Below are 112,959 nucleotides of genomic sequence, written 5' to 3' on the forward strand. Positions count from 1 at the left end.
TGCAGCTCCTTCAAGCTAAGAATGACATGCTCGCTGCTTCCGCGGAGAATCGCTTCTTCCATCTTATAACGCACGACATCGGCTGTATGGTGATCCAACTCGCCCCGAAGCCTTACGATCAGCACATTACGGTATTGCTCCAATTCAGCTTGCAGACTCATTATGCTGTCATCTCCTCTAGGTTTTTTCAAACATAAGAAAGAATAGGCTTATCTTATATGCCTTCCTTACATTTCACCGTGCAACACGACAGGTCTGCGGTGAGTCAGATCCAGACGGTCACACTTGCCGAGATAGAATTAGCAATTCTCCAAGTTGGCGAGCTTTTCCTGCATGCCGACAAAACTAGAAGCATACCGCTAACAGCTGACAAAATACGAGCCGTTTCCGATTTACGAGAATAAACCGGAGAAGGAACGTTTAAGCAATTTCCACCAGCCCGCACGCTCAACAGATAACGGCGCATCCACGTCAAACTCCTTAAGCACTTGATTGCCTTGGTAGACAACCAGCTTGCCGATCGGCTGACCAAGCTGGACTGGCGCTTTAAGCGGTCCGTCGATTTTCAGCTCGTAACGGATATCCTTGGTTTGGCTTCCTTTTTTCAGAAGCACGCTGTACGAATGTTTGGCAACAAGCGGAAGCTCAGGTGCCACGCCCTTCTCGATTTTCAGCGTCCCCATGGATTCGCCTTCTTTAATAATTGAGTGATTCATATATTGCGCGAAGGTATAATCGAACATTTGCGATACTTCGGCGTTGCGGGTTTTCGTGTCCGGCTCACCCATTACAACCGCAATAACACGCATGTCATCGCGCTTGGCAGTAGCAGATAGGCAATACTTCGCTTCGCTCGTAAAGCCCGTTTTCAAGCCATCCGCACCGCTGTAGAACCGTACCAGTTTATTCGTATTTACAAGCCAGAAAGGCTTCTCGGAAGTCTTGCGCAGGTAATCCTGGTAGAGCCCTGTATACTTGGTTACTTCCGAATGCTTCAGCAGCTCCCTAGACATCACCGCGATATCATGGGCTGACGAGTAATGATTTGCTACGGGTAATCCGTTCGGGTTAGCAAACTGCGTATCCTTCATGCCAAGCTGCTGTGCCCGCTCATTCATCATGGCGACGAACTGCTGCTCCGTTCCGGCCAGTTTCTCCGCCATAGCGACGGAAGCATCGTTTCCTGAAGCCAAGGCGATCCCTTTGATCATATCGTCAACGGTCATTTCTTCTCCCGGCTCAAGGAATATTTGCGAGCCGCCCATAGACGCTGCGTATTCACTTGTCTGAACCATGTCCGAAAGCTTGATTTTGCCGTCATCCAGCGCTTCCATGATCAAAAGCATCGTCATGACTTTAGTGATGCTAGCCGGCGGCAGTTTATCATGACTATTTTTTTCATAAATGACCGTGCCGCTGTCGGCATCCATTAGAATGGCAGATCGCGCTGACGGCGCCAGGTTTGCGTTAGGCGCTTGATTGGACGGCGCCGGTCCTGGTGCAGGTGTCGGCTCTACCGCAGCAAAGGCAGCGGCCGGCAGCATGAGCGTAAATGCGAGAATAAATATACATAGCTTGATAGAACGATTTTTCAACTAGATCTCCTCCTGAAAAGTTTTGTGAAGCAAACAAAGATTGCGACACAATTCGCTTATATTTCTTCTTTTCAGTGTTGACTCTTAAGCTGGAAATTATTCCAAATAGCTAGAATGAATTGCGCAACAAAAAAATCCGCCCCTGTTATAGGGGCGGATTTTTATCAAATTTCTATTGTTTAGTAGCGTTGTGCACCTTCAGCCGTGATTACCGAAAGCAGCAAAGCTCGCGGCTCCGGTTTCGCGTCTGAAAGGCTATAGGCCTGCCTTACTTTTGCAGCTACGTCCTTTGCGGTCTCGTCAGCATCTCGGACATGAAGCAGCGCAAGCGTATCGCCCTCATTCACGGGATCGCCAACCTTTTTCCGCAGGGTAACGCCAACCGCATAATCGATTACCGCATCTTTTGTCGCTCTTCCCGCGCCCAAAAGCATGGCGGCGAGCCCTAACTGCTCCGCTTCAATGGCATTGACAAAGCCTGACCCCTCCGCTGTCACCTCGATAATGATTGGTGCTTGCGGCAGCTTAGCCGGATCATCGGCAATCGATGCATCTCCGCCTTGAGCGGCTATGAAATCTTTGAATTTCTGCAAAGCGGCCCCGCTCTTAATCTGGTTGCGCAGCAGTTCCTTCGCCGACTCTACCGAATCCGACTTCCCGCCTAATACGACCATGTGCGCGCCTAATGTTAAACAAAGCTCCGTGAGATCCTCCGGACCGTTTCCTTTGAGCGTTTCAATGGATTCCTGCACTTCTAAGGCGTTGCCGATCGCGAATCCCAGCGGTTGATCCATATCGCTGATTACAGCAGCCGTATTTCGGCCCACTTCGGTTCCGATATCCACCATCGCTTTCGCCAATTGCTCGGAATCCTCCAGCGTCTTCATAAAAGCACCGCTGCCTGTTTTCACATCAAGCACAATGGCATCCGCTCCAGCCGCAATCTTCTTGCTCATGACTGAGCTTGCGATCAGCGGAATCGACTCTACCGTAGCGGTAACGTCCCGAAGCGCATAAAGCTTCTTGTCTGCCGGCGCGAGATTGCCGCTTTGTCCAATGACGGATAATCCGATATCATTGACCTGCGTCATGAACTTCTCTCGAGACAGCTCGGTGCGAAAGCCTTCAATGGATTCAAGCTTATCTATGGTTCCTCCGGTATGGCCCAAGCCGCGACCGGACATTTTTGCAACAGGAACGCCAACTGATGCTACTAATGGGGCTAGGATGAGTGTCGTTTTGTCTCCAACCCCGCCCGTACTGTGTTTATCCACTTTAATTCCGCTAATCGGACCGAGATCCACCTGATCGCCCGAATTAGCCATTGCAAGCGTGAGCGAAGCCGTTTCCTTTGCGGTCATTCCTTGGAAATAGACCGCCATCGCCCATGCCGACAGCTGATAATCGGGAATATCACCGCGAGAATATCCGTCAATCAAAAAAGTTAACTCAGAAGCGGTCAGCTCGCCACCGTCTCTTTTCTTCTGTATTATGTCTACCGACCGCATATTTCCCTCTCCATTCGCCATACCGTTGTTGATTAACTATAAGCGCGTCTCTCTCTCTGCACCTGGACAATAATCTCATCAAGTGATTGGCTAAGCATAATTACGTCCAAATGCTGAAGGCTTTCATTCAATAGAGCCGCTTCGATCATCTTTTTACGCAACTGCTCCATCTGTGTGATTAATTGCTTGTCCATATACTTTGTCCACTCCATCTTCCTGTAATCAGGGACATTATACGACGAAACGTAAAAAAAACACTGTCATATTGAGTCGACGGAATTGTTACATTTTTGTTACAAGAAACATTACATTGCAGCGATTAACGCGTTAACAAGTCCCAAAAATTGGGACTTGACTCTCTCTGTCGTTTCCATTACTTCCGCATGCGACAAGGGCTGATCCAAAATACCCGCGGCCATATTGCTTATACAGGAAATTCCAACGACCTCGATTCCCGAATGGCGCGCGGCAATAACTTCCGCAACAGTCGACATTCCGACAGCATCGGCGCCAAGCACTCTCAGCATTCGAATTTCTGCCGGCGTTTCGTAAGTCGGACCAAGCAGTCCGGCATAGACCCCTTCACGCAGCGTGAAGCCTTGATCTGAAGCAATCTCTCGCGTAATTGCTCTTAAACGCTTGCTGTACGCTTCGGACATATCAGGGAAACGAACGCCCAGCTCATTGTCATTCGGACCGATTAAAGGATTTTTACCGGTTAGATTAATATGGTCGGATATCAGCATTAGATTGCCTGCTTCATAGTCGGTATTCACGCCGCCAGCGGCATTGGTTACAAGCAATGTTTTTACGCCCAATGCCTTCATAACGCGAACGGGGAAAGCGGTTAGCTCCGGGCCATAACCTTCGTACATGTGAAAGCGCCCGCGCATAAGCAGCACCGTTTTACCCGAAAGGGTACCGATTAACAGCTCGCCTGCATGGCCTTCTACCGTCGAAATCGGGAAATGCGGAATGTCATGATACTGGATCGTAACGGCATTTTCCAAATGATCGCCTAAAACGCCCAGCCCCGAACCCATAATTAAACCAATCTCTGGCCGCTGTTCGGTTTTCTCCTGTATATAGGCAGCCGCTTCTTTAATATGCGCCGCCGTTAATCCTGCTGCTGTAATTGTAGTCATTATTATTCCTCCTAAAATAAAATCGCTAACTCTTTAATACCCTATTTCGATCATTCTTAAGCTTGCTTCCCTACGATAAGCTCCGAGAGGAAGCTTTCACCGTTAGGCGGCGCCTGAACACCGAAATTATCGGCTATCGTTGCGCCGAGGTCCGAGAAAGTCGACCGTACCGGCAGCGGGCCCGGCGCGTCAAACGAGGGACTGAATAAAAGAATCGGCACATATTCCCTTGTATGGTCCGTACCTGGATGCACCGGGTCGTTTCCGTGGTCGGCTGTCACGATTAGCAGATCCCTCTCGCCAAGCAGCTGCTCCAAGGCTGGTACGGCCTGATCGAACTCCTCTAATGCCGCAGCATAGCCCTTGGGATCGCGGCGATGGCCGTAAAGGGAATCAAAGTCAACAAGATTCGTGAACAAAAGACCTTTGAACGGCTTCTTAAGCTGCTCAATCGTTTTTTCAATGCCGTCGGCATTGCTTTTCGTAGGCGCCGTGGCGGTTATGCCTTCGCCATCGAAGATATCGTTGATTTTGCCAATCGCGATGGAATCAAAGCCCGCATCCTTCAAAGCATTCAATACGGTAGGCTGCGGCGGCTTAACCGCGTAATCATGACGGTTCGGCGTGCGCTTGAATGCACCCGGCTTACCTGTATACGGCCTTGCAATGACTCGGCCAACCGTAAAGCGGTCATCCATCGTTAGTTCTCTGGCAATTTCGCAAGCACGGTAAAGCTCTTCGAGCGGAATAACTTCCTCATGGGCCGCGATTTGAAAAACGCTGTCTGCCGATGTATATACAATCCAAGCGCCTGTTTCCATTTGCTCGAGCCCAAGCTCGTCCAAAATCTCGGTACCGCTTGCCGGCTTATTGCCGATGACCTTCCGTCCTGTCCGTTCCTCGAAAGGAAGCAACAGCTCCGGAGGGAAGCCTTCCGGAAAGGTTTGGAACGGGACCGTCATCTCAAGGCCCATAAGCTCCCAATGACCGGTCATCGTATCTTTGCCTACCGATACCTCGGCCATTTTGCCGTAATAGGCGGTTGACGGTTCCTTTGACGGCTTCCAATCATGGATCGAAGCAATCCGGTCAAGTCCCCATCTTCTTAGATGAGGAAGCTTCGCGGATGGCACGCTTTCCACGATATGCCCAAGCGTATGGGAACCTAAGTCGCCAAATGCTTCCGCGTCAGGAAGCTCGCCTATCCCCACGCTATCCAATACAATTACCGTGATGCGGTCAAATTTCATATGTATGATATCCTCCTCTGTCTTTAACCATCGATGCCAGCCTGTTTAAGCGCGCGGATGGGCACGGTTATAGGTATCCTTAATCCGTGATTTGGATACCTGCGTATACTTGAGCGTCGTCGAAATGTCGGCATGTCCGAGCAGCTCCTGGACCGCACGGATATCCGCTCCGTTATCCAGTAAGTGGGCCGCTACGGAATGCCTGAGGGTATAAGGGGTAATCTCCTCATGGATACCCGCTTCCTTCGCATGCTTCTTAATCGTCTTCCAAAACCCTTGCCTTGTCAAACGCGTACCTAAATGATTCAAAAATAAAGCTGATTCCGATTCCCTATCCGTCACTAGACCGGATCTCCCTGAATCGAGATAATCAGTTAAAGCTTCTGCCGCCAGCCGCCCAAAAGGGACAATTCTTTCCTTCAGGCCCGATCCGATACATTGGATAAATTCCAACTGCAGATTGACATGTTCAATATTCAGAGCCACTAACTCGGATACCCGGATTCCCGTTGCGTAAATGAGCTCGAGCATCGCTTTATCTCGTTTACCTGCTGCACTGGCACAGTTCGGCGTCTCAAGCAATGTGCTGGTGACAGCGACACTCAAAATGCTCGGAGGCTTTTTCTCCTGTTTCGGCGCTTCCATATAAATAGAAGGGTTGCTTGCAATATGGCCTTGCGCGGTCAAGTAGTGAAAAAAAGCTCTCACAGAAACAATGTGTCTAGACAGGGTTGCAGCCTTTCTGCCCTGCTCCTTAAGATGAAGCATATACCTTGAAATGAGATGTCTTTGCACGGCTGAGATGTCTTCAACGCCTTGTGCATGCACATATTGAATAAACTGATTCAAATCCCGTTCATAAGAAGTTAGCGTATTTTCGGACAACCTTCGTTCCGTGCGCAAATAGTGGATATAGCGATTTAAATGAGCTTTCATCGGACTTCCTTTCAAATAAGAGGCATAGCGAACCATGCTTTTCTACAAAAACATTCAACATTCGACTCTATTAATCCTGCTTGAATCGATATTCTGTACAACTCGTTACTCACCATACCAATAAAACCAACGGAGCCGATCAGCAGCATCCTTGCTATCGGGCGAGTCGGGATCTGTGAGAAAGACCTTAATTGCATCCCCTTTCGGCGCGCGATAAGGGTGAACCGGCGATATTGCATCCGCAAGCCAGCGGTAACCGCCCGTGACAACGAAAAGCAATACGGCAAAAACAACGATAAAAACGATCCGGCTCGTCCATCTGCGAATCGAGAAAACCATACAAACCAGCCTCCTTATTATGCCGATACGATTGTTCGTCCGTATCACCATATGAGGAGGCTGCCATGAATATGCCATTAACCCTGCAAACCTTCATAAGGCACACTGTCCATCCATTTTTCGAGCGGGACATAAGGAAGATTGGTTGCTGCGGCCACAGGCTCGTAGGTCACTCTGCCCGCATGCGTGTTCACGCCCTTCTGCAATGGTATGCTTCTGCGAACGGCCTCCATGCCTTGGTTTGCCAAATCGAGCGCATAAGGAATCGTTACGTTCGTTAATGCGAAAGTTGAGGTTCGAGGCACCGCTCCAGGAATATTAGCGACCGCGTAATGAACGACCCCATGCTTCATGTAAATCGGGTCCTTGTGCGTTGTCGGCCGGTCGACAGTCGCAATAGATCCGCCCTGATCGACCGCTACATCCACGATTACCGCACCTTTTTTCATTCCTTGCACCATGGCCTCCGTTACCAGATGAGGCGCCCGCGCTCCTGGTATAAGAACGGCTCCAATAAGCAAATCAGCTTTGGCAACGGCTTCGGCAATATGATAAGGACTAGACATCAGCGTATGGACTCTCCCGCCGAAGATGTCATCCAAATATCTCATCCGATCTGCGCTCCTTTCCAAGATGACCACATTTGCACCCATCCCTAACGCTATTTTCGCCGCATTTGTGCCTACAATACCTCCGCCAATAATGACAACCTCCGCAGGAGGAACACCGGGAACCCCTCCAAGCAGAACGCCTCTTCCTCCATTAAATGCTTCTAGAAACTGCGCTCCGACCTGCACGGACATTCTGCCGGCTACTTCGCTCATTGGCGTTAGCAGGGGCAGGCTGCCGTTAGCCAGCTGAATCGTCTCATAAGCAATTCCCGTAACACCTTTGTCGATGAGCGCCCTTGTTAAATCTGGCGCGGCCGCCAGGTGCAGATAGGTAAACAGTAGCAAGCCCTCGCGGAAATAGGCAAATTCCTCGGCAAGCGGCTCCTTCACCTTCATAATCATTTCGGCACGCGCCCATACCTCCGAAGCAGTCATAATGATTTCGGCACCTTCGCGTAAATAATCGCTATCCTCAAATCCGCTTCCGCTGCCTGCCCCGGTTTCTACAAGCACTTTGTGACCTGCAGCAAATAGTACAGTCACGCCGGCAGGGGTTAAGGCAACACGATACTCGCTTTGTTTGATTTCCTTCGGGACACCCACAATCATATCTGATTCCTCCTGGGATCTACTTATCAAGCTGCACAAAATATCGCTTACTATGTTGTATGAGAGTTCGAGACGGAATGATCGTCCATTTCAAGATGAGTTACGGCAAAATGTTCGCTCAGCATCTGCATCGTTTCTATACTTTGTTATATTTCAAAAAATATGTGTGCTTTGTTAGGTACGCCTTGGCAAATTAATTGTTAATCGCAGAATCATAAAGAAAAAACATATTTTGAACCTTTAAAAATGCCAAAACGGCTTTGCCGTCCAGTTATGCTGGGCAGCCAAGCCGTTTAAGTTTGATTTTCATTAGGGTTTGCGATATCGTTCTTTTCTTTGCATCGACGGCAGATGCCTTGAAAATCAAGTCGATGGTCGATGACAAAAAATCCGTATTCCTGCTCAAGCCGTTCTTCTAATGGCAAAAGCCAATCTTCCTTAATCTCATCCATTGATCCACATTGCACACATATGAGGTGATGGTGATGATGCTTGTTGCTGTCCGTACGCAAATCGTACCGAGCTACCCCATCGCCGAAATTCAATTTTTCGACAACATGCATTTCGCTTAGCAATTCCAATGTCCGATAAACCGTCGCGAGTCCGATTTCCGGGGCTTTATCCTTTACTAGCATAAATACATCTTCAGCGCTCAGGTGGTCGTCTTCGTTCTCTAACAAAACACGCACCGTCGCTTCGCGCTGCGGGGTTAACTTGTAGCCCTGCGACTGCAACTGTTGTTTAATCTTCTCAATCCGGGCTTCCATGATTTCCCCCCTACCACATGTCTGCGCCTATTTCAGGAAACGTTACCTCTCATTATAGGTGCTACCATGCAGTAAAGTCAAACATTTTGGTGTCAGATTGTGGCGCTCGCAGACGAAAGAAGCGGCGTTACCCAGCTGATTAATGAAGGAGAAATATACGCTTCGAATAGTGCCGCGCCGGCAAAAAAGAACAGCATCAGCATGGCCGTAGAAGTGAATGAGCCCAGCTGGGGAGCTAGCTCTCCCTTTTGCATAAGCAGTCTGTTTTTGATCACAAACAAAGAGAACGAAATCGCAGCCGCACTCGTGATGACCATTGCCGGAACGGCAATTATGTTCTGCGGGGCAATCGAAACCAATGAAAACAGCACGCCCTTCCATGCATATTGATTGATGAGTGTCCCTACCGAAAACCCGACCAATGCTCCTTTTAAAAAGTTAAGGGCTAGCACTCCGGGTATGCCGACAACCGTAATGCCCAAAAGCCATAATAGCAGAAGCCACTTGCCATGGAAGAAAAACCGGTCCCAGAAGGAATAGGCAGCTCCCGAACCGATACCGTCATTCATCAACTGCACATATTGATCAACATCTTGCGCCAGCTCCTGCTGCTGCTCAAGCGTAAGGGCATTGACCATTAACGCTCCGAAAATTACGCCCACGACAAAAAGAACGGATACGAAAACATACAACGACAATTGGTTTTTTATCATGGTCACCGAACCTTTCACGATGGTGGAACCCAGCCCTTTTATTAAGGACTTCTCCCTGCCCTCAAGGGTTCATCAATTATAAATTGACATAAACTTTAAATGCTTTTCGAACCCACCCAAACCCTCCCTTCCAAGGGAGGGCCCCATGGGTTGCACCCTCTGGACACCCGCAACTGGACTAACGTTGGAGATCATCCGGAATATGTAAGCTTTGTTGGCGGTGGAACGCTTTCGTCCCTGCGGGACACGCTTAACGTTGACATTTGGCGTGTGCATATTGCTATGGCGGAGCACTTTGTCCTCCTCAGACACCCTTTACTACTTAACTGGAATTACTCCTGTTATTTCGTGGAAAACAGCTTAAATTGCTTAGTTATCTGGAAAAACGCCATCTAAATCCAGGCGAATGAAACAGCCAGGCAAATTTCGGTTCCTTTAGATGGAAAGTTTCCCGTTAAACGAAATAATTAAACTACCACGGTTAAATTACCGTTATATTTTCCAGTTCATCGCTTATGAACAAAATCTGCTCTCTCTCATCATTGCCTTTTCCAGCTGACACAAGTGTTAGAAACTATTTTATTTTCATCTATTTCAAATAAAATCCGTTTTCTTCAGTGGGTGATGTCGTCGAACAACAATTAAAGGGGTTGTCTTTTTAATTGTATTGTATGAAGAGTTAATGCGGGGTATGACGGGTATATAGTTAGAAAAGAAGGCCGGCTACAGCCGACCTGTCAGATTATATAATTTCCAGGCGTAGACAGCTAAAATCGTTTTCGCATCGCTGATGCGTCCCTCTTGTATGTAAGCTTCGGCTTGCTCGAGCGTAATCGCTTCAACTTTGAGATCTTCATCGTCGTCCGGGTTTTGCACGCCTTGCTCTACCTTGTCCGTGAAATAGATATAAAGCTTCTCATCGGCAAAGCCCGGCGAGGTATAGAATGCGCTCAATAGCTGCAATTCATTGGAACGGTAACCCGTCTCCTCTTCAAGCTCGCGTGCTGCCGCCGTTAACGGATCTTCTCCGGGATCAAGCTTGCCAGCCGGGATTTCAATTTGGAATTTTTCAAGCGGTTTGCGAAACTGCTCGACCACAAGAAGCTTTCCATCCAATAATGCCATAACCGCAGCAGCTCCGGGATGCTTCACGATTTCTCTTGTTGCTGTTCTGCCATCCGCAAGCGTTACGGTATCCACCTGCAGCGTGATCATTTTACCTTCAAATATAGGCTCTGTACTAATTGTTTCTTCTCGCCATAGAACACTCGGTTGTTGCTCTTCCAATCGTAATCTCTCCCTTAATTGTGGATGTTTACTGCGCATAACTTGTCCTGCCGCTGCATAACTATCATTATAACAAATTGACAGGGGCGATTAACATGAAACAATATGTTGCGTTGAATCATTTGCGTTTAGTGGGCAAGGGTTGGGAAATCAGGCATCAGCTTCGCAAACTTTCTGCTTCATCATTATCCCGGACACCCATGTCTGAATATACAAGCGTCATCAGCGTGCGACGTGTCCCCTTGGAAAAAACAAACTAGAGCGCAGGTTCAGCGCATAGACAAAAACCCTCCATCTGCGTTCAGCCTGCGCTGAGCCGCATGATTGAAGGGCTTTCTGTCATGTTCGGCAGCAAAAGCAATCCAACTGCCCTCTGCTTTTCATGATTCTATTTCTGCAGCCTGCTTAATGATCTCTACGACAAGCTCGGTTGTTTTGACTAAGTCTTCTACCTTGATCTGTTCTTTCGTCGTATGGATATGCTCATAGCCTACAGCCAGGTTGACGGTCGGAATGCCTAATCCGTTAAAAATATTCGCATCGCTGCCTCCGCCGGAGTGGAAAGTGCGCGGCGTGCGGCCGATGGCGATGATCGCTTTTTTGGCCAGCTGCACAACCGGATCCTCATCATCATACTGATAAGCCGGGTAAATCACTTCGCTCTCCAGCTCTCCCCGTGCTCCAAACTCTTCCGCTGCGCTCACTACCGCTTTTCTCATCGCTTCGATCTGATTGTCCAGCTTATGCTGTACAATGCTTCGCGCTTCGGCATCCAGCTTTACATAATCGCACACGATATTTGTAGCGCCTCCGCCTTCAAAACGGCCGATATTCGCAGTCGTCTCATTATCGATACGGCCAAGCGGCATCCTTGCAATCGCTTTTGCGGCCACTTGTATAGCGCTTATGCCGTCTTCTGGATTGACGCCGGCATGTGCCGAACGTCCATACATTTTGATCGTTACTTTAGCCTGCGTTGGTGCGGCAACCGCAATATCACCTATCGCACCGTTCGAATCCAAGGCATATCCAAACTTCGCTTCCAGCTTAGAGGCATCCAAAGCGCGTGCGCCCAGCAGTCCTGATTCCTCGCCCACCGTAATGACAAATTGTATGCGGCCGTGCGGCAGCGCCTGCTCCTGAACGACGCGTATGGCCTCAAATATAGCAGAAATACCCGCTTTGTCATCCGCGCCTAAAATCGTCGTGCCATCGCTCCGTATGTAGCCGTCCGCATCCAATTGCGGCTTAATGCCGGCGCCTGGCGTAACCGTGTCCATGTGGCAGGTGAAAAATATAGTTGGCGCAGCGGCTCCGGCACCTTCCGCTTCCCAAATGGCAAACATGTTTCCCGCTCCGTGTCCGGTCTTGGCTGCCGCATCATCCTCGCTAACCTTTAAGCCCAGCGACTCAAACTTTTGCTTAAGCACACGGCTGATTTCTTGTTCATTTTTCGTTTCGCTATCCACCTGTACCAATTCCATAAACTCATTCACTAAACGGTCTTTTGCAATCATTAACGTTTCCTCCGTCCGTTACTTTCGTATACAATAGAGTAAATGACAAGCTCATAACTATCGATGATGTTCCAAATCAAGAAAGGGGTTTTCCTAATGCGCAGACAACGTTTGATTCGAATCGTTGCCATTTTAGTCGTAACCGCACTCATTGTAACAACATTGATGGCCGGTATTGGTTCGTTATTTCTTTATTAAATCCATTTCACAATTAAATTCGCTGACAAAATGAGGGAGCAGCTGCTTTGCCGCTTCCTCTACCGATAGCTCGAGACCCGTTAAATCATTGAACGAGGTTACGCCGAATTGTTGGATTCCGCAAGGGATGATCCCGCTAAAGCCCTCCTCAGCAATCCCTGATTTAATATTTAGCGCAAAGCCGTGGCTCGTAATAAAGCCGCGCCGCTTGCGCGCTTTGTTAAATTTCACGCCAATGGCTGCAATCTTGAGATTGCCTACCCACACTCCTGTATATTCCGGCTTTCTGCCGGCTTCTATACCATACTCGCTGAGCCAATTAATAATGACTTGCTCCAAGCTGCGCAAATAAGCATGCAAATCAAGACCTTCCGCTTCCAAATACAAAAGCGGATAACCCACCAGCTGACCTGGACCATGGTAGGTAATGTCTCCGCCGCGATCGATTTGGAACAAGGCAATCCCTCGTTCTTTTAGCTGCGCCTCATCGAGGAGCAAATGCTCCGGATGTTTGTCCGAGCCCATCGTATACGTAGGCGGATGCTGAAGAAGGAGCAGCGATTGCTCCCGCTCCTCCTGGTCTATTTGCTTCACGTATGCTTTTTGCAGCTCCCACGCCTGCGCGTATTCGAGCATGCCTATATAATGGGCATCCAGCCGTCTCAAGCTTATTGCGTTATCCGCTTCAGCCATGATGGTGTTCCCCTTTTCTAATACAATTTGCTTTCTAAATTAAAGCTCTCCAAATTATCCTTCACTCGCTGCAAGAAACGCCCGCAGATAACGCCGTCCAAAATCCGATGATCAAGAGACAGGCATAAATTCGCCATGGAACGAACCGCAATCATATCATTAATGACCACAGGACGCTTCACGATCGATTCAAACGTTAAAATAGCCGCCTGAGGGTAATTGATGATCGGATAGGATAAAATCGAACCGAACGAGCCTGTATTATTAACGGTAAACGTACCGCCTTGCATATCAGACAATGTCAGCTTGCCTTCTCTTGTCTTACGCGCAAGTTCTTCGATTTCTTTGGCGAGTCCCGCGACGTTTTTGTGATCGGCATTTTTGATAACGGGCGTAAGCACGGAATCTTCCGTTCCTACAGCGAGAGCGATATTGATATCGCGCTTAACGATAATCTTGTCTACCGCCCACATCGAATTCATGATCGGCACGTCTTTGATCGCATTCACGACAGCTTTGAGCAGGAAAGCTAAATAAGTTAGATTAATGCCCTCGCGCTTCATAAAGTCGTCTTTCAGTTTATTTCGGAGCAAAACAAGATTGGTGACATCCACTTCAATCATCGTCCAAGCATGCGGAATCTCACTCACGCTTTGTCTCATGTTGCGCGCTATCGTATTTCGAATAGGCGTTACATCGATGAAGTTATCGCCTCGGCCTGCACCTGAAGCGCCCTCCACTTCGATTTTCGGGAACCTTGGCGTTTCCGAAAAATGGAGTCCAGAGGAACGGACCTGTGCGGCTGCATCTACCGTCCGAGGCGCCTGCGCGGCGTTGTTTCCGCCTGATGTGTGAGTGCCTTTACCTGCTCCAGCCTCGATATAAGCAAGAACATCCTTCCGGGTAATGCGCCCGCCAAGCCCTGTTCCCGGGACATCCGTCAGGCGGATAGAGTGTTCGGCCGCCAGCTTCTGTACAGCCGGCGAGAATCGATTGCGCATAGGTGCGTCTTCCAATTCAGCACCGCCTGCTTGCTGGTTAGCAGCTTGAGCTGCTGAAACCGGCTTGCCGTCATCGGCTGCATTTGCAGCGCCAGCAACCGAGCCTTCCGTTTCGATAATGCAGATTGCCGAACCTACTGGCACGGTTTCGCCTTTGCCGACCAAAATTTCTACAAGCTTGCCAGCTACGGTAGAAGGTAATTCCGCATTTACTTTGTCGGTAATAATCTCACAGACAGGCTCATAAATATCGACCCAGTCGCCTGGCTGCTTCAGCCATTTATCAATGGTGGCCGATACGAGCGATTCCGCAAGCTGCGGCACGACGATTTCCGTCATTGTTTTCATGTTTCACATCTCCCTACTGGCGCCAGCGTAATCGGCAACCGCCGTCCTCTGGCGGCGCAGCATACGATTCGCGGTGACATTTATGCTTGGATATATTGGTTCCTATATCCCCTGGTATTCTAATATAGCGCTAGCTGACGCATCGCTTCTTTTACTTTTTCTTTATTGAGCATAAAAAATTTCTCGCCAGGCGGGTTGATCGGCATCGCAGGCACGTCAGGTCCGCAAAGCCTCATAATCGGAGAATCCAGCTCGTACAGCAGCTCTTCCGCTATAATCGCGGATACTTCCGCGCCAACGCCGCCTGTCTTATTATCTTCGTGGATAATAAGCACCTTGCCTGTTTTACGGACCGCTTCGAGTATACCTTCTTTATCAAGAGGCTGAAGCGTACGCAAATCGAGAATATGAGCGCTGATGCCTTCGCCCGCTAGTTCGGCAGCGGCCTGCTCGACAAAATGAAGCGGCAGGCTATAACCGATAACCGTGATGTCATCGCCTTCGCGAAGAACATTCGCTTTCCCGATCGGGACAATATAATCCTCATCGGGAACTTCTCCGGTGATGAGCTTATAGCATTTTTTATTTTCAAAATATAGCACGGGATCAGGATCGCGTACCGCGGCCTTCAGCAAACCTTTTGCGTCATACGCGCGGTAAGGCGCAACGATTTTCAAACCCGGTGTGCCGAAAAAGACGGACTCCGGACATTGCGAATGATACAGTCCGCCAAATACGCCTCCGCCAATCGGGGCACGGATAACAAGCGGACATGTCCAATCGTTATTTGAGCGGTAACGGATTTTGGCCGCTTCGCTAATAATTTGATTCGTCGCTGGGAACATGAAATCCGAATACTGCATTTCCGCTATCGGCTTCATTCCATACATTGCCGCACCGATGGCGACGCCTGCGATGGCTGACTCCGCTAACGGCGTATCAAGCGCACGCATCTCGCCGAACTGCTCTTGAAGCCCTTTCGTCGTCGTGAATACGCCGCCTTTCAGACCAACGTCTTCTCCGAGTACGAACACATCCTCGTCGCGCTGCATTTCTTCTTTCATTGCCTGCCGAATAGCGTCAATATATTCGATAACCGCCATTATTCCTTGCCTCCTTGCTCTGCATCATCCGCATAAACATGCAGCAATGTGGACTCCGGCGTCGGGAACGGCGCTTTATCGCCATATTCGGTAGCCTCGTCAAGCAGCTTGCGGATTTTGGCCAAAAGCTCCGTCTCAAGCTCCTCATTCCAAATACCGCAATCTATGAGGTATTGCTTATATTTAGGTATGCCGTCTTTCGCCCGATTGAGATCAACCTCTTCCTTCGTGCGGTAAGCAAGGTCATTATCCGATGTTGAATGCGGAGAGATCCGGTACATTAACGCCTCAATGAGGGTCGGACCCTCTCCTGCAATAGCGCGCTCGCGAGCTTCTTTAACGACACGGAAAACTTCCAGCGCATCGTTTCCGTCTACCTGGTAACCAGGGAAGCCATAGCCGATGGCACGGTCAGCAACCGTACCTGCAAGCTGCTTATGTATAGGCACCGATATGGCGTATTGATTATTTTCGCACATGAAAATAACAGGCAGCTTGTGTACGCCTGCAAAGTTGCAGCCCTCGTGGAAATCCCCCTGATTGCTTGAGCCTTCGCCGAAGGTCACGAAGCTGACGAGCGGATTGTTCTTCATTTTCGCCGCAAGAGCTATTCCTACCGCATGAGGAACCTGCGTCGTTACCGGGCTTGATCCCGTTACGATACGAAGCTTCTTGGACCCGAAGTGGCCCGGCATCTGGCGCCCGCCGCTATTAGGATCTTCGGCTTTCGCAAACACCGACAGCAATAAATCGCGCAGCGTCATTCCGACGGACAGCACAAAGCCATAATCGCGGTAATACGGTAAAAAATAATCATTTTCCCGATCGAGCGCATAAGCCGCGGCTACCTGCGCCACTTCTTGGCCAACGCCGGAAACGTGGAAATTAATTTTACCCGCGCGCTGCAGGAGCAGCATGCGCTCGTCAAACTTACGTGCTGTCACCATGGTTGCGTACATATCAATTGCTTGCTCATCGCTAAGCCCTAATTCCAAATGACGAACATTTTGCCCAGTGGAAGCAGATTGGGTCATAAGGTGTTCCTCCTTTTTTTAAGCTCTATTATAACCTGGTACTAAGACTTGATCATATACATTATAACTCCATTTGATTCAAAAAGAAAACAGTCTTCCTTAGAACGAAATTGCGTTGCCGTCAACCGCAAGCATAGCTTCTCCAAGCGCCTCTGCAAGCGTCGGATGCGGGTGAATCATTTGGCCGACCTCCCAAGGCGTCGCGTTCAGAACACTCGCCAGCGCCGCTTCAGATATTAAATCCGTTGCATGGGCTCCGATCATATGCACGCCGACGATATCATTAGTCTTCCGATCGGCTATTACTTTGACGAATCCGTCCTTCTCTCCCATAACAAGTGCCTTGCCGATCGCTTGGAACGGTATTTTACCCGTCTTGATATCATGGCCCTTCGCTCGCGCGCCATCCTCTGTTAATCCGTAGGAAGCAATTTCAGGACGCGAGTAAATGCATCTTGGAATAAGATGTGCTTCAACGGCTGCCGGCTTCTCCCCGCCAATGTGCTCAGCCGCGATTAATCCCTCATGTGCTGCGGCATGCGCAAGCTGCACTCCGCCAATCACATCCCCGATGGCATAAATATGCGGTTCGCTCGTTTGGCCGTAAGCATTGACTTCGATCATACCGTTTACCGTGCGGATGTCGGTATTTTCAAGACCGATGCCTTCAACATTCGCTTGGCGCCCGACAGAAACCAGCAGCTTCTCAGCCGTTAGCACGACATCACCGTCCGTAGTAGCAGCAACGATAGAAACCTCGCCGTTTTCACCTTTATATTGGTCAGTTTGCAGCTGTACGCCTGTTAGTATGCGTACTCCGCGCTTGCCAAGCAGCCTGGTCAACTCCGCAGAAACCTCGGTGTCTTCACCCGGCAGCAAGCGCGAGCCTGCTTCCACCAACGTCACCTGCACTCCGAAATCCTGAAGCATCGATGCCCATTCCACGCCGATTACGCCTCCGCCGACGATGATGATCGAGCTTGGCAGCTTGTCCATCACCAACGCTTCATCGCTCGACATGATATATTCGCCATCCGGCGTCAATCCAGGCAAATTGCGGGGTCTTGATCCCGTCGCGATGATGAGATTGGTTGATACGACCGACTCCATCTCCCCATCTGGCAGTTCGACTGCCAGCGAACCGCTGCGCGGCGAGAAAATGGAAGGGCCGATTACTCTTCCCTTCCCTTGAATGATTTGAATTCCGTTTTTCTTCATCAAGCTTTGAAGACCTCGGAACAATTGGTCCACGGTCTGCAGCTTGCGATCCTGAACCTTATCGAAATCCAATGAAACGGCTCCGTCTTCAACTTGTATGCCGTATGAGCTTGCTTCGAGCAAGGTAGAATACACTTCCGCGCTGCGGAGCAGCGATTTACTTGGAATACATCCTTTATGTAAGCAAGTTCCTCCGAGTTTGTCCATTTCTATAATCGCTACCGATTTGCCTAGTTGTGCTGCGCGAATGGCTGCCGTATATCCTCCTGGTCCGCCACCGAGTACAGCCACGTCTACCTGTATTGCCATAATATCATTCCCTCCGTCATTACCTTCGCTATATGCTGGTATTGCCTATTCTTTATTCGTTCCCTGATGTGCCCATTGGCATTGTAACATGACATTCATCCTTATTGTACCTGTTTTTACGGCCAAAGGCATCGTCGTTTTGCGAAATAGACACTCCCTGCGTAAAAAGGTATGATAGAACTAACTGTATATTTTGACCGATAAGGAGACACTGTATTTATGAAATTAGTAGCTGCCCGTTTTATTGCAATCCTCATGCTCGTTATTCCCGGACTGCTTGCTTGCTTTGGTTTTTTAAAAATGAAAGATTCCATATTCGTTTATTTTTCCGAATTTGGCGACACAACCATTACGCCGGATTTTGAATGGCTGAAATTTTTGCTAGGTTTTATCATGTTCGCTGCAGGCGCAGGCTTTATTGCCGGCTGGACCTTTTTCCGCGACCGCAAACGCAATTATGTCGCTCCCCGCTTCAAACAGAAGCGTCCTCGTCCGCCGAAGCCGCAAAGCTAGCATCATTAATTAAACCGCCAAGCTCGGATCTGTTATGATCCCTGATTGGCGGTTTTCTTTTGTTTTTATTTTCGTCCATGGTTAATCAACGTTAATCCACGAAATCAAGCATCTGCATATAAGCTTTGGGCACCATGTAGGTTGCCGCTAGCTCTGTTTTGTCTGACATCAGAAACATTCTGACTAACGAGCTGCTTGTTTGCATGTAATGCGTATATGGCGACAAATAAATCGTATCGGCCATCGTCGTATTTCGAATATATTGCTCAAGCTGCAGCTCATATTCAAGATCCGTAGCATTTCGGATCCCCCGAATTACAACGTTGATGTCATTCTTATTAATATAATCCGCCACGATTCCCTCATACGGAACAATTTGCAGCTTTTCATCCTGAGGAATAGACAAAGCTACCAGTTCGGTTCGCTGATCAATCGTAAAATGATGTTTTTTCGAGCGATTGTTAGCAACAATAATATGGACCTCGCTAAACAACTGGAAAGCCCTTTCGATAACAGAAACATGGCCAAGCGTTATGGGATCAAAGCTTCCTGCATATACCGCCTTCATCCTGCCACCCCTATTCGGTTAATTTACATTGCGATGATGCTTTATAAATAAGATTACATTTGTCAGCATTTCATTTTATGATGTCGAAATAGATCAGGGTTAAGATAAGACTATCATAAAAAGAAGAGGTGCTAAGATGACCATCGTATTCGACGTTACCGTAGACGGGAAAGTAAAAGAAACCATTCAGCCAAAGACACAGCGCTTAAAAGAAATCCATAGCTTTATCAAAGCAGAATCTACGGGTTTAATCAAGAAATATGGGAACAACGTTTATTTAAACCGTAGAGTTGTTTACAACTAAGGCATCCTAAGAGGGCCTTTTTTTTTGTTCCTCATAATCTGCAAAAAGAAAACCGAGACAATTTTTGTCTCGGCCTCAATCGTTAAAGCTTCAATTGCTGTACAGAACTATGTAATGTTGTTCGTTATTGGATTATCTTTAAAACCGTTTTCTGTTTTTTTGATTATCGCTAGTTACAATCCCCACAGCCACACCAAATGCGCCGCATGCAAACTCTCCTGCAGTTCCCCAACGTTATCCGTCGCTTCTTACACGCCGTCTCTCCTTAATGAAATTACTTCCGGCAACCTCGCCGACAACCAAGGATATCCATAAAAAATACCGCTGCTTCATCGGATTTTCTCAAACCCAATAAAATAGCGGTATTGTTTAAAAGGCCACAAAGAAGAAAATAGAATCGGTATCGTAACGAAATTTAGTATTTACCGTCAAATTTATTCTGACTGTAAACGCCTTCTAAAAATTCGAAACTCTTAACCGTTACGTTAATTTTCCCCCTCTCAGCTAACTTTATGTTCAATCCGCAGCTTATCAGCCACCATCGCAATGAACTCCGAATTCGTGGGCTTTGATTTGCTGATGTTGATGGTGTAACCGAACAAGTGAGAGATGCTGTCGATATTACCGCGCGTCCAAGCGACTTCGATCGCGTGACGGATTGCGCGTTCAACGCGGGATGGCGTTCGCACCCGAAACTTGACGCAAATTCATACGGTCAGCTTATCGCTATTGCAATAAACTTTTCACGCATAGTTTGTCGGAATGGTTAGCGTAAATTCATCGCTATTGAGGAGACCGATAAATGATACGTAATAATCCGAAGTTCACGTTTGCCTCCAAACGAGGCCGCAGCGTAAAATTTGATCTGGAAACGCAGATTGAGCGCTATCTACAAATTAAACGCACAGAGAAACGTTCACCGAAAACCGTAGATACCTACGCGCAGACATTAGCGCAATTTCGTAAATGGTATGAAGCGCGAACCGATGCCGAATTAAACTCAGATGTCATGCGCGAATTTATCCATTTCCTAACGTATGAGAAAGTAAGCTGGGACGATCACCCTACGAGTCCAAAAGGTAAAGTCGGACTGTCTCCGAGAACGGTTAATAACATCATCCGGAACATGAAGGTTTTCTTTAACTATTTAATGAAGGAACGCGTTATAACACACTCGCCATTAGACGTTATTAATTATCAAAAAGAAGAAAAAGAAACATTCGAATTATTTACGGATGAGGATGTACTCAAACTACTCTCTGCTCCGAATAGACGCGTCTACACTGGTCACAGAGACTATTGCATGATGCTCTTACTTATTGACGGCGGGCTCCGCATAAAAGAAATGACGAGTTTAAAGATATCTGATATTGATTTTAAACTGCGCCAAGTCACCGTTCGAGCTGAAGTATCCAAAACGAATACGACTCGTGTAATTCCGTTATCTCAACGTACAATTAAGGAGATCGAAAAACTTATCGAATATATGAACGTTGAGATGAACGATTATTTGTGGCTTACGCAGTTCGGAAACCGCTATTTCGGCGATACTTTCGCGAAGATGCTGAAGCTTTACGCGAAGCGAGTCGGAGTCACTGGTGCGCGCGTATCTCCGCATACCTTCCGTCACTATATGGCGGTTAAATTCTTACGTGGTGGCGGTGATCCGATCGCTCTAGCGCGTATACTAGGCCATACGTCGTTGAGTATGACGCAAGTTTACGTTAGATTTACCGGTATGGATTTACGTGAACAGCACGATAAGGCTTCGCCAGTTACGAGTCTACTCGACCAGGGTAACGAGAAGAAACGCGGTAAGCTACGATTTAACTAATTAGATTAAACGCCAACATCCGCAGAACATTTCGGTTGTTGGCGTTTTATTAATTCTATTGAACTAATATATAAGCAAGAAGTCGCATAAATATGTCGCCATATTTTTACTTCTATAGTAGAATGTTGTCGGAGGAGATGATTAGTATGATTTGGAAAGCAATAGGTTGGTTAGTGATTCCTTACATAATGTTATTTGTTTATTGGAAAAGGCTTACTAAACCTCTACGTTTATTTGGTGGTATTTGGGCACTAATCGCTATTATAGCGGTAATTTCAAACGGAGCAAGCCCGACTTCTACCGTTATTCAACAAACTGCAGTAAAAGAAGCGGAACCGACTGCTGTTGTAACTACGGCCACCTCTTTATCACCTTCACCGACGATAAAGGTAATTAGTGAACCAGTTATAGTAGATTTAACGTTCCCTTCGGATAGATTTCCGGAAACAGCTGCGCATATACGTAAAGCTATAAAGAATGGGGAATCTGCGATATGTACAATTGACCGGGCAGGAGCAGACGATAACCGCGACGAATCGTTAAAGAACGTTGATGTTAAATCTGGATATGATCGTGATGAGTGGCCAATGGCAATGTGCGCTGAAGGGGGAGCAGGTGCAGACATAGCGTATGTAACTCCGAAGGATAATCGAGGAGCTGGCTCATGGGTCGGTAATAAACTCGATGGATATGCGGACGGAATTAAGGTGCATTTCATAGTGCCCGAGGTGAAGGTAGCAATTGAAACTGTGGCACCAAAAACGCCAGAGCCTACGAATGAGCCAGTAAAAACACCTGAGCCTGTAATAGTAGAAGAAATAGTTTATTACGCGAGCTGTTCTGCTGTTCGTGATGCTGGCGCTGATCCAGTCTACGAAGGTGATCCAGGGTATAGCCGTAAGCTTGATCGTGACGGTGACGGCGTTGGATGTGAGAAATAGGAATTTTTAACGGTGGTGAGTAAGTGGGATACACATTAAGAGAAATTTTTGAATGGATACTAAAAGAATTGTTCGGTATTAGTTTAGCAACTTTGCTACCTGATAAGTTCCTAATAATATTCGGATTTATATTTTTTGGTTGTATACTATTGTATCTTGGATATTTTTCATTCAATTATTTTCGTATTCCTAAATGTACTCATCAAAGACGTGGTGTTTGTTATCAATGTAGTCCTTTAGAGATTGACTAATGAAAACGTAGTAATTTAAAAAGTGTACTTTTAAGTATTCATCAATCGGAGGGTATTAGAGAAATGAAAATCAAAATTTTATCTATTTTAATGCTTGTATTTATTTGGGTCCCTGCTTCTGTTGCATTCGCTGATGAGATATCAGGCCCTCAAGAAAATGGTATCACCGCTAAAGAAATCCAACAAATTATTGAGCAAAAACTTAAAGGAGTAATTCAGCAAGACGATTTAGAAAAAATTTTAGTAGAACAAAATATTCTCACAGAGAAAGAACTCAAAGATGAAATTATAAACATGCAAAAAGAAAAAATCGGGCTATTGCAAGGGAATATTTCATACTTAATTGGGCTGGTTGGTGCAATTATCGCTCTTTTAGCATTTGCAGGATGGTTATATTCAGGTGCCCTTAAAAGGGATTTTGCGAATAAAATAGAAAAGATGGAAAATTTACATGAGCAAATAAAAACTGATAAAGCTGATATAAAACGAATAGTGACTGATACTACTCATATTAGCACTGTATTGATAAATGACAGAGATTCATTAAAAGAAATGGAAAACAAAATGTCCAAAAGCAAAGATAGTTATAATGAATCTCTAGAAAAAATAAGATTCCTTAACAAAAAAATCATCATACAAGATTACAGATTTGAGAGATTAGTTAAATTCAACGATTTTTTAATTTCAAGAGAAAAAGTAAACAGTGCTATCAATGATTTATATTCAAGTGAGAACGATGCCTGGCTTGAAGAAGAAGGATTACTTTTAAAAGTTAATAAAATCGCAGATAGTGTTGTAAAGATGAAAGATGAAACCATTAAGGATAAATTAGGTTACTATATATCAAACTTACATGAAGAAGAGCAGAATGTTTTGAAAAGCCAACATAATGAACTGACTATCGAAGATCTAGATTCCGATTATGACTTATCGGATGATGCAGTATCCGCACTCACAGATTGGCAAGGTAACTACGACATAATAATTGATATTTGGGAAACATTTAAAGCATATAAATCCATGAATGATAAAAGTAAATAAATTTGTTTTTTATAATTGCCCGCGAACCGTTGTGGTTCGCGGGCTTTATTTTTATTTCGGTTGAAGTTCTGTAATCGTAACCGTCTTACTCGCGCCATCCCACGCAACACTCGCGCCGAGCGCTTCGGCCACCGCGCGCACCGGAACGTAAGTAACGCCGTCTTCGATTTTACCGTCCGCAATCTTCTTACCGTTAACGATTACGTTTACTTTATCGGCACTCACCGGTGCCACCTCCGCTTTCTTTTTCAGTGAAAAGACCTCCGCAATGCCCGTTACGATTGCCGCCGCGCATTTCTTACGGTAAGCATCCGTTTTGAGCAGCGCTGCCTCTTCCGTGTTCGACATAAATCCGCATTCCGCCAATATCGCGGGCATCTTCGTTTTATATACGACGGTGAAGTCCGCCTGCTTAACGCCGCGATCCTTACGTACTGTTGCGCCGATTAACGCGCGTTGAACTGCCGCCGCCATCTTAACGGAAGTCGCGGAAGGCTCCGTACATGTGAACGTTTCGATGCCGGCTGCCGTACTCCATGCGCTGCCTGCCGCATTTGCGTGTATCGATACGAATGCATCCGCGTCCCAATCGTTCGCAATCTTAACGCGTTCGCTTAACGGTACGTCGCGTGCGCCATCGTCAGCGTGCGTAAACTTCGTCACTACGTTTTCATACGCGGCAAGCCCATCTCGTACATAGCGCGCGACTACGCTGTTAAATGCGAACTCGCGCATCGAATCATCGGGGCATCGTTTACCGGCCGTTTCCGGACCGTGGCCTGCGTCGATTACGAGTTTTAACGTTGACGATGGCGTAACGACAACCGCCCTTTTCTTCGCAATCAACGCGCAACCGAGTCTCCGTTCGTTTTCGCGGTTCGACTTTTGGTTAACGACCGCACCGTTCGCGTACATAATTGATGAGCCTCCGCCGTCACCGCTTCCCGCGTTAACACACGATAATTGATCACGCATAACTACCGCAAGTTCTTCGAAGGTGAGTCCGAAATCATACTCGGTTCTACCGTCGGATACGACGAACACGACGTCCCCGTTACCGCGAGTACCCACCGCTGTACGCTGCGACCGGTCCGTCGCGCTAATACTTAACTGATCGCGCTTAAGACTTTCCGTTACAACAACACGACCGTCACGTAATAGTTCCGGTGAACATTGAACCGCGAACATAGGCGGATTAGTCGCGCTATAGTTACCGATTTTGTAACCGGCGATGTCGCGATAAAATTCGCATCGTCCCGTCGTCTTTGTAGTTTCGTACGACAACGGCGCACCCTCGATGATTGCATCGCCAAGGATAGCGCCGTCAGCTTCGTTTATATACGGAAAGTTAATTGCAAAATCCGCGTTGTATTCGCGCGCAAGTTCGGAAGGCTTTGCGCGAGTTCTTCCGACTGCAGTAACGTCATACTCCGCGATCGGTATGATTATATAACGGAGATCCGTCGCGCGTTTTGAGTAGTCACCGTCATAACGGGTTACTTTGCCGTTTGATACAGCGACCCTTATTTTATTTACCGTCAGTAACGTCATTGCTAACGCCGCCCTTCCCTTTCAACACCGTAATAACATCGCGTAGTTTTTCCGGCATAGGAAGACCGATGCGTCCGTAGTTCTCCGTTATGCTGATCAACTCGTTCGCGATGTAAAAGTAGACCGACGCCGTCATCGTAATATTATCGGAATCGAGCAGAATATCGAGCCTGTGCGCGAGTAAAATAACGAGTAGCATAAGGCCCTTTTTCGCCAGCCCAATCGAGCCGACTGCGCTATTCAATCCGCGCCCTTCCTTTACAGATGCGTACATTCCTGACGCGATGTCTACGCCAATTGCGCATAGCAAAAACGTCAGCGACTCGTGCCAGCCTCCGAATGCGAACGCAATAAAAGCGCCGACAACGCCAGCGCCTCCGTTTAGTATAGTTTGACCGTTCATTCCGCGATCATCTCCGTTTCTAAGTCCGGCCGTTTGGCGTAGACTTCCGTTAATACTTGTGCCGTATCTTCCGCGCTTAATCCGTACGATGCGACGATCTCGGTTACCGTGCCTTCACCGTAGCCATACTTCGTAATTGTTCCGTTAGCATAGATGCGTGCTTTGTACGCGGGCATTACGCAACACCTCCGAATAATTCGATAAGCGCAAGTTCGACGTCAGCTAAGCGTGTTTGGAGTGCGGCGTTTTCGGATTCTAGCGTTTCGATACGTTGCTCTTCTGCTGACTTCGGTGCTGGCGCATTTTCCGCGTCTGTTTCTTCTTGCGTCTTGTCGCGTTGTGTAACGTCAGTCAAAACGCCGTCAACGATATTGAGCGTATAGTACGGAAATAGCGCGATGACTTTTGCCGCTAATGCTGCGCCTTCCACCGTTGACTCATCGATATAATGCGAATCCGGATACGTGTCGGACGTCAGCCATGCGCCCGTTTCGTAGCCTCCGTTTGCGTGTACGATCATTTTACGGCCTCCTTATTTGAACGCGATATACGAATATATCTCGCCACTAAAATTCGTTCCCTCGACGTCGGTAGCATCGTAAACGACTGTGAATTTATTCGTCCCGATCGTCACCACATCATAGGTCGTATAACCCGCCGGCTGACCCGTTACAGCTAATCCGCCATACATATAAACGGTTCCAAGCGCGGTCACAAAGTTACTACCTCGCCGCATAACCAGAACAGCCGAAGGAGTAAACGGAAGAGCGATATCCCGCGTAACGGTGCCGTTACCTGTATACGTACCTGCAACGTAGGCTAATCCGTCTAGCTTCGATTTATCTGACGCACTCATAAGCCCGTTGGCACCCGGAGTCGCTACCGCAGTCGACGCTTTACCGTTCCACGTCGTTTTTTCAGCGTCAGTTACGAAGCGATTGCTCGCGTCTTGCGTGATAATTGACGGAGGGTGATTCGCGGGATGCGTATAGTTATTCGCACCGGTCGCTACGCCGTCAAGCTTCGTTTTATCTGTCGCGCTCATAAGTCCGTTAGCACCCGTTGTCGCAACGGATGTGGACGCCTTCGCATTCCACGTCGTCTTTTCTGTGTCCGTCACAAAGCGGTTACTTGCGTCTTGCGTAATAATGGACGGAGGGTGATTCGCCGGATGCACGTAGTTATTTGCTCCCGTTGCGATTCCGTCAAGCTTCGTTATTTTAACGTCAAGTAAATCGTCGTTGCGGTTCTGATTCGCAATCGTCGCGTTATCGGACGCTTCGACTTTCTTTATTCCGCTGGGTAGCGTTATCATATTACGGTCCCTCCCACGTTTCTATTGCGCCGAACGTTAAGCCGGCCGTTTCAATCGCGCCAAATGTGACGCCATAACCTTCGAGATCGCCGAACGTCTTATACGTAAACACGTAGCTGACCGCGAGATGCGCCGGTAAAGTTTCGCGTATAATCGTCTCCAAGTCCGCCAAGTTCGCGGGAATACCGAGCGTCGATACGAATTTGATGCCGACAGTGTACGCGGGCAAGTTTTCGAATGGCGTAGCGACGGTTCCGCGTTCGAGCTGCGGATTCGTAAACGTGAACGTCCCTAACGCAGACGTATTCGATAACACGACCTTAATGCGATCGGTGCCTGCCGGAGTAGTGAACGTTACGCTTCCTCTACCGATAGTTGCTGCGGAAATGTTCGCGCTTGCTAACGTAGCGTCTGCCGAGTTTTTAGACAAAACGTAGCCGTACGCGCCTGCGCTATCGTCAGTAAACGCGAAAGTATATTGCGTGTTTGGCAACGCAGTAACAGTAACGGAGCTTTCCTGGTTAGCGGCGGTTGCTCGCAGCGTCAATTCGTTCTCTGCCTGCGGAATACTGCCCGCTGCCATGTATACCTCAAGCTCGACGAAATCGGTGTTAATCGTCGATGCGGTTGTTCCGTTTGATGCCGGAGCGTCCGAGAGAAAACTAACAAAACCGTTCGCGTCGATAACCTCGTTCATTAACGTTGCTGTTTTTGACAGCTTCGCCACACTCGCGCCCGTATGATTAGCCGCTGAATACCATGTCCAGTTTCCAGTAGGTACGTACCATATGCGGAAGTTTGCCGAGTTCCCCGCCGGACCCGACCCGTACCCATGCCAGTTCCCCGTAAGCTTTGATACATTCGCCTTGAGCCACGCCACGCGCTCCGCAGTAGTCACCGCCGAACCGAAAACCCCGACGCCGTATGTGCGGATTACGTGTTCGATCAAATTGAATGAAGCTGAATGTTCAGCTTGGTTCCCATTCGCAGAAGTTGTTGTTGAATATAAAGAAGCATCCAAAACGCTAACCCGTCCGTATTCCGCTGTTGTTAACTCGTATGAAAAAGAAGAAGGCGCAAAAAGAGATGCTCCTGTAGCCGCTTTGAAGGTATGCGGATTTGCGACCGTACTCGCGCCAATCTTGCCTACAAAATTAGCCTGCTTCATGCGCGTGTTTTCGTGGAGCGTCCATCCGCTATTAAACGGAGGCAGCATATTCGTACCGCTCTCCGTTACCTCGACTTGACCGTTCGCATACGCCTCGGCCACGCTTTTAATCGACGCAGTTGTCACCGTACCGACTCCGCGCAGCTTCGATTTAATCACGCTCCGCCGCTGATCGATCGGCTTTAATTCGTCCGGCGTAATCCCGAATATACGCTCCCACCGCGCGAGCCCCCACGTAGCCGTATCGACGTACATTTGCGCGAGTACATCGTAAGCATCCGCATTAATCTGCGCGGATTCCGTTGCTTCGCGGTCGATTATGTTCGTCGCGACCGGAATGTCGCCGTAATAGCGCGGCAAGTAATCGTTCATGTCGCGCTGAATTTCCGTTAAACTACGCATTACGTAGTCACCACCGTTCCGAGTACCGCTACGCTTCCGTCTGCAATTACGATGTTCGAAGTGCCGCTGTTAACGGTTAGCGTCGTATAGTCGACTACGCCAGCCGCGTCCAGGATTACGTTAGCAATCTGCGTATAGCGAACCGTCGCATCCGTAAACGCGAGCGTCTTCAGATACGCGCGCACTCCGTTCTCAATCTCCGTTCTGACGCCGGCCAATGTTGCGCCTGATGCGAGCGTCACGTCTACGCTGACATTTATCGCGACTTCCGTTGCACCGACGACCGTTACCGTCGCGCCAATCGGACGCACGCTTTCGATATACGTTGTGGCCGCCGTCACTACCGCGCTGTCAGGCGCCGTCTTATCCGCGTCGAGGAGCACTACCTTAACCGTGCCCGCGCCGGACCATATCGGGTACACTTTCGCGTCAGATACGCCGGTCACTTCGAGCGCCCACTGACGGTATTGCGCCGCGTTGCCCGACGTTGCCGGCCTTTGTGCACGTTCCAAAATCCGCCCTCTTAACGCGTCATCCGTTTCCGTGTCCGCACCGCCAACGAAGTTAAATGCGTTCGCCACCGTTACAACTCCGACGAGGTTTCCGACTACGAGATTGACCGCGCCAATACTTACGTTTCCGGACTCGCCGGCTTCGGATGCTTCGGCCGCTACCGTTACCGAGCCGCCGGAAACCGTGCCCGCCGTAGTCGTAACGAAATAGACCGGCTCGCTTCCGCTAGTTACCGCGCGTGTGCCGATCGGAATCACCGTTCCATTTGCGCCGCTGAACGTGAGCGCTCCGATTGACTTCGCCGCCGCCTTGCGCGTAACGCCGTACTCTGACGCGGCCGAATCGAGATAAGCTCCGTACGTCGTATCGACAAATCCGAAGTTGAGTACGTTGTCGAGTTCGATATAGGCAAGCGCGAGTTCAATCGCAGCCGGCGAAAGTAAATCGTAGGTGGGCGCACCGGCCCGCTTATCGATATCTGCAGGACTCGCGTCGAGCATCCGCTGCAGGATCGCCGCCTTCGTTTGTGCTTCGTACATTAAACCGCCACCTCCTCCGTGATAGTGCTACCGCCGATCGACGTTACATCGAACGTAACAAAACAAGCGTCGGCACTCCGTGTGATTACGAAGTTGTCGACGCTTGTTACGCGGTCATCATATATTAGTGCTTCGCGTACCATACGCACGATCTCAACGTCAAATAGCGCGTTGTTCACGTTCTGTCCGATAAGCGTTTCGATTTCGTTTCCGTATTGATTATCGTAAATAAGATACGTTGACCGCGCCGTCAGCAACGCCTTCCGTACGAATTGCCGGAGCGCATCGTCGCCGTCGACTGTTGAGCGCATAGCCGTCGTAAATAAATCGTACGTGCGGCTCGGCTGGCTGACGGGCGCAGACGTATCAACACGATTGTCTTGCGCGATAGGACTTAACGCCATTAAAACGCCTCCTTTGTCCCGACTCGGTCTAGTATAACGTAGGCCTGCCCGTCGTTAATCTGCGCAACAATAACGCGGGCCCCTACGGTTAAAACGGAGTCGACGACCATTTCTGATGCGGCCCCTCCGTTAATGGAGACGGTGCGCGTATGCTCCGTTAGGTGCTCGGCGACTACGCAATCGTCCGCGTCGAGTTCGATTTTCATGCCGTCGACAAGAACGCTGAAGGACGGAGCGGCTGACATAATAGTACCGAACTCGATGCGCGTATCCGTGTTAGCGCCGACGCGTTTTATGAGATTACGGAGCTTAGTGCCCGCGCTTCCTTCGTTTAATAGTTCAGCCAATACTTCCAGTCCCCCTCCGCTACCTTCTTCGTCTTCTTCTCCGGTTCAGTCGGCGGAACGTACTCAAGCGTAGGCAAATCATCCGTTGCGCTAAGCGTTAATGACATCGTGTGCATACCGTTCGAATACGTGTGCGTGTCGCTACTTACGTAATAGTTTCCGGTGATTCCCGTCATCGCGTCATAAACATATACGGAAACTCCCGCGTAAGTATCGTTGTAGCCTAGCGCGGTTATAGAGGCTTCGTCATCAATTACGTTTAGATCGCGCAATAACTGATCCGCGAGCTGCCGAATTTCAGCCGTTTTCGCTTCGCTATCCGCGCGCTCTAAATGCTGCATCGTTCCGTAACGCGCTGCCGATACGCTATTACTTGCGGACGCGATTATCGGGGCTTCTTCCTTGCCGCCAATAACGCGGACTTGATTGCGAAGGTCCTCGATAGACTGCGAATAGGATGCCGTCTGCAGATTCGATGTGCTTTCGAGTAGATACGTAGCTTTACGATCGCGTCGCTCCGCCAAGTTTAAGCGGCCTCCGCTCGCGTATACAAAATAGCGGCGTCCCGTCTGTTTACGTGTAACCGTAAGCGCGGTCGTTATCATATTCCATAACGTCATGTCGCGCAGAATTAACTTCGGTATAACGTAATTCGTGTCCGCGATAGTACCGACGGCGACTCCGAACTCCGTACATAGCTGGCGTACAATTTGCGAAGCCGTTACGTTTGAGAATTTACGCGTATCCGTATTTTTCGTCAGATACACGCTCTCGTCGTACGCAGTCAACCGCATATTACCGGAATGGTCCACGTCACTACGGAAAATGATGCCGCGGAATATCTCGGCACCTTCCGAATAGAAACGTAGCTCGCGCCCGACTTCGAAGTTAGTCACGCGAGTCTTTCCGTCTAGCGTATTGAGTAGCGAGATATTCAACGTTCGGTACGCCTGTTTCACGTCTCCGGACCACTCTACGTCCTGTACGATCTCCTCGATGTACGTGTCACCGTTATATAGAACGCGTATATTCATCGCGGGATCACCAACCGTTGGCCCGCGCTGATGAGATTCGGATTAGCACCGATTATCTTCTTATTCGCGTTGTATATCGTCCGCCATTTATCGCCGTCTCCGTACATACGCTGCGAAATCTTCCATAGCGAGTCGCCGGACTTAACAACGTACGTCGTCGGTTTGGCTTCCGTATCTGGACGCGAAGTAGTCATCGACGCGACAACGGTTTTAGTCGGCTCGTAATGCAGCGGCCTAACGTTGACGAATACGTGCTCTTTCAGCGTGATATCGAAGTAGATATCGCCGGGGCTACCGCCGCGCTCCGGTTCGTAATTAAACGCCCGAATCGTAACCGCGTAGTTAATCGGCGTACCCGTTACCGCTAGGCGAATCGGAGAGCCGATTCGCATCCACCGTTTTAGAGTATTAACGCAATCCCACGGGTCCGGCAACGGAGTATACGCGCAATAGGACGGATTGTAGTCGCGCGGAAAGAACGAAGAAAACGTAAACTCCGATGACTTGCGCTTGCCAATTACGGTATACTCGCCGAGCTGCGCGGCCTCTACGTCCTGGTAGCCGTGCGTATCCGAAATCTTTATTGACTCCGGATTAACGGGAAGCCACAGACGTTCGCGTCCGTTATCGAACGAGAGGTGAAACTGTATCGGATTCGCCATTATGCGCCTGCACCTCCCATTGCGTTGTCGGCTCCGTTAATTAGACGGTAGAGCTGCGTCGCGATATCGTTAATATCCGAGTCTTGGCGCACGACGACGCCGTTCATGTTAATCGTGACACCTCCGCCAGAACCGCCGTTACGGTGGATACGCGCTTCGCCGCGAGTGAGGACCGTTTCGTCACGGTGTAGCATCGCCGGCATCGTTTTAGGTACGCGGTCGATACCTCCGGACAATTTCGGCATAATGGACGTTGACCCGCGCTGGCTAATTGGGGTTGATGCAGTTTCCCAAGCGCGTTTAATATCTGATTCGTCAGGAGGTTTAACGGGACTTCCTTTAGGGGCGTCTTTTGTTCCGATATCAACACCAATTGCCTTCCAGCCTTTCTTCAGGTATTCTGGCGTGAACATGTCTTGTGCTTTGAAAACCCATCCAAGTGATTTTGATTCGCGCATACCATCAACAATACCCGACATTAAGCCCACACCGATATCGAGTCCGATTGCTGTAATCGTATCCACAGAGTTTTCCAACGAAGCTAGTAGCGTTTTCGTGATATTCTCGGATACCGCCGTAAACGTTGCCTGACCGGAACTCGCCCACCACGTATCGAACACGCCTTTAATATCCGCGGCTACGACTTTCACTTTATCCGCAAAGTTTAGCGCCATGAAATCGTCGTTCTCGAAATAATTCGTATTGATGAACGTACGCAACTTCTCCATAGCCGTCGACATTGCCTCTGTAATTTGCGGAGTATACTTCTCGACCGCGTCAGCCGCCATCGTTGCGAAGTCCTTAATAATAGGCATCGTCGGAAGTAGCGCCGCAATTTGTAACGTCTCGATCGCACCTTTAAACTGTTCAACCGCACCTGCCGCGTTATCCATCTTCTTCTTCGCGACATCGAGCGCCGTCACTTTCGACATCTCCGAACGGAATTTCTTAACGCCATCAGCGCCTTCGTTATAGAGGATATTACCGGCGCGCACCGCATCTGATCCGAAGATCATTTCCAACGTGAGCGACCGTTGTTGATTCGTAAGTTTGCTTAACGATTTACGCAACGTACCGGAGATATCGTCGATTGATTTAATATTACCGTTCGCATCGTAAAAGGCGTTCGAACCTTTCGCAGTCATGAGTCCGAGTTTCTTAAATAGCGTGATTTGATCCTTCGTCGTTGGCTGCAGATTCGATAACATCGTTTTCAGCGACGTACCCGCATCGGAGCCTTTGATTCCGTTATTCGCGAATAAGCCGAGCGCCACGTTCGTATCTTCAAACGTCATTCCAACGCCAGATGCGACCGCGGAAACCGAAGCCAGCGCGTATTTCAATTCGTCAACGCCCGTAGCTGATGCGTTAGCCGTGCCCGCGAGTATATTCGATGCTTTCGCTGCGCTAAGTCCGTCCTTTTTATACGAGTTCAACGCGGTCGACATAATCTCCGCTGCGTCCGCGAGTTCAAGTCCGCCGGCCGTCGCCAAGTTAAGCGCCGCTTCAAGTCCGCCCGCCTGTACGGTTGCTGGCGTTAAGCCCGCTTTCAGTAGTTCCTCGATACCTTGCGCAGCCTCTAACGCGTTATATTTAGTGCTTGCGCCCATCTTAAGAGCGAGCGCCTGCATCTTCGCCATCTCTTCGTTGCTCGCGCCGGTTAGCGCCTGGATTGACGATATTTGCGATTCGAAGTTCATCGCCTTCTTAATCGAATCGGACGCGACTGCAACCGCTGATACTCCGGCCGTCAACGCTCCGAGCGCCGCACCGACTCCGGTAATCTTCGCGCCGAATCCGACCATGTTTGACGTTGCTCTGCGTAGTGGCCGCGACATATCGTCGACTAAACGTAACCGCGCTAATAGGTCGAATGCCATTATTTCGCCCTCCTTTCCGCTTCCTTACGGTCCTTTAATTCCTGCGCAAGTTGATGCGCCATCGACTCGTAAGCAAAGCGTTTATGTTTCGTTTCCCATGCGTAGACAACGTGTGGCGGTATGTGATGCCGCTGAAAGATGACGTGCAGCAAATACGCCTCGTCGTCCGTTTCTATTAGTTTGGGAAGTCGATCTCGTCGTCGCCGAATCCGCTGATTTGCAACGTGCTTTCTACAAGTTTCACAATCTCGCCGGCCAGTAGCGCTTTCCGTACGCAATCAGCCGCGTCTTCTGCGCCGTAGTGTTCGATCAACGTGCGATCAGCAAAGTTCGGCTCAATGCACGCTTTTGCGATCATTGCCGCGTTGAATAGCGAATTGTCTTGGCGCTTTCCGCCCTTGCCATCGCCGAATGTGCACTCCGTTTTAACGCGCTCAATCTCCGCCTCCGTTAATGCTTTTAGCGTAAAATCGACGCCTAGTCTGCGGATTGGTACGTTTTTCTTAATGTCTGTGCTCGCGCCAAGTAGCGCCTGCAATGCGTTCGATTTCGTTGTCATATATTGATCGCTCCATTCGGAATTGTTTTCGTAGTTAAGCGGAGTACTGCGCATCTACTCCGCGGATAAAATAAAAACGGAGACAACCCGTAGGCGCCTCCGTCATTTCGTTAGTTGTTGCGTAGCTTATCCATGATTTGGTAGCCGGTAAATGTGAACGGAAACTCGTTCTCGACCATCGCGCCGACTTCCGATGTGATAAGCGGAATGCTATCGAACGTTACGCCTTTGAGACGTACGCGATATGTGCCGCCATTGTCCGGATCAGTTACGGAATAGATGAGCTCCGTTACGAGCGCGGATTTTGTGTCGTCCGTGCCCTGTCCGATTCGCTCGATAAGCTCGGACGTTACGAGATATCCCGTAAAGTCTCCGCTGCCGCTAATACCGGTAATTTTCTTACCGATCCAGCGTGTGCCCGCGAGCATGATGTCTTCCTTTTCGAACTCGACCGTCGCGTTAACGGTAGTAACATTCGTAAGCCAATTGCCGTCGGCATCGAATAGTTTACCGAATCGTCCGCTGATAACCTTCGTTGGGTCCATCGTCATTTATTGCGCCTCCTTATACGTTGATTGTGAAGAAGATGCGTTCCATCGAATCGATCTCAACGTACGAAATCGCGAGAAACACTTTATCGCCGACTGGCGGATTATTCGGATCAAGCGCTACGATTGGCGCTTCGAGAACGCCGTTATCTTCGAGCGTTTCGAGGTACTTCGTTACCGCTGCGATAAGAGCTGCGCGACCGTCCGCGTTGTTCTGTAGGCGTCCGATAAACGATTCGTCAGCTTTCGTCGAGATATCGTCGATGATCGCCTGCCGAGCGCGCGTTGCACGGATTTTCTTACCGGATGTGACTACGCCTTGTTCGATCTTAACGCGCTTGCCATCGTTCGTTAAAACGAGTGAGCCCGCAGTCAGCGCGGAATTTGTCTGCGCGTTGGATAGGCGCTTCGTTACGTCGCTCGCAGTAGTTGCCGCGTACGTAATCGACTCGTTAATGTTAGTGCCCGCGATCAAGCCGGCAACAAACGGTGCGTATGCGCTGGACGTATAGCTCACGCCATCAACAATCGCGCCGTTAATCACGTTGACAATCGCATCGTCCGCGTTAAGTGTCGTCCGCGTGTTGCCTGCCGTAGGATCAGCGTCCGTAGTCGCGTCGCCACCGATAACGAGCATGAACTGCTTGCCGTCAGCGCGATTCGTAGTCACCCACGTTTTCAGCGCCGCGTGCTCCGTGGTGTTATAAACTTGCGCGACGAATACGTTGAAGAATTGCGTATCAAAGCCCGCGCGCATAGCCGTATAGTCTCCGGCCACTGGCGATGCTGGCAACGTGTAAACAATCACGCTCGATGCTCCGCCCTGGAACGCGAGTTTAATCGGAAGTGTGTTCGCGCTACCGAATAGTGCGTCCGCCGCTGCCAACGTATCGACCTCGTAATATTTGCTGACCGTTGCCGTACCGCTGTACGTGCTAAGTCCGAGCGCAACTACGCCACGTTCGCCGCCCGTAATAGCAGCCGCGGCCGCCTCTACGAAATTGATATAGACGCCTGGACGTATCGGTAGGGATTGTGGTGTCCATGTTCCTCCGCTCAATGTAAAGCCCCCTTATATTTGCGTATTAATTTCCGTTCTGACCTCGCCAATAAGCGGTGAAGCCACTTGCGTCCGTTCCTCTCGTACATGCGTCTCCATCACGCCAATGCACGCGTAGAGATCGCCTTCCGTTTGGAATGGCGCGGAATAAGAAAACGCCCCAACACGTATGAACCGTGCGGAGGCGTTTATCGGAATCTGTTCGGTTTGGTAAATCGCGCGACTAAGCGTATCCATCTTCGTTAGTACATCGGACGGAGCCGATCCGTAATAAACGATTTGATACGTTCGCTCTACGCGTATAGAAGTGTGCGTCTCATTTGCGCGACCATCCGTAAGCAGCCGTATGACGAACGTATCTGCGGCGGGCTTTTTCGGCACCGTCTGCTTATACGTCGTTGACGGATAGAGTCCGCGGATGAACGTTTCGACCGATTGTAACTCGTTAACGACCACGGAATCCCCTCCGTCTCAGCGTGCTTTGAATCTCGCGCTCAATGTCGGCCGCCCATTTCTCCGCGTTCTCTTCGAGTGGCTTATCGATGAATCGCGGTATCGTGCCGGGCGTCGTCGGGTCCTTAAACGTTTCGCCGTGTTTCTGCGGATACTCATCGTGTAGGTACGCGGCATAATCGAAGCGACGACCGTTGCGCGATTCGATAACACTTGCGGAAATGGTTCCGGTCATCGTTTCGCCGCGATCGTCAATCTCCGTTTTAATGTTGCGCCGAAGCGTACCGTACTCCATCGGAGCCAAGTCGGTTGCCTCGCGTTTCCATTCGTCGAGTACGTCGCCGGTTCCGATGCGCGAACCTTCGTCGATCGCGTCTTCGAGGCGCCGTTGATAGCCGCGGAAGAACGTACCGATTAGGCGCTGGCCCAACGATGTGCGTCCTCCGAGATCAACCGTTATGCGATTCGATGCCATTACACGAACACCTCCGTTACGATTGCGCGTCCGTTCAGCATCCGTTTAGGCTCGATTTTTAGCGGCTTTCTCGCGACTGTCACGTCTAATTCGTTCGTATACGTAATTACGTCGTCGTACGATATGTCCGCTAATTTATCGAGCGTTATCCGGAGGCTGGTCACCGCTTCCTCGCCGATTGAGTTCGTTACTACTTTCGTTTCTTCCGTGACGCGCGCCTTATACGTAATCTCTTCGCCAGGCGTCGGTTCGGCCCATCCGTCTAGTGCGCCGGCCTTCGTAACCGTGACCGTTTGTTTCATCGGAATAACCGGCACATTACACCACCGTCCATTTCGCGGCGCGTTTCGATAACTTGACGCCATTTTCTGCGCCTATAAGATCGAGCGCCACCTGCGGTATGAATTGCGCCGGATCAACGTCGGGCCCCGAAACTACGCCGTCCTTGAACCCGAACGATGCCGTACCGGTCAGCGCGAATTGATTAACGCCTTGACGCGCCAGCTTATTCGTATCGTTAAATGCCGTTGCCAGCACGTTTGCAAATTCGTATGTCGCGTTATCAGGTATCGTATACTTCGGATATTTACGGCTTAGCGTCAGTCCTGCGACGTTTAACAATCGTTGTTTACTCGCGTCATCGGCGTCCGTCCAATCCTCAATCACGATACAGTATTGCGCGATATACGCCTCTGCGTCTCCTATATTGACCGCCATTTAGCGTGCCTCCTCCGTTATTTTGCGGAGGACTTACGGGCCACTGGCGCTTTCGGCGCGGGCTTTTCCTCCGGCGTGTCTATTCGTACAGCGTCGGTCATTACGTCCAGGACCGCGATTTCTGCCGCGTCATCCGTAGAGTATAAACCGCCGCTAAATTTGCGATAATTTCCGTCAACGTAAAATCCGAGCTCTTTGTAGCGCGGCGCTTCGTAAGTTACAATCTGATTCATCGTAATACCTCCGTAAAATAAGACGCGCAGTTGTTACGCTGCGCGCCCGTTAGATTCCGTTAAGCTTACGATAGACCTTTCAGGCGACCATGCGCTTTTTCTTGGAGGAGTTCGAGTGTATACTCGCCTACGATCATGCCGGTTGTATAATCGCCTTTAACTCCGAGATACGTATGACCGAAATCGCGTGTTTGCAAAGGACGTACTTTCATACGGTTAGAATCAACCATAAGCAGCTCATCGGACGCGAGGTTTTGGTTAAGAACGATCTCGAATTGACCGAAGTCAGTTACGATAAGATCAACGACTTGACCACGCGCATTTTCTCCACGAGTCAATTGGATTTTGTTCGCGTCAGTAGCGGACAATGCGATCTTTTGTTTCGCCGCGACCATGATTTTATACACTCCGCCGGTAGCGAAGCCGCCTGCGTCGTATACGCTTTGTGCCAACGTATTGATTGCGCCGATAGTAAGAGCTCCTCCTACGTTCGTCACGTTAGTCGTAATGAATTGACGAATACCTTTCATTTGGCGGACTTGGCCGTTTTCGTAAGATACGCCGTTGATTAATGCTTTTTCGAGTTGAAGCGCAAGCTCTAGCTGTTTCTTTTGCTTCTCGTACTCGTACAGATTGTCGATTCCATATTGCGCAATTGCTTGAGCAGTACCGGAAACCTCAATCGAATCATCGAAGATTTGCGTAAGGTTCGACTTACGTACGCGCGCTTTGTAACGAGCAGCACGAGCATCAGCACCCTCAGCGCCTTCAACGAATAGGAACTCAACTTTAGCGCCGGAAGCTACGGCAGCCGCGGTAGTCGATGCGTAACCACGCGTTACAGTCAACGTTTTAGTACCCGTATTGATCGCGGAAACATACAGCAACTCTTCACCGATTTTGATTACGCTACCTACGCGGAAAGGTGTTACGTCAGCAACTACGATATCAGTCGCGCCGATAAGTGCGGATGCTGTAGTAGTCGTTTCGTCTGCGAACATTTCGTCTTCATACCAAATGTGCTCTACCGAATTAATCGGATCACTGAACCCAAGTACATTTAGTAATGGAGTTTGATGCGGGTTAAGTAGCAAAATCTCGTCTACTACTGACTCGCGTTTACCGATTAGAGATGCGTTATAAATCTTTGCCATAATATTAAATCCCCCTGTAAATTAGTTTTTGGGCAAAACAAAAAGGCCCAACTGCTCGGCCTCTGGATTATTTATTCAGTTCTTCTTTAAGTGCCGCGTAAGCCATCCGGTCTTCGATTTTACCGGTTCTGCGCGCCTTCTCCGCTGCCTCCGCGATTAGCTGTTCCTTCGTCTTATCCGGTTTCGGGTCGCCACCGCTCGGTCCGCCAACTTGACGCGGTTCCTTTTTCGGCGCCTCCGCTAAATACGGTTTCGCCGCAACTAGCGCTTTAATAACGTCCTCGACACCGGTCACGTTGCCTTCCTCGTCGACTGCCGCGCCTGTTAAATCCGCGAGCTTATACGCGTCATCTAGCGCATCAGCACGGATACCGGATTCCTTCGCAAGCAAACGGAACTCCGTACGGATGATACGTTGATTCGCCGCGGTTGTAGCCTTCGTTGCCGACTCGGTCGCTTCCGTAGCCTTACGTGTAGCTTCGTCACGCTCCGCTTGTAAACGTTCCTGCTCCGTCATAGCAGCAGCTTTGCGCGCGTCCTCTTCCGACTTCAAACGGTCGCGTTCCGATTTGAGATCGTCGTAATCCGCGTACTTTTTGCGTTCGCGTGCTAGGCGTTCTTCAATCTTCGCGTCGAATTCGTCCTGCGTGAGTTCGAGTTTCTTCGGTGCTGGCGGATCGGCTGGCGGGTCTTTTGGGTCCGGGTCTTCCGCGAACATTTGAAGATTGAGCGTATGTTTATACGTGCGTTTAATTGCGTCCATATTGCGTACCTCCACCGTTTAAAGGCCGTCGCCTATCGTTAAGTTCCGTAGCAGTTTAACGTCGTGTACGTTCGGACAACGTAAAAAAGACACCTGCGAAGGTGTCCGTAAATTAACCTTGATACTGACGAATTGCTCCGCAGACTAACGTTGCAACGCGTTTCTGACCGTCCGCCGTCCAGTGAAGACCGTCCGTCAAATACGTTTTCTGATTGACTTCGTTATACCCCATATTCGCATACATGTCGATTACCGGAAGGTTATAAAACTGCCCGATAGCCTTTACGTCGTCACCGTAATCCTTTAATCCGCTGCGTAATGTAGTGCCCGTCGTATCCGTCCATGCGCGCGGCGGAGTCATGAGCAGAATACGCATTTTCGGATTTTTTACGAGCAGTCCTTCGATAAGAGTTTGGTACGCGCCAATAAACGTATCTGTGTTAAACGCGGAGCCTACCGGTTGTATTGATCCGCGCGTAACACTTCCGCCTTGATCGTTCGTACCGCCCATTATCGTACAGAAGTCCGTCGTAGCGATTACGGTATCTTTACCGAGCCACATACCGGAAGCACCCGACATCCGCTTGCCCGCGACTGCGAGATTCGTAATTACCGGAATATAATACTGTTCGCGTACGTTATTCCACCACGAATTACCTTGCGTTAGACTATCGCCAATCAACGTCCACTCACCGATCGCAAGGTCCGGACGGTTATAAATACGCCCACCGCGTACGCCGATTTGGTTAAGTGGATACGCCATCGGAAATACATCCGTGCCCATAATACCGAATATCGGATAGCCCGCGTGAGCTGCGATGTTTGTTGCCGTTACGAGTTCGATCGAGTTTGCGTTAAGAACAACGTAATAAAACGTCGTAGTCCCCATTTCGGCGGTAAACGTCTTCGATCCCGCGGAAAGAGTAAACGCAGAGGAAGCGTTCCACAAATTAAACATAGTAAATGTAATCGTCTTCGCGATAAAATCTACCGCGAATTTAACGTTACCTCCCGTAATAAGCTTTGAACTACTTCCGCTGCCTCCGCTGCCTGGCGGTCCTTGAATACCTTGTGGTCCTATCAAAGAATCAATAAACTGTTGCTGTGTTCCTACGTTTCCTAGGTCAATCCAAGTTTCATACGCGCTTTTACCAGAACCCGCGCCGCCTTTATTTGGAGGTGACCATCCGAGTCGTTCCATTAGATCACTCCTCCTATTTTAGCGCGTTATAATTCTGCGTCCGTTCTAAAGCGGTTAGAGCGCGGTTATAGTACGACACGTTTTTGAATACGCCCAATTGACCCGTTTTGCCGACTGTAAGAGACTGCGCCGAAGTCGTGCGAACAATGTCAGACGTAAGAATGGTAGCCGAATGAATCATAACGTCATCGACGTACAACTTAATCGTCGTTCCTTCACGTTCGAATACAATGTGGTAGAACTTCGCAAGGTCTGCATAGACACCCGTAACAACCGAAGGATTCCACGCTGTTGTACCGTCTGCTTTCGTACCATATAGTGTGCCAGCGATTTTGTTGTCAAACTGCCATTCTAATTTAACGACGTTATCAGTTCCGCCAACAACCCATCGCGCCAGCAACGTATTCGCAGCGTTCGCGCCGTTCATAGTCGGATCGAACGTTATGACCGCTGTGAAATCACCCGTACCGCTGAAGTAGTTTTCCGGATTAGCGATAACCGTACCGTTCGATACGTTCTCTGCGAAGTATGTCCGCGATGCATCCGCTACTGGACCGCTCGGAGCCGCCGCTGCAGCCGTAGTCGCCGTTACCGTCACGGCCGTCGAACGATTACCCGCGCCATCAATCGCTACCAAGCGGAATGTATAAAGCGTCGATGCGGTACGCCCCGTCACCGTATACGTCGTCGAACTCGCGTTAACAACCGCACTCGCTACGGTAAAGTTCGTACCGTCCGTTGAATACGCGACTTCTTGCGCGACAACATCGCCGGAGCTCGATAGCGTCCACGTTAATGGCACCGTTGTTTCCGTAGGTGTGCCCGCGGTCAGTCCCGTTACCGGATTCGGTGCGGTAGTATCCGCCGCAGCGCTAGTCGTTACGTTAACCAATGCGCCGGTCGCTTCGTTATCGGACGTATCGCGCGCTTTAACCGTAAATGTATACGCTGTGCTCGCGGTAAGGCCCGTAACGTTATACGTCGTGCCCGTTACCGTAGTAATCAGCGTTGCGCCGTTATATACGCGGTAATCTTTTATGTCAGACGCGACACTAGCGGTCCACGTTAATGTTACGCCGGTTTGCGTTAATGCGCTCGATGCGAGATTGGTCACGTTAGCAGGCGGCGTAACATCCGCAGGTTGTGCGTTAGTCGATACGGTTACTGAAGCTCCTGTCGCAACGTTAGCCGAAGCGTCCCGCGCTTTAACGGTAAACGTATATAGCGTCGATGGCGTCAATCCTGTTACGTTGTATTGCGTGCCGGTCACCGTTCCAAGCAACGTCGCGCCCTGGTAAACTTCGTACGAAGCTACGTCAGATGAGCTCGATACGCTCCATGATACGGTCAAACTGTTATGCGTAAGATTCGTCGTAGTCACGTTCGTAACATTAGATGGCGGCGTTGTATCGACCGGAGTCGCTGCGGTCGTAACCGTTATCGGCGTTCCTGACGACGCGTTACCCGCGGCATCCTTCGCTTTAACCGTGTACGTATACTGCGTTGCTTGCGTAAGTCCTGTCGCGTTAAATGTCGTCCCCGTTACGCTTCCTACTAACGATGCGCCGCGGTAAACGTCATATCCCGTCACCGCTACGTTATCCGTTGCGGCCGTCCACGTTAGCGTTAAGCCCGTTTCGACTACGTTAGATGCTACGAGATTCGTTACGTTGCTTGGCGCGATCGTGTCGGATGGCTGCGTAATAACCGGTGCCGCTACGTATGACTGTAACGCCTCTGCGCGCCATGGTCCGGTGCTAGTTACGATGACCGACGTAAACGGTCTGAAGCGTCCGCTGTACGATTCGCCCGCCTTTACTACGCGTGATTTACCGTGAACACTTAGCGTTAAGTCGACGGTGCCGTCGTTTACTATAACGATTCCGTCCATTTCCGCGGTGAACTCTTTCGTAAGGCTACCGCTGGAACTAAACGTTTCTTCCGCGACTTCAACCGGTGCTTGCATACGATATGCGCCGCCGGAGCCTTTAACGATGTCCCAATCGCCTATATCTTCGTTCCAATATTGCGGGGCCGGCTGATTACCCGCCTTTTTTAAAGGTTTACTTGCGTCATATGTCACGTTACGTTTTCACTCCTTTACGACAAGTCTGCTTCGATATTTATTTCGATATATCCCTTATTCGGAAACGTTTCTACGCCACCGTCCGGATACGTCACTTCAAATTCCGCTTTCATCGCGCCTGTCTCCGATGTTTCCTCGCGTGTGAACACGAAGGCCACTACGCCATTTTCCGCGTCGAGAACTTCTGCAGGGCGCCCAGCGATTACCTTACCGTACTTCGCCATTGTAAACTTAACGGAAGCTCCGGTAAGATCAACGAGCGCGCCACTCGGACTTTTTAACGTTGCCTTTACGGCAGTTCGCGTATCATGACGCTTAATGTTTAGCGCCGCCATTATCTCACCTCTTTCCGTTCAGTTACGGGCTGTACTGGCGCAACAAAATACGCAAGCGTTTCGATCTTGACTAGCGTAAATACTGCGCGATTCATCGTAGGTTCAACGCTGATACTCTTATCCACCGTCTCGTACCTCCTTCGGCCGTCTAATCGGAGATATCGTATGCCTGCAGTTAGGATGGAAAATCTCTCGCCGCGGCAAGTCGCCTATAAACGGATAGTCTCCGGGCGCATCTCGCGTTAGTTTAATCGTCCGGCCTTCCCATTTCGCGCAGCCGTCCGTCGCACCATGCCGCGATATCACTCCGTAAAGGACACCGCGGTCGAGTGCTTCGTTAATTGTCGCGTCGTTCGTCGTCTGCATGAGTTTCGTACGTGTCACCATATCAACGTACGTTTCAACTTTCCAGCGCCGTCCACCCGCATCTATAATCGCGTTATCCACCGCGTCACCGAGTTCCTTGCGTATACGGTCCGTCGTCTCTGCGTTAATCGTGCGTCGTCCGTTTACGCCGTTACTCATATTTGCGCGCATTGATTCCGCGATTGCTTTACGTATGGCGGCTTTCGTACGCCGATCGATATTCTGCGTGACCGCTAGAAGGTCGGCGTACGTATCTTCCGTGGCCGCCTCGACCATTTCGCTATTTGCACGATTAAGTGGCGGTACATCATCGCGTTTACGTCCGATGCCGAGCGCATCCAACGCACGCCCTACGCCGTCACGCGCCGCCTTCGGAAACAAACGGTCGACCCAACCGCGCGCCTTATTACGTAAGCCTCCGAATATGCCGCCGATCTTTTTTATCGTTGCGTTTGCGCCGGCATTCGTAAGGTCCATACGCTCGACCTCGAGCCGAATATCGTCAACGGCGTCACCGAATGACTGCGTAATGTCCTTTACGTCATCTTCGAAGTCCGGCGGCTTTGTCATACGCTAAGCACCGTACTGTCTACCGTGCCGTTAACGCGCGTGGTATCGTCTTCAATACGCGTCATGATTTCGTCAGCCTGCGTATCGTCGAGTCCGTCCAAGCGCTTAATCGCGGATTTAACGTCAATCGTAGCGAGGCCGCCCGTACGGATGTTATAAACCTCGGCTTCCGCTTTATCATCGCGCGGTACTCCGTCATGCCACGTAATCTTCGGGTAAACTGCGTCGTACTTTTCGAAGCCTTCTACGCCATCGTTCGCGACGTTTTCGAGTTGCATAGCCGTCCATAGCGCGTCACGTACCGCGCGGTCAACGTGGTTACGAATCCGCGTTACCTTCGTCAGAATCGGCATGAAGCGCGCTTTGATGGCGCCGCCGTCCGTATGTGACGTGCCGCTGCCGCCTTTATCGGACGAGAGCGTTGTGCCGAAGAGCCATTGCGGCGTTTCCGACATTTGGTACAGGATGCCGAGTAAAACGTCGAGCTCCTTAAACGCGGCTTCGAGTTGACCTTCCCACGTCATATATCCTGGCGTCGTGTCGTCCTTTGTTACCGGTATATATTTACCGCCCCAGCGTACGCCGCCATTATCTTCCGCATCAATGTCGGGCCCGTAGGCAATCGGGTCCGCGTGCTTCCACAGAATATAATCGATTTGTACAAGCCGGTCGTTTATCGCGGCCAATACGGATTCGACTTTCTCAACGCCGCTAATGCCGCGCCAGTCGTCGTCCGTCGTTTTATACGGTATGTGATGTACGAGTAGCTGCGGTAAGCCCGTCGCTTCGATATCGGAGTCGCGACCGGTTGCCACGCGTTCACCAAGTAAAAACGTCATCACCGGATATCCGTAATCGTTAATAACGCCGGACTCCGTCGCTGCATAGCGTTCGTATACGATATAACCGGGAACGTGACGCTCAACGTTCAGATACGGTACTTCGCGCGTCTTGCTACGTGTCAGCGCCGATTCTAGCGCACCCGTCCGTTCTTCGACCCATTCAATCCACGCGATATTAACCGCGCTGAATTTCTTGCGGCTGCCTCGCGATAACTCCGGAAATACAATCGCGGCGTCGACCGCTTCGATTATCGGTTCGGGCTCCGCGTCTGGTAACGTAATTCCTTCGTACTCGCCCGCCAGCTCGGCCGTTTCGCTAACGTCGGCACGCGCAGCATAGTACGTCTTCAAGAACGAGTCGCCGCGGTAGCCTGCGCCAATTACGGCCTCGTGTATCGTCTGCGTAAGGTCGTTCTCTTCGACAATTTCGTTTAATCGCGCTTGCTCCGTGCTATTGCCGGCGCTTCCGCTTTCGAACGTAGGCGGCTCCGATACCATAAGGTCGGCCGGCTTCGTTAACAGTACGTCGATTAAGTTGACCGCGATAAATAGCGTTTTAAGCTGCGGCTCGTGCGGCGTTCCCTTAAGTAAATCCGCGGCCCGATCGTATATCTCCGCTTGCTTACCGTTAAAAATCGTCTTACCGCGATAATACTTCGCGATACGTTCGATTTCCGATGCAGGCGGATATTGCGCACCAGTAAAAAATAACTTCGTCAAATACCCGTCCTCCTCTCGTGTAATTAGCGGTAGAATACGGAAGGCTTATTCCGTACAACCTTCTTCGCTCGCGCTACGTTTTCAACCGCGAGTTGTAATGCGTCTGCCGAGTCGATATAGTCGCCATGCGGATATTGCGCCATCTGATCGAGGAGCATCGTGTGTGAACGGTTGAAAATTAACGTCTTGTTATGACAAAGAGGCTCCAACGATTCAATGCGCTCCTCCTTACCGGATTTGTGCGACTTGACATCGTTGAGCCTCGTGCGTGTAACGCCTGCTTTACGTAGTGCCTCTTGTAATTGGCGATAAAATTCGTGCTGCGCGTTTATTGTCTCGACGCTGAATACGTTGTGCCGCCATTCCTTTATGCGGCTTACGATGAGGTCGATATAAACATGTGGCTGCTCTTTTGACGCGTATTCATCGAGTACGAAGATGTGACCGGTCTTTTCGTAGCGACCAACCGTCAGCACCGCGTTATAACAAGACCGCGCGTTCTTACCCTGCGCGATATCCCATGCGCCGCTAATCGTTAACTCTTCGACGGGAATACGTAAATCTTCGTAACGGATGAATCTGCGTTCGCCTACGTATTCGAAGCGATAGTAACCGTATTGTTCCGGGAAGAAAAACTGCTCGTCTTCGCTGAACGCTAAGTTACGGAACTCCGAGTTATATGCGCGCGTTCCCATGTTGAATTTCTCGTGCATGAGTAACCGGTATGTCCACCGCCAAGGCCACGCAAGTTTAACTCCGGATTCTAACGCTTCCTTATTCGCTTCATAGAATGCGTCGACTTCCGCCATGTCATCGGTTCGTCCGTAAATTTCGAGATATTCGTCCCATAATTTCGGATTATCCGGTTCGCTTATCAACGCGCCATGAAACGACGACTTGAAATCCTTACGTTTCAGTACATGATTTAAAAGACCGGTCGCACTAACCATCGTACCGACAAGTATAATCGCGGTTGATTTCGTTCCGATCGGTACAACAACGGAGTTAAACCAATGAACGAGCTTTTCGCGCGCTTCCTTCGTTCCCTCATTGTTCGTTGACGACGGATCATCGACGATAACTAAGTCCGGCCGATACGAACCGTGTCGTTTACCACGCAATTGTTTACCGGACGATGACGCTTCGACTAACGCGCCGGAAAGCGTAATAAAAGCCTCTTCGTTATCGCGTTCGTTCTGCGTATTACGTTCATGAAGCAGCGGACCAAAGTCCTCCCGCAATTTAGCGTTAAATTTAAGTTGCTTATTGACCCATCCGATGAGCTTCTTAGCGAGCCCGTCCGTTTCGGATATAACGAGCACATATCTCCGCTTGCGAAACGCGATTTGATGCAGCGGAAAGGCATTCGAGAACATACCGGACTTACTGTGACCCCGCGCTGCTGCAATCGCCAGGCGCGCGTTACGCTCCGCGTGGTCTACGTAATCACATAAATCGAAGAACTCACGGTGAATCGGCGCAATGTTTTCGAGTGCGTCATGTTCCGTCCCGTCTTCACCGTGTCGAATTACGTTATCTTCATTCGTAGGGTTACCGCCGTCTGACGTGTATTCGTAAGTGAAGTATGCGACATCTACTTCTGCGCGGTGTATGCGTACTAAACGTTTAAGCTCCGCAGTGTCCGCGAGTAGTGTATCGAGCTGATAGTCGTTAATCGTTCCGTCCACGTATAGCTTCTTCAATTTATGTACACGTTGGGAGATTAAGGTGATACGCTCAGCGCGTTCATCACGATAAAGCCATTTATTATTAATGAATGCCAAGCGCTATCGCCTCCTTTTGCTTGTCTAATATCTGAAAGTGTTGTAACATTGTGTTGTTAAATATTGTATTATGGGGGAAACTTTTATGAAGTATAACGAATGGATTCAGTGGGTCGAGGGATTCCCACTTGGGAAGCAAATACTAATGAATATTACCTCTATTATCCCTGAAGGTACAGAAAAAGCCGTACTAATCAATGTTATCGATCAAACCGAAAATCTTTCTGGAAAACTGCTTATAACCGACGAAACGAACATAATATCTCTTGAATACGTTTTAAGGTCTACAGAAAAAGAACAAGGCTGTAAGGTAGATTACCGTAAAAAAAGTGATATTGTTAAAAAGAGCGTCGAACTAAGCGAAGTGAAACCGAACTGGGTAAGTGAACACTTGTATTCATCGTTGATTTGTAAAATTGACTTCGCTAACGGCGAAACAATAATATTGAACAGTGCAGAGTTTAGAACTGATTTCAAGGAATTCCACAATACTATCATCAGCATTTAACCCCTACTTCAGGGGTTTTCTTTTTCTGTGAGCAATTCGTCCAACTCAGCGAGTTCCTTCGCTATATCTTCGTTATCTCGTCCGCCGCCTACATCCTTCGTTTCGATAACCGCGTGCGCTGTGATTAAGCCCTCACGCCTCATAAACAAGTCGATCGCCTTTACAGAAGGTTGAGAACCGTCGATTAGCTGTATTAAACGTTTGTATACGATAGGCCGCTTAGATGCGAGAAAATCGTCCGCGATCACATTAACATACTCAATAAACGCTTTATTCTGCGTACGCCACTCGTAAAGTGTGTTGCGAGTTACGCCAGCTTCCTGTGCGTTTACTTCGAACGACTTGCGTTCGGTTTCCGGTGCGAATTCACGTTCGACACACGATAACGCTGCTACTCGCTGGCGGCCGTCTAAGCGTGATTCTAGTTGCTTCCGTTTCTGTGCGCTCATATTAGCGCCTCCTTTACGTTGATTTCACGTCAAATAAGTGTCCTAATGCGTAAGAGGTACGAAACTACCTCCTAACGCCTAGGACGCCTTAAACGTGGGTAAAATACGGGAAGAATCGCATACCGTGACCTTCCGAGTTCAAAAAATTGTGCGCGAGTTATAAACAGCAACTGAACACATACCGCATACCGTCTTGGGGGTCACGCACTTCACCGCGTTAAAGTATTACGCATGAAAAATGCTTTATTACGTTAAAGCAACGCAGATAGTTACGTAAAATCGAAAATAGTTTCTTTAGCACGCTAAAGTGCATAAACGCTGCATAAAACGGCCGCCTTTTCGGGAAATAACCCGTTCTCATCGCGCTGAGAATGGCGTAACCACGCGTTTTTTCCGTTTATGCATAACGAATGTATAATCCGACCGTTTCTGATGCCTCCTGCGCGCCCCAAGAACCGCATAACGGCGCGGTTTACAGCGTATGTCAAGGCGTAGTACTTTACGTCAAAATACGGCATTTGTGAATATGTCGGACGCCTATCCGTGCATAAATATTCACGTATGAATATCGTATAAAACGCTTGACAACGTATCGATCGTGCGATTTGCGTGATTGTTAATATAACGCTAGACAAACGCAACCGCACGTCATTCTGACCCCGTGAGTTTTCGCGTGTCCTCCGGTCAGAGGCGTCCAGCAATCGTACCAGACGGTCTATACGCCTCATCTACGTATCCTATCGTAAGCCCCGCCGTTATGTCTCGCTTCATTATGTAGCGCCTAAAACGCGTATCAAATACGTAGGTTACATTACCCGCGGTTGCAGACAGAAAATTACGTTAACACAGCGGTACCGTACGATCGCTTTTATTCGTCAATCTCCGTTTGTATATACGTTTGCTCACGAACAGTTTAAAAACTGAACGCGAGCCTAAGTGCCTGCCGCGGCCATAAACCGGCCTTGCCCTGACCGCGTCAAGTTCTTACGCGTCCAGCATTATTGGTGCATGAGGACTTGGTCGCGGTATTTGACCAATCCGAAATGCTATCTCTTATGTTCGCGCCGGATTTACAAATCCAACGGGAACAATACGTTATAACGTTAAGCGGTGTTTATACCGCGCTATCTCTAAGAATAAGAGGACGTAAAGCGCAAAAACGCCCATATCCCGCGTAGCTCTAAGCGCGAAGGCACTTAGCAACTATGCAGTATATGAAGCGGTTTTGCCCTTTGCTGTGCAGTATATGAAGCGGTCTAATACGGAAGCTCGGCGCCGTCGAGGTCGATAATACCGTCCCGCTGTTCATCCGCGCTGAGCGTTTGCCTGAACTCTTCGCGCACAAACTCCGTATACTCATCATGTTCAAAACGCGGTTTCTTACGGTACATTACGTCCGGATTCATGCGTATAATACGTGCTCCAAACGCTTCTGCTCTCATAACGAAGCCGGCCGACATTAATTCGTGCATACAACGTAATGCGGTAATGTCATCGACTCCGACTTCTTTTGCGAAGCGTGTCTGCGATAAGTGACGAATATCTTCTCTGCGCCTTACATTCGGATTACAACACAAGTACATGTATTCGTAGTGAATATACGGAATCATTTTGTATAGTAAGCCTGCAGCCTGGATCGATACCTTCGCTATATCCGTACGTGTCTTCGTTTGGTAAACGCGTGTAAACGTTGTTCCTTTAATCGCCTGGCCGATCGTATGATATTCCGCTGACACGTTGTAGACGTTTCGCTTGCCGTCTTTCTCCGTTACCAATACGCCGACACAAACTAAGCCGCCAACTAACGTAACGGTCCAGCGGTGCGCCTTTCCGATGGCACGTGCTATCTCTTCGATGCCCATCCGTTTGGTTCCGTACCTTAGCTCGCCGTTGCATTCGAACCGCATATATGGAATCAGCTTCATAATCGCGCCGATTTCATTAAGATTTAAAATATCGTTTAGCTTACGTACGGGCCCGTGATAAGAAACAACGTATTTGCGCCCATCTCCGGCTGCTTCGATCGCTGCTTTGCGTCGGTAACCCTCACGGATAGCTTCGCGTTGTTCGTGGCTTCTAACCTCGTATTCCGCTTCATCAACTATCGTTAAAGTGCGTCCATCGTCGTCATGATACGTTTGCTTTCCGAAAGCTTGCGACATTAGTACACCTCTTTCGCGTAAAACAACCGACTTTTCTTCGCGCGAATGGCGTCTTGGACGTGATGCAGCGCAAAGTAATAGTTAATTTTGCGCTCTCGTGCGTTGCTTGTCTGCATGAATTGATACGCAATTTTACGCGAAAGGCCGATTACTTTTTCGGATTTTATCCGCTTAAGCGCTACTGAGTCTACTGCGACATCTACAAAACTTTCAATCATCGGGAATACATCCTCGAAGCCCCAACGCGACGTAAATGCGGTAATGAGCTCTTTGCGACGATCACAAAAAAGGCCTACCGCGTTACCGTTCAAGTCCTTTGTCTCGCTAACCGTGTGCGTCTCGCTACAAAAACGGCAAAATGAACGTTTTGTCATCGAATAGCCTCCGTTTAATTTGTATTTGAGTGTAAAGCGGCTGCGGAATCGCGTCCACAACCGCTCACTTTTTAGACTAAAACCGTACTTTAATCCGTTTTCGATCGAACTCCGCGTCTATGTCGAATATTTCAACCGCTTTTTTAACACGGCCATTCAACGCAATGCCATCAGCACGTAAGCCCGCTTTCTCGATGGCGTAATTGTCCGAAATTGACTCGTACTTTTCTGCTCCAGTTAGAACGGTTCGTCGTTGGTCATCGCTCTCATCGTAGACCGGATAGCTCTCATATTCGTAACCGGTGCGTATCCATTCATTAAGCCTATCGATCTGTATTTGTTCCGGCACTTGACCGGTTATATATTCGTAATAGCCTGCTAAGTCTGTGGCTGCCGCTCGCTTCTCCGCCATTGTTGCAGTAACTGTCACAGCAATATCGACGGCCGAACGTAGTATGATTCGATTGTCTGCGCCAGGCGTAAACCAACCGTTCCACACATAGCCTTTATTCCATATGTCTACCATTGTCCGCGAAGCTTGCAGTACTTCTTTATGGTTTACTTGTTTTGTAGTTGTCTGAATCATTATCCCTCATCCTCCCAATAATCAAATCAATATGCAAAAGCTTGTATGTTCTAAGCAGTCTTTTTGCGAATTTTGGCCGCGATTCTACTAATCGTTCGTGAGAATACGGACTCTTCTATCCCCAACTTGTCCGCGATATACCTGTTTTTTATCCGGTAATTTCCGCCTTCAGTGACTTTGTACTCGCTCATGTTGTCCTTATCACTGTCGCCCTCCACGATTTCTCGGACACGTTCGAGAAAAGAGCGCTGACTTGCTCGTAGTGCTATTATCGCGTCCACGTCAACGACGTCAGTTCCGAAGATAATTCGCCATGTCTTCGTCTCTTGCGGTTGAACATATACGGCTTTAAACTTGCCTTCACTGTCTCGCCTTCCTAACCGTCGCGTCCCGTTCTGCTCCATTTGAAGCCGGATATATTCGGAACGGAACGCTCGGTTAACGTAACTGACGATCTCGCGCTCACTTTTCGTCACGTCGACACAAGATAATGCGTATTCCAGTGCGGGCACTATTAACGATAACTCTATGTCACTCACCGCTTCCTCGTACGCAGGGTCGGCCGCAAATCCCTCACGGATATAGCAGCGGCGGATCGCGCTAAGTAAGCCTGCAAAAGCGACAGGACCGAGATAATCCCGTATTTCCGCGAGATTTTCGTCTACATTTCCGAAATCCGGCTTATCGTAGATGTCGATCCCAAGTCCTTGTCGTATCCCTCTGCGGAAATAACTCAAATCATCCGGATCGAATTTATCGCTAATCGTCCGCGAATACTTCGCTGTTCTGAGTTTTCCTCCAATAAGTACGTTGATAAACAACGCAATGTACATCGCATGTTCCGGGTACTCAATGCCGCGTTTCAGCATGTGAAACTTAATGCGCATATAATCGCGAATGATTTCGATGATAGAACGGTCGCCGTCCGACTGAAATCGCGCCACCTGTTCGCGAAACTTATCGTTATCTTTTAACACGTTATCCTATCCCTCCTCTTCATATTGCACCGTTTAAATGGTAGTTATTTTATATAGGAAGCGACAACGTTAAGGTTACGGTTTGCTGTTTCTGCGCGGTCGGACGTTTACGCCTGCGGCTCTTCTTCGGCTTCCCGCCTGGTTCAATACCTCTTTCCGTAAGTAATTCGTGAATGAACAAGCGACCTCTCTGCGTCCATTTGGTATAAACCCGTGTTCCTCCGCTCTCATTGACAAACGTTTCCGATTTAGAATAACCGTTTCCTACGTACGCGGATTTCAGTACCCACTGGTTACCTGATTTGTATTGAACCCCCGCGTCCTTTAGTATTTGATTGAGCTCGGCAGGCCCTAACCCGTAGTCCTTCGCGATTTGCGTAACAGAGAGCGCGTCATTCGACCGCAGAATTGAATCGTAATACGATATTTTCGGTGCTTGTACGAGAAGCAACGTTGCTTGACGCTGTGTTTCGAGTTGGAGCGCTTGTCTTGTCTCCTCTTCCTCGATCCAACGCTTTGCACGCGCAACACGATCGTCGATAGCATAAGACGGTACGGCGAGAGCGTTGTAGCCGCCAGTTTTACGAATTGACGGGAGAACTTCGGAAGTGACCCATTTACGGAACCCGCGAGCTTGCGGTTTGCGGCTACTGAGGATCAGCGAGTATAGACCGGACTCACTTACGGCTGAAAAGTTACGTCCCTGGCTGCCATCATTTAAAATGAGGTCAGTCCTCTCGTCAGCATCTAGTCGCGTTAACGCCTGACCTACGTTGTTCACTTCTAAAATCGTACAAACGTCCTTCGCTATGAACCACGGCTCGCTTCCTACCATTACCGTTCTAACCGAATTTCCTGCGTAAATGAATACTTGCTGAAGCTGCTGATTCATTCGTAATCCCTCCGCGATTTTTATTTAAATGTATATAAAGCGGCCAATAACCGCGTTTTTTTAGTAATCGCTTTTGTACGCTTCCCATGCTGCGTTGACGATTTTGAATAGCAATTCCGAGCCGCCCGTATCCGGATGAACCTTCTGAACCAACGCACGATACTTCCGTCTGACATCCGCGTCATTGTCGCCGTCCCATACGCCGAGTATTTCGTAGGGGTCGATCGTAAGACCGCTAAGCGGTTGCCTATTCGCTGGCTTCTTGTATGTACGGACGATTTCGGACGCCTTTTTCCCACCGTCGACGTCCGCCAGTATATCGGTATAGTGCTCGGTGAATATGCGGCCGGATAGTTTCGAGGCTACGTTTAGCATCGAGTTCATTACTACGCTCTCTAACTTGGCGACCCGTAACGCAACCGCCAGCGGCAACCCGTATAAAATGTCGCGTTTGTCCTGGTCAATCGTGAGCGCTTCGAATGGATTCGTAGATACTCGCGAAGCCGGCGGGTCCTTTTCCTTTTGTTTCGGCTTAACGAGGTCGGCACACTCTCGGTAGCTACGAATTACGTCTCTCAACTCGACTATCGTCATGCTCTCGACTAGTTTAATCTCGCCGGTACTCGGCACTACTTGTTCGGCTTGTACGAAAACGACAGGATCGATAGCCGCCGGCAACTTCGTCATTTCGAATAACTTCGTCGCTGCCAAATGCGACATCAATGTCGGTTTTCCGAACATGTCCGCCACTTTCATATACCGTTGGGCCGTACGCTTTTCGATCCCTATTCGACTTAGCCATGGAGTCCATTCGCCGTGTTTCGTATGGCTTACCTTTACGAACGTGAGCCGCTTGCCGATCTCAATAACCGCGCGTCCAGTAGCGATGTCCGCCGTATCGATCGTGCCGAGGTAATTGCATATCTCCGCCTCAATCGTTGGGAGATCGGTTGAGAATACGTTTGACTGCCGCTTTGTCTGCGTCATAATGCCGTCCTCCTCCTTTAATGGATAATCTGCAGCCTATACGTTTGTAATGCTGACCGATCGCTTTCTGCACATTTTAGTGTGGATTAATTCGTCTGGTACTGCTTTAACGATGGCCGATACGATTTCGCACAACTTTCGCGCCCCTCTACATAAAAAGTCGCCAGCCGAATCTATCTCGCACACTTTCGCACACATTGGCGCAGATTATTTTGGCTTATACGTGTATAGTCGTTTGCGGACGTATTTCTGTACACATTGGCGTGAATTAATTTCGGCTTATACTGTATTACCAAACGCCAACGCTATTTCGCACCTTTTAACGATGAATTAACGTTTAGACTACGTTTTCATTATTTCCGTCAACTGTTTTTAGAAAAAAACTTGCCTTTCCTTATACTTTTGTTATATAATAAAGATGACGATACTTTATCGTTTACAACTCCCTTAAGACGTAGTATACTTACGTCATAACTTAAGAGGAGTGGTTAATTATGCCGAAAAATCACGGAAAGCCTTATACACTTACAGAAAAGCAGTTGTTAGATCAAATTGCATCTGGACTCACTGACAAAGCACACATGTACAGGAAAGCTGATACAATTGCTGAACAGATGGAGCGTACAATTGTTGCCGTCTGCAAGCAACTTGAACTTAGAAGAGGCTGGTACTGGGCCGCTAGATAACGTACTCCCCTAACGGGGAGTTTTTTTTATTCCACGGCTTCCTCACCGCTCTGTTAACGCACACCGTCTCTTGGCGCAATGATCACGCCAGCGGTTGCGTACTTGAAAGTCACTGAGTTAGGCGTGTATTAATTTCGTCTTATACGGTATTACCAAACGCCGATTACTTTCCGTACAATAGCGCCGAGTTTTTTCAGTCGTATTCCGTATTATCTAAGGTAACTTCCCGACTCGCACACATTACTGAGTTACGTCCCCCCTTCGCACATTCAGTTTTGAATTTAACTCCTACATAATAGTAAGTACATCCTATCGCCAATATGGGACATGACTATTTTAACTTCCTACTGATATTACCCGTTCTGTTTTCAAAAACTGGGACATATCCGAAACAGGATTTCACTTCCTATTAGTTATACCCCCCAAAAATACCCTAAGTTGGTACATGGCTGCGTTACGCTGGCGATTATTTTATGCTTAAACTTTTTCTCCTCTCACAATAGATACCTATCGATACTAAGCAAATCGGTACAAAGCGACCAAAAATTATTTAAAAACTTTTGAAACTAAGAACAGACGTTCTCGTATTACACCATATAAAACAAAACGCCCAACAACGGAGTCCCATCCGGTGTCAGGCGCGAAATGTACATACGTTTCAAACAGCGGTCGCAAGCGGCTCCAACGTTTTACCGGCCACCCATAACGCGAAGGTTAATGCAGACGCCGGCATCGTAGTCAGATCAATCTCGTTATCTGACGGAAGAATAATATCGCATAAAAGGCCTAAATCGTCGTACAGACCGGTTCCCTCCTCGGACGGCCCAACGGAAACAAAGTACAGAGTACTAATACAAGGAACGACCGCAACGCCAGGCGCGATAATATATCCGTTCTCGATCTCGCGCTCAACCTCACCGGTAATAAAATCCTCGATATACCTTACGATTTCTACTTTCACTCCGCATCTCTCCTCGTTTTAAAATAGAACGCCGTCGTTACGTTGACTATTGGCGTAGGCAATTAACGACGGCGAAGGCATTCGATCACGGTTGCCGCCATGACCGGTAAAGCGCGCTAGGTAGCGATCCCAACCGTTTGCAGCCGGCGGGCACTAGCGATATAAGCGGTTACAGCCGCCAGGGTGCGGACAAAAATACATACGGAATAACACGCTCAATAAATTGGCGTAGATTAAACGGTTACCCGCGACCATCGCGCCGACCAGGGCGCTAGGTTTCGTCCAATATGGACTCTTCAGGCGGAAACATTTCGATATCAACTCCGTTTTGAACCAAAACCGTACATACAAACTCGAAGCCGTCCATACCGCGCAAGTTGGCGTATAACTCCGCGATGATTTCCCTATCGTCGCGAATGACATTCTCCGAAAGAATGACGCCTATACCTCCGGAGCACGTATCATAATCGCGAACAGTAACGTGTTGAAGCCAAAGCTGACGATGTGTGGATGAAACGTACATAGCGATTCCAGGCGCAACGAGAAAGCCGCGATCGATGATTGCTGATCCGCCGGGCTCAAACGGTCCATTAATGACAGTAATCGGCTTCATCGCGACATCAAGCCTCCAACGAAACCGGATAAGAGTTCGGCACAAAGCGCACCAATAACGCGAGCGATTAAACGGCCACGAACGGTGCGACGACGGACTTGTGGGTTAGGCGCTGATTGTAACGCGAGAATCATTTGTGCTCACCTCCTCGCGAGAAGGAATAACGCCTAACATACGGAGTTGGGCGTGGTCGATCGAGGTACTGCCGAGTGTAGTACGTGGATTAATATCGAGTAGTTTGCGGAAATACGGAGCTTGTACGACCAGGCTGCGGCCAGTCGAAAGTAAAGTAATATGTGCAAGGTGATCCGGAGTGATGACGTAGCGAATCGCTGTTTGGCTAGACATATTTAAAACCTCCTATGATTATGGTAATATGTACTACATAGTCGACTTGTCCGATAATCAACTTATCGACATGTCAACATCCTGACACTCAACCTAATTAGTATATTATACCGCTATTACCAGTATGTCAACATCCTGACAAAATCTTTTTTATGAGGTGCATTAATATATGTCGAAGAAGCCCGAAGTCAAATGCCGACTTGGCGAGATTATGGAACAAAAAGGTCTTACGAACAAAAAAGTGATCGAGTTAACCGGTGTTAGTCGTAACACAATAACTTCACTTGCTGCAGACGCGACAAACCGAATCGATTATGAAACTCTCGCTAAATTATGTAAAGGCCTTGACGTAACTCCCGGCGACTTACTCATCTACACACCTTCTGAAGAATAACGACCTTATCGGGTCGTTTTTTATTTTGTGCAGATTGTCAATTTGTTGACATATCGACTACTCGACATTCATATCATTTACCATTACCACGGAATCACCCGCGGAACGCTCCACAACTCCTTCCCTTTCCGGCCAAATAACGTATTCCGCTTGACGTACCTTGCCGGCAATGTCCGCGGACTATTCCGAACCGCGTACTGTCGAGGTTAAAGCACGTACGCAAGTCTTCCGTAACGTAGGAACTATCCTATTGGATATCTAAGAAAAGGAGGTGGCGCGTGTGTGGCGTTTACTGATTGGATTTGTAGCCGGTGTTTTGTATGGCGCGATAACTACTGTCGAGGTACCTGACGGCGTTGTTGCGGAGGCAGCCGCGCTTCTAAAATTATTGTTTTTTCATTGAAAGGCGGTGACCGAATTTGATACTCGAAATTGCTTCCAGCGTAGCCATGAGCGGTGTTTTAGCGTACACATTCCTCGATAAAAACGGTACGACCGAGGCGAGCAAAATACAACGCATAGCGAACAACTGCGGCCTCCACGTTCGCGAGGACGGCAAACAACGGACGATTCACTTATTACGGCGGAAACGTCATTCCTGGGGCGTAGAATACGTCTACCGCATACCGCTCGGTTTAGCGTTCGCGGACGTTCAGAATAAGAAGCAGCATATCGAGGACGGACTTAATCATCGACGTGGGCTATTCGATATAACGCTGACCGACATTAAAACGCTGCGACTACGCGGTGACATTAACGAGCAGATCAAACGGCTGCTTAACGGGCCGAAGCACCGCAAGGAAGTATTGATGGATTACGACGGCACATTAAGAATCCGCATTTATCGCGAGCCTCTTCCGGAAATAGTCCCGTACGATGACGGCACGATCGGCAAATGTAGCGGATGGATGGTATGCGTCGGCGAATCGCGCGAGGGAACGGTTTATCACGACTTCGATAAGATACCGCACTTAATCGTAGCCGGTACGACGCGTTACGGTAAATCAGTATTCTTGAAGAACGTCATAACGACGTTAATCGGTACACAGCCGGACGTGGTTTGCTTTACGCTTCTGGATTTGAAAGGCGGATTAGCCTTTAACCGTTACAGTAACGTGCGCCAGGTTAAAAAAGTCGCCAAGAACGTCGACGAAAGCCTAGAGGCATTACGCGAGATTCATACGGAGATACAACGGCGCCAAGCGGAGTTTCTTGCGAAAGGATACGAGGACATCAAAGAAGCGCGCATGAAGCAGCGTCATTTCATCATTGTTGACGAAGCCGCTGAACTCGCGAGTCAAGGCGAGCCGGACACGAAGACTAAAAAGAAGAAAATCGAGTGTGAGCAGATTATCGCGGAGATTGCGCGTATCGCGGGAGGCCTGGGCTATCGATTATTATTCGCGACTCAATATCCGACAGCAAATACGTTACCGCGCCAGGTAAAGCAGAACTGTGACGCGCGCCTATGCTTCCGAATCCAAACGGATACGGCGAGCCAAGTCGTATTAGACGAAAACGGCGCCGAAAGCCTTCCGTTAATCAGAGGCCGCGCTCTATACCGGACGGACCGTATGCTGCTCGTTCAGACTCCGTTCATAGAGAACGACTTTATCGACAAGACGATCGGGCCGCATATCGTCATTAAACCTAGAAAGGAGCTGCCGAAAAAAGATGGACATTCAGCAAAAGAAACTCCATCGGCAGGAAGCTATTCTCTTGTCATTGAAGAAACTTGATTATCTCGCCCGCAATCAACTGCAGCGCATCCACTCGCTCTCCGGTGACCGTAACGCCAGAAGGATATTAGATAACTTGAAGCCGTACGTATCAACTTTCCGCGGCGAGAACGGCGAGAATATCTATTATTTAAGCAAATCCGGCCGCGAGCGTGTTGGTTGCGATGTTGTACGTAATAAAACGAACCAAGCCGGCCACTATTTGATGCGAAATGACGCGTTCATATACTACGCCGGTAATGAGGATTGGAAAAACGAGGTCAAATTTACCGTCGAAGGCGTTCTTACTCTGATACCGGACGCGTATTTCCGCCACAATCAACGGCGCCATTTTCTTGAAGTCGACCACCTGCAGCATCAGCACAAAAACCGCGAGAAAATCGATAAATACCGCAAGCTCTCCGAGACTGGCGTATTCCAGCAGAAATTAAAATACTTTCCGCGGTTAGTATGGGTAACATTGACCGAAAGCCGAAAACGCCAATTACTCGAATGGTGCGCAGGCCTCGACGTTGTTGTACACGTATGGAAAGATATAAATTAGGAGGCGTTACCCATGAATATTACGATCGGCGCGAATTGTTGGGATGGCACACGTAAAGAGTTTCTGTCCGACATCGTAAACGTAAGCAAAATTACGAACCCAACTCGCTTATTACACGTAGATAAACGTATGTATGATCCGAAGGTAAGGTCGATTCTCGGTTACACGATACCGCTAACGTTCCTTGCGAGCTGCTTACCGTCGTTTAGTACGCACATTTTCGCGGCAAGTGCGCCTGAGGCCGCCGTTCCCGCAATTTCCAGCGCAGTAAAGACGAAGATCATCCACGCGTTCGATCCGCTTATCGACCTTATTATGTCGCTCTCATTTCCGATAGCTGGCGTAATGATTGCTGGCGGCTGTTTGTTCATACTCGTCGGGAATCGCGAGCGCGGTATGCAAATGCTTCAGAACGCGGCAATCGGGTATATTCTCGTACAGCTCTCTCCGTTGTTTTTAGACTTACTCGTAGGTATCGGTGACAGCGTTTAGTTTAACGCGAGGCCCGCTAATTTTGGCGGGCTTTTGCTTCCCATCAATTGGGTAAAGGATTATATTAGTAATTAGTTAGAATCGATCTGAGCGGCATTTAGACAGGTCAAAACGATACAAACGGAGGCTAAATATGAAAGCAGTAAAAAATTTGTTATGGATTACAGGAGTTTCCGAAGGATTACTCGGAGTACCGGTGCTTGGCGGTTTCATAATATTCGCAACTTCGTGGTCCCTTCTTTTGTTAATGTTAGTCATACATATTATCACTTTGATTGTTTGTAAGCGTAGTAACCGCCCTATTTATCCAAGCGTACTCGGAATCGCTGCGTCCGCTCTCGGCTGGATTCCGTTCCTCGGTATGACACTGCATATTCTTGCTGCCGTATTCTTAATCCGTAGCGCAGTAATTGAAAGTAAACGGTTGCGACAGGACGTGATTAAATGAAAGACCGGTACGTATATCCTGCGATATTCGATTACGCAGATGACGGCATCTCCGTAGAGTTTCCGGACCTACCTGGCGCGTTTACTTGCGGTGACACTGACGAGGAAGCATTGCGTATGGCACGCGAATGTATGGCGTTGCATTTATACGGAATGGAACGTGATTTTGATATTATCCCGCAGCCAACGCGCTTGATTGACGTTAAATTAGCCGCGAACCAGGCCGCTTTACTCATCGACGTATGGATGCCGCCCTTCCGCGATAAGATGGCGGAACAGGCCGTAAAGAAAACGTTGACGATCCCGAAGTGGCTCGACGAAATCGCGGTCGAGAATAACGTTAACTTCTCGCGCGTGCTGCAGGACGGATTAAAAGCGCACCTCGGCGTAAACGAGCGTAAGAAATAACGAATAAAACGGAGGGGCCCGTCATTTGGCGGGCTTTTTCGTATGCCGGCGCAGGAAAAATACGGAATTATGTCGAACTATTGGTTTGTAGTCATTATTTGATTTAAATAATTGATGCAATATTATTTTCGGAGGATACAAATTGATATTCTATAATGATGATATTCACGATAGTACAGAAAGGCCCGATTTGAATTATCTTAGTAAAACCTTGAGATTCGGCTGGAGTATATTCCAAAAAACTATCGACAAACAACTACAACATGAAGATTTGATAGTAGTTTCCTTGTATAGAAAATTATTAGAGCAATTAGACGGACTTTTCATACTTGTTGACCAAGATTCGCATAGTGCAGCAAAACTAACAGCGCGTGCCACTATTGAAACTTATACCTCAATTAAATATATCATGGCGGATAATCGAGTTTTACTTAAAGAAAGAGCAACATCATACTTCATTTTTAATATGCTTGATGAACATAAATTTATGAAAGATATTAAAAATGAAGAAACTTTAGGAAAAATATTTCCAAATAAGGAGTCGTTGAATGAAAAAATAAGAAGAATTGAAAGTTATTTAAAAACTTTCCCTAACTATCAAGTAATTTATGAACGAAAAAAAATAATTGAGGAAGAAAAAAGAAAAGGCACTAATAGATTTGTAAAGTGGTATACGCTATACACCAAAAACAATCAGCAAATATTTACGTTATCTGATTTAATAAAGTATGTACAGGGAAGTAAGGGATTAAATTTGTATAGTACATATTCCTTATTATCGCGTGAAACGCACGCCTTGACAGCTCAGTCAGATTTAAAAATAACATTTAAGCAAAGAGATGTATTCACAAACTTTAGTGAGCTTAGATACCGTAACACAAGCCACGAGAGTTTGTATGGGATGGTTAGAGCATTTGCATCAACTATTACTCTCAATATAATTGATCACTATTTCTCTTTTAATTCAGATGAATTCAATGAATTTAGGGAATTTTTCTTATCATATAAAAATGAAAAAGAGGATGGTTCGAACTAAACATGTTTAAAAATCGCTATCTTGGATTCAAAGTTTTAACCGCGCCGGTACATTTCTATACTGCCGCGCTCGATCAGTCTACGGTACTCGCGTTCCAGGATAACGAGCTCATCGGAACCGGTCGCATCGAAGAAATCACGGAGGAAACGGTAAAAATACGCGAGGAACGGTTCATGATCGCTAACTGTACGTTTGTTTATGCGAAATAATAATTAAGAGGTGTACTATGACTTTTAGTAATGAATGGCATCAAGTACTAGATATAGTTAATGAGAATAATAAAAAGTCTCCAATGATTTGGTACAGAGGCCACTCAGACGAAAAATTATTTAAGCTACACTCAGGATTATTCCGAGAGTCAGCTGACTTGCCCTCAGTAAATATCAACGAGGCCTCAAAATATAGAATGTTTTATAACCTCGGGCATAATTTTCACAACAGTAAAGATTGGGATCTTTTATTTATCATGCAACATCACGGAGTAAAAACAAGATTATTAGATTGGACTGAATCATTTTCTACTGCTCTATACTTTGCCTTTACCTCTTGGAACCCTAATAGATCTAATGCATGTGTATGGATGCTTAATCCAGTTGTTTTGAATAATAAAAGTCTTGGTTTCTATGGGTTTGCAGATGTAAATAGATTTGGGAAATATGAACATTACTTAAATAATCAGACCCTGTTTGCAAATAACTCAAGTGCACTTTACCCAATTAGAAATAGCCAAAGAATTATTGCTCAACAAGGAGTTTTTACGCTTCAAGGAAATTCAGGAGTTCCTTTGGATGAAGAGTTTAACGGCGAATTATTAGCAGAACATGCACTAATAAAAATTACAATAACACCAAGCGTGTATTATGATGCAAAGAACTATTTATACCAAAATGGTATTGGTCACTTTCGATTATTTCCTGATCTAGACGGACTAGCAAAATACGCAAACAACCCAATGCTTGCTTTTAATCACATTTGACTACAGAACACATGTTCGCATATACTTACGTTGAGGTGATCGTTATGACAACACAACGTAAAAAATTAAGCGGCAATGGTCTATGGGAAAGCAGCCGCATGATGCTACCGGAGCATATCGTCCGTATAAAAGAACATAGTCGCGAGTCAAACGCGAAGGAAAAGCCGATACTTGACGCGGATGCCGTAGAGGACATCGAACGTATAATATCGGCTTCTCATACGGAGCGGACTCCGATTACACTACGGCTATTTGACCGTTTCGAGGATTTAAACGTAATCGGCGTTGTAGACCGCATAGACACCCATAAACAACGCGTTATGGTCGACGGAGATTGGTTTCAGATGGCGGAGATACTCGGCGCCACACCTATACGAGAAGAATAAAAAACGCGCCTATTGAACGAGTTTCGCGACTCGATCGGTGGGCGCGTTTTGTTTGCGTTAGATTGCGTTGAAGATGCGTTAGAACAGCGTCATAAATTCGTCAACACGTTAAAGCGCTAAAGTTTTTTCGTTTTCTGCCGATATAATTAAAGAACTTAATCTTAGGAGGCAGAATGATGTCAAATTACACTTTATCTGATGCATTCACAATATTTTATAACGCAAAGAAATCGGAAGGCGTTCGTACTAGAACAGCACAAGTTTATATTATCAACTGGGGATATTTTACGGATTGGCTTGCAGAAGACTGCTTAATTAATACAATTACGGCAGCTAAGATTCGTGAGTATGTAAACTTCATGTTCGATAAAACAAAATTTAGTAATGCAACTGACGGTAGAAAAAGCTCCGATACGTTAGCTGCTCAAACCATAATCACCCGTTTAATGACAATTAGAACTATTTTCAATTTTCTAGCTGGCGAAAACTATATCGTTACGAATCCAGTAGCAAAAATTAAACTACCTCGCTATGACCGCAAGGAAAAAATCACATTTATTGACGATGACGTACGCAAGTTACTTGGAGCGCCTGATACTGATACACCTACGGGTCTTCGAGATCGCACTTTAATGATACTTTTAGCTGACGGCGGATTCCGCATTCAAGAAGCGTTAAAATTAACTACAGAGCTCCTCGATATAAAAGCACGTTGTATTCATTTGCCTGGTTCGATGAACAAAAACCGTAAACCTCGCGTTGTACCGTTATCACAAGGAACTGTGCGCGAATTATTAGCACTTATCAAAAGAAATAAAACTTATTTTGAAACAGAGTATATTTTCTTATCAAAAAAAGGAGATCCGTTAAAAGCGGACAGATTTCGAAAATCATTAAACGAGTACGCTATAAAAGTCGGCGTTGATCCAAAACTTGCTTATCCGCATCAATTTCGCAGCTATTTTTGTACAGCGTATTTGCTTAACGGCGGTGATTTATTTACGCTTCAACGCATAGTATCTCACGCCGACATCGAAACTACTCGGAGTTATGTCAGAGTTAACGACGAACATGTCCGAGATCAGCATACGCAATTCTCACCATTAGTTCGACTTGTACATTGTCTACACCCGCAAAAAAAGTGCGACCAATAAACGAAGAAAGCGCGACCATTAACGGATACATTCCGCTATCGGTCGCGCTTTCTTTGCGTTATGACTAATTAATCTTTCGTCTACTTGCGGAGCTCCGACGTAATTTACGTCAGAACTTCGTAAACGCGTGTACGAATTGAACTTGCGCATTAGATCGTGTATGATTACGGTGACTAACGTCGGACAAACTATGCGCACAAAGCGAGGTGAAAACTTAAAAGTTTAACGCAATTGCAACGATATTCTTTATTGGAACGGTGACGCTACCTTGTCCGTAAATTCACCGCCTCAGCTACCGAATATTATGCGAAAAGCCAGTAATGACGCGGGATTACGAGACTTTATGTTCAATCCGCAGCTTATCAGCCACCATCGCAATGAACTCCGAATTCGTAGGCTTTGATTTGCTGATGTTGATGGTGTAACCGAACAAGTGAGAGATGCTGTCGATATTACCGCGCGTCCAAGCGACTTCGATCGCATGACGGATTGCGCGTTCAACGCGGGATGGCGTTGTTTTGAATTTTTCAGCGATTGCAGGATACAGTGTTTTGGTGATTGCGCCAAGAATTTCAATGTTGTTGTATACCATTGTAATTGCTTCACGCAAATATTGGTAGCCTTTGATATGCGCCGGTACGCCAATTTCATGTATGATGCTTGTTATATTGGCATCTAGGTTTTTTCCTTTTGGAATTGGCACTACATTCGATTTCAACGAGGAAGAGCTGGTCGTGAAGCTGCCCGTTGAGGAATACGTTGGATTACCAACTAGTTGGCGAATACGGTTAGCTAAAATATCCATATCGAATGGTTTCAAAATATAATAAGAGGCACCAAGCTGAACCGCTTTTTGCGTAATATTTTCTTGACCAAAAGCAGTCAGCATAATAATTTTTGGCATGGGGGAAAGGTTCATTTCTTTCAGACGCTCGAGAACACCCAATCCGTCCAAATGAGGCATAATAATATCTAGGATAAGTACATCCGGACACTTTCTCGTTTCCTCCAAATGTCTAAGAACCTCTTCTCCGTTGTACGCGACTCCACTCACACTCATATCACTTTGTTCGGATATGTATTCCGATAACAGGTTAGTAAATTCCCGGTTGTCATCTGCTAATAATACTTCGATCTTATGCAAGTTGTGGTCCTCCTCTAAATGATTTTAATGATTACGCTCACTAGTTGTCTGCTTAAAGTTTTCGACATGTAGAGTTGAATTCCTTCTGTCGAAAATTATTTTTCTTTATTTTTTTAAGCCGATTCGATATAATTAATAATTTATTACATGTAACGATTCCATTCGTTTTGATTCGACAAATTTCATTGCTCGTTTGATCGCTCACGCGGTTTTTAATTTAAAAGATCCGCAGCAAAAAAAACGTCTGCTTTAGCTTTACCACAGCTTAAGCAGACGTTTTATTTATCAAATGCTTATCATGCAGCTTCACCGGTAAATCCATTTGCTGATTTCAACAAAACGCCTGCATCCTGAAGCATCCATTCGATAAAGCAGCCATAACCAGACGAAGGATCGTTAACGAAAACATGTGTAACGGCTCCCACTAACTTCCCGTCTTGAATAATCGGACTTCCTGACATTCCTTGAACAATGCCGCCTGTTTTGCTTAGCAAACGCTTGTCCGTTATTTTAATTACCATACCTTTTGTTGCTGGGCCAGATTGCTTGGATACATGAACGATCTCAATATCAAAACGTTCAACCTTCTGTCCATTCACAACAGTCAAAATTTGCGCCGAACCTTCTTTAACATCTTCGGCAAAAGCGACGGGAACCGATTTCTCGCTGTAGCTATGCGTTGGAACTTCATTCATTTTGCCGAAAATACCAAAAGGTGTATTCCGCTCCACGTTGCCTAATATTTTGCTTTCTTTCACAAAATGCGCTCTTTTTTCTCCCGGCTCGCCATTTTGGCTTTTGTTAATGGACGTAACGCTGGACTGTAAGATCTGGCCTTCTCCAACATCGATAGGTGTTTGCGTGTCCATATCGGTAATTACATGCCCTAGTGCTCCGTATACGCCTTGATCAGGAGCATAAAAAGTAAGCGTGCCTACCCCCGCAGCTGAATCACGGATATACAATCCTAATCGCCACGCTTTGTCCTCGGCATCAAAAACAGGATTCAAAAGCGTTTTGTTCAATTGACCGTCCCGTTTGTAAGTGACTTCGAGCGGCCGTTTATCCATGCCTGCCTTCTCGCTAAGCTCTGCAACCCTGTGAACTTGATTAATGCTCGTACCATCGATCTTTACGATCAAATCGCCTAGACGCAGTCCTGCGGCCTCGCCCGGGGATTGCTTCATTCCGTTGCTCCCAGCCACCTGATGATGGCCTACAACCAAAATGCCGGATGATTTAACCTTGACGCCAATCGTTTGCCCGCCTGGAATGACACGTAAATCAGGTACTACATTTACTTTTACGGTCTTGAATGGAATTTTACCAAATAATTTCACTTTCATTTTGGTTTGACCGCTTTGATTCGACTGCAGTGACAGTGGTTCGTTCAAATTTACGGATAAAGAATGACTGGTTGATCCGTTAATCTGAAGCATTTGTGGGTCGACCGTTACTTCTGCATGAACGGGCACTCCGTATTGTAATCGTTTCAGCTGCCCGGAGAATAAACGAAGTTCATTCGGGATTGCGGCAAAATGTTGAAACGGTGTGGAGCTTCCGATCATGCAAATGAAGAAAACGAGAACTAGGCCAAACCATCGCTTCCTTTGATTGGAGTTCAATGATTTCACGCTCCCTGTAATTCCATCGCATGACGAAAAAGGTTATGTCGCCATTGGCGTACCTTTAAGTTACCCTCACCCGCATGTTTTATGTCCGCAAAAAGATTCCCTTATTGGCTTCCATTACGCCCCCTTCTGTCTGTGAGCCAAATCAAGCATTTCTTGTGCATGATGCCTTGTTTTTTCCGTAACTTCCACGCCGCCGAGCATACGGGCAAGCTCATCAATGCGAACCGTATCAAGGAGCTCCTTAACGGAAGTCGAAGTTCGGGCACCGATAACCTGTTTGCGTATTTCATAATGATGATCGGCCATGCATGCCACCTGAGGCAGATGAGTAATGGAGAAAACTTGGCACTTGGATGCAAGCTGAGACATTTTCTCAGCAATCGCTTGTGCAGCTCTTCCGCTTACGCCGGTATCAACCTCATCGAAAATAAGGACAGGCACTTGATCGATTTCGGCAAATATGCTCTTAAGAGCAAGCATTATCCGGGACATTTCCCCCCCGGAAGCAATCTTGCTTAGCTGCTTCATTGGTTCGCCCGGATTAGTGGAGAGCATAAAGATCGCTTCATCCATCCCATTCGAATGTAAACGGATCTGCTTCGTTTCACCGGAGCCTGCGACTGTGGTATCGATTTGGACACAGAACTTCGCCGACGGCATTTGAAGCTGTCCCAGCTCGTTCTCAATCGCCTCAGACAGCTTGGCAGCAGCATGCTCGCGCAGCAGCGATAATTCCTTCGCCAAAACCAAGGCTTGTTCGTAAAGCTTGGATTCTTCTAGGCGCAGCTCCTCTAAGAGCTGGTCTCGATTTTCGATTTTGTCGCGATCTATCATTGTTCGATCTAAATAAGCTAAAATATCAGGAATCGACTCCCCGTATTTGCGTTTCAAACCGTTGATCAAATCAAGTCTGTCTTCTACCTGTGACAGCTCATCTGGATCAGATTCGATTCCATCTCTATAATCACGAAGCTGGAATGCCGCATCCTCCGCTTGATAAAAGGCCGATTGCAGCTGTTCAAGCAGCGGGTTTAATTTTGCCGGGTCATACGTCTGAATATCAATCAGTTTTGCAACCGCCTTGCTAACCATATCTAAACCTTTGCCGCCGTAGAGCAAATCGTATGCTTCAGAAACCGCATCCATTCTTTTCCCCGCATACATTAGCTTGCGCCGTTGTTCAGCCAGTAATTCATCCTCCTGCGGCTTTAGCTGCGCGTTCGAAATTTCCTCGATTTGAAACCGGTACAGATCAAGCATTTGCACATTTTGTCTTGTTGAGTTTTCCAAATCGCGAAGTGCGGCCCTCGTTTGCTGGAGCCCGCTGAATACGCTGCGGTAATTTTGTTTGCGTTCAATGAGTAAATCACCCGCAAATAAGTCCAGCCACTCCAAATGCTGCTCCGTGCGAAGCAGTGATTGATGTTCATGCTGACCATGTATATTCACAAGGCATTCGCCGATTTCCCTTAACATCGTCATCGTAACGAGCTGTCCGTTCACCCGGCTGCTGCTTTTCCCATGCGCAGAAAGCTCCCGTCTAATAACCAGCATTTCCTCACAAGAAGCATGTACCCCCAGCTTGGTCAGTACGCCCCATACCGGATGGTTACCGGGAAGATCAAATAACGCCTCCATCTCAGCCTTGTCACATCCGTAACGAACCATGTCTGCGGAGCCTCTGCCGCCTACCAGCAAGCTTAGGGCATCAATTAAGATCGATTTACCAGCCCCTGTTTCTCCTGTCAACACATGAAAGCCTTGGTGAAAAGTAACGTTCACTTCTTCAATTACCGCTAAATTCCTTATCGACAACTCACGCAGCATGGTTGATTACCTCCCTTAGTTCAACAGCTCAAGTATTCGTTCTACGACTTCGCCGCTTTGCGTTTTCGTCCGGCAGATCATTAAAATGGTATCGTCGCCGCAAATGGTACCCATCACCTCTGACCATTCCATGTTATCGACTAATGCACAAATCGCATTCGCGGATCCAGGCAGGCATTTCATCACAACGAGGTTATCCGTATAGTCAATATGTACGAAATGATCAAACAAAGCGCGCTTGAGCTTATGGATCGGATTTTGTTTCTGGTGCTCATGAGGAAGAGAGTACTTGTACTTTCCTTCGCCTTCAGGCACCTTTATCAACATTAATTCCTTCATATCGCGCGAAACGGTTGCCTGGGTCACCTGCATTCCCGAGTCGCGAAGCGCCTCGACCAGCTCCTCCTGCGTTTCGATTACCCGATTGGTAATAATTTCTTTGATTCGGTATTGACGAATCCCTTTCATGAAAAAACCTCCGTGAAATATTATTCTGATATGTGGAACGTGATTTTTCGAATGAGCTTTTCTTTCGCATCCACGAATAATACACCCTCACATTCGGGCAGAAGGAGCGAATAAACGAGTAAACGGTCCCTCACTCCGCTTGGCGTCCAGTCGATCGGCATCCGATCACGCGCCGTCTTCACGATGTATGTGCAATTATCCTTTTCCGCAATGTAATCAATATATAACCGGCTTCCCTTCCCAAGCGGCACATCATTCAGTTTGATTGGAATCGGCACTAAATGCTTGCCAGAACTTACCTCGTAACCGGCTTGCTCCAACAATATAATATTTTCGTCATCTGCTGCAAGCGCACCGCCTTTTCCCAACTTTAACCGATTAACGCTTGCAGGCTCATGCAGCCATCGGTGAAAGCTTCGAAACAACCAGGCGATAAATAAACCGCCGGCTAACAGCATAATAATTAAATCTCCGTAAGTCCCCACCAGCATCCCCCATTCGCAAATGGATTGTTTCTTTAATCGTTCGCTATGGTGGGGGCATTTTCCTGTATGACGCAGGAACCGAACGTTTGTTTGCTTTTCTATAGTTTATCAAAAGGAGCGTGCCGCTGTAAAGTAAAAAAGATGCCGGCAGCTAAAACACTGCTCGGCACCTTCCTCGTACATTTTATTATTTATTGGTGGTAAAGGTCTCATTCGCCTGCTTGACCAATTCTGCTAAAGATGCATCATTTGGAATCAGAGCGTTCGGCTCGGCAGACCAAGCCCAGTACGCCAAAAATTCGATATTTCCTTCTCCGCCCGTTATAGGAGAAAAAGTGATGTCCTGCAAAGAATACCCTAGTTCAGCAGCTGTAGTCAAAACCGTCCGAAGCACATCCCTGTGCACGGCCGAATCGCGAACAACACCCGATTTACCGACTTTTTCGCGGCCAGCCTCGAATTGCGGCTTTATTAGAGCTACAATTCCTGAACCAACCGACAATAAAGTTGATAATGCCGGCAATATATGCTTTAACGAGATAAAGGATACATCAATACTTGCAAACGTTGGCTGAGGACCTATTAAGTCAGCAGGCTGCGTATATCGGAAGTTGGTCCGCTCCATTACATGGACGCGTTCATCCTGTCTTAGCGACCAATCCAACTGGTTATAGCCGACGTCTATCGCATAGACATAGGATGCCCCGTTCTGAAGGGCACAATCCGTAAATCCGCCTGTAGACGCACCTATATCGAGCATTACGCGGCCATTCAATTCGATCCCGAACGTCCGGATTGCTTTTTCAAGCTTTAAGCCACCGCGGCTGACATAAGGATGCAGCGCGCCTTTAACCTTGATATCTGCCGTCCGGACCACTTTCATGCCGCTTTTGTCAACAGGCTCATCGTTGACAAGCACAAGTCCCGCCATCAATGCGGCTTTTGCTTTTTCTCTGCTTTCATAGAACCCGCGCTCAACCAGAAGCACGTCTATCCGTTCTTTTGCTGTTGTTGTCATCTTTCTCCCTCAATCGTTACTGTTGTCCAGTAACCCGCTTCATGCGTCTTGGCTGCATGGTTTTTAATTCTGTAGCAACCCGCTCAGCCGTTAATCCGATTTCTTTCCGTTGTTCCTTAATCGTTCCATGCTCGACAAAGATATCAGGCACGCCAATAATCCGAATAGTCAAGCCATATATGCCCTTGAGCGAATAAAACTCCAGAACGGAACTTCCTAATCCGCCAAGCTCTGCGTTTTCCTCTAACACGATCATATGCTTGCCCTCAGAAGCCAAGGCCAGCAGCATTTGTTCGTCAAGAGGCTTAATAAACCGCGCATTAACGATTTGAACATTAATGCCTTCGCGCTTCAGAAGTTCAGCAGCTTCTTCGGCAACCTGGAGCATCGGTCCGATTGCCATAATGACGCCAGAATCACCTTCGCGCACCGTTTCCCACGTTCCAATCGGAAGTGCTTGCGGGTTTGGATCCATCTCGACTCCTAAACCAGCGATACGCGGATAACGGACTGCGATCGGGCCATCGTCGTAATCGACTGCCGTCTTCAGCATTTGTCTTAACTCATTCTCATCTTTCGGCATCATAAGAACCAAATTAGGAATATGTCTCAAGAAAGAAATATCGTAAACGCCGTGATGGGTTTCCCCGTCAGGTCCTACAAAACCTGCACGGTCAATCGCAAAAATTACATTTAGGTTTTGACGGCAAATATCGTGGACGACCTGGTCGTATGCACGTTGCAAGAAGGTCGAATATACGGCAAACACAGGTTTCATGCCTTCCATGGCAAGGGCTCCTGACATGGTAGCCGCATGCTGCTCCGCAATGCCGACATCAATCATCCGGTTCGGGAATCTTGCGGCGAAAGGAAGCAAGCCTGAGCCGCCTGGCATCGCCGGCGTAACAGCTACAATTCGATCATCCTTCTCAGCCAACTCGATTAGCATTTCGCCGAATACATCCGTATATACGGGCGGGCCTACGGCCTTTACGACTTGACCGGATTCAATCTTATACGGCGTAATGCCGTGCCATTTGAAGGAATCGGCTTCGGCTGGCGAATATCCTTTGCCTTTCACCGTCAGTACGTGAACGAGTACCGGTCCAGGCATCGAATCCGCTTGCTTCATGATATCGATCACTTGCTCCATATCGTGACCGTCAACCGGACCAAGGTAAGTAAATCCGAACTGTTCAAACAAAATGCCGCTGACCAGCAAATATTTCAAGCTGTCCTTGAACCTTTCAGCCGTCTTGGCCAGCTTCCCGCCAATGGCCGGAATTTTGTTCAATAACTGCTGAAGCTCGTCTTTGGCTTTATGATAATGACGATCTGTTCGTATTTTCCCTAAATAATGATGCAAAGCACCGACATTCGGCGCAATGGACATTTCATTATCATTCAAGATAACGATCAAATCTTTTTTCTCATGTCCGATATGATTAAGCGCCTCTAAAGCCATACCGCCTGTAAGGGCACCATCGCCTATGACGGCAACTACGCGGTTGCTTTCACCCTTCAAATCACGGGCAAGCGCCATCCCCATTGCCGCAGACAATGAAGTACTGCTATGTCCGGCTTCCCAAACATCATGCTCGCTTTCGGCACGTTTGACAAAGCCGCATAACCCTTTATATTTTCGGAGTGTATCAAACCGATCCATGCGGCCGGTCAAAATTTTGTGGACATAAGATTGATGACCCACATCAAATATGAATTTATCTTCAGGACTATTAAATAAATAATGCATGGCTAGGGTCAGCTCAACGACTCCTAAGTTAGGAGCGAGATGACCACCCGTAACGGAAAGCTTCTCAATAAGGAACTGACGGATTTCAGCGGCCAGTTGCTCTAGCTGAGCGGTTGTCAAAGCTTTCAAATCTTGAGGTCCGTTAATCTGGTCAAGCAGCACGTTACTTTCCTCGCTTTCGCGGACAGATCATAAATACCGTCCCATGAACATCTACATTTTTCCTATTATAGCATACTGCGATTTTTTTCCCAACCAAAATGGAAAAAGCACTGCATTCTCAATGATCGCGTTGAACGAGATAGTCCGCAATTTCAAGCAGCCGGCCCGGTTCTTTAAAATCCGCTTCCAGGATTGACGACTTGGCTTCTTGGGTTAACCGTTCAACCTGAGCTTTGCTTTCTTCTATTCCGATAAGGAAAGGATAGGTTACTTTATTTTGTTCCACATCGCTGTTTGTTTTTTTGCCAAGCTTCTTCTCGTCACCGATAAGATCGAGAATATCATCCTGAATTTGAAAAGCAAGCCCGATATTGCGTCCATAACGAGCAAGAAGGTCAAGCTGCTTCTCTGTCGCTCCTCCAATACGGCCCCCTGCCGTTACCGAAAAAGCGATAAGATCGCTTGTTTTGTGCAGATGAATATATTCGAGTTCATGAATGGACGTAATGCCTTGCTCGCCAAGCATATCGGCTACCTGGCCGCCCACCATTCCCGGCGCTCCAGCCAGCTTGGCTAAGTCCTCAACAATGGCAAGTGCAATTTCGGCACCGATCCCGCCTTGGCGTGCAGCTTGAGGAATAAGATGAAAAGCATGCGTAAGCAGCGCATCCCCGGCTAAAATAGCCATCGCCTCGCCAAACACCTTATGATTCGTAAGCTTGCCTCTGCGATAATCATCATTATCCATGGCAGGCAGATCATCATGCACCAGGGAATAGGTATGGATAAATTCAACCGCGCAGGCAACAGGCATCGCTGCATTAATCACGGCCGCATTGCCCTGTACCGCTTCGGCAGCCGAAAGCACGAGGGCTGGTCTTAGACGTTTGCCGCCTGCTTCTAACGAATAAAGCATCGCTTTCCTTAATTGCTCGGGAATATCCCATGAGCTCGGCAGCGATTGTTTAAGTGAAGCCTCGATTAGCTCCGCGCACTGCGATAAATACGTTTTGATTGCGACCTTCTCGTTCAAGCTTATTCCCCTTTATCCTCGTTCACGTCTGCAAACGGTTTTTTCTGAAAGCCCTGCTCCGTCTCAATCAACAATTCAATTTTGCGTTCAACTTGCTCAAGCTTGCCTCCGCAAAGCTGCGACAGCTTCATTCCTTCTTGAAACAACTCAATTGCAGTTTCAAGAGGCACGTCGCCGTTCTCAAGTTTAGATACAATCGAATCTAACCTTTCCATCGCTTGCTCAAAAGTTAGCTCACTCTCTTTCTTTGCTGCCATCCATCCGAGCTCCTCTCAATGAATCTACATGACAATCCAGTTGACCGTCTGCCACCTTCACCTTAACGATATCGCCTGGCTTCACATCTTGAATCGATTTGATTAAACGCTGCTCTTGTTCGTCATAAACCAGGCTGTAACCCCTAGACATAACCTTCAAGGGACTTAAAGCGTCCAATTGCTTCATTGCACTGTAAAGCCTATGGTTCTTCTCTTTTACGGATATGCCCATGGCATGCTCCAATTGTTTGTGTGCCGACTGCCACCTTTTCGAAGCAAATGCCACCCTCTCACCGGGATGGTGGCCTGCAAGCGTGGTTTGCAATCTGGCTAGTCTTGTATGACCGCGATCGGTTATTCTCTTTGTACGCTGCTCCAGACGTTCCGTCAATCGGTCGAGACGCTCGGCCTGCTCCAATAAGTACTTCCTTGGATATAAGAAGAAAGGCGAACGCCGGATGCGCTGCAATTTTTCCTTTTCGTTTTGGACGCGATAACGAATGCCTTGTTCGAGCCTATGCTGCTGCCGCCGAAGCTGCTGTTGTAATTCCGCTATGCTCGGAACGGCCAGCTCTGCTGCTGCAGTTGGCGTCGCAGCACGTAAATCCGCGACGAAGTCCGCGATCGTAAAATCCGTTTCATGCCCTACTGCGCTTATTACCGGAATCGCAGAAGCCGCAATGCTCCGAGCTACCGCTTCCTCGTTAAAAGCCCATAGCTCTTCAAGGGATCCGCCGCCGCGCCCAACTATTAATACGTCGGCTTCGCCGAAACGGTTCATAGCCTCGATCGCCTTGACAATGGCGGGTGCGGCTTGGGTTCCTTGTACTAGCACCGGGTATACGTATATCGGTATTAACGGATAACGCCGCTGTAACGTTATAATTATATCTCTTACCGCCGCACCTGTAGGAGAAGTAATGACACCGATTGCACGCGGAAAAAGAGGAATCGGCCGTTTGCGCGATTGCGCAAAAAGCCCCTCGTTAGTCAGCTTGCTCTTCAACTGCTCGAATGCGAGATATAAGCTGCCGATTCCGTCAGGCTGCATGGAATTGACGTAAAACTGATAATTCCCATCGCGTTCGTAGACAGAAATATTCCCTCTCGCAATCACCTTCGTCCCCTCTTTGGGGATAAACGGAAGACGCTGGTTTTGGGAAGCAAACATAATTGATTTTATTCGGCTGTCGCTATCCTTTAGCGTAAAATACATATGTCCGCTTGAGTGATGAGTGAAATTCGAGATCTCGCCGCGCAGCCAAACATCGCCCAGCAGCAAATCCGACTCCATTTTCATTTTAATGTAGCGGTTAAGCTCTTTTATGGAATAAATTCGCGGCTGATCTGCCATGCCTGCTATCACTCCTTGATTCCGTTAGCCCTTTTTGCTGCCGTAATTGTATTTTTCATAAGAAGGGTAATGGTCATTGGGCCTACTCCGCCTGGCACTGGCGTGATATAGCCCGCAGTTTCCAAGCAATCCTCAAAATCAACGTCGCCTGCCAGCTTGCCGTCAGGCAAACGGTTAATTCCCACGTCTATGACAATCGCGCCCGGCTTGACGAATTTACTTCCGATTGCTTTGGCTTTACCAATCGCTACGACGAGAATATCCGCCTGCTTCGCAATTTCCTCCATATTGGCCGTACGGGAATGACAAATCGTTACCGTTGCATTTTCACGAAGAAGCAGCATGGCTACCGGTTTACCCACAATGTTGCTTCTGCCGATTACAACGGCATGCTTGCCGGCAATATCAACGCCGCTGCGTTTGATCAGTTCAATCACGCCAGCAGGCGTACAAGGCAATAAACTATCATCGCCAATGACGAGATTGCCAACGCTTTCCGGATGAAATCCATCTACATCCTTATCCACGCGAATAGCATCAATTACGGCTTTCTCGTTAATATGCTTAGGAAGCGGCAGCTGAACGAGGATTCCGTTTATTGATGCTTGATTGTTAAGGCGGTCGATTACTGCAAGCAGTGCCTCTTCGCTGGTGTCAGCGGGCAAGCGATGAACCTCGGAGTAAAACCCGAGCTGCTGACATGCTTTCTCCTTTGAACCTACATATACCTTAGAAGCAGGATCTTCTCCAACGAGTACCACCGCAAGACCAGGAATAATACCCTTTTCTTTCAAGGCTGCAGTTTCCGTAATCATTTCCTCTCGGATAAGGTCGGAAATTTTCTTTCCTTCAATGATTTGTGCGCACATAGCTCCAGTCTCCTTTAGCAACGATGAATGTGTTAAATTTACGTTTTCGATTAAGATTTCAATTCTTCAATTTCAAGAAGAAGCTTACCCAATACTCCGTTTACAAACTTGCCCGATTCCTCCGTGCCAAAATGCTTAGCAAGCTCAATCGCTTCGTTGATTGTAGCTTTCGGCGGTACATCGTCCCGGAATACCATCTCATAGCATGCCAGTCTCAGCACTTGACGGTCAACACGCGATAAACGATCGATCTGCCAGCCCGTCAAATACTGCTGCAGCATGCCGTCAATGGCTTGCCTATGCTCCATAACGCCTGTTACGAGCTCACGTGAGAATTCATCCGTGCTGCTTGCCTCAGAAGGGTCAGCGCCAATTTCATTTTCATGACGAAGCTCCTCCATCAGCATGTCGACTGCATCTGATGCCGAAACCTCATTCATTTCCATTTGATACAAGCTTGAAATTGCTATTTCTCGTGCTAATCTTCGTTTCATGTTACCTCCGCGGCAGCTTAATGCCGATCAAATGATTTTGTACTTGTAAACTCATTATTTCAAAAAAAACCTATGATCTCCTCCCTGCCCCGAAATAAGCGGCTTTCCGAAATCCGGAGTACGGAGGAGACCACAGGATCATCTAAACGGCCGAAATCTTTCTAACAACGAATACCAAAGCCGCTGCCATGGAAAGATAGGTCCGTTGCTTGTTTCCTTTTGAACGCCGATCCAATAACCTATGGAGACAAGAAGCCCTACAAAAAGCATGTCCCAAAAACCGACAAACAAATAAAGCAGCCCGAAAAACAGCCCTATCGCGGCACCAGCTGCGCGTTTTCCATAGATGGCCCAGAAATCTCTCCACATCAGCAAACTCACCTCTATTCCACGCGACTCTTAAATGTGCCTGTTTGAATGATGTTTGCAACATATACCGCTACATTTGTTACAGGTATACCTGCAATATCCTCCACATGCTCTTTCACAGCGCGTTGAATCTCTTCCGTCAGCACCGGGATGGAGCTTTCGCCATCGACTACCGCACGAATCACAATATCAAGCCCGGCATCCGTTGCTCGGATGCGTGCGCGCAAATCCTTAACGCCGCGTTGACGGGATGCTGCCTTCAATGCCAAATTTTCGATGGTTTCAATCGAGATTCGGATGTCGCCGAAATCGGTTCTTTGGTCAATGGAAGGAGCTGAAGCCGAACCGCGATGCAACGATACGATAAAAAATCTAAGGCTGAGTATAAAGAGGATGACACCCGTTACGATCAATGTGATTTTCAGTGAATCGAGACGGTAGAGATCCGCTATCCAATCATTCAACAGACCGCTTGGCAACCAACCGAAACCAATGCAGACCAGAACAACTGAAATACAGCCAATTACAATGCTATACAAAAACAAAAACAGCTTGTCCACGACCTTAATCAAGCGTAGCGCCTCCTCCTGCCAAGCCGAATGAAAACCCCCTTGCGCCGAGCGGCATGCCCATTCACGAGGGGGTTGTACGGGATTTATTAAACCATCTTTATTTATTTAACTCTGTGTAGAAATTCATCTTCTTCCGGTTTATCAGGCGTCTTGAAATGTACATCGTGAATATGTACGTTCACTTCAATAACGTGGAGTCCCGTCATCATCTCGATTGAACGTTTCACATTCCGTTGAATTTCCGAAGCAATTTCCGGAATACGATTACCGTACTCAACGATAATGGATACATCAACCGCAGCTTCACGCTGGCCCACTTCAACTTTTACGCCTTTGGACAAATTTTTACGACCGAGAAGCTCAACGATACCTCCAGCAAATCCGCCGCTCATTCCCGCGACGCCATCCACTTCAATCGTAGCTAATCCAGCGATAACTTCAATGACTTCAGGTGCAATTTGAATCGTGCCAATGTCCGTTTTCTCATACTCCGCAGCGACCGTACTCATGATGGCTGTACACCTCCTTAAAGTTGCGCGTACCCGGCGAAAAGCCAAGCAATAAACCGCATCTTGTTAATATACTATAACATTCGGCAAGAAATATGACAAACTATACTACTTGTTCACATTTTTGTCGTAACCTTATTCGGGAGCGTTGATATCATGCTCTTCCAAGAACTTAATGTCGAAGTTTCCGCTCACGAATTTCGGATGGTTCAAGAGCTTTAAATGGAAAGGAATCGTCGTCCGGATGCCTTCGATGGCAAATTCGGATAAAGCCCTTTTCATTCTGGCGATGGCCTCTTCACGAGTTGCGCCCCAAACAATCAGCTTCGCGATCATCGAATCGTAATGCGGCGAGATCGTATACCCTGGGTAAACGGCGCTATCAACGCGGACACCCGCACCGCCTGGTGGCAAGTAAAACGGAATTAAGCCCGCGGAAGGCATGAAATTCCTTTCGGAATCCTCTGCGTTGACCCGGCATTCAATCGACCAGCCATTGATTTTCAGATCGCTTTGCGCAAACGAAAGCGGATTTCCTTCCGCAACGGAGATCATTTCTTTTATCAAATCCACGTTAGTGATCATCTCTGTTACGGGATGCTCAACCTGGATACGAGTATTCATTTCCATAAAATAGAAGTTTCCATCCGGTCCAAGCAAGAACTCCAAGGTTCCCGCGCCGGAATAGTTAACCGCTAATGCAGCGCGTACGGCTGCCTGTCCCATTCGATCACGCATTTCCGGCGACAATACAGAACAAGGCGCTTCTTCAACGAGCTTTTGACGTCTGCGCTGAACGGAGCAGTCACGCTCGAACAAATGAACGGCATTGCCGTGCTTGTCAGCCATAATCTGGATTTCGACATGCTTCATGCCCGTTAAATATTTCTCCAGGTATACGCCTGCGTTACCGAAGGCTTTCTGCGCCTCCTGCTGTGCAGTCGATATTTGTGCAACAAGCGTCGTCTCGTCTTCAGCAATCCGTATGCCTTTTCCGCCGCCGCCTGCCGTTGCTTTAATAATGACAGGATATCCGATTTCACGGGCAACGCGGATCGCTTCCTCCATGTTCTCAATAAGGCCGTCGGAACCTGGAATGATCGGCACATCCGCCGTTCTCATCGTTAGCTTGGCGACCGCTTTATCCCCCATTTTATTGATAGCATCCGGAGAAGGTCCGATAAACGTGATATTGCATGATTCGCAAATCTCGGCAAAATCGGCATTCTCGGCGAGGAAACCATAGCCGGGATGGATCGCATCGCATTCGGTTATGGTAGCAACGCTCATAATATTCGTTAAGTTTAAATAGCTGTCTTTCGATGCCGTAGGCCCGATACAGTAGGCTTCATCGGCCAAACGGACATGAAGCGAATCGCGATCCGCTTCCGAATAAACAGCAACTGTGCTAATACCTAGCTCGCGGCAAGCGCGAATAATACGAACCGCAATCTCGCCGCGGTTTGCAATTAATATTTTGTGAAATTTCACGTAGGAACCCCTTTCAAACGTCAGTTTCCCTGTTCGGACGTTCACTCACATCTTTATTCAGGCTTTACAAGGAACAGTGGCTGGCCGTACTCGACGAGCTGGCCATTGGAAACCAGAATTTCAACGATTTCGCCGCGAACCTCTGCTTCCAGCTCATTCATCAATTTCATTGCTTCCAAGATGCAGACGACGCTTTTGTCGCTGACACGGTCGCCGACTTTAACGAAGGCAGCCGCTTCTGGCGTCGGCGAGCTGTAGAACGTGCCTACCATAGGGGATACGATTTGATGCAAATGATCCGTTGAAGGACGGACAGGCGCAGCTTCTTGCACGGCTTGAGGCTGTGCTGCTGGAGCCGCTTGCTGAGTTTGTAAAGGTGCAGGCGCGTATGTATGCGTAATTGGAGCCGCTTGCACATTCACCACTTCCGTTTTCCCTGGCTTGCGGATGAGCAGGCGAGTCCCTTCGTTTTCAATTTCCAGCTCATGAACGGAAGTTTGATCAACCAATTTGATCAACTCTTTGATCTCGCTCAATTTGAACATGAATATTTTCACTCCTTAAATTTGCGATAGCTGAATGCTTCTACAGCATGCAACCCTGTAAGGTTAGCATGCCAATATAACCAATTCTTTCACATAACGTTTAACATTATATCATAAACAAGCCTGAACACGAATCATTTTTTGTTTGCTGCAGCATAACCGCACAAAAAAAGACCTTGGCGACATCAGCTCCCATGCTGAAGTTCCAAGGCCTTTCCGGTTCATCGAAGCGGAATTCTCTTTATGGAATATAGCGAACGGACACTTGATCCGCGCCAACCTCCATCGTGGTCATGACCAGTTTGATAATATCTGCGGCTTGTTTCTTCTCAAGCTTTTCGCTCGATACGACGACATTGTATTTATCGCTTTGCTCATCGATTACGACATTTTCATAAAGCTTCAACAGCTCCGATTCAATGCCCGTCAGTTTAGAATTTTTTTCTTCAAGCAGTTCAAGCTCGGCGATCGCTGCGGATGCTTCTTCCGGTTTTTTCTGCGTATCGTTAATTGCGGCCATGATTCGGTTGTCGTCTTCCGTGTTCTTAATCTCACGCTTTGCAAGAAGCTCGCTGAACACTCCGCCTGCCGCCAAACCTTGCTCTTCAATTTGGTCCAATGCCGCTTTGTCCGCATCGCTTAAAATCTCTCCGCCTGCCGGCTGCTCCACTTCATTAACGACCAAACCGTTACCGCTTGCCGCTGCCTCCGTCGCATCGTTGGCTGCCTGCTCCGTTTGCGAGCCGTCAGTCAGTACATCCGGTGACTCTACATCCTGCGTGAATAAGTAATAAGCCGATAAAACCACCATCAAGCTGAGCATTGATACAAGCCATACCGTTTGTCTTTTCGTGTTCATGTGAACACCCTCCCCAACATTTCAATTTGGTTTATTGCTTGCTTGGCACAACAGAAATCCGATTAACCGGCACGCTGATGCCCTTCTCCACCGCATTCGTGATGAGGCGTCTGACCGTGGCGTTTTCAGCGCCTTTAGCGACTATGAGAATACCGCGTATACGCGGGTTAATCGTTTTGGTCACAATGGGCTTTTGGTCACCGGACACTTCATACAAAACGACCTGTCCTTCTTTTGTGATGGAGGTGATATGCCGTTTGCCGCCGTTTGGGTCATTCTCGTCCGTCACCTGCTGCGATTCCTGCGTATTTTGCACGATTTCTATTTCTTCCGTGGAATCGACGGTAACGAGCACATCTACAGTTCCAACACCTACGATTTTCTCAAGTATATCCTTTAGCCTTGTCTCCATGGAGTGCTCGATTGCGGTAAACAAAGATCCTGATGATGAATCCGAGTTGCTCCAAACCGTCTCGGATTGAGGCGGCGGATTTGGATCCTGCACAGAGGGCTCAACTCCCTTATAAGGCAAAAATGAATTCAAAATCATGAGCGCTGCGCCAATCCCCCCAACGATTAGCAATATTCGCAGCGTCCGTACCCGCTTCGGACCGCCTGGACCGCCGCCAATCGCTGATTCTATGCCCTCCAGCCATTTGGCCACCGCGCCTTACCTCCTTTCCGTTCCTATCCTAACGATTAGGCAACCGCTGCTCTGCTGGCTGCCTGACGATGATTTGATCCTCGGCGAGCCCCCAGCCTTTCGTAATCAAACTGCTGATTGCGGCTGCCGCCGCAGGATCCGCCCGTGACCACTTTCCGTCTGCCTGCTCCGATTCCATAGGTTGGCTGCTTGCAGCCTCTGAAGCTTGGCCGCTTGAAAGCGATCCGCCCGCTTCTATCGGCTCAATTTCCACATCGACTGTGACAGGCTGAACCTCTTCCACCGCATCACCTTCCTTTAGCATGCTTTTATTCTGCTCTTCCGGTTTGAGCGTGACGGTTACTTGACTAATATAAGGCGTTTGATTGCCGGAAACGTTAACCCACTTGAGCGTCGCATCCACTTCAGTTATCACTTCGTCCGTACGCTCGACCAGCTCGCTGCGGATGGAAGCCTCAAGCGTCCGTTCCGTCAATTTAGCGGCTTCAAAGCTGCGTTTCTCGCTCATCGCTTCGGCGTCCCGCTTGATTTGATTCAGCCCTGCCATCTGGTTCTCGCCAGCCATTGCCGTTTTGCTCCAATTTTCCATGCCTTCATCCAGCTTTCCTCCGATGTCGCTTTGGATTAGCTTTAAGATGGGCGAGAGTATGGTTAGGAGGATGAACAAGCCGATAACGAGACGCGCGTAACGCTGCATCGCCCGATTAGGAAGCAGCAGTTCAACGAACACCGCCAGCAAAATAACTGCGATGATATCTCTCAGCCAGTCGCTCAACCAAGCAATCACTTACCTCGTCCCCTTCCTTACCTCACCATCAACGACGCATTGCCTGCAGTCAAAATGATCGTAACCGCAAGAAAAAACATAAGACTGACGGCAGCCAGTGCCGCGAATACATAGATCATCGTCTTCCCGATCGTCTCCAAGCAGGTAACGATCGGTGAATCTCCAAGCGGCTGCATGACAGCGGCGGCTATATTGTAGATAAGCGCTAGCGTCAATATTTTGATTGCAGGGAACGCGCTGATGAATAGAAGAATAATTACGCCGGCCAGGCCTATGGCGTTTTTGGCGAGCATGGATGCCGAGATGACGGTATCCGCCGCATCGGAAAACATTCTGCCCACGACGGGCACGAAGTTTCCGGTGACGAATTTCGCCGTTCGCAGCGTGACCCCGTCAGTAACCGCGCCCGTAACGCCTTGTACCGATATGACGCCGAGAAACACGGTCAACAATACTCCCATGATGCCTACGCTGATGTTCCTTAGCAGGTTAGCCAGCTGCGTGACCTTAAACTTCTCGGAGAGCGCACTTGTGATATGGAGCACGGCCGAGAAAAAGAGAAGCGGAAACACCAGCGTATAGATGAGAGTACCGACGGCATGGATCATAAAAATAATGAGCGGATGCAGCACGGAAACCGTTACGACGTTTCCCATCGAGGCAAGGAGCGTAAGCAGCAGCGGAACCATCGACAGCATGAATTGGATCATGCTTTCGATTGCTCCCTTCGCATAGCCCATTGCGACATGGAAACTGTTCACCGCAATGATGATGAGCACCATGTACGTAATCGAGTAGGCAACCTTGCTTACCGCATTCCGTTCAAATGCGTTTTGCAGAGTTTCCAAGACCATGCTGAAAACCGTGAGCATGACGATCGTTACAAGCAGCTTCCCGTTATAAAGCACCTCATGCCAGAAATATTTCACTATGCCTTGCAGCATGTCCGTTAATTTAAGTCCGTCGCCGCCCGGCAAAATCATTTCCATGAAACTCGGAACGCGTTGATCCGGAAAATAACCGCCGTACTCGCTGGAAAGCTTATTCCAATAAGACTCTACGGCATCTGTATCAAGACCTCCCAGCTGCTCGTTTGCCATTTCCTGCGTCAGCTTATCGGCATCCGCTTGGTTGCCGGCGGGAATGGCCGCGGCCTCTGAATCCATCGCGTAACCAATATGCGGAACAAAAGAAAATAAAAATGTCGCAATCAGAATAAAAAGCAGGAGCTTGGCTCTCTCTCGGGCGGGAGCGAGCTTTATCATTGGCTTCAACTCCCATCCGGCAGCAGCCCGATAACCGTTTCAACGATAACGCTAATAATAGGAACGGCCATGACGAGAATAAATACCTTGCCGGCAAATTCAATTTTGGATGCGATGCTTTCTTGGCCGGCGTCTCTTACGATCTGCGCGCCAAACTCCGCAATATACGCAATTCCGATGATTTTTAAGACCGTCTTCAAGTAAATGGAAGGAATGCCTGATCGATTAGCCAGATCCTCAAGCACGGAAATGACAATTTCGATTTTACCGATCAAATACAGGAATATGAATACTCCCGTAAATGCCGCGAGCAAAAAAGCAAACATTGGCTTTTGCTCCCGAAGGACAAGTATGAGTACCGTAGCCATCAGACCCAGTCCGACGATTTGAATCATTTCCACTTCGCTCACCTGCTTGCATGAACGTCCTTAAGAAGACGTCTACTGAAACAAAAATATCGATTTAATTTCCTGGAACAATTCATTGAGGAGGCGGACAACCATAAACAAAACGACGATAAAACCAATAACGGTAACCCATTGCGCCATATCTTCCTTCCCCATTTGCTTCAGTACGGAATGTACCATTGCGATAATGATTCCGATCCCGGCAATTTGGAAAATGGCGCTCACATCCATGTTCATCTATGCGGCACCCCACTACACCATCAAAATGACGACCAGCACAGCAATCAATATCCCGAGACTTTTCCACATCTTCTCGTAACGCCCCTGATCGTCTCTCGCTGCGTCCTCCTCAGCCTTCAACTGCAATAACGCAAGATGAATATGCTTCATTTGATCATCCTTGTCGCTGATTCCGAGAGTGGATCCGAGGCGAATAAGAACAGCCTGCTCGTTTTTTTTCATCGAAGTCATATCCCATTGCTGTTTAATCGCCTGCTCCCAGCTGTCGCGGAAGGTGAAGCTTTCCGTTTCCCATACACCGCTTGCGGCTTTGCGGAAGATTGAAGCAAGCGGCTCGGGTGTTGCCGATGCCGTTCTCTCCAGCGCTTCCGGCAGCGGCGTATGTCCGTATCCGATTTCCGTCTCCAAACGCTGCAGGGCATGCGCGAGCTGCCGCAGCTGCCTTGGCCGTTCAGCGAATTTCGCAGCCTGCTGAAAGCCGATCATCGTCCCTGCAAACAAGAGGAGAACCGCGCCAAGCAGCTTTATCACGGGTCATCAGCTCGGTATCTGCCTGTAAGGGCATGTACAGCATCCGGCGCAGAACGATTTAAGTTTGAATGCTCGCGTGCGGTTAATCGCGCCGCAATCGCTTCTGCCGGTACTACTCGGTGCATGATGCCCTGCTCTGTCCGCTTAAGCTCAACCACATAGGTAAAAGCTCCCTCTTCCAGCAGCTTAAGCAGCACCGGCCTGCCTCTTGCATCCTGCAGGTCATAGGCATGCGCGGTGGCGACTATGCTGATGCCTGCATGGCTGGCTTCCCGGATCGCTTCGCCGTCCTCCGGTCTTCCGATTTCGTCAATGATCAGCACCTCGGGCGACATGGATCGCACGAGCATCATCATGCCTTCGGCTTTGGGACAAGCATCCATCACATCAGTTCTTGGACCAACGTCAAAGGTAGGTACCCCGCGAACGCAAGCCGCGATTTCCGACCGTTCGTCCACGATGCCGACTTTTCTACCTTGCCAGCCGCTGGCTTCCAAGGCGGGCCACAAACCATAGCTGACCGATCTGGCAATGTCCCTTATCAGCGTTGTCTTTCCTTGCTGCGGAGGCGCCAAAATTAACGTAGAGTGCAGCGACTTCCTTGTACGGTCGATAAGCTTTGGCAGCAGATGGGCGCTTGCCCCGATCACTTCTCTAGCTACCCGGATATTGAATGCGCCGATATCACGAATTCCGCGTACCGCGCCGCCATCCAATATCGTTCTGCCTGCAAGGCCGATGCGATGGCCTCCCGATACGGTGATAAAGCCTCTTCGCAGCTCCTCCTCCATCGCGTATAAGGAATAGTTGGTAATGCGTTCAAGCAGTTTTCGGCATGTATCCGCCGAGGGCTTGTATGCTCCATCGGCAGTCTGACGCAGCGAGCCGTCAATCATCATAAATCGAGACTGTCCGCGAAATCCTAATTCAAGCGGACGTCCCTCTCGAATCCGAATCTCCTCCAGCTGTTCTTGCATTTGTTCAGGAAGGCGCTCCAGCAGCGTCTTCAGCTCCAAAGGCAATAAATGCGCAACGCGTGCCAGCATTGATTATCACTCCCGGGTGTTTGTCCTTCGTAGTTCCTATTTGTATGCGTGCATCCCGAAAATATGTCTGCTTAATATGAGAATTGCTAGAGTTGCAATCTATTATTTTTTTAAAATACCGATCATTAAACAGATCACTCCCGCGCCAACCCACAAAAACTTCGACGGCGACAGCTTGTCAGACATCCCGACGAGACCGACCGTTGTCGTAGCAATGAGGATAAGCGGGCCTACTAAAGCAAGCGAGGAGTTTACGACAAGCGCTTTGTCGATTTGGTTCAGTCTGAGCATTAATAACGCGGCGCAAATTTCAATCGTTCCGGAAGTGAGCCGCAGCGAAGCCATCGTCATCACGATTTTATTAAGCATGATTGCGAACCTCCTTTCAAAAATCCGAATGTTACTTATTCATATGCATGCTTGTCTGGCTTTCATGCCGGACACCTGCCCAGTGGCAAGCGCATATCATAAGGTATTGAGCTTAAGAAGGGCGGAATACAAATCATGCAAGTGCAGGTTATATCCAGTGTAAATGAGGCTAGCTCCGCGAGGTTCCATCACAAGACGGCTATTATTATCGATGTATTGCGGGCGACAAGCACCATTATTGCCGCATTAGCTGCGGGAGCCTCCTGTGTCATTCCCGCCGAAACGGTCATGGAGGCCAGGGCGCTCCAGCGGCCTGGCGACCTGCTTGGCGGCGAACGCTTCTGCCGAAAAATCGCAGGTTTTGATTTAGGAAATTCGCCGGAAGAATATACCGAACGGATAGTCGCCGGAAAAAGAATCGTGCTAACGACAACGAATGGCACGAGAGCCATTCACAAATCGATGAGAGCCGACCATGTGCTGACCGCGTCTCTTCTGAATGCGGAAGCTTGTGCGCGGGCAGCAATCGAGCTCCGCAGGGATATCGTCATCTTATGCGCGGGAAGCCATGACGAATTTGCTATTGAGGACGGCTTATGCGCCGGGCTAGTGCTGGATAAGCTTCATACCTTAAGCCAGGCAGCCATTGAGATGGATGATTTTGGGACAGCGATGCTTGCGTTGTACCGCAACCGCGCGCAAAACGTGAAGGAAACGATCATGAATGGCATGACGGGGAAAAAGCTTATGAAGCTCGGCATGAAAAAAGATATCGAGGCTTGCTCCGCAATCGATATTTATCACGATGTTCCGCGCTTGAACGGCGACCAGTTAACGCGGAATGTTTAAGACGCAGAATAAAAAAAGGCATGCTCCGATATTCCGGAACATGCCTTTTTTTATAGTAAACCTTGTTTATTAACGACGGTCTTGCGGGCCGCCCACAAATGCCTGCTCAGCCGTATCAAGACCATATGCGGTATGAAGCGCACGCACAACATCGCTCAAAGGTTCCGCTGAAATGACGCACGAGCATTTGATTTCGGAAGTGCTAACCATCTTGATGCTTACCCCAAGGGATGAGATCGATGCGAACATTTTGGCCGCTACCCCTGGATTGCTTACCATGCCTGCTCCCACGATCGATACTTTGACGAGATCCGATTCCGATGTGGTTTCGCGGAAAGGAACCTTGCCGCGAATGCCTTCGATTACCGAGATCGCTTTATCCTTGTCGTCGCCGGATACGGTGAAGGAGAAGTCTGCTTTGCCGTCTTGCACGCCGCTTTGTACGATAATGTCGACATCGATGCCGTTCGCAGCCAATGCGCCAAACACATTTGCAAGTACGCCCGGAACATCCTCAACACCCAATATGCTTATTCTTGCTACATTTTTGTCAAACGCGATGCCGCGAACGACCACGCCTTGCTCCATGACCGCTTCCTCCTTCACACTAGTACCTTCGTTTTGGGTAAAGCTCGAACGCACAACCAGTTTAACATTGTTATGCTTTGCGTACTCTACCGCCCGCGGATGCAGTACAGCAGCACCCAAGTTAGCCAGTTCAAGCATTTCATCATACGAGATTTCATCTAATTTGCGTGCATTTTTCACGACGCGGGGATCGGTGGAGTAAATGCCGTCAACATCCGTATAAATCTCGCAGACATCTGCATTCATCGCTGCCGCCATCGCAACCGCGGTCGTATCGGAGCCGCCGCGGCCAAGTGTCGTGATTTCTCCGTCCTCCGTCATTCCTTGGAAACCGGCAATGATCGCTACGCTGCCTTGCTCCAGCGCTTTAAACACACGCTCCGGATGAATATTGGTCATCTTTGCTTTACCATGCACCGCTTCCGTGCGAATGCCTGCCTGCCAGCCCGTAAAAGAAACGGCCTTAGCTCCTAATTGGTGAACGGTCATCGACAGCAAAGCGATCGAGATCTGCTCCCCAACGGTTAAAAGCATATCCATTTCCCGCGCCGGCGGATTTGGATTAAGCTGCTTCGACTGATCGATTAAATCGTCTGTCGTATCTCCCATGGCAGAAACAACGACAACGATATCGTTGCCCTCTTGCTGCCTGTCAATTATACGTTTCGCTACGCGCTGCATCCGCTCCGGCGTTCCTACGGAGCTGCCGCCAAACTTCATCACTATCAACGACAAAGCTGATTCACTCCCAACCCTGACATATACATACAAGACAATATTATACCACAACGACCGCTGCTATGGGTATATCCACCTACAAAAAAAAACCGCCCGATAGGATCCGGACGGTTTGTAGACGCTGCTTACTAAGCCCGCGAGATGTATTTGCCCTCGCGTGTATCGATTAGCAAAACGTCGCCTTCGTTAATGAACAATGGAACTTGAACATTAAGGCCAGTTTCAACCTTAGCTGTTTTCGTAGCGCCCTGCGCCGTATTTCCTTTTACGCCCGGCTCTGTTTCAATAACTTTCAGTTCAACGCTGTTTTGCATTTGGATACCAAGAATCTCTCCTTGGTAGCTCGAGATGTTTACGTTCATGTTTTCTTTCAGGAAGTTAAGCTCCCATTCAAGCTGCTTTTTGTCCAAGTTGAATTGGTCGAAAGTTTCATTATCCATAAACGTGTACTCCGAGCCGGAGTTGTACAGGTATTGTACTTCACGGTTTTCGATAATTGCGCGTCCGATGCTCTCGCCCGCACGGAAGGTTTTCTCAACAACGTTGCCGTTGCGGAGATTTTTCAGCTTGGAGCGAACGAATGCCGCGCCTTTACCTGGCTTTACGTGCTGAAAATCGAGAACGGTGAAAATATCTGTGTCTACTTGCACGGTCAAGCCTGTTTTAAAATCGTTTACTGAAATCATTGCTGATTCCCTCCTGAATGAATAGTCCTTAGCCCAGAGTGATCAAGTCCTTCGGGGATGAGGTTAATATTTTAATACCGGTTTCCGTAATAACGATGTCATCCTCAATGCGCACGCCGCCGAAGCCTGGTACGTAAATGCCGGGTTCAACCGTAACCGTCATGCCGGGGGTTAAAATCGTTTCGCTTAGTTTGGACAATCTCGGCGCTTCGTGAATTTCCATGCCGAGTCCATGTCCTGTCCCATGACCGAATAAATCGCCATAACCGTATTTGGTGATGACATCGCGAGTAAGCGCATCCGCTTCCCGGCCTGTCATACCCGGTTTAATATGCTCTAAAGCGTGCAATTGCGCTTCGAGAACGATATTGTAAATCTCCAGATGCTTAGCTGTCGGCGTTCCTACCACCACTGTCCGAGTCAGATCGGAGCAGTAGCCGTTATAATAGGCGCCAAAATCAAGCTTCACAAACTCATTGTTACCAATAATGCGATCGCTGGCTACACCATGCGGCAATGCAGAACGTTCACCTGATGCCACGATGGTATCAAAGGAAGATGACGTAGCTCCGTGGCTTCGCATGTACACTTCCATCTCGAGCGCAATATCCGTTTCACGGACGCCCGGGTGAATGAGCTTCAAAATATGCTGGAAGGTGTTGTCTGCGAGATCGGCTGCCTCCTGCATCACTTGCAGCTCAGCATCGTCCTTAATCTGGCGAAGCTGCTCAACCAGACCTGAAGCAGGCTCCAGCGTAATGCCGGTTAGCGTTTTGGTCCAAGACAAAAATTCGCTGTACACAACATGATCCTGCTCAAAAGCTAGCTTAGATACCTTTTCCTGCGTCAGAATTTCCAGCACGTCAACAAGCGGATTAGATCCGTGCTCGACGATCTGAAAACCGGCAGCTTGAAGCGGGGCTTGCGTACGGTAACGGAAATCCGTAAGCAGGTAACTCGCGCTCCCCGTAATCAGCACCATGCCCGACGAACCGGTGAATCCGCTTATGTAGCGTCGGTTATATTCGCTTCCAATTAGAATCGCTTCAAAGCGATGTTTTTCCATCAGCTGGCGAAGTCGCTTTACTCTATCGTTTGGCATAACCGTTCCACCCTTTCATGACTTCTTACAATTTGTCCAAGTGACGCACTAGCGCAGTTAAACCGAGTTCATAGCTGTGCGAACCAAAGCCGGCAATTTGGCCGACTGCGATTGCGGCAACGACGGATACATGTCGGAACGATTCCCGTTTATGGATGTTCGACATATGCACCTCGATGACCGGCAACCCAATGGAACTTAGGGCATCGCGCAGCGCGTAGCTGTAATGCGTCCAAGCGCCGGGATTTATGACGATGCCGTCTGCTTTGCCGAACGCGCTATGTATCCGATCAATCATTTCGCCTTCGTGATTCGTTTGGAAAAATTCAACGGAGACGCCAAGCGTCTCAGCTTTATCCTTCAAGAGCGATTCGATGTCTGCCAGCGTTTCCGACCCGTATACAGCAGGCTCACGAGTACCGAGCATGTTCAAGTTCGGTCCGTTCAATATAACGATTTTGTGCATGAATGCACCTCCCAGGCAACCGAATCCATCATAGGTTCAAAGATCAATAGCCATTTTACCACAAATGTCCTCTGCTTGAGAAGTACAACTCATTACTGGATCTTTATCGGCTCCCTCGAAGCTTCATCCGTAAACTCGAATGCAATCGAATACCCGATAAATATTCCCCATAAAAGAAAGACGCACAACTCGGTATACAGCGTATTCCAGCCTTGTTTCCGTATGCCTTCCATGATGCCAAGCAGCGGTCCGGCAACAATAAAAATGATAACCCACCAGACGGCTCCGTATAATACGCCGGGCCATGGTCCCCGCAATTTGCCAAGCGCTATTTTGTAAAGAAAAGCAGCGGCAATCGAAAAGAGAACGAAAAAGGCGATTCCTAACACCTCTCCCCAGCCCGTCTTTAAAAAAGATTCCTTGAAAAACGGATCCGCGGCAAACCCCGGCATTATCGTCGTAAATTTCATTTCATAGAACATCCAGCGCACGATACCCCAAATAAGCCCCGCGAAAAAACCGATTTGGAGCGAATACAGCCAAGGGTTCGTATGATGCTGCGTTTGATCATAGCCGTTTTTTTGCTTCTTTTTCGCCATTTTGAAAACCTCCGCTCATCTATCCTTTGTCATCCGGTTTAGTATGTGAAAAAGTTCCGATTCATAACCGCCGGATATCTTTCACTGGCCCTCCGCTTCCAATATGCTTTCGTTGGCAATTAGCTATGGGATCAAGTACAATAGACTTACAAAGTTTAAGGTACATTCGTCGTAACAGCTAAGACGATATTCCACTCAAGGAAGGTGACAAGCACTTGCCGCAAGACTCCCGAAGCATTTATGGCGGACAAGCGGTTATCGAAGGCGTTATGTTTGCTGGCAAACACGTTAACGTAACTGCTGTCCGGCGCAAGAATGATGAAATCGTATTTTACGAGGTACCCCGCACAACCAAGAGATGGATTCAAGCTCTCAAAAAAATCCCGCTCGTTCGTGGCGTGGTTGGTATACTTGAATCAAGCGCCAAAGGTTCGCAGCATTTGAATTTTTCAATGGAAGCCTATGCCGAGGATGAGGCCAGCGAGGAAAAGGAAACAAATCCGGCAGAGCAAGCCCCTATGATCAAGGAAGAGAAAAAGCAAGGCTGGAGCCTAAGCATGGTTGTCGGCGTAGCCGTCGCGGGTGTGCTGTCCTTTATTTTCGGAAAGCTCATTTTCACTGCAGCTCCCGCAGCAATCGAGGAATTGCTTTTCGCCGGGGTATTTGTTAACAAAGTCGGTCATAATTTATTAGAAGGACTTATCAAAATCATTTTATTGCTGGCGTATTTGTATTTCATCTCCATGACGCCGTTAATTAAGCGTTTGTTTCAATATCACGGCGCTGAGCATAAAGTCATAAGCTGTTATGAGGCTGGCGATGAGCTAACGATCCGGAATGTACAAAAATACAGCCGGCTCCACTACCGCTGCGGCTCAAGCTTTATCGTATTCACGGTAATCGTCGGCGTTGTTGTCTATTCGCTTCCATTCTTTACATGGGATTCGATTTGGGAGCGCGTATACATCCGGATTTTATTGCTTCCGCTTGTTCTAGGCCTCTCGTATGAAGTATTGCGCTGGACCAACGCTTTACGCGAAATTCCGGTATTGCGCTACCTCGGGTACCCGGGGCTGTGGCTGCAGCTGCTTACAACGAAAGAACCTCGCGACGAGCAGGTTGCGGTATCCATCGCTTCTTTCAACCGCATGCTTGAGCTGGACAAACAAATCAAATAGTTTATCGAATGAAAGGAAAGGTGGTATTTAAAAATGAGCAGAACAACCGGTAAATGGAATGTGTGGTCCATTACATTTTTGGCGCTTCTGGTAATTGGGCTCGTATACAGCGTTATCTTACGCCCACTAACCTTTCTCATTCCAATTGTGGTGCTTGGCGGAATCTTCTTGTTATATAAATATCCGCCTGCTTTCTTAAGAGGATATAATTCGCAGCAGAGCCGAACGCAGGTCAAGCAGAGCCGGGCGACAGCCGCGAAATCCAAAGTAAACAAGCCGCGCTCCAAAACAGTCCCTTTCCGCGTCATTGAAGGCGGCAAGGAAGACGATGATTTGCCAAAATACCATTAACGAATACGGCTATAATCAGAAAAGGTCTGAAGCGCGATGCTTCAGACCTTTTTTTCGTCCATTTTTCGTATGTATTACTCGCTGTCCATTTCCGCCCGAACGGCACGCAGCTCGTCCATTCTCTGTGAATCCCTGCGGAAATATTCAACCAATGTTTCAATACAGGTAATGGAATCCCAGCTTAAATGATGCTCGATTCCTTCGACATCCTGATAAATGTTCTCGTCCTGTACGCCGATCGTCGTTAAAAAAGATTCTAACAGCTGATGGCGGTCGACAAGCCTTTTACCCATTTTCTTGCCTTTATTCGTCAGGACCAGCCCGCGATACTTCTCATAAATCAAATAATTATCCTTGTCGAGCTTTTGGATCATCTTGGTTACGGAGGACGGATGCACCTCTAGTCCTTCTGCAATATCCGAGACACGTGCATAACCTTTTTCGTCAATTAACTTATAAATTCTTTCCAAGTAGTCTTCCATGCTCGGTGTCGGCACTGAAGAACCCCCTAACCATACATCTTCACCTTACTTCGTAGGCGTTACTCTTAGTATCATACACTGTTCGTTGCATTCACTGCAACCCGTTCGGCATTCCATCATCGTTTTCCAAATCCAAATGGCTCTTGAACTTACCAGTTTCAACGGCGCTTATCCTCCATACAATAAGTTGATTCTGAATCGATTAAGCCACTGGAGGAATGACCGATGAGCACTGTCCTTCTCGATCGTCCCAAAACGGATCGATCCACCCTCTCCTTCGTTCCCGAGCTTGTCTATTTTGAGCCCTCTGCCTTAGATTATCCAAAAAGAACAGCGGATTTTCGAATGGGTAAAAAAGGAAGGCATTCCTTATCGGATGACAACCTCACACAACCGCATCACCAACTTGCCTGGAGATACCGAGCTGGAACAATATAAAATCGCCAAACGCACGCTTGTCGTCGGCATCCGTAAAACGTTAAAATTCGATACCTCGAAGCCTTCGGCCGAATATGCGATACCGATTGCCACAGGCTGCATGGCCCACTGCCATTACTGCTACTTGCAGACGACTTTAGGCGCCAAGCCTTATATTCGGGTTTACGTAAATATCGACGATATTCTTGAAGCCGCACGCGGTTATATCGAGGAGAGAAACCCGGAAGTTACCCGGTTTGAAGCAGCCTGCACCTCGGATCCCGTGGGACTTGAGCCGATAACGGGCAGTCTGCGCGAGCTCATTGATTTTATGGGCGAACAGGAGAATGGCCGGCTTCGTTTTGTGACCAAATTCCATCATGTCGATTCACTTCTAGATGCCAAGCATAACGGACATACCCGCATTCGCTTCAGCGTCAACGCGAAATACGTGATCAAAAACTTCGAGCCGGCCACATCAAGCTTTGATCAACGCATTGAGGCCGCAGCTAAGGTAGCCAGGGCAGGTTATCCGATGGGCTTCATCATTGCTCCGATAATTTGGCACGAAGGCTGGGAGGATGGCTATGGCGAGCTTATAGCCGCGATTGCTAAGCAGCTCCCGGCCGATGTGACCAAGGATTTGACCTTTGAGCTGATACAGCATCGATTTACAAAAACGGCGAAAGCCGTCATTGAGAAACGATACCCGCGCACAAAGCTGGAAATGGATATCGAAAAACGAAAATACAAGTGGGGACGTTGGGGACAAGGGAAATATGTTTATCCCGATGAACAAGCAAATGCGCTCCGCATGTATATATCGGAGCGCATTTTCGATCATTTTCCTGAAGCGAAAATTGAATATTTCACTTAACATATCTATGCTGTTTCTAGAAAGCAAGCCATTCCGGGGTAATCATGTTTAACCAAATGGTAATTTTGGTCATTTGGTCCGTAAATAACAAGAGACCCATGAGAATCATGACGGCTCCGCCGATTTTCATAACGGCAGCGGAATATTTCAGAATCCATCTGGCCGTGCCTAAGAAAAAGGCAAGTACAAAAAAAGGAATCGCAAAACCGAGCGCATAGGCTGTCGTCAATTGGAACCATGTTCCCGGTTCCGTTGCGGCAAGCCCTAATATAGCGGTCAATGCAGGTCCCATGCAAGGGGTCCAGCCTGCAGAAAAGCCGATTCCGAAAATAAACGAGCTGACGTAATTTGCTTTTTTAGGAATCAAATTCATCCGCCGCTCTTTCATCAGGAGCTGAGGCTGGAATAGGCCAATCAGGAAAAGGCCCATTAAAATAATTAAAATAGCGGATAATTGCCGGATCAGCTGCCTGTACTCGCTAAAAAATTCAGCAAACACATTCGTTCCGTATCCTAACGCATAATAAACCGTACAGAATCCCAATATGAAAAACAGCGTATGCGACATCGTTCGCATGCGTTTTTGTTTGGCATTCGAATTTTCCTTCAGATCCGCCACTGAAATTCCCGTTATGTATGATAAATACGAGGGGTAAAGAGGCAAGCAGCAAGGTGAAATAAACGATGCAAAGCCGGCGCCGAAGGCCAGCCAAATGTTAATGTCTGACAAACCCTTTTCCCCCTATCCAAATCAACTGCCCGCGCGTACGCCGCGCCGGAATACGAGCAGCAACAGCAAAACTGCAATGAGCAGCAGCACAATGGTACCGCCAGGCGCCAGATTCCATACGCCCGCTATGATTAAGCCCGCAATAACGGCAAGCTCGCCAATAATGACAACCGTTATAACGCTTTGGCGGAAGCTCCGCGAAATAATCAAGCTGCATGCGGCCGGAATGGTCAGCAGCGCGGAAACCAGCAGCGCGCCTACGATTTTTATCGAAACGCTAATAATAAGAGCGGTGAGCACGCTAATCATAACATTATAAAATTTAACGGGCAAGCCGCTGACAGCTGCCGCATCCTCATCGAAAGTGATCAAGAAAAGCTCCTTCAACTGCATCCAAATCGCAACGAGTACGATGATTGTAACCCCGCCGATCACATAGAGATCCGTGTTGTTCAGCGTATAGATGCTGCCGAATAAATAGCTGTTCACGTTGTTATTGAAGCCCTTTCCCATCGTGAACAGCAACGATGCCAGCGCAACCCCTCCAGACATAATAATGGCGATGGACAGCTCCGCATACGATTTATATGCTTTGCGGAGCTTTTCTATGGCAAAGGATGCGGCAATCGCGAATATTAATCCTACAGCTATCGGATAGACTCCGATCAAAAAACCGAGCGCAACGCCTGCAATCGATACGTGAGATAAGGTGTCTCCTATCATCGACAGCCTGCGAAGCACAAGAAATAAGCCCATGAGCGGGGCCGTTACGCCAATAAGCAACCCGCCAATAAGGGCCCGTTGAAAAAATTCACTAGTTACGATCTCCAATCAAAACAACCTCTTTCCTGCTCTCCATTTGTTCCCTAAGACCTTTCAAGCTGTGCGCCAGGTCATTCTCCACGCAATCCTGCGTTTCATGCGAATGCTTAATATGAAACTTAAGCTTTCCGTTTGCTGCCGCCGGCTCTTGTCCCAAGTAAGAACGGATCATATCCAAATCATGGGAGACCATCAGAAACGTAATATTATGATGCTGATGCATATGCTTAATCATATGGAAAAAGCTTTCTTGCGTTTCGGTATCTATACCAACCGTCGGTTCATCCAGAATCAGCAGCGACGGATTGTTGATCAATGCCCTTGCCAAAAATACACGCTGCTGCTGTCCGCCTGACAGCTGACCTATGCGCTTATCTTTTAAGTCATCGATCCCCATTGCATGAAGGGCATCGTCGCATTTTTGATTGTCCGCTTTGTTCATTTTTTTGAACAGCTTGCTTCTTCCATATAACCCGGAAAGGACGACTTCGCGAACCGTAGCGGGGAACAACGGGTTTAAGGAATTTTTCTGAGGGACATATCCGATACGCTCCCATTGCTTAAACCGGTCTACTTTTTCTCCAAACAAACGAATCGTGCCGCTGGTAGGTTTAAGCAAGCCTACAATCATTCGCAGCAGCGTTGTTTTCCCTGCGCCATTCGTCCCTATCAAGCCGATAAAGTCCCGTTCCTTCACCGCAAAGCTTAGATTTGAAATGACGGTCTGCTGTTGAAAAGAAAAGGAGACATCCTCCAGTGAAATAACCTCTTGGTGACAACTGGCGTCGGCATTTGCCATTCGATTTAATTGCGCCATAATTTCTCTCCTCACAGCAATACGGAGCTTTATCAGCTCCGTAGGTTTGCCTTTTGTTCTATTGTAATGCTTGCACAAGATTTTGCAAGTTTCGTTCCATAAGCGTGAGATACGTTTCTCCGTCTTTTTCCTGGTCCGGCGTTAAGCCTTCAAGCGGATTGAGCACCATCGTTTCTACGTCAGCCTCGTTCGCCAACGTCTTGGCAAGCTGATCCGATACGAGCTCCTCGAAAAAGATATATTTCACGCCGTTGGCTTTAACAAACTTTGAAATTTCCAGCAAATCCTGCGCGCGCGGTTCCGCATCAGGGCTTAATCCCATAATCGAAACCTGTTTCAACCCATAGTCGCGGGCAAGGTATCCAAAGGCTTGGTGAGAGGTCACGATATCCTTATTCGTCGTTTGGGCAAGCTTGGCGGTATAATCCGCATCGATGGATTCAATCTTCGTTTTTAACGCCGCATAGTTTTTCTCATAATCTGCTTGGTTCGCGGCATCCGCTTCGATCAAGCTATTTTTAACGTTTTCCGCCAGCTTGAGCGCTGATTTCGGACTAACCCAGGTATGCGGGTCCACGCCGCCATGCTCAGGGGCTTCCTCATCCGCATGCTCATCTTCATGTTCACCTTCATCTTCATGCTCATCCTCGGAGCCTTCGATCAGCGTAATCCCGTTGCTCATTTCCTTCGTAATGACCTTACTGTCCTTCGACAAACCCTTCAGGAAACCGTCAACCCAGCCCTCGAGTCCAGCTCCGTGATATAAAAACAGCTGTGCTTTTGAAGCGGTGTCCAGATCTCGGCTCTTCGGCGTCCAGTCATGCGGCTCTATTCCCGAAGCGACTAAGTTAACCGCTTTTACATGGTCTCCGCCAATTTCTGAAGCAAGATAATACAGGGGATAAAAGCTGGTTACTACGCTAATCTGCTCGTTATCTCCGTTGCCGGCCGCAGTTCCGCCTGTTGAATTATTCGTTGATGAACCCGTATCATTTGAATTATTGCCGCATGCCGAGGCAAGCAGCATCATCGCCGACAAGAAAAGGCAAAGCGCTGCCTTGCGTAACGTAATTTTTGAATCTTTCATTCGGTTATCTCTCCATTCTATCTTCTCTTCTTCGTAATCGTTATTATTACGTTCTGTATTATACGATGCCTTTTAAGAGACTGTCAACCCTCTTTACCTGCTGGTTTGTAAAGTTACGGCGTCTATCTTGATATGCTTTTTTTATGCTCAGCTATTTAATTATCTGTATGGACCAAAATCAAGGGATTTATGATAGAGAGTTAACGGAACGGAATAAAGCCAGAAAAAAAGAGGCGTCCCTCTGTCATTGCGACAGGTGGAACACCTCTTTTGTCTTTCATGCGAATACAGTTTTGTTATTTCACTACCGCTCCGTTTGGCATATCCTCCGGCACGGTTGCAAGCGTCAGCTGATCGCCATGCGATGCGGCAAGAATCATGCCCTGCGACCATTCACCGCGCAGTTTTACAGGCTTCAGGTTCGTGACACAAATGACTTTGCGCCCGACCATTTGCTCCGGCGTGTAAAACTTTGCTATGCCGGATACGACTTGTCTTTGCTCAAATCCAAGATCGAGCTGAAGCTTGAGCAATTTATCCGCTTTGTGCACGGGCTCAGCGGCAATAACCTGCGCAACGCGCAGCTCAACCTTAGCAAAATCATCAATTGCGATTTCTTCTTTGGTCTCGGCTGGCGCTTGCGAAGCTGCTTTTGGATCTTGCACATCCTTACCTGCAGCATCCGTCTGTCCAGCAGCTTGCTCAGGCTGCGCGCCCCCGCCCATTGCAGCGGCAATAAATGCTGACTCCTCTGCCGTATCCAAGCGCGGAAACAACGGAGCGCCTTTGCTTACTTTCGTTCCGCCAGGCAGGGAACCGAATTGCTTGGTGCTCTCCCAGGTCGTTAACTCGCCTTGTTCTAAGCCTAGCTGCTTCCACATTTCCCGCGGGGAATGGGTCAAGAACGGTTGAAGAAGAATAGAAACAATACGCAGCGATTCCGCCAAATGATGCATCACGGATGCCAGCTCGGCATTTTTAGCCTCATTCTTAGCCAAAGCCCACGGCTGCGTTTCATCGATATATTTGTTCGTGCGGCTGACAAGCTGCCATAATGAGGCAAGCGCTACCGAAAACTCCATATTTTCGAGCGCAGCTTCTACCTGTGCTATCGTTTCACCTGTCAGCTTCTGCAAAGATTCATCGAATTCCGTTACTACGCCAGCAAATGCCGGTACAACGCCATCGAAATATTTATCGATCATTGCAATCGTACGATTAAGCAGATTGCCGAGATCGTTAGCCAAGTCAAAATTTATACGTTCAACAAAGTTTTCCGGCGTGAAAGTGCCGTCAGCTCCGAATGGCACCTCGCGCAACAGGTAATAACGAAGGGCATCGAGACCATAACGGTCAATCAGCATGACAGGGTCAACGACATTGCCTTTGGATTTCGACATTTTGCCATCCTTCATCAGCAGCCAGCCATGGGCAAAAACCTTCTTCGGAAGCGGCAAATCCAGCGCCATCAGCATGATCGGCCAATAAATCGTATGGAAACGAACAATTTCCTTCCCGACCAAATGAACGTCGGCAGGCCAGAAATCTTGGAACTTTTGATCGCTGCCTTCATTGCCATAGCCTAATGCCGTAATATAGTTGGACAAGGCGTCTATCCACACGTAAATAACATGCTTGGGATCTCCGGGAACCTTAACGCCCCAATCGAACGTCGTGCGCGACACGGCCAAATCCTCGAGACCCGGCTTAATGAAGTTGTTGATCATTTCATTTTTACGGGATTCCGGCTGAATGAAATCCGGATTGTCCTCATAATACTGCAGCAGTCGATCAGCGTATTTGCTCATCCGGAAAAAATAGCTCTCTTCCTTTACGAGCTCGACCGGTCGGCCGCAGTCAGGGCATTTGCCGTCATCGAGCTGGCGTTCCAGAAAAAACGACTCGCAAGGCGTACAATACCAGCCTTCATAGGCACCCTTATAAATATCATCCTGCTCCAAGAACTGCGCGAATATTTTTTCGACTACCGTTTTATGGCGTTCCTCCGTTGTCCGGATGAAATCATCATTCGAGATTTCAAGCTTCGCCCAAAGATCCTTGATGCCAACGACGATATTGTCCACAAACTGCTGCGGGGTTTGATCCTTTTCCTTCGCTTTGCGCTCAATCTTCTGGCCGTGCTCATCCGTACCGGTCAGGTACCACACATCAAAGCCGCGAAGACGTTTGTAACGAGCCATTGCATCGCCCGCCACCGTTGTATAGGCATGGCCGATATGAAGCTTGTCGCTTGGATAATAGATTGGCGTCGTGATATAAAAATTATTTTTTTCCGTCATCAGAAATCCCCCAGTCCTATTTTTGTAAAAAAAAAACGCAAAAAACTCCCGTCCATCATGGGACGAGAGTTTGAACTCACGCGGTACCACCCAAATTTCGATCCGGAAATGTCCGTAATAACCGGCATTTCAAGAAAGCTTCGTGTGCCGCCTGCTGGGCGGCTAACGCCGATAACGCTAGCTTCGCGTCGCTCCCTTGCCAGCCCTGAATGATGGCTGCAGCTCGAAAGCGAATCCTCCCGGACCATTTTCTAATAGTGTCCCCTGCCGGCTTGCACCATCTATCCCGGCTCTCTGCAAAGGTTCTGCTATTATACTTATCCGTTCCCCGGACATATAAAGAAATCTAGATTTCATTTTAACCGTTTATAAATCAAAATATACCGAAGTATGCCCCTCCCTGTCAAGGAGCATCTGCCTTCTCTTCTTTGGCTCGCGGCACAGGGTCATACCCGCCGGCGTTGAACGGGTGGCAGCGGGCAATTCGCTTGACCGCGAGCCAGCTCCCCTTGGCTGCGCCATGCTTCTCGATTGCCTCAAGCGCATACATCGAGCAGGTCGGGTAGAACCGGCAGGAAGGCGGCGTCAGCGGCGAAATTACCTTACGGTAGAAATGGATCGGAGCTTGGGTTACTCTGCGCATGACTCGTTTATTCGGCATTAAGCTTCGTTAACTGCGGACTCTTCTTGAATACAAGCTTTGCAATAGCCGAACACCTCGAATTTATGCTTCACCACCCGGAAATCATCGGGTACGCTGGTTTGCTCCATCGGGCAAAAGGTGATCGGATAAGTCATGCCGCATTGCAGGCATATCATATGATGATGATGGTCATGCTCCCTGCAATGAAGCTTGAACTTGCCGCCGTCTTCGAAGATGACCTGCTCCAGAACGCCTAGCTCTTCCATGACGCGAAGATTGCGGTATACGGTATCAAAGCTGAGCCCGGTATAGGATTTTCCCATATATTCATAGACTTCTTTAGGTGCCAAATAGCCCTGAGTCTCCGAAAACAGCTTGGCCAACGTTTTTCTTTGATCCGTTATTCTCAATCCTTGACTAGACATGCGTCGTATAATGTCTTCCATCGTATGCATATGTCGAACCTCCGGACTAAAAATGGTTTATCTCCATAATGACGAAAAAAAAAGCTCTCGTCAATGAGAGCCTTTTTTTAACCGTTTAATCTCATATTAATCATAAAACTGGCCGCCATCGCCAAGAAAAGCACGATGCTCAAAATCCCTGCCAGCATTCGCCTTGCATTCAGTTGTTTAAGGAGTAAGGAATCGTTAGATTGCCGCTTCGCTTCCGTGTATGAGCGATGCATAAACATAAAGGTGATAATGGAAACAACAAACAGCATGTTAACGACAAACCAGATTAAAGTCCAATTCAAGCGCTTACCTCCGCTCGTGATCAGCTATAGAACGGCTATAGATACCACTTGTTTAGTATAAACATAAAAACGACGAAGCTCACGGCCGCTCCCGCGAAACTCACCCAGCCTGTACGAAATTTTTGCTGAAACATGCGCAAAATCCCAAAGCTGAGCAAACCGAAAATCAGCATTAAAAAAACGATTCCGAGTATGAATAACGAAGCAGATACACTGCTTACATCGACTAATGACACTGAACACACTCCCTTTTTTGCTGTTATGTACATGTTCATTAGACATTATAAGGGATAGAGATGCCATTAGCCAACCGTTAACCCTGTCGATTTCGTGACAAAAAGAGCACATATCTTAGGACATGCGCCCTTTCCATACTGAGCCGCCAGCTCTACCAACGAACGACGGCTTCATGGTAAGTACGAATTGCAGGCCGCTTCTGAAGCTTGACATGCAGCACATTTTCTTTCAGGAGCGTTTTGCAGATTCGCGGCTTTACCAGCTTCGGCAGCTTAATCGTTTCCGTTTTGCCGCCGGGAAGCCCATCAAGCTTCAGCCTATCCTCCCTTACAAACAAACGCAGCTGCTCCTTTACGAAGCCGTCCGGTAAATTTATTTTCACATTTACAAAATGGCGGGTCTCGGAAAAAGCCGCTGATCCCCCGCCAATTATAACACCAGCCGCTTCAGGCAGCGCTTTAGTCATCATTTTACGCACATACTGCTCAACCCAATCCGGCTCGCGAAGCAGCTCAAACCCTTTCGGAAGCTGCTGCCTTTCCATCCATCGTTCCATATCATCCCATTTGGATGCCACAAGCTAACACCCGCCTTCCAGCACTTCTGCCAGTATATGCGCCCATCGCCGTTCACGATACATGCAGCAAGGGAACCTCTGGGCGAATGCCGCATAAGATATAGCACAGTCATCCATTTCGATATCACTCATGAAAAAAAGGAGGATGCTCATGCCAGCTGTTGTCGGCTTTGTCAAAATTGTAAGCATAGGCTCCGGCTCCATTGTCCAATTCGGCGATTCCTTGGAAGTGTCTCCTACCAGCAGCTCCAAGACCTATGCCGGATCAGGCTCATTCTTAACCGGCAGCTTAACCAACTCCAATAACGCGGTTAGCGCAACAAACACCCTTGATCCGGACGTCCAGGACAATACGAGCAATGAAGTGAGCGCGTTATGAGTCTAACCATTCATCAGCAAATTACCATTCATCAGCTCCGTGTCGAAAGCGTATCGAACAGCTCTGTCCTGCAAGTTGGCAGCGCGGGTTCGATCCGCTCGTTATCGCAGCTGTATAATACCGGCGGGTTCACCGGTCCCGCTCCGCAGCTCGGCGGAGATAACCCGCTTTCTTTCGTGCCTCTGCCGAACCCATCCTAGGAGGCAGGATCGATCCTATAACGAGAAGGAGGAGCAGTCTCATGCAGCAGCCTAATCCATTGTCGCCTTGGCAAATGTGGTCGCTTGAAGTTCAAAATAAACTCAAAGAGCAGCAGGAACAGCTCGATGCGCTTAATGCAAAGGTCCTCGCGTTGTGCGAACAGATCAAGCAGCTCGAAGCACGCCCTACTTATAACATCGAAAGCATTGAATATCATTTTGATCAATTGAAGGTAGAGAAGCTGGACGGCACGTTAAATATCGGCATGACTGCTCCCGGTATGGGCGACGAATCCTTTCCGGGCAATATTGAACAGCTGTCTGTCTCCCAGCCCGAGGTTTTCCCCTCTGCGGGGCCTTCTATTCCATCCCCAAGCGGCGTGTATAATGACATTTTCAATGAAATGACCCGCTATCTGGATGACGAAGCCCCGCATAGGCTGGTTTCCTACGAGAATGAGCTTTGTATTCCGTTGGACCCTTACCACAGAAAAATTATTATTGATGATATCCGTAAACAGGTACCTACCCGCATTCATTACTATATGCAAAAAATGGATCAAGGCACGGATGCGCAGAAAGCCGCCGCGGATGATCAAGCGACCGCGGCAAGCGTCCTTGCCAAAACTAGAAGGGACGCCGATGCCGCGCTACTCGCCTATATGCGACAGCTCCAGACCGGCGCGCCTTCATCTGGAGGAATGGCTTAATGCTGCAATTCAAAGTTATCAACCATTATTTGAGCGTGGGACAAATTGAAATACTCGGGGTATCCAGCGCATCGATGCTGCAAGTCGGCGATACCGATAACGTGGCATTATATTCGATGTTCGATACGCCGCCCGAATCCGTTATCGTAGGCCCGATGGCACCGTTCCCGCTGCCTGAAGAAGCCGGCGAGTCGACCGGCGAGTCTTAGAAAGCGGCGGATGCGAATGAACGTACAATCTGAGAACAGCTACCCGATACGCACAGCGAATGTCGGTTCGGTTTGTATCATAAGCGTCGCGCAATCTGGCACGGTCCAGTTTGGCGACCGCGCCGAGACAAAGGGCCTGATTCGCGCGCTTGCTCTTCAGCGGCAAGAGGATCATACGACGGCGGGAGATGTTTTTTTTGAATCCTACCCGTTATTTTTCCGTCCCCTGCCTGTTTTAGTTGATCCCGCGTTCGAAAACGGACAGGGAGTTCAGGTGCTGCGAACCAACTGTTCGCCGAACATTATTGTCGGGAACATCCAAGTCATTGCAGCCGGTTCATCTGCCAGCATCCAGATCGGAAACGGCATGAAGCTTACCGGCGAATCACGAATCAAGCATATCCGCCAATATCCGCGTCCTAAACCCGTTCCGCCCGTTGGCTGTTAAACCCCGTGCACATCGAGAGATCAAGCCTTGGTAATGATAGTTGAGCTTGCGGGGGGCGATCGACGTCCCCCGTATCCTATGCGCTATATTTTCCTATGCCAAATGAAAGCCATGGACAAGCAAAAGCCCCAGTCCCGCAAGCAATATTGAACCAATAAAACCCGCAATAAAAGGCTTCTTGCCTAATTTTCTAAATATAACGAAATCCACGCCAAGACCAAGACCCGCCATCGCCATTGCTAGCAGCAAATATGCGGCAGCAATGATAAGCTCCGTCAACGCATCAGGCAAGATGCCTATGGTATGAACCCCGCTCATCGCTAGAAATCCAACGATGAACCATGGTATCGGTAGACTTTTCAAGCTCATACGTCGGGTTTTGCCTGCTTTGCGGCCGTTCCATAACCCTAGGATAACGGCAACGGGGACAAGCATCGCTACGCGTGTCATCTTCACGATAACGGCTAAATCAATGGCTTCTTGTCCGCCAGGCGCTGCCGCAGCAATGGCATGCGCTACCTCATGCAGCGTCGCGCCCGAGAATATGCCGTAACCTGCGGCACTTAAATTCAGGACCGGATATAAAGCCGTATAGGCCAGCGTAAACAATGTCCCCAAAATAGCAACCGTCGCCGCGCTTATTGCTGTTTCATTTTGGTTTGCCTTCACCTGAGGAGCAATGGCCACCACGGCGGCTGCACCGCAGATCGCAGTCCCGCAAGCGGTTAGAATCCCAAGTTTTTTGTCAATGCCAAGCCATTTGCTTACCCCATACACAACCGTAATCGTAAAAACGATATTAATGACCGCTATGGCAAGCACCTTTGGGCCTGCATGAAAAATATCAGACAAATCCAGCCGCATCCCAAGCAGAATAATCCCGATACGCAGCAACCTTTTGCTTGAATAAGAAATGCCGCTCGCAGCCGCTTCCGGCACACCAATCCAAGCGCGAATAGCGATTCCGAGCAAAATGGCCGTAACCAGCTGCCCCATTACACTAAAAAACGGAAGCATCGCAATCATTTTCGCTGCAATCGCAATGATAAGCGTCATGGCTAGGCCAAGCATGAACCCGATGCCTTTATAGGAATGATTTGCTAACAAATCTTTGTTTGACATAACCCTCACCTCTGCTCGAATTCCCGTGTTACTGTCTTATTTGCTTTCACTATACGGCTCTATCGAAAGGAAGTGAAATACGTATTCGCTATCCTTATCATTACAAATCCTTATGATTGAGTTTGCAAAACCGCTTATAAACCATTATTGTTAGCGAATAGTCGCTTCCAAACCTATTTAATAATGAGGGATAATAATGATTATTGAAGCGTTGCGCGTCTTCGTTACGGTATCGGAGCAAAGGCATTTTTCAAGAGCGGCCGAGTTATTAAATCTTTCTCAGCCCGGCGTCAGCCAGCATATACGAAACTTAGAAAATGAACTGGGAGCAAAGCTGCTCCACCGTTCCCCGAAGCATGTCCGCCTTACCGAAGCCGGCGATATCCTGTATCAGAAAGCTAAACGGATATTAACTTTATACGAGGAAGCCAAACAAGATATCCAGCTCCTTCAGGATCAGGTGACCGGCTCCCTCATGATTGGAGCAAGCTTTACGATCGGCGAGTACGTGCTTCCAAAATGCCTTGCGGAGTTTGCCGCCATGTACCCGCTTGTCGCTATGCAGGCGACGATCGGGAACACGGATGAAATCGTGCACGCCGTCCGGTCAAACGAGCTGGATATCGGACTTATCGAAGGCGAAGCGCATGCCGCGGATTTGGTTATTACGCCTTACATGAGAGATGAAATGATTCTTGTTGCTCCCTCCTCGCATCCTCTCGCCGCGGCCCGCTTTGTTGATGCCGAGCTGCTTCAAAATCAAGTTTGGGTGCTCCGAGAAAGCGGATCGGGCACCCGCGCCTTCAGTGATCAATTTTTTTCGGATGCCCAAATCGTACAGAAGCGATCGTATGTGTTCAACAGCAGCCAAAGCGTGAAAGAGTCGGTTATTGCCGGTTTAGGCATAGCACTGCTTTCGCGATGGATCGTCAGGAAGGAATTGGAATCAGGGGAACTATGCGAACTCCCCCTGAACAAGGAACGATTTGAGCGGCATTTCTCAATTATCCGCCATAAGGAAGGAACGGCGTCTATGGCCTTAACGATGTTCATTCAAAGACTGTTATCATCGAACCTTTAGGTATATCGCCAGTATGGCGCCACAGCAGCTTGATCTTCGACTTTCAACGCATTCCTCCGCATATACATAGAGCAATTACGGTTGCAAAGGATGAATGCGCCTGATGGACATGAACCGAATCCGTGCAAGGATAGATGGACTGACAGACGAGCTGCTAAGACAACAATCTTGGGATGGGGCTTGGCGGATGTGCTTCGATACCGGTACGATGACGGATAGCCACCTGATCATATTGCTTCGTTTGCTTGGAAGAACGGATGAGCATCTCATTCGGCTTCTTGCAGCAAGAATTGCTTCCAAACAAGAAGCAAATGGAGCGTGGAAGGTGTATCCCGATGAATCGGAGGGGAACCTCGAGGCGACGGCCGAGGCTTATTTCGCTTTATTGTATGCAGGATATTATTCGGAATTTGATCCTCGCATGGTAAGAGCTCAGCAGTTTATTTTGCTGCGCGGCGGATTATCAGAGGCCAGAACCTTGCTTACCCAGGTTATTTTCGCGGCTGCCGGCCAAGCAGAATGGCCGCGTTTATTGCGAATCCCGCTCGAAGCCTTCTTTTCCGATTTGGGAATCGGTATCGATATATTCTCGCTTTCCGGCCACTCCCGCGTACATCTTGTCCCGACATTAATAATGGCCAATAACCAATTTGTACGCAAAACGTTTAACATGCCCGACTTATCCTCCTTATTTACGGGAAGCTCGCGTGTGTTCTCCAATGATTCAACCTGGATATCCGCTTTAAATGCCTTTATTTCCAGTTTGCCGCTCGCAAGCCTGCTTCCGGCAAATTCCAAAACCGCTCTAGAGCAAGCCGAACGGTTTATGTTTGAAAGATTAGAGCCGAACGGCACCCTGCTAACCTATTCCACGGCGACGATGTTAATGATATTAGCTTTACTTTCTTTAGGCTATTCCCCTGTGTCCCCTCCCGTTAACCGATTACTGGCAGGGATCCTAACATTAATTTGCGGAGATCGGCCTCATCTACAGGTCGCATCCTCGGAGGTATGGGATACTGCCATGATTGCCTACGCTTTGCGGGAGGCAGGCCTTCCGTCTCAGCATGCAGCCATGGAACGGGCAGCCGCTTATTTGCTGGAAAAACAACAAGACCGGGTCGGCGATTGGGCAAAACGTTTGCCGAATACGCCGCCGGGAGGCTGGGGCTTCTCCCACGTCAATACGCTTTACCCGGATGTGGATGACAGTGCGGCCGCCCTTCGCGCCATTCGTCCGTATGTTTCCGAAACCAATGGATTAAAAATCAACTGGCAGCGTGGACTTAACTGGGTATTGGCGATGAGAAATGATGACGGAGGCTGGCCGGCTTTCGAGCGAAATGGGCAGCAGCTGCCTGCAAGCTTCTTTGCGTTCGAAGGGTCCGAGGATATTTCTACGGATCCTTCAACCGTCGACATCACAGGCCGCATGCTTAGTTTTCTAGGAAAAGAACTCGATATGACGATCAGTCAGCAGTGGCTGGGTGACAGCGTGCGGTGGGTGCTGTCCCAGCAGACGCGGGAAGGCAGCTGGTACGGTCGCTGGGGCATTGCTTATATCCACGGCACCGGTGCCGCTGTTCAAGGCATGATCGCCGTAGGTGTATCTACGGATCATCCCGCCATCAAAAAAGGGATCAAATGGCTTCACGAAATCCAAAACGAGGACGGCGGTTGGGGAGAATCCTGTCTTAGCGACAAAGAGAAGCGTTATATTCCCCTGCACGCAAGCACCCCCTCACAAACCGCATGGGCGCTGGACGCTTTGATTGCCGCTCACGAGAAACCAACCCCCGCCTTGCAAAAAGGGGTCGATGCACTTCTCCTGCTGCTTGAACGGCCTGATTGGACATACAGCTATCCTACCGGAGCGGGGCTGCCGGGAAGCGTATACGTCAACTATCCGAGTAACAATTATATTTGGCCCTTGCTTACCTTGACCTCTGTTTTGAAAAAATACGGATCCTAGTTTTCCACATAAAAAAAAGCCGGAATTCCGGCTTTTTTTTTGAAATGTTATACGTATTTTTGCTGAAATGCTGCTATGCTTGCGTACTCCTCGGTCAATAACCTTGAAACGCGGATGTAAATGCGCATCAACTCGGCATAGATTTTGGCGTTTTCCTTGTTGGGCAAATGGAAATGCGAGCCTCCTACCATATCGGCAACCACTTCTAACGAGTCGATTTCCCCTAAGCTGTATAAGCCGAGAATTACGGCCCCGAGACAGGAGCTTTCAATGCTTTCGGGCACATGGAGCTCTTGATCAAAAATATCGGCCATCATTTGGCGCCATAGTTCCGATCTTGCAAAACCGCCCGTAGCTTGTATCTTGGTAGGCTTGCCGGTCAGTTCCTCTAACGCCATCAGTACACTGTATAAATTAAAGATAACGCCTTCCAGAGCCGCTCGGATGAGATGCTCTTTCTTATGATGCAGGCCAAGACCAAAATAAGAGCCTCGTGCATTCGCGTCCCAAAGCGGTGCGCGCTCTCCAGACAAATAAGGATGGAATATGAGGCCGTCAGAGCCGGGGTTCGCCTTCGCGGCAAGCTCAGTCAGCAGCTCGTAAGGGTCGATCCCCCGCTGTTTTGCCGTTGCAATCTCTTCCGTGCCGATCTGATCGCGAACCCATCTGAATATCATTCCCCCGTTGTTTACGGGACCGCCGATGACCCAGTGATTCTCGGTCAATGCGTAGCAAAAGATCCTCCCTTTCGGATCCGTAACCGGTTTGTCCGTCACCGCGCGTATTGCGCCGCTCGTGCCGATTGTAACGGCAACTACACCGGGCTCGATGGCATTAACGCCAAGGTTGGAAAGTACGCCGTCACTCGCTCCGACCACAAATGACGTAGAGGATAGCAAGTTCATTTGCTGGGCGAAATTTTCGGCCAATCCCTCAAGTTTAAAGGTTGTTGGAACGAGTTCAGACAAACGATCTGCCGTTACGCCTGCCACCGATAACGCTTCTTCATCCCACTGCAGATTGTTCAGATTGAATAACCCGGTCGCGGATGCAATCGAATAATCGATAACGTAACGGCCAAACAGCTTGAAGAAGACATATTCTTTGATCGAAATAAACTTATAAGTCCGATCGAACAGCTCCTTGTGATCATAGCGAAGCCAAGTAAGCTTGGATAACGGAGACATCGGATGAATCGGCGTACCCGTACGCAAATAGATATTATGCCCGTTCCACTCGTTCTTGATCTTGTTCGTCCATTCCATGCTGCGGTTATCAGCCCAAGTTATGCATTTCGTTAACGGGATGCCTTCGTCGTCTACGGCGATGACACTGTGCATAGCTGAGCTAAATGAAACGCATAAAATATCTTCCGGCTGGACGTTGCTTTTCTTAACGGCTTGTCCGATCGTGCCCAGCACTGCATTAAAAATTTCGTCAGGATCCTGCTCCGCGATAGCCGGTGAAGGGGAATGCAGCGGATATTCTATACCATGGCTTGCTACTATCGCACCCTTAACCGTAAAGAGCACCGACTTCGTGCTAGTCGTCCCGATATCTACACCGATTACATATTTTGTTTTCAACTCCGTACCTCCTTATGCTTTTGCCAGACTGTCAGCTGTTTTGCTTTTTTAAGAATCTATAACTATTACAATAACATCTATGCCAATCTATATTCAATTCGCAGCATTATGAGCTTACGACGCTGTGACCGCCGAATTCATTGCGCAGGGCCGCCACTACTTTGCCCGAGAACGTATTTTCCTCTAACGAGCGGTATCTCATCAGAAGCGACAAGGCGATGACCGGCGTTGCGGTTTGCAAATCCAATGCCGTTTCAAGTGTCCATTTCCCTTCTCCTGAAGAGTGCATGATGCCTTTTAAGCCCTCAAGGCGCGCATCCTTTGCAAAAGCGTTTTCCGTGAGCTCCATCAGCCATGAGCGAACAACGGAGCCGTTATTCCAAACCCTTGCAACCTTCTCGAAATCGAAGTCGTACGCACTTTTCTCCAGCAGCTCGAATCCTTCTGCAATCGCCTGCATCATCCCATATTCCACGCCGTTATGCACCATCTTCAAAAAATGGCCGCTGCCGCTTTCGCCTGCATGCAAGTATCCGTTCTCGACGCAAATGTCACGGAACAGCTGTTCAACGGAGGCGAACGCTTCTTTATTTCCGCCAATCATCGTACATGCTCCGTTTCTTGCACCCGATGTTCCGCCGCTTGTTCCAACGTCCAAGAAGTGAATGCCCTGCTTCATTAGCTGCTCCGCTCTTCTAATCGTATCCTTATAGTTCGAATTACCGCCGTCGATGAGAATATCTCCTGCTTCCAACGATTGGCTTGCCTGCTCGATAACCGACTCCGTAAGCTCGCCAGCCGGTACCATCATCCAAATGACGCGCGGAGCGTCCAGTTTCTGAACCAGCTGCTCAATCGTCTCGGCACCTTGCGCTCCATCCGCGGCAGCTTTCTCGACGACTTCTGCATTGACATCAAATACTACCGTTTTGTGCTGATGCTCCATGATATTCAACATTAAATTGTAACCCATTTTACCTAACCCGATTATACCTATTTGCATATGAATTCATCTCCTAAAAGTTATTAAAGCTATTTTGCTTTCTATTGTATCCGTATGAAATATAGGATCATTCTGCCGTTTATGTTATACTTTTCATGAAAAAAGCTGCTACGCGAGGGGAAACAACTACCATGGTGCAAAACATGCTCGGTAAAATCCGTTCTTATTATGCAAGATTCAGCGAAAAAGAAAAGAAAATTGCTACATATATTTTAAATAATCCCGAAAAAATCATTCATAGCACAATTAACGAGGTTGCAGATGATTTAAATGTCGCTGAAGCTACTGTTTTTCGCTTTTGCAAGCATATTGGCTATAAGGGCTATCAAGCGATGAAAATCGCGCTCGCCTCGGAAATCATGACGCCGATGCAGCAAATCTATGAAGAAATTAACGAGAACGACAATGAAAAAGCAATTGCCGAAAAAGTGTTTAAATCGAATATCAGAACCTTGGAAAATACATTTCAAATTTTAGACGGCGATAACTTTGCCAAAGCCGTAGCTTATATCGCTCGTGCGAACCGCGTTCATTTCTATGGAATCGGAGGCTCGGGAGTCATTGCAATGGATGCCTTCCATAAATTCATACGTTCCGGCAAACAAGCTTTTGCTTTTACGGATGCCCATTTCCAGCTGATGTCCGCCGCACAGCTGACGAAGGAAGATGTCGCTGTTGTGATCTCCCACTCCGGTACGAATAAAGACACCATTCGAATCTTGAAGAAAGCAAGCGAGAACGGAGCAAAGACGATAGCCATAACCGGTTTTCCAAAATCGCCTATCAGCCAGCATGCAGACGTCTCGCTTCATACAAGCTCGGACGAAACCGAGTACCGTTCAGAAGCGCTTGCCTCAAGAATCGGTCAGCTCAGCCTAATCGATGCCCTTTATGTCAATGTAATGATCATTAATAAAGAAAGAGCGAACGTATCTCTTGAAAAAGTACGCGAAGCGAT

The 112,959-nt window shown here is 48.3% G+C and carries 134 protein-coding genes and 2 pseudogenes (2 of these 136 running past the window's edge); 32 read left to right on the forward strand and 104 right to left on the reverse strand.

What is annotated here, in order from left to right; translation table 11 throughout:
• From spoIIAA to MRBLPE1_RS20745, 12 genes are all read right to left on the reverse strand, one after another.
• Positions 1 to 161: the start of an anti-sigma F factor antagonist gene (spoIIAA, locus tag MRBLPE1_RS20690; protein ID WP_139994590.1), read on the reverse strand. It extends 193 nt beyond the left edge of the window; only the first 161 of its 354 coding nucleotides appear in the window; its start codon is at positions 159 to 161; its stop codon lies beyond the left edge, outside the window.
• 231 nt (positions 162 to 392) lie between these two features.
• Positions 393 to 1,544 (reverse strand): D-alanyl-D-alanine carboxypeptidase family protein, encoded by a 1,152-nt coding sequence (locus MRBLPE1_RS20695; RefSeq protein ID WP_414698915.1) that lies wholly within the window; start codon positions 1,542 to 1,544, stop codon positions 393 to 395.
• Between the two features lie 230 nt (positions 1,545 to 1,774).
• Entirely contained in the window at positions 1,775 to 3,103 is a 1,329-nt protein-coding gene (locus tag MRBLPE1_RS20700; RefSeq protein ID WP_364148982.1) for a pyrimidine-nucleoside phosphorylase, read from the reverse strand.
• Between the two features lie 32 nt (positions 3,104 to 3,135).
• Complete coding sequence (locus tag MRBLPE1_RS20705) at positions 3,136 to 3,297, reverse strand: aspartyl-phosphate phosphatase Spo0E family protein (protein ID WP_364148984.1); 162 nt, start codon at positions 3,295 to 3,297, stop codon at positions 3,136 to 3,138.
• 111 nt (positions 3,298 to 3,408) lie between these two features.
• Entirely contained in the window at positions 3,409 to 4,248 is an 840-nt protein-coding gene (locus MRBLPE1_RS20710) for a purine-nucleoside phosphorylase (RefSeq protein ID WP_364148986.1), read from the reverse strand.
• A 56-nt stretch (positions 4,249 to 4,304) separates the two neighbouring features.
• Positions 4,305 to 5,498, reverse strand: a complete 1,194-nt coding sequence (gene deoB / locus MRBLPE1_RS20715; RefSeq protein WP_364148988.1) for a phosphopentomutase — start codon at positions 5,496 to 5,498, stop codon at positions 4,305 to 4,307.
• A gap of 45 nt (positions 5,499 to 5,543) precedes the next feature.
• On the reverse strand, positions 5,544 to 6,434 hold the full coding sequence (xerD, locus tag MRBLPE1_RS20720) for a site-specific tyrosine recombinase XerD (RefSeq protein WP_364148990.1): 891 nt from the start codon (positions 6,432 to 6,434) through the stop codon (positions 5,544 to 5,546).
• Positions 6,435 to 6,539: 105 nt separating this feature from the next.
• The gene (locus MRBLPE1_RS20725; protein ID WP_364148992.1) at positions 6,540 to 6,773 is read right to left on the reverse strand and encodes a DUF4227 family protein; all 234 of its coding nucleotides are present in this window, start codon (positions 6,771 to 6,773) and stop codon (positions 6,540 to 6,542) included.
• 77 nt (positions 6,774 to 6,850) lie between these two features.
• Entirely contained in the window at positions 6,851 to 7,993 is a 1,143-nt protein-coding gene (ald, locus tag MRBLPE1_RS20730; protein ID WP_364148994.1) for an alanine dehydrogenase, read from the reverse strand.
• Positions 7,994 to 8,286: 293 nt separating this feature from the next.
• On the reverse strand, positions 8,287 to 8,760 hold the full coding sequence (locus MRBLPE1_RS20735; RefSeq protein WP_308996688.1) for a Fur family transcriptional regulator: 474 nt from the start codon (positions 8,758 to 8,760) through the stop codon (positions 8,287 to 8,289).
• 92 nt (positions 8,761 to 8,852) lie between these two features.
• A complete protein-coding gene (spoIIM, locus tag MRBLPE1_RS20740; protein ID WP_364148996.1) occupies positions 8,853 to 9,473 on the reverse strand; it encodes a stage II sporulation protein M in 621 nt (206 codons plus the stop codon).
• 723 nt (positions 9,474 to 10,196) lie between these two features.
• A complete protein-coding gene (locus MRBLPE1_RS20745; RefSeq protein ID WP_364148997.1) occupies positions 10,197 to 10,760 on the reverse strand; it encodes an NUDIX hydrolase in 564 nt (187 codons plus the stop codon).
• Positions 10,761 to 10,855: 95 nt separating this feature from the next.
• On the opposite strand from MRBLPE1_RS20745, the gene mciZ reads away from it, so the two are divergent.
• Positions 10,856 to 11,020: a Z-ring formation inhibitor MciZ gene (gene mciZ / locus MRBLPE1_RS33170; protein WP_414698905.1), complete on the forward strand. Its 165-nt coding sequence runs from the start codon at positions 10,856 to 10,858 to the stop codon at positions 11,018 to 11,020.
• A gap of 120 nt (positions 11,021 to 11,140) precedes the next feature.
• Here mciZ and MRBLPE1_RS20755 read toward each other — a convergent pair whose 3' ends face one another.
• The 6 genes from MRBLPE1_RS20755 to lpdA all read right to left on the reverse strand — a co-directional run bounded on the left by MRBLPE1_RS20755 (position 11,141) and on the right by lpdA (position 18,181).
• A complete protein-coding gene (locus MRBLPE1_RS20755; RefSeq protein WP_364148999.1) occupies positions 11,141 to 12,277 on the reverse strand; it encodes a M20/M25/M40 family metallo-hydrolase in 1,137 nt (378 codons plus the stop codon).
• Positions 12,278 to 12,460: 183 nt separating this feature from the next.
• A complete protein-coding gene (lipB, locus tag MRBLPE1_RS20760; protein WP_364149001.1) occupies positions 12,461 to 13,168 on the reverse strand; it encodes a lipoyl(octanoyl) transferase LipB in 708 nt (235 codons plus the stop codon).
• A 17-nt stretch (positions 13,169 to 13,185) separates the two neighbouring features.
• Positions 13,186 to 14,517, reverse strand: a complete 1,332-nt coding sequence (locus MRBLPE1_RS20765) for a dihydrolipoamide acetyltransferase family protein (protein WP_364149003.1) — start codon at positions 14,515 to 14,517, stop codon at positions 13,186 to 13,188.
• A 119-nt stretch (positions 14,518 to 14,636) separates the two neighbouring features.
• Positions 14,637 to 15,620, reverse strand: coding sequence for an alpha-ketoacid dehydrogenase subunit beta (locus tag MRBLPE1_RS20770; RefSeq protein ID WP_364149005.1), 984 nt, complete (start codon positions 15,618 to 15,620; stop codon positions 14,637 to 14,639).
• Positions 15,620 to 16,654 (reverse strand): thiamine pyrophosphate-dependent dehydrogenase E1 component subunit alpha, encoded by a 1,035-nt coding sequence (locus tag MRBLPE1_RS20775; RefSeq protein ID WP_364149007.1) that lies wholly within the window; start codon positions 16,652 to 16,654, stop codon positions 15,620 to 15,622. The genes MRBLPE1_RS20770 and MRBLPE1_RS20775 overlap by 1 nt, the downstream gene beginning before the upstream one ends.
• 99 nt (positions 16,655 to 16,753) lie before the next feature.
• The gene (gene lpdA / locus MRBLPE1_RS20780; protein ID WP_364149009.1) at positions 16,754 to 18,181 is read right to left on the reverse strand and encodes a dihydrolipoyl dehydrogenase; all 1,428 of its coding nucleotides are present in this window, start codon (positions 18,179 to 18,181) and stop codon (positions 16,754 to 16,756) included.
• Positions 18,182 to 18,400: 219 nt separating this feature from the next.
• On the opposite strand from lpdA, the gene MRBLPE1_RS20785 reads away from it, so the two are divergent.
• A complete protein-coding gene (locus MRBLPE1_RS20785) occupies positions 18,401 to 18,694 on the forward strand; it encodes a DUF2627 domain-containing protein (RefSeq protein WP_308996699.1) in 294 nt (97 codons plus the stop codon).
• Between the two features lie 91 nt (positions 18,695 to 18,785).
• Here MRBLPE1_RS20785 and coaD read toward each other — a convergent pair whose 3' ends face one another.
• Entirely contained in the window at positions 18,786 to 19,262 is a 477-nt protein-coding gene (coaD, locus tag MRBLPE1_RS20790; RefSeq protein WP_364149011.1) for a pantetheine-phosphate adenylyltransferase, read from the reverse strand.
• A gap of 136 nt (positions 19,263 to 19,398) precedes the next feature.
• Between coaD and MRBLPE1_RS20795 the strand changes: the two genes are divergently transcribed.
• The gene (locus MRBLPE1_RS20795; protein ID WP_364149012.1) at positions 19,399 to 19,566 is read left to right on the forward strand and encodes a mechanosensitive ion channel protein MscL; all 168 of its coding nucleotides are present in this window, start codon (positions 19,399 to 19,401) and stop codon (positions 19,564 to 19,566) included.
• 500 nt (positions 19,567 to 20,066) lie between these two features.
• Here MRBLPE1_RS20795 and MRBLPE1_RS20800 read toward each other — a convergent pair.
• Positions 20,067 to 20,264, reverse strand: a pseudogene (locus MRBLPE1_RS20800) (sporulation initiation factor Spo0A C-terminal domain-containing protein); the annotation flags it as partial.
• A 104-nt stretch (positions 20,265 to 20,368) separates the two neighbouring features.
• Between MRBLPE1_RS20800 and MRBLPE1_RS20805 the strand changes: the two are divergent.
• From MRBLPE1_RS20805 to MRBLPE1_RS20815, 3 genes are all read left to right on the forward strand, one after another.
• On the forward strand, positions 20,369 to 21,400 hold the full coding sequence (locus tag MRBLPE1_RS20805; protein ID WP_364149014.1) for a tyrosine-type recombinase/integrase: 1,032 nt from the start codon (positions 20,369 to 20,371) through the stop codon (positions 21,398 to 21,400).
• Between the two features lie 146 nt (positions 21,401 to 21,546).
• Positions 21,547 to 22,341 carry an excalibur calcium-binding domain-containing protein gene (locus MRBLPE1_RS20810; RefSeq protein ID WP_364149016.1) on the forward strand — a complete coding sequence of 265 codons (795 nt, stop codon included), beginning with the start codon at positions 21,547 to 21,549 and terminating at the stop codon, positions 22,339 to 22,341.
• A gap of 314 nt (positions 22,342 to 22,655) precedes the next feature.
• Positions 22,656 to 23,633: a hypothetical protein gene (locus MRBLPE1_RS20815; RefSeq protein ID WP_364149018.1), complete on the forward strand. Its 978-nt coding sequence runs from the start codon at positions 22,656 to 22,658 to the stop codon at positions 23,631 to 23,633.
• A 51-nt stretch (positions 23,634 to 23,684) separates the two neighbouring features.
• Here MRBLPE1_RS20815 and MRBLPE1_RS20820 read toward each other — a convergent pair whose 3' ends face one another.
• From MRBLPE1_RS20820 to terL, 29 genes are all read right to left on the reverse strand, one after another.
• Positions 23,685 to 25,184 (reverse strand): N-acetylmuramoyl-L-alanine amidase, encoded by a 1,500-nt coding sequence (locus tag MRBLPE1_RS20820; protein WP_364149020.1) that lies wholly within the window; start codon positions 25,182 to 25,184, stop codon positions 23,685 to 23,687.
• Positions 25,162 to 25,587 (reverse strand): phage holin family protein, encoded by a 426-nt coding sequence (locus tag MRBLPE1_RS20825; RefSeq protein WP_364149021.1) that lies wholly within the window; start codon positions 25,585 to 25,587, stop codon positions 25,162 to 25,164. The genes MRBLPE1_RS20820 and MRBLPE1_RS20825 overlap by 23 nt, the downstream gene beginning before the upstream one ends.
• Entirely contained in the window at positions 25,584 to 25,763 is a 180-nt protein-coding gene (locus tag MRBLPE1_RS20830; RefSeq protein WP_364149023.1) for a hypothetical protein, read from the reverse strand. Before MRBLPE1_RS20830 ends, MRBLPE1_RS20825 begins: the two co-directional genes overlap by 4 nt.
• A complete protein-coding gene (locus MRBLPE1_RS20835; RefSeq protein WP_364149025.1) occupies positions 25,763 to 26,107 on the reverse strand; it encodes a hypothetical protein in 345 nt (114 codons plus the stop codon). Before MRBLPE1_RS20835 ends, MRBLPE1_RS20830 begins: the two co-directional genes overlap by 1 nt.
• A 12-nt stretch (positions 26,108 to 26,119) precedes the next feature.
• Positions 26,120 to 26,902 (reverse strand): hypothetical protein, encoded by a 783-nt coding sequence (locus MRBLPE1_RS20840; protein ID WP_364149027.1) that lies wholly within the window; start codon positions 26,900 to 26,902, stop codon positions 26,120 to 26,122.
• A 1-nt stretch (position 26,903) separates the two neighbouring features.
• Positions 26,904 to 28,472 carry a putative phage tail protein gene (locus tag MRBLPE1_RS20845; RefSeq protein ID WP_364149028.1) on the reverse strand — a complete coding sequence of 523 codons (1,569 nt, stop codon included), beginning with the start codon at positions 28,470 to 28,472 and terminating at the stop codon, positions 26,904 to 26,906.
• The gene (locus MRBLPE1_RS20850; RefSeq protein WP_364149030.1) at positions 28,472 to 29,524 is read right to left on the reverse strand and encodes a baseplate J/gp47 family protein; all 1,053 of its coding nucleotides are present in this window, start codon (positions 29,522 to 29,524) and stop codon (positions 28,472 to 28,474) included. The genes MRBLPE1_RS20845 and MRBLPE1_RS20850 overlap by 1 nt, the downstream gene beginning before the upstream one ends.
• Entirely contained in the window at positions 29,524 to 29,928 is a 405-nt protein-coding gene (locus MRBLPE1_RS20855; protein WP_364149031.1) for a DUF2634 domain-containing protein, read from the reverse strand. Before MRBLPE1_RS20855 ends, MRBLPE1_RS20850 begins: the two co-directional genes overlap by 1 nt.
• Entirely contained in the window at positions 29,928 to 30,275 is a 348-nt protein-coding gene (locus MRBLPE1_RS20860; protein WP_364149033.1) for a DUF2577 domain-containing protein, read from the reverse strand. Before MRBLPE1_RS20860 ends, MRBLPE1_RS20855 begins: the two co-directional genes overlap by 1 nt.
• The gene (locus MRBLPE1_RS20865) at positions 30,260 to 31,309 is read right to left on the reverse strand and encodes an XkdQ/YqbQ family protein (protein WP_364149035.1); all 1,050 of its coding nucleotides are present in this window, start codon (positions 31,307 to 31,309) and stop codon (positions 30,260 to 30,262) included. The genes MRBLPE1_RS20860 and MRBLPE1_RS20865 overlap by 16 nt, the downstream gene beginning before the upstream one ends.
• Positions 31,306 to 31,971 (reverse strand): LysM peptidoglycan-binding domain-containing protein, encoded by a 666-nt coding sequence (locus MRBLPE1_RS20870; protein WP_364149037.1) that lies wholly within the window; start codon positions 31,969 to 31,971, stop codon positions 31,306 to 31,308. Before MRBLPE1_RS20870 ends, MRBLPE1_RS20865 begins: the two co-directional genes overlap by 4 nt.
• Positions 31,971 to 33,851 (reverse strand): phage tail tape measure protein, encoded by a 1,881-nt coding sequence (locus MRBLPE1_RS20875; RefSeq protein WP_364149038.1) that lies wholly within the window; start codon positions 33,849 to 33,851, stop codon positions 31,971 to 31,973. The genes MRBLPE1_RS20870 and MRBLPE1_RS20875 overlap by 1 nt, the downstream gene beginning before the upstream one ends.
• 175 nt (positions 33,852 to 34,026) lie before the next feature.
• Positions 34,027 to 34,410 (reverse strand): phage tail assembly chaperone, encoded by a 384-nt coding sequence (locus MRBLPE1_RS20880; protein WP_364149040.1) that lies wholly within the window; start codon positions 34,408 to 34,410, stop codon positions 34,027 to 34,029.
• Between the two features lie 110 nt (positions 34,411 to 34,520).
• Positions 34,521 to 34,961, reverse strand: coding sequence for a phage tail tube protein (locus MRBLPE1_RS20885; protein ID WP_364149042.1), 441 nt, complete (start codon positions 34,959 to 34,961; stop codon positions 34,521 to 34,523).
• A gap of 13 nt (positions 34,962 to 34,974) precedes the next feature.
• Entirely contained in the window at positions 34,975 to 36,018 is a 1,044-nt protein-coding gene (locus tag MRBLPE1_RS20890) for a phage tail sheath subtilisin-like domain-containing protein (RefSeq protein WP_364149043.1), read from the reverse strand.
• Between the two features lie 12 nt (positions 36,019 to 36,030).
• Positions 36,031 to 36,474: a hypothetical protein gene (locus tag MRBLPE1_RS20895; RefSeq protein WP_364149044.1), complete on the reverse strand. Its 444-nt coding sequence runs from the start codon at positions 36,472 to 36,474 to the stop codon at positions 36,031 to 36,033.
• Positions 36,464 to 36,946, reverse strand: coding sequence for an HK97 gp10 family phage protein (locus tag MRBLPE1_RS20900; protein ID WP_364149046.1), 483 nt, complete (start codon positions 36,944 to 36,946; stop codon positions 36,464 to 36,466). Before MRBLPE1_RS20900 ends, MRBLPE1_RS20895 begins: the two co-directional genes overlap by 11 nt.
• Complete coding sequence (locus MRBLPE1_RS20905) at positions 36,946 to 37,263, reverse strand: hypothetical protein (RefSeq protein WP_364149048.1); 318 nt, start codon at positions 37,261 to 37,263, stop codon at positions 36,946 to 36,948. Before MRBLPE1_RS20905 ends, MRBLPE1_RS20900 begins: the two co-directional genes overlap by 1 nt.
• A gap of 1 nt (position 37,264) precedes the next feature.
• Complete coding sequence (locus MRBLPE1_RS20910; protein ID WP_364149049.1) at positions 37,265 to 37,663, reverse strand: hypothetical protein; 399 nt, start codon at positions 37,661 to 37,663, stop codon at positions 37,265 to 37,267.
• A 17-nt stretch (positions 37,664 to 37,680) separates the two neighbouring features.
• Positions 37,681 to 37,896 carry a hypothetical protein gene (locus MRBLPE1_RS20915; protein ID WP_364149050.1) on the reverse strand — a complete coding sequence of 72 codons (216 nt, stop codon included), beginning with the start codon at positions 37,894 to 37,896 and terminating at the stop codon, positions 37,681 to 37,683.
• A gap of 65 nt (positions 37,897 to 37,961) precedes the next feature.
• A complete protein-coding gene (locus MRBLPE1_RS20920; protein WP_364149051.1) occupies positions 37,962 to 39,050 on the reverse strand; it encodes an SU10 major capsid protein in 1,089 nt (362 codons plus the stop codon).
• A gap of 67 nt (positions 39,051 to 39,117) precedes the next feature.
• Entirely contained in the window at positions 39,118 to 39,813 is a 696-nt protein-coding gene (locus MRBLPE1_RS20925; RefSeq protein ID WP_364149052.1) for a scaffolding protein, read from the reverse strand.
• 112 nt (positions 39,814 to 39,925) lie between these two features.
• Positions 39,926 to 41,014 carry an SGNH/GDSL hydrolase family protein gene (locus MRBLPE1_RS20930; RefSeq protein WP_364149053.1) on the reverse strand — a complete coding sequence of 363 codons (1,089 nt, stop codon included), beginning with the start codon at positions 41,012 to 41,014 and terminating at the stop codon, positions 39,926 to 39,928.
• 13 nt (positions 41,015 to 41,027) lie between these two features.
• A complete protein-coding gene (locus tag MRBLPE1_RS20935; RefSeq protein ID WP_364149055.1) occupies positions 41,028 to 43,097 on the reverse strand; it encodes a fibronectin type III domain-containing protein in 2,070 nt (689 codons plus the stop codon).
• Positions 43,098 to 43,114: 17 nt separating this feature from the next.
• Entirely contained in the window at positions 43,115 to 43,435 is a 321-nt protein-coding gene (locus tag MRBLPE1_RS20940) for a BppU family phage baseplate upper protein (RefSeq protein WP_364149057.1), read from the reverse strand.
• A complete protein-coding gene (locus tag MRBLPE1_RS20945) occupies positions 43,435 to 43,560 on the reverse strand; it encodes a hypothetical protein (protein WP_364149058.1) in 126 nt (41 codons plus the stop codon). The genes MRBLPE1_RS20940 and MRBLPE1_RS20945 overlap by 1 nt, the downstream gene beginning before the upstream one ends.
• The gene (locus tag MRBLPE1_RS20950) at positions 43,553 to 44,371 is read right to left on the reverse strand and encodes a phage minor capsid protein (protein ID WP_364149059.1); all 819 of its coding nucleotides are present in this window, start codon (positions 44,369 to 44,371) and stop codon (positions 43,553 to 43,555) included. Before MRBLPE1_RS20950 ends, MRBLPE1_RS20945 begins: the two co-directional genes overlap by 8 nt.
• Positions 44,368 to 45,933: a phage portal protein gene (locus MRBLPE1_RS20955; protein ID WP_364149060.1), complete on the reverse strand. Its 1,566-nt coding sequence runs from the start codon at positions 45,931 to 45,933 to the stop codon at positions 44,368 to 44,370. Before MRBLPE1_RS20955 ends, MRBLPE1_RS20950 begins: the two co-directional genes overlap by 4 nt.
• A gap of 23 nt (positions 45,934 to 45,956) precedes the next feature.
• Positions 45,957 to 47,717, reverse strand: coding sequence for a phage terminase large subunit (gene terL / locus MRBLPE1_RS20960; protein ID WP_364149062.1), 1,761 nt, complete (start codon positions 47,715 to 47,717; stop codon positions 45,957 to 45,959).
• Between the two features lie 85 nt (positions 47,718 to 47,802).
• Here terL and MRBLPE1_RS20965 point away from each other — a divergent pair, with 85 nt between their 5' ends.
• Entirely contained in the window at positions 47,803 to 48,225 is a 423-nt protein-coding gene (locus MRBLPE1_RS20965; protein ID WP_364149064.1) for a hypothetical protein, read from the forward strand.
• 8 nt (positions 48,226 to 48,233) lie between these two features.
• Here the strand turns inward: MRBLPE1_RS20965 and MRBLPE1_RS20970 are convergent, their stop codons facing one another.
• The 7 genes from MRBLPE1_RS20970 to MRBLPE1_RS21000 all read right to left on the reverse strand — a co-directional run bounded on the left by MRBLPE1_RS20970 (position 48,234) and on the right by MRBLPE1_RS21000 (position 54,652).
• Positions 48,234 to 48,674 (reverse strand): phBC6A51 family helix-turn-helix protein, encoded by a 441-nt coding sequence (locus MRBLPE1_RS20970; protein ID WP_364149066.1) that lies wholly within the window; start codon positions 48,672 to 48,674, stop codon positions 48,234 to 48,236.
• 1,256 nt (positions 48,675 to 49,930) lie between these two features.
• Positions 49,931 to 50,836, reverse strand: coding sequence for a hypothetical protein (locus tag MRBLPE1_RS20975; RefSeq protein ID WP_364149068.1), 906 nt, complete (start codon positions 50,834 to 50,836; stop codon positions 49,931 to 49,933).
• On the reverse strand, positions 50,836 to 51,210 hold the full coding sequence (locus tag MRBLPE1_RS20980) for a hypothetical protein (protein ID WP_364149070.1): 375 nt from the start codon (positions 51,208 to 51,210) through the stop codon (positions 50,836 to 50,838). The genes MRBLPE1_RS20975 and MRBLPE1_RS20980 overlap by 1 nt, the downstream gene beginning before the upstream one ends.
• A gap of 76 nt (positions 51,211 to 51,286) precedes the next feature.
• Entirely contained in the window at positions 51,287 to 51,796 is a 510-nt protein-coding gene (locus tag MRBLPE1_RS20985) for a hypothetical protein (protein ID WP_364149072.1), read from the reverse strand.
• A 50-nt stretch (positions 51,797 to 51,846) separates the two neighbouring features.
• Complete coding sequence (locus MRBLPE1_RS20990) at positions 51,847 to 52,773, reverse strand: hypothetical protein (protein WP_364149073.1); 927 nt, start codon at positions 52,771 to 52,773, stop codon at positions 51,847 to 51,849.
• A 49-nt stretch (positions 52,774 to 52,822) separates the two neighbouring features.
• The gene (locus MRBLPE1_RS20995) at positions 52,823 to 53,665 is read right to left on the reverse strand and encodes a phage antirepressor KilAC domain-containing protein (RefSeq protein ID WP_364149075.1); all 843 of its coding nucleotides are present in this window, start codon (positions 53,663 to 53,665) and stop codon (positions 52,823 to 52,825) included.
• 60 nt (positions 53,666 to 53,725) lie between these two features.
• A complete protein-coding gene (locus tag MRBLPE1_RS21000) occupies positions 53,726 to 54,652 on the reverse strand; it encodes a DnaJ domain-containing protein (RefSeq protein WP_364149077.1) in 927 nt (308 codons plus the stop codon).
• A 494-nt stretch (positions 54,653 to 55,146) separates the two neighbouring features.
• Here MRBLPE1_RS21000 and MRBLPE1_RS21005 point away from each other — a divergent pair, with 494 nt between their 5' ends.
• Positions 55,147 to 55,338: a hypothetical protein gene (locus MRBLPE1_RS21005; RefSeq protein WP_364149079.1), complete on the forward strand. Its 192-nt coding sequence runs from the start codon at positions 55,147 to 55,149 to the stop codon at positions 55,336 to 55,338.
• 658 nt (positions 55,339 to 55,996) lie between these two features.
• Here the strand turns inward: MRBLPE1_RS21005 and MRBLPE1_RS21010 are convergent.
• From MRBLPE1_RS21010 to MRBLPE1_RS21020, 3 genes are all read right to left on the reverse strand, one after another.
• A complete protein-coding gene (locus MRBLPE1_RS21010; protein WP_364149081.1) occupies positions 55,997 to 56,299 on the reverse strand; it encodes a hypothetical protein in 303 nt (100 codons plus the stop codon).
• Positions 56,300 to 56,570: 271 nt separating this feature from the next.
• Positions 56,571 to 56,912 (reverse strand): hypothetical protein, encoded by a 342-nt coding sequence (locus tag MRBLPE1_RS21015; RefSeq protein WP_364149082.1) that lies wholly within the window; start codon positions 56,910 to 56,912, stop codon positions 56,571 to 56,573.
• Between the two features lie 105 nt (positions 56,913 to 57,017).
• On the reverse strand, positions 57,018 to 57,260 hold the full coding sequence (locus tag MRBLPE1_RS21020) for a hypothetical protein (RefSeq protein ID WP_364149084.1): 243 nt from the start codon (positions 57,258 to 57,260) through the stop codon (positions 57,018 to 57,020).
• A 169-nt stretch (positions 57,261 to 57,429) separates the two neighbouring features.
• Between MRBLPE1_RS21020 and MRBLPE1_RS21025 the strand changes: the two genes are divergently transcribed.
• The 12 genes from MRBLPE1_RS21025 (at position 57,430) to MRBLPE1_RS21080 (ending at position 64,836) form a co-directional block, all read left to right on the forward strand.
• Positions 57,430 to 57,654, forward strand: coding sequence for a helix-turn-helix domain-containing protein (locus MRBLPE1_RS21025; RefSeq protein ID WP_364149086.1), 225 nt, complete (start codon positions 57,430 to 57,432; stop codon positions 57,652 to 57,654).
• Positions 57,655 to 57,934: 280 nt separating this feature from the next.
• On the forward strand, positions 57,935 to 58,057 hold the full coding sequence (locus MRBLPE1_RS21030; protein ID WP_364149087.1) for a hypothetical protein: 123 nt from the start codon (positions 57,935 to 57,937) through the stop codon (positions 58,055 to 58,057).
• A 16-nt stretch (positions 58,058 to 58,073) separates the two neighbouring features.
• Positions 58,074 to 59,393, forward strand: coding sequence for an FtsK/SpoIIIE domain-containing protein (locus MRBLPE1_RS21035; RefSeq protein WP_364149089.1), 1,320 nt, complete (start codon positions 58,074 to 58,076; stop codon positions 59,391 to 59,393).
• Complete coding sequence (locus MRBLPE1_RS21040; protein WP_364149090.1) at positions 59,374 to 59,937, forward strand: replication-relaxation family protein; 564 nt, start codon at positions 59,374 to 59,376, stop codon at positions 59,935 to 59,937. The genes MRBLPE1_RS21035 and MRBLPE1_RS21040 overlap by 20 nt, the downstream gene beginning before the upstream one ends.
• A 12-nt stretch (positions 59,938 to 59,949) precedes the next feature.
• Positions 59,950 to 60,429, forward strand: a complete 480-nt coding sequence (locus MRBLPE1_RS21045) for a hypothetical protein (protein ID WP_364149092.1) — start codon at positions 59,950 to 59,952, stop codon at positions 60,427 to 60,429.
• A gap of 133 nt (positions 60,430 to 60,562) precedes the next feature.
• Positions 60,563 to 60,877, forward strand: a complete 315-nt coding sequence (locus tag MRBLPE1_RS21050) for a hypothetical protein (protein WP_364149094.1) — start codon at positions 60,563 to 60,565, stop codon at positions 60,875 to 60,877.
• Positions 60,874 to 61,284 carry a type II toxin-antitoxin system HicB family antitoxin gene (locus tag MRBLPE1_RS21055; protein ID WP_364149096.1) on the forward strand — a complete coding sequence of 137 codons (411 nt, stop codon included), beginning with the start codon at positions 60,874 to 60,876 and terminating at the stop codon, positions 61,282 to 61,284. The genes MRBLPE1_RS21050 and MRBLPE1_RS21055 overlap by 4 nt, the downstream gene beginning before the upstream one ends.
• A 142-nt stretch (positions 61,285 to 61,426) precedes the next feature.
• The gene (locus MRBLPE1_RS21060; protein ID WP_364149098.1) at positions 61,427 to 62,320 is read left to right on the forward strand and encodes a DUF5677 domain-containing protein; all 894 of its coding nucleotides are present in this window, start codon (positions 61,427 to 61,429) and stop codon (positions 62,318 to 62,320) included.
• A gap of 2 nt (positions 62,321 to 62,322) precedes the next feature.
• Entirely contained in the window at positions 62,323 to 62,529 is a 207-nt protein-coding gene (locus MRBLPE1_RS21065) for a hypothetical protein (protein WP_364149100.1), read from the forward strand.
• 17 nt (positions 62,530 to 62,546) lie between these two features.
• Complete coding sequence (locus MRBLPE1_RS21070) at positions 62,547 to 63,296, forward strand: FRG domain-containing protein (protein WP_364149101.1); 750 nt, start codon at positions 62,547 to 62,549, stop codon at positions 63,294 to 63,296.
• Between the two features lie 44 nt (positions 63,297 to 63,340).
• Complete coding sequence (locus MRBLPE1_RS21075; protein WP_364149102.1) at positions 63,341 to 63,682, forward strand: YolD-like family protein; 342 nt, start codon at positions 63,341 to 63,343, stop codon at positions 63,680 to 63,682.
• Between the two features lie 176 nt (positions 63,683 to 63,858).
• Complete coding sequence (locus tag MRBLPE1_RS21080) at positions 63,859 to 64,836, forward strand: tyrosine-type recombinase/integrase (RefSeq protein ID WP_364149103.1); 978 nt, start codon at positions 63,859 to 63,861, stop codon at positions 64,834 to 64,836.
• A 331-nt stretch (positions 64,837 to 65,167) separates the two neighbouring features.
• Here the strand turns inward: MRBLPE1_RS21080 and spo0A are convergent, their stop codons facing one another.
• The 26 genes from spo0A to MRBLPE1_RS21210 form a co-directional block, all read right to left on the reverse strand.
• The gene (spo0A, locus tag MRBLPE1_RS21085) at positions 65,168 to 65,980 is read right to left on the reverse strand and encodes a sporulation transcription factor Spo0A (protein ID WP_364149105.1); all 813 of its coding nucleotides are present in this window, start codon (positions 65,978 to 65,980) and stop codon (positions 65,168 to 65,170) included.
• 296 nt (positions 65,981 to 66,276) lie between these two features.
• A complete protein-coding gene (gene spoIVB / locus MRBLPE1_RS21090) occupies positions 66,277 to 67,605 on the reverse strand; it encodes a SpoIVB peptidase (RefSeq protein WP_364149107.1) in 1,329 nt (442 codons plus the stop codon).
• A gap of 123 nt (positions 67,606 to 67,728) precedes the next feature.
• Positions 67,729 to 69,441, reverse strand: coding sequence for a DNA repair protein RecN (gene recN, locus MRBLPE1_RS21095; RefSeq protein ID WP_364149108.1), 1,713 nt, complete (start codon positions 69,439 to 69,441; stop codon positions 67,729 to 67,731).
• Positions 69,442 to 69,456: 15 nt separating this feature from the next.
• The gene (gene ahrC, locus MRBLPE1_RS21100) at positions 69,457 to 69,909 is read right to left on the reverse strand and encodes a transcriptional regulator AhrC/ArgR (protein WP_364149110.1); all 453 of its coding nucleotides are present in this window, start codon (positions 69,907 to 69,909) and stop codon (positions 69,457 to 69,459) included.
• Between the two features lie 20 nt (positions 69,910 to 69,929).
• The gene (locus MRBLPE1_RS21105) at positions 69,930 to 70,394 is read right to left on the reverse strand and encodes a hypothetical protein (protein ID WP_364149111.1); all 465 of its coding nucleotides are present in this window, start codon (positions 70,392 to 70,394) and stop codon (positions 69,930 to 69,932) included.
• A gap of 187 nt (positions 70,395 to 70,581) precedes the next feature.
• On the reverse strand, positions 70,582 to 71,412 hold the full coding sequence (locus MRBLPE1_RS21110; protein ID WP_364149113.1) for a TlyA family RNA methyltransferase: 831 nt from the start codon (positions 71,410 to 71,412) through the stop codon (positions 70,582 to 70,584).
• Between the two features lie 16 nt (positions 71,413 to 71,428).
• On the reverse strand, positions 71,429 to 73,327 hold the full coding sequence (gene dxs, locus MRBLPE1_RS21115; RefSeq protein ID WP_364149115.1) for a 1-deoxy-D-xylulose-5-phosphate synthase: 1,899 nt from the start codon (positions 73,325 to 73,327) through the stop codon (positions 71,429 to 71,431).
• A 118-nt stretch (positions 73,328 to 73,445) separates the two neighbouring features.
• Positions 73,446 to 74,360: a polyprenyl synthetase family protein gene (locus MRBLPE1_RS21120; protein ID WP_364149116.1), complete on the reverse strand. Its 915-nt coding sequence runs from the start codon at positions 74,358 to 74,360 to the stop codon at positions 73,446 to 73,448.
• 2 nt (positions 74,361 to 74,362) lie between these two features.
• Positions 74,363 to 74,617 carry an exodeoxyribonuclease VII small subunit gene (gene xseB / locus MRBLPE1_RS21125; protein ID WP_364149118.1) on the reverse strand — a complete coding sequence of 85 codons (255 nt, stop codon included), beginning with the start codon at positions 74,615 to 74,617 and terminating at the stop codon, positions 74,363 to 74,365.
• Positions 74,595 to 75,971 (reverse strand): exodeoxyribonuclease VII large subunit, encoded by a 1,377-nt coding sequence (gene xseA / locus MRBLPE1_RS21130; RefSeq protein WP_364149119.1) that lies wholly within the window; start codon positions 75,969 to 75,971, stop codon positions 74,595 to 74,597. Before xseA ends, xseB begins: the two co-directional genes overlap by 23 nt.
• 8 nt (positions 75,972 to 75,979) lie before the next feature.
• A complete protein-coding gene (gene folD / locus MRBLPE1_RS21135; protein WP_364149120.1) occupies positions 75,980 to 76,840 on the reverse strand; it encodes a bifunctional methylenetetrahydrofolate dehydrogenase/methenyltetrahydrofolate cyclohydrolase FolD in 861 nt (286 codons plus the stop codon).
• Positions 76,841 to 76,890: 50 nt separating this feature from the next.
• Entirely contained in the window at positions 76,891 to 77,334 is a 444-nt protein-coding gene (nusB, locus tag MRBLPE1_RS21140) for a transcription antitermination factor NusB (RefSeq protein WP_364149122.1), read from the reverse strand.
• 138 nt (positions 77,335 to 77,472) lie between these two features.
• Positions 77,473 to 77,703, reverse strand: a complete 231-nt coding sequence (locus tag MRBLPE1_RS21145; protein ID WP_364149124.1) for a DUF2273 domain-containing protein — start codon at positions 77,701 to 77,703, stop codon at positions 77,473 to 77,475.
• A 14-nt stretch (positions 77,704 to 77,717) separates the two neighbouring features.
• Positions 77,718 to 78,275: an alkaline shock response membrane anchor protein AmaP gene (amaP, locus tag MRBLPE1_RS21150; protein WP_364149125.1), complete on the reverse strand. Its 558-nt coding sequence runs from the start codon at positions 78,273 to 78,275 to the stop codon at positions 77,718 to 77,720.
• Positions 78,276 to 78,376: 101 nt separating this feature from the next.
• Positions 78,377 to 78,784, reverse strand: coding sequence for an Asp23/Gls24 family envelope stress response protein (locus MRBLPE1_RS21155; RefSeq protein ID WP_364149127.1), 408 nt, complete (start codon positions 78,782 to 78,784; stop codon positions 78,377 to 78,379).
• A gap of 135 nt (positions 78,785 to 78,919) precedes the next feature.
• Positions 78,920 to 80,275 carry an acetyl-CoA carboxylase biotin carboxylase subunit gene (gene accC / locus MRBLPE1_RS21160; protein WP_364149129.1) on the reverse strand — a complete coding sequence of 452 codons (1,356 nt, stop codon included), beginning with the start codon at positions 80,273 to 80,275 and terminating at the stop codon, positions 78,920 to 78,922.
• Positions 80,276 to 80,328: 53 nt separating this feature from the next.
• Positions 80,329 to 80,820 (reverse strand): acetyl-CoA carboxylase biotin carboxyl carrier protein, encoded by a 492-nt coding sequence (gene accB, locus MRBLPE1_RS21165; RefSeq protein WP_364149131.1) that lies wholly within the window; start codon positions 80,818 to 80,820, stop codon positions 80,329 to 80,331.
• A 241-nt stretch (positions 80,821 to 81,061) separates the two neighbouring features.
• Positions 81,062 to 81,679 carry a SpoIIIAH-like family protein gene (locus MRBLPE1_RS21170; protein WP_364149133.1) on the reverse strand — a complete coding sequence of 206 codons (618 nt, stop codon included), beginning with the start codon at positions 81,677 to 81,679 and terminating at the stop codon, positions 81,062 to 81,064.
• A 31-nt stretch (positions 81,680 to 81,710) separates the two neighbouring features.
• On the reverse strand, positions 81,711 to 82,343 hold the full coding sequence (gene spoIIIAG / locus MRBLPE1_RS21175) for a stage III sporulation protein AG (RefSeq protein ID WP_364149135.1): 633 nt from the start codon (positions 82,341 to 82,343) through the stop codon (positions 81,711 to 81,713).
• Between the two features lie 28 nt (positions 82,344 to 82,371).
• Positions 82,372 to 83,130 (reverse strand): stage III sporulation protein AF, encoded by a 759-nt coding sequence (gene spoIIIAF, locus MRBLPE1_RS21180; RefSeq protein WP_364149137.1) that lies wholly within the window; start codon positions 83,128 to 83,130, stop codon positions 82,372 to 82,374.
• A gap of 17 nt (positions 83,131 to 83,147) precedes the next feature.
• Positions 83,148 to 84,395, reverse strand: coding sequence for a stage III sporulation protein AE (spoIIIAE, locus tag MRBLPE1_RS21185; RefSeq protein ID WP_364149139.1), 1,248 nt, complete (start codon positions 84,393 to 84,395; stop codon positions 83,148 to 83,150).
• A 5-nt stretch (positions 84,396 to 84,400) separates the two neighbouring features.
• A complete protein-coding gene (gene spoIIIAD, locus MRBLPE1_RS21190; protein WP_364149140.1) occupies positions 84,401 to 84,796 on the reverse strand; it encodes a stage III sporulation protein AD in 396 nt (131 codons plus the stop codon).
• A 39-nt stretch (positions 84,797 to 84,835) separates the two neighbouring features.
• Positions 84,836 to 85,039, reverse strand: coding sequence for a stage III sporulation protein AC (gene spoIIIAC, locus MRBLPE1_RS21195; protein WP_364149141.1), 204 nt, complete (start codon positions 85,037 to 85,039; stop codon positions 84,836 to 84,838).
• Between the two features lie 15 nt (positions 85,040 to 85,054).
• Positions 85,055 to 85,573, reverse strand: a complete 519-nt coding sequence (gene spoIIIAB / locus MRBLPE1_RS21200; RefSeq protein WP_364149143.1) for a stage III sporulation protein SpoIIIAB — start codon at positions 85,571 to 85,573, stop codon at positions 85,055 to 85,057.
• A complete protein-coding gene (gene spoIIIAA, locus MRBLPE1_RS21205; RefSeq protein WP_364149145.1) occupies positions 85,570 to 86,619 on the reverse strand; it encodes a stage III sporulation protein AA in 1,050 nt (349 codons plus the stop codon). Before spoIIIAA ends, spoIIIAB begins: the two co-directional genes overlap by 4 nt.
• Positions 86,620 to 86,721: 102 nt before the next feature.
• On the reverse strand, positions 86,722 to 86,988 hold the full coding sequence (locus MRBLPE1_RS21210; RefSeq protein ID WP_364149147.1) for a YqhV family protein: 267 nt from the start codon (positions 86,986 to 86,988) through the stop codon (positions 86,722 to 86,724).
• Between the two features lie 135 nt (positions 86,989 to 87,123).
• On the opposite strand from MRBLPE1_RS21210, the gene MRBLPE1_RS21215 reads away from it, so the two are divergent.
• Positions 87,124 to 87,837, forward strand: a complete 714-nt coding sequence (locus tag MRBLPE1_RS21215; protein WP_364149149.1) for a 2-phosphosulfolactate phosphatase — start codon at positions 87,124 to 87,126, stop codon at positions 87,835 to 87,837.
• A gap of 69 nt (positions 87,838 to 87,906) precedes the next feature.
• Here the strand turns inward: MRBLPE1_RS21215 and MRBLPE1_RS21220 are convergent, their stop codons facing one another.
• The 5 genes from MRBLPE1_RS21220 to MRBLPE1_RS21240 form a co-directional block, all read right to left on the reverse strand.
• Positions 87,907 to 89,160, reverse strand: coding sequence for an aspartate kinase (locus MRBLPE1_RS21220; RefSeq protein ID WP_364149151.1), 1,254 nt, complete (start codon positions 89,158 to 89,160; stop codon positions 87,907 to 87,909).
• A gap of 131 nt (positions 89,161 to 89,291) precedes the next feature.
• Positions 89,292 to 89,849, reverse strand: coding sequence for an elongation factor P (gene efp, locus MRBLPE1_RS21225; protein WP_053376760.1), 558 nt, complete (start codon positions 89,847 to 89,849; stop codon positions 89,292 to 89,294).
• Between the two features lie 28 nt (positions 89,850 to 89,877).
• Positions 89,878 to 90,951: a M24 family metallopeptidase gene (locus MRBLPE1_RS21230; RefSeq protein ID WP_364149153.1), complete on the reverse strand. Its 1,074-nt coding sequence runs from the start codon at positions 90,949 to 90,951 to the stop codon at positions 89,878 to 89,880.
• A gap of 25 nt (positions 90,952 to 90,976) precedes the next feature.
• On the reverse strand, positions 90,977 to 91,417 hold the full coding sequence (gene aroQ / locus MRBLPE1_RS21235) for a type II 3-dehydroquinate dehydratase (protein ID WP_364149154.1): 441 nt from the start codon (positions 91,415 to 91,417) through the stop codon (positions 90,977 to 90,979).
• A gap of 92 nt (positions 91,418 to 91,509) precedes the next feature.
• Positions 91,510 to 92,016: a YqhR family membrane protein gene (locus MRBLPE1_RS21240; RefSeq protein ID WP_364149156.1), complete on the reverse strand. Its 507-nt coding sequence runs from the start codon at positions 92,014 to 92,016 to the stop codon at positions 91,510 to 91,512.
• A 215-nt stretch (positions 92,017 to 92,231) separates the two neighbouring features.
• Here MRBLPE1_RS21240 and MRBLPE1_RS21245 point away from each other — a divergent pair, with 215 nt between their 5' ends.
• Both MRBLPE1_RS21245 and MRBLPE1_RS21250 read left to right on the forward strand, forming a co-directional pair.
• Entirely contained in the window at positions 92,232 to 93,194 is a 963-nt protein-coding gene (locus MRBLPE1_RS21245) for a DUF1385 domain-containing protein (RefSeq protein WP_364149157.1), read from the forward strand.
• A gap of 33 nt (positions 93,195 to 93,227) precedes the next feature.
• A complete protein-coding gene (locus MRBLPE1_RS21250) occupies positions 93,228 to 93,545 on the forward strand; it encodes a hypothetical protein (RefSeq protein WP_364149159.1) in 318 nt (105 codons plus the stop codon).
• A 74-nt stretch (positions 93,546 to 93,619) separates the two neighbouring features.
• Here MRBLPE1_RS21250 and mntR read toward each other — a convergent pair whose 3' ends face one another.
• The gene (gene mntR, locus MRBLPE1_RS21255) at positions 93,620 to 94,042 is read right to left on the reverse strand and encodes a transcriptional regulator MntR (protein ID WP_053376766.1); all 423 of its coding nucleotides are present in this window, start codon (positions 94,040 to 94,042) and stop codon (positions 93,620 to 93,622) included.
• Between the two features lie 210 nt (positions 94,043 to 94,252).
• Between mntR and splB the strand changes: the two are divergent.
• Positions 94,253 to 95,321: pseudogene (gene splB, locus MRBLPE1_RS21260) on the forward strand (spore photoproduct lyase).
• A gap of 16 nt (positions 95,322 to 95,337) precedes the next feature.
• Here splB and MRBLPE1_RS21265 read toward each other — a convergent pair.
• From MRBLPE1_RS21265 to MRBLPE1_RS21310, 10 genes are all read right to left on the reverse strand, one after another.
• The gene (locus MRBLPE1_RS21265; RefSeq protein WP_364149161.1) at positions 95,338 to 96,051 is read right to left on the reverse strand and encodes a cytochrome c biogenesis CcdA family protein; all 714 of its coding nucleotides are present in this window, start codon (positions 96,049 to 96,051) and stop codon (positions 95,338 to 95,340) included.
• Between the two features lie 21 nt (positions 96,052 to 96,072).
• Positions 96,073 to 96,882 (reverse strand): metal ABC transporter permease, encoded by an 810-nt coding sequence (locus tag MRBLPE1_RS21270; RefSeq protein ID WP_364149163.1) that lies wholly within the window; start codon positions 96,880 to 96,882, stop codon positions 96,073 to 96,075.
• Positions 96,866 to 97,690, reverse strand: coding sequence for a metal ABC transporter ATP-binding protein (locus MRBLPE1_RS21275; protein ID WP_364149165.1), 825 nt, complete (start codon positions 97,688 to 97,690; stop codon positions 96,866 to 96,868). Before MRBLPE1_RS21275 ends, MRBLPE1_RS21270 begins: the two co-directional genes overlap by 17 nt.
• Before the next feature lie 58 nt (positions 97,691 to 97,748).
• Positions 97,749 to 98,777 carry a metal ABC transporter solute-binding protein, Zn/Mn family gene (locus tag MRBLPE1_RS21280; protein WP_364149166.1) on the reverse strand — a complete coding sequence of 343 codons (1,029 nt, stop codon included), beginning with the start codon at positions 98,775 to 98,777 and terminating at the stop codon, positions 97,749 to 97,751.
• 296 nt (positions 98,778 to 99,073) lie between these two features.
• Complete coding sequence (gene metG, locus MRBLPE1_RS21285) at positions 99,074 to 101,077, reverse strand: methionine--tRNA ligase (protein WP_364149168.1); 2,004 nt, start codon at positions 101,075 to 101,077, stop codon at positions 99,074 to 99,076.
• Between the two features lie 403 nt (positions 101,078 to 101,480).
• A complete protein-coding gene (yidD, locus tag MRBLPE1_RS21290) occupies positions 101,481 to 101,738 on the reverse strand; it encodes a membrane protein insertion efficiency factor YidD (RefSeq protein WP_364149170.1) in 258 nt (85 codons plus the stop codon).
• A complete protein-coding gene (locus tag MRBLPE1_RS21295; protein WP_364149172.1) occupies positions 101,738 to 102,175 on the reverse strand; it encodes a Fur family transcriptional regulator in 438 nt (145 codons plus the stop codon). The genes yidD and MRBLPE1_RS21295 overlap by 1 nt, the downstream gene beginning before the upstream one ends.
• Positions 102,176 to 102,252: 77 nt before the next feature.
• A complete protein-coding gene (locus MRBLPE1_RS21300) occupies positions 102,253 to 102,477 on the reverse strand; it encodes a hypothetical protein (RefSeq protein ID WP_364149173.1) in 225 nt (74 codons plus the stop codon).
• A gap of 35 nt (positions 102,478 to 102,512) precedes the next feature.
• Complete coding sequence (locus MRBLPE1_RS21305) at positions 102,513 to 102,713, reverse strand: hypothetical protein (RefSeq protein ID WP_364149175.1); 201 nt, start codon at positions 102,711 to 102,713, stop codon at positions 102,513 to 102,515.
• A gap of 152 nt (positions 102,714 to 102,865) precedes the next feature.
• Complete coding sequence (locus MRBLPE1_RS21310; protein ID WP_364149177.1) at positions 102,866 to 103,291, reverse strand: Hsp20/alpha crystallin family protein; 426 nt, start codon at positions 103,289 to 103,291, stop codon at positions 102,866 to 102,868.
• 151 nt (positions 103,292 to 103,442) lie between these two features.
• Between MRBLPE1_RS21310 and MRBLPE1_RS21315 the strand changes: the two genes are divergently transcribed.
• From MRBLPE1_RS21315 to MRBLPE1_RS21335, 5 genes are read left to right on the forward strand one after another with little or no spacing between them, the layout of a single operon-like run.
• Positions 103,443 to 103,670, forward strand: a complete 228-nt coding sequence (locus MRBLPE1_RS21315) for a spore germination protein (protein WP_364149179.1) — start codon at positions 103,443 to 103,445, stop codon at positions 103,668 to 103,670.
• Entirely contained in the window at positions 103,667 to 103,870 is a 204-nt protein-coding gene (locus MRBLPE1_RS21320; RefSeq protein ID WP_364149181.1) for a spore germination protein GerPB, read from the forward strand. Before MRBLPE1_RS21315 ends, MRBLPE1_RS21320 begins: the two co-directional genes overlap by 4 nt.
• A 41-nt stretch (positions 103,871 to 103,911) precedes the next feature.
• Entirely contained in the window at positions 103,912 to 104,580 is a 669-nt protein-coding gene (gerPC, locus tag MRBLPE1_RS21325) for a spore germination protein GerPC (RefSeq protein WP_364149183.1), read from the forward strand.
• The gene (locus tag MRBLPE1_RS21330) at positions 104,580 to 104,789 is read left to right on the forward strand and encodes a spore gernimation protein GerPD (protein ID WP_364149184.1); all 210 of its coding nucleotides are present in this window, start codon (positions 104,580 to 104,582) and stop codon (positions 104,787 to 104,789) included. The genes gerPC and MRBLPE1_RS21330 overlap by 1 nt, the downstream gene beginning before the upstream one ends.
• 16 nt (positions 104,790 to 104,805) lie before the next feature.
• Complete coding sequence (locus MRBLPE1_RS21335) at positions 104,806 to 105,237, forward strand: spore germination protein GerPE (RefSeq protein ID WP_364149186.1); 432 nt, start codon at positions 104,806 to 104,808, stop codon at positions 105,235 to 105,237.
• 93 nt (positions 105,238 to 105,330) lie between these two features.
• Here MRBLPE1_RS21335 and MRBLPE1_RS21340 read toward each other — a convergent pair whose 3' ends face one another.
• A complete protein-coding gene (locus tag MRBLPE1_RS21340) occupies positions 105,331 to 106,359 on the reverse strand; it encodes a YeiH family protein (protein ID WP_364149188.1) in 1,029 nt (342 codons plus the stop codon).
• 196 nt (positions 106,360 to 106,555) lie between these two features.
• On the opposite strand from MRBLPE1_RS21340, the gene MRBLPE1_RS21345 reads away from it, so the two are divergent.
• Both MRBLPE1_RS21345 and MRBLPE1_RS21350 read left to right on the forward strand, forming a co-directional pair.
• Positions 106,556 to 107,440: a LysR family transcriptional regulator gene (locus tag MRBLPE1_RS21345; protein WP_364149189.1), complete on the forward strand. Its 885-nt coding sequence runs from the start codon at positions 106,556 to 106,558 to the stop codon at positions 107,438 to 107,440.
• Positions 107,441 to 107,543: 103 nt separating this feature from the next.
• Positions 107,544 to 109,412, forward strand: a complete 1,869-nt coding sequence (locus MRBLPE1_RS21350; protein ID WP_364149190.1) for a prenyltransferase/squalene oxidase repeat-containing protein — start codon at positions 107,544 to 107,546, stop codon at positions 109,410 to 109,412.
• A gap of 47 nt (positions 109,413 to 109,459) precedes the next feature.
• Here the strand turns inward: MRBLPE1_RS21350 and gntK are convergent, their stop codons facing one another.
• Both gntK and gnd read right to left on the reverse strand, forming a co-directional pair.
• Entirely contained in the window at positions 109,460 to 110,998 is a 1,539-nt protein-coding gene (gntK, locus tag MRBLPE1_RS21355; protein ID WP_364149192.1) for a gluconokinase, read from the reverse strand.
• A gap of 106 nt (positions 110,999 to 111,104) precedes the next feature.
• On the reverse strand, positions 111,105 to 112,001 hold the full coding sequence (gnd, locus tag MRBLPE1_RS21360; protein WP_364149193.1) for a phosphogluconate dehydrogenase (NAD(+)-dependent, decarboxylating): 897 nt from the start codon (positions 111,999 to 112,001) through the stop codon (positions 111,105 to 111,107).
• A gap of 131 nt (positions 112,002 to 112,132) precedes the next feature.
• On the opposite strand from gnd, the gene MRBLPE1_RS21365 reads away from it, so the two are divergent.
• Positions 112,133 to 112,959, forward strand: the 5' portion of a protein-coding gene (locus tag MRBLPE1_RS21365; protein WP_364149195.1) for a MurR/RpiR family transcriptional regulator. It continues 19 nt past the right edge of the window; the window shows 827 of its 846 coding nt (coding positions 1–827); its start codon is at positions 112,133 to 112,135; its stop codon lies off the right edge, out of view.

The organism is Paenibacillus sp. LPE1-1-1.1 (assembly GCF_040676435.1).
Lineage (GTDB): Bacteria > Bacillota > Bacilli > Paenibacillales > Paenibacillaceae > Pristimantibacillus.

Coding starts and splice junctions, on each gene's coding strand:
- MRBLPE1_RS20695 (WP_414698915.1), bottom strand. CDS start 1,544: ATGCTGCCGGCCGCTGCCTTTGCTGCGGTAGAGCCGACACCTGCACCA.
- MRBLPE1_RS20700 (WP_364148982.1), bottom strand. CDS start 3,103: ATGCGGTCGGTAGACATAATACAGAAGAAAAGAGACGGTGGCGAGCTG.
- MRBLPE1_RS20705 (WP_364148984.1), bottom strand. CDS start 3,297: ATGGACAAGCAATTAATCACACAGATGGAGCAGTTGCGTAAAAAGATG.
- MRBLPE1_RS20710 (WP_364148986.1), bottom strand. CDS start 4,248: ATGACTACAATTACAGCAGCAGGATTAACGGCGGCGCATATTAAAGAA.
- deoB (WP_364148988.1), bottom strand. CDS start 5,498: ATGAAATTTGACCGCATCACGGTAATTGTATTGGATAGCGTGGGGATA.
- xerD (WP_364148990.1), bottom strand. CDS start 6,434: ATGAAAGCTCATTTAAATCGCTATATCCACTATTTGCGCACGGAACGA.
- MRBLPE1_RS20725 (WP_364148992.1), bottom strand. CDS start 6,773: ATGGTTTTCTCGATTCGCAGATGGACGAGCCGGATCGTTTTTATCGTT.
- ald (WP_364148994.1), bottom strand. CDS start 7,993: ATGATTGTGGGTGTCCCGAAGGAAATCAAACAAAGCGAGTATCGTGTT.
- MRBLPE1_RS20735 (WP_308996688.1), bottom strand. CDS start 8,760: ATGGAAGCCCGGATTGAGAAGATTAAACAACAGTTGCAGTCGCAGGGC.
- spoIIM (WP_364148996.1), bottom strand. CDS start 9,473: ATGATAAAAAACCAATTGTCGTTGTATGTTTTCGTATCCGTTCTTTTT.
- mciZ (WP_414698905.1), top strand. CDS start 10,856: ATGAAACAATATGTTGCGTTGAATCATTTGCGTTTAGTGGGCAAGGGT.
- MRBLPE1_RS20755 (WP_364148999.1), bottom strand. CDS start 12,277: ATGATTGCAAAAGACCGTTTAGTGAATGAGTTTATGGAATTGGTACAG.
- lipB (WP_364149001.1), bottom strand. CDS start 13,168: ATGGCTGAAGCGGATAACGCAATAAGCTTGAGACGGCTGGATGCCCAT.
- MRBLPE1_RS20765 (WP_364149003.1), bottom strand. CDS start 14,517: ATGAAAACAATGACGGAAATCGTCGTGCCGCAGCTTGCGGAATCGCTC.
- MRBLPE1_RS20770 (WP_364149005.1), bottom strand. CDS start 15,620: ATGGCGGTTATCGAATATATTGACGCTATTCGGCAGGCAATGAAAGAA.
- MRBLPE1_RS20775 (WP_364149007.1), bottom strand. CDS start 16,654: ATGACCCAATCTGCTTCCACTGGGCAAAATGTTCGTCATTTGGAATTA.
- lpdA (WP_364149009.1), bottom strand. CDS start 18,181: ATGGCAATACAGGTAGACGTGGCTGTACTCGGTGGCGGACCAGGAGGA.
- MRBLPE1_RS20785 (WP_308996699.1), top strand. CDS start 18,401: ATGAAATTAGTAGCTGCCCGTTTTATTGCAATCCTCATGCTCGTTATT.
- coaD (WP_364149011.1), bottom strand. CDS start 19,262: ATGAAGGCGGTATATGCAGGAAGCTTTGATCCCATAACGCTTGGCCAT.
- MRBLPE1_RS20795 (WP_364149012.1), top strand. CDS start 19,399: ATGACCATCGTATTCGACGTTACCGTAGACGGGAAAGTAAAAGAAACC.
- MRBLPE1_RS20805 (WP_364149014.1), top strand. CDS start 20,369: ATGATACGTAATAATCCGAAGTTCACGTTTGCCTCCAAACGAGGCCGC.
- MRBLPE1_RS20810 (WP_364149016.1), top strand. CDS start 21,547: ATGATTTGGAAAGCAATAGGTTGGTTAGTGATTCCTTACATAATGTTA.
- MRBLPE1_RS20815 (WP_364149018.1), top strand. CDS start 22,656: ATGAAAATCAAAATTTTATCTATTTTAATGCTTGTATTTATTTGGGTC.
- MRBLPE1_RS20820 (WP_364149020.1), bottom strand. CDS start 25,184: ATGACGTTACTGACGGTAAATAAAATAAGGGTCGCTGTATCAAACGGC.
- MRBLPE1_RS20825 (WP_364149021.1), bottom strand. CDS start 25,587: ATGAACGGTCAAACTATACTAAACGGAGGCGCTGGCGTTGTCGGCGCT.
- MRBLPE1_RS20830 (WP_364149023.1), bottom strand. CDS start 25,763: ATGCCCGCGTACAAAGCACGCATCTATGCTAACGGAACAATTACGAAG.
- MRBLPE1_RS20835 (WP_364149025.1), bottom strand. CDS start 26,107: ATGATCGTACACGCAAACGGAGGCTACGAAACGGGCGCATGGCTGACG.
- MRBLPE1_RS20840 (WP_364149027.1), bottom strand. CDS start 26,902: ATGATAACGCTACCCAGCGGAATAAAGAAAGTCGAAGCGTCCGATAAC.
- MRBLPE1_RS20845 (WP_364149028.1), bottom strand. CDS start 28,472: ATGCGTAGTTTAACGGAAATTCAGCGCGACATGAACGATTACTTGCCG.
- MRBLPE1_RS20850 (WP_364149030.1), bottom strand. CDS start 29,524: ATGTACGAAGCACAAACGAAGGCGGCGATCCTGCAGCGGATGCTCGAC.
- MRBLPE1_RS20855 (WP_364149031.1), bottom strand. CDS start 29,928: ATGGCGTTAAGTCCTATCGCGCAAGACAATCGTGTTGATACGTCTGCG.
- MRBLPE1_RS20865 (WP_364149035.1), bottom strand. CDS start 31,309: ATGAATATACGCGTTCTATATAACGGTGACACGTACATCGAGGAGATC.
- MRBLPE1_RS20870 (WP_364149037.1), bottom strand. CDS start 31,971: ATGGCGAATCCGATACAGTTTCACCTCTCGTTCGATAACGGACGCGAA.
- MRBLPE1_RS20875 (WP_364149038.1), bottom strand. CDS start 33,851: ATGGCATTCGACCTATTAGCGCGGTTACGTTTAGTCGACGATATGTCG.
- MRBLPE1_RS20880 (WP_364149040.1), bottom strand. CDS start 34,410: ATGACAACGAAATCGAACGCATTGCAGGCGCTACTTGGCGCGAGCACA.
- MRBLPE1_RS20885 (WP_364149042.1), bottom strand. CDS start 34,961: ATGACGATGGACCCAACGAAGGTTATCAGCGGACGATTCGGTAAACTA.
- MRBLPE1_RS20900 (WP_364149046.1), bottom strand. CDS start 36,946: ATGGCATCGAATCGCATAACGGTTGATCTCGGAGGACGCACATCGTTG.
- MRBLPE1_RS20910 (WP_364149049.1), bottom strand. CDS start 37,663: ATGGCGGTCAATATAGGAGACGCAGAGGCGTATATCGCGCAATACTGT.
- MRBLPE1_RS20915 (WP_364149050.1), bottom strand. CDS start 37,896: ATGAATCAGATTGTAACTTACGAAGCGCCGCGCTACAAAGAGCTCGGA.
- MRBLPE1_RS20920 (WP_364149051.1), bottom strand. CDS start 39,050: ATGGCAAAGATTTATAACGCATCTCTAATCGGTAAACGCGAGTCAGTA.
- MRBLPE1_RS20925 (WP_364149052.1), bottom strand. CDS start 39,813: ATGGACGCAATTAAACGCACGTATAAACATACGCTCAATCTTCAAATG.
- MRBLPE1_RS20930 (WP_364149053.1), bottom strand. CDS start 41,014: ATGGAACGACTCGGATGGTCACCTCCAAATAAAGGCGGCGCGGGTTCT.
- MRBLPE1_RS20940 (WP_364149057.1), bottom strand. CDS start 43,435: ATGGCGGCGCTAAACATTAAGCGTCATGATACGCGAACTGCCGTAAAG.
- MRBLPE1_RS20950 (WP_364149059.1), bottom strand. CDS start 44,371: ATGACAAAGCCGCCGGACTTCGAAGATGACGTAAAGGACATTACGCAG.
- MRBLPE1_RS20965 (WP_364149064.1), top strand. CDS start 47,803: ATGAAGTATAACGAATGGATTCAGTGGGTCGAGGGATTCCCACTTGGG.
- MRBLPE1_RS20970 (WP_364149066.1), bottom strand. CDS start 48,674: ATGAGCGCACAGAAACGGAAGCAACTAGAATCACGCTTAGACGGCCGC.
- MRBLPE1_RS20975 (WP_364149068.1), bottom strand. CDS start 50,836: ATGTCGCAAGCTTTCGGAAAGCAAACGTATCATGACGACGATGGACGC.
- MRBLPE1_RS20980 (WP_364149070.1), bottom strand. CDS start 51,210: ATGACAAAACGTTCATTTTGCCGTTTTTGTAGCGAGACGCACACGGTT.
- MRBLPE1_RS20985 (WP_364149072.1), bottom strand. CDS start 51,796: ATGATTCAGACAACTACAAAACAAGTAAACCATAAAGAAGTACTGCAA.
- MRBLPE1_RS20995 (WP_364149075.1), bottom strand. CDS start 53,665: ATGAATCAGCAGCTTCAGCAAGTATTCATTTACGCAGGAAATTCGGTT.
- MRBLPE1_RS21000 (WP_364149077.1), bottom strand. CDS start 54,652: ATGACGCAGACAAAGCGGCAGTCAAACGTATTCTCAACCGATCTCCCA.
- MRBLPE1_RS21005 (WP_364149079.1), top strand. CDS start 55,147: ATGCCGAAAAATCACGGAAAGCCTTATACACTTACAGAAAAGCAGTTG.
- MRBLPE1_RS21015 (WP_364149082.1), bottom strand. CDS start 56,912: ATGAAGCCGATTACTGTCATTAATGGACCGTTTGAGCCCGGCGGATCA.
- MRBLPE1_RS21020 (WP_364149084.1), bottom strand. CDS start 57,260: ATGTCTAGCCAAACAGCGATTCGCTACGTCATCACTCCGGATCACCTT.
- MRBLPE1_RS21025 (WP_364149086.1), top strand. CDS start 57,430: ATGTCGAAGAAGCCCGAAGTCAAATGCCGACTTGGCGAGATTATGGAA.
- MRBLPE1_RS21045 (WP_364149092.1), top strand. CDS start 59,950: ATGAATATTACGATCGGCGCGAATTGTTGGGATGGCACACGTAAAGAG.
- MRBLPE1_RS21050 (WP_364149094.1), top strand. CDS start 60,563: ATGAAAGCAGTAAAAAATTTGTTATGGATTACAGGAGTTTCCGAAGGA.
- MRBLPE1_RS21055 (WP_364149096.1), top strand. CDS start 60,874: ATGAAAGACCGGTACGTATATCCTGCGATATTCGATTACGCAGATGAC.
- MRBLPE1_RS21065 (WP_364149100.1), top strand. CDS start 62,323: ATGTTTAAAAATCGCTATCTTGGATTCAAAGTTTTAACCGCGCCGGTA.
- MRBLPE1_RS21070 (WP_364149101.1), top strand. CDS start 62,547: ATGACTTTTAGTAATGAATGGCATCAAGTACTAGATATAGTTAATGAG.
- MRBLPE1_RS21075 (WP_364149102.1), top strand. CDS start 63,341: ATGACAACACAACGTAAAAAATTAAGCGGCAATGGTCTATGGGAAAGC.
- MRBLPE1_RS21080 (WP_364149103.1), top strand. CDS start 63,859: ATGTCAAATTACACTTTATCTGATGCATTCACAATATTTTATAACGCA.
- recN (WP_364149108.1), bottom strand. CDS start 69,441: ATGCTGCGTGAGTTGTCGATAAGGAATTTAGCGGTAATTGAAGAAGTG.
- ahrC (WP_364149110.1), bottom strand. CDS start 69,909: ATGAAAGGGATTCGTCAATACCGAATCAAAGAAATTATTACCAATCGG.
- MRBLPE1_RS21110 (WP_364149113.1), bottom strand. CDS start 71,412: ATGACAACAACAGCAAAAGAACGGATAGACGTGCTTCTGGTTGAGCGC.
- xseB (WP_364149118.1), bottom strand. CDS start 74,617: ATGGCAGCAAAGAAAGAGAGTGAGCTAACTTTTGAGCAAGCGATGGAA.
- xseA (WP_364149119.1), bottom strand. CDS start 75,971: ATGGCAGATCAGCCGCGAATTTATTCCATAAAAGAGCTTAACCGCTAC.
- folD (WP_364149120.1), bottom strand. CDS start 76,840: ATGTGCGCACAAATCATTGAAGGAAAGAAAATTTCCGACCTTATCCGA.
- nusB (WP_364149122.1), bottom strand. CDS start 77,334: ATGAAACGAAGATTAGCACGAGAAATAGCAATTTCAAGCTTGTATCAA.
- MRBLPE1_RS21145 (WP_364149124.1), bottom strand. CDS start 77,703: ATGTGGAGAGATTTCTGGGCCATCTATGGAAAACGCGCAGCTGGTGCC.
- MRBLPE1_RS21155 (WP_364149127.1), bottom strand. CDS start 78,784: ATGAGTACGGTCGCTGCGGAGTATGAGAAAACGGACATTGGCACGATT.
- accB (WP_364149131.1), bottom strand. CDS start 80,820: ATGTTCAAATTGAGCGAGATCAAAGAGTTGATCAAATTGGTTGATCAA.
- MRBLPE1_RS21170 (WP_364149133.1), bottom strand. CDS start 81,679: ATGAACACGAAAAGACAAACGGTATGGCTTGTATCAATGCTCAGCTTG.
- spoIIIAE (WP_364149139.1), bottom strand. CDS start 84,395: ATGATAAAGCTCGCTCCCGCCCGAGAGAGAGCCAAGCTCCTGCTTTTT.
- spoIIIAC (WP_364149141.1), bottom strand. CDS start 85,039: ATGAACATGGATGTGAGCGCCATTTTCCAAATTGCCGGGATCGGAATC.
- spoIIIAA (WP_364149145.1), bottom strand. CDS start 86,619: ATGCTGGCACGCGTTGCGCATTTATTGCCTTTGGAGCTGAAGACGCTG.
- MRBLPE1_RS21210 (WP_364149147.1), bottom strand. CDS start 86,988: ATGCTTAATAAAATCGTGATGACGATGGCTTCGCTGCGGCTCACTTCC.
- MRBLPE1_RS21215 (WP_364149149.1), top strand. CDS start 87,124: ATGCAAGTGCAGGTTATATCCAGTGTAAATGAGGCTAGCTCCGCGAGG.
- efp (WP_053376760.1), bottom strand. CDS start 89,849: ATGATTTCAGTAAACGATTTTAAAACAGGCTTGACCGTGCAAGTAGAC.
- MRBLPE1_RS21230 (WP_364149153.1), bottom strand. CDS start 90,951: ATGCCAAACGATAGAGTAAAGCGACTTCGCCAGCTGATGGAAAAACAT.
- aroQ (WP_364149154.1), bottom strand. CDS start 91,417: ATGCACAAAATCGTTATATTGAACGGACCGAACTTGAACATGCTCGGT.
- MRBLPE1_RS21240 (WP_364149156.1), bottom strand. CDS start 92,016: ATGGCGAAAAAGAAGCAAAAAAACGGCTATGATCAAACGCAGCATCAT.
- MRBLPE1_RS21250 (WP_364149159.1), top strand. CDS start 93,228: ATGAGCAGAACAACCGGTAAATGGAATGTGTGGTCCATTACATTTTTG.
- MRBLPE1_RS21275 (WP_364149165.1), bottom strand. CDS start 97,690: ATGGCGCAATTAAATCGAATGGCAAATGCCGACGCCAGTTGTCACCAA.
- MRBLPE1_RS21280 (WP_364149166.1), bottom strand. CDS start 98,777: ATGAAAGATTCAAAAATTACGTTACGCAAGGCAGCGCTTTGCCTTTTC.
- metG (WP_364149168.1), bottom strand. CDS start 101,077: ATGACGGAAAAAAATAATTTTTATATCACGACGCCAATCTATTATCCA.
- yidD (WP_364149170.1), bottom strand. CDS start 101,738: ATGCCGAATAAACGAGTCATGCGCAGAGTAACCCAAGCTCCGATCCAT.
- MRBLPE1_RS21295 (WP_364149172.1), bottom strand. CDS start 102,175: ATGCATACGATGGAAGACATTATACGACGCATGTCTAGTCAAGGATTG.
- MRBLPE1_RS21315 (WP_364149179.1), top strand. CDS start 103,443: ATGCCAGCTGTTGTCGGCTTTGTCAAAATTGTAAGCATAGGCTCCGGC.
- MRBLPE1_RS21320 (WP_364149181.1), top strand. CDS start 103,667: ATGAGTCTAACCATTCATCAGCAAATTACCATTCATCAGCTCCGTGTC.
- gerPC (WP_364149183.1), top strand. CDS start 103,912: ATGCAGCAGCCTAATCCATTGTCGCCTTGGCAAATGTGGTCGCTTGAA.
- MRBLPE1_RS21330 (WP_364149184.1), top strand. CDS start 104,580: ATGCTGCAATTCAAAGTTATCAACCATTATTTGAGCGTGGGACAAATT.
- MRBLPE1_RS21335 (WP_364149186.1), top strand. CDS start 104,806: ATGAACGTACAATCTGAGAACAGCTACCCGATACGCACAGCGAATGTC.
- MRBLPE1_RS21340 (WP_364149188.1), bottom strand. CDS start 106,359: ATGTCAAACAAAGATTTGTTAGCAAATCATTCCTATAAAGGCATCGGG.
- MRBLPE1_RS21345 (WP_364149189.1), top strand. CDS start 106,556: ATGATTATTGAAGCGTTGCGCGTCTTCGTTACGGTATCGGAGCAAAGG.
- MRBLPE1_RS21350 (WP_364149190.1), top strand. CDS start 107,544: ATGGACATGAACCGAATCCGTGCAAGGATAGATGGACTGACAGACGAG.
- gnd (WP_364149193.1), bottom strand. CDS start 112,001: ATGCAAATAGGTATAATCGGGTTAGGTAAAATGGGTTACAATTTAATG.